Consider the following 113,676-nt stretch of genomic DNA (forward strand, 5'->3'; position numbering starts at 1 on the left):
TGGCATTCGTACTCATGACAACTCCTCAACGCCTCATTATGAGGCACGTGGGTGTCTAGTGATTCCGGGCCGATTCAGGGCTCCACCATCTTCACTGCTCCCTTCAGAACAGAACTTTAATGTCACTGGCCTCAGCGAAGAGGCCACGCTTGGAACAGAACTTTAATGTCATCGCTGTTTGTGGATAACCTGTAACTTATTGATTTGCTGGGTTATCTCAGAACAGAGCTTTAATGTCAGGGACCAGGATCGAGACCACGCCCCTTTCCGGGGCCAACGGGCTGGCGGTGCCTGCCGTGTCCGTCAGTCAGAAGTCCGAGACGGTCGGATCCCTCATTACGCTGGTGCCCGATGCCCAGGAGGATGGCCAGATCCTGCTGTCTTTGGCCTATGACAACACGGTGGCCCAACCGCTCAAGACTGTCACCTTCGGCGACGATGATCATCCGCTGCAGTTGCAGCAGATGACCATCGAGGGCAACGGAACCGTACAGCAGCTGGCCCTGCAGCCGGGGCAACCGCTGGTGGTGTCCGGGTTCGACCGTCAGGTTTCCGAGTCCGCCGAACGCCGCCTGGTCCCCGGGGCCCCCGCGTTGCTCGGCGGCGGCGACCGGCTCGACGCTCAGCGGTTGACGACGGTGCTGATCATCACCGCCCGGATCGAAGAGGGTCTCTGACATGGCGCGCGTTACACGTCTCGTCCGTGTGGACGGCATCCCGCTGGCTTTCGGGCTGGACTGGGTGCCGCTGTTGGGCGACCCGGAGGACGCCCGGGCGCGGGCGGGTGGCCGGGGCGCTTCACACCGTGTGGTGTCGGGCGATCCACCCGCCGCGCTGGGGCTGGCGCACGGGCTGCCCGCCGGCATGGCCTGCTGGTCGGCGGCGGACCTGCTGGCGTGCCGCCATCCCCGCGGCACCGTCGCCTGCGTGCTGCCGCTCGGAACCGGCATCTGGCATGTGCTGGCGGCGCACGAGGGTGTCGCGCTGGCGCGGGCCGACCGGAGCTATCCCGAAGAGCGCCTGGCCCGCGATGCGATCGAGGCCCTGCGCCGGGTGCACCCGAAACTGGCGCTGCTCGCGGAGCGTTCAGGCCCGGACGCGGCGGCGCTGCTGCCGGACCTGGCGCGGCAAGCGTCGGGCCGTCGTCCCCTGGAACCGGTGCGGCGGCGCGGAGTGCGGCTGGCGCTGCTGGTCCTGGCGGCCGGCCTGGGTGTGGGCGTCTGGCTGCGCTGGGGCGGTGGCGTGGATGCAGCCGTCGCGTCCGGTTCCGATGCGCGGGCCGCCTGGCATGCGGCGCTTGCGCGGACGCTGGCGCGGCATCCGCTGCACGGCGAAGCCGGCACCCGGGCGCTGCTGGATGCGCTATACCGCCAGCCGGCCCGGCTCGGGGGCTGGTCCCTGCATGACCTGCGCTGCCAGCCCCGGCCGGACGGCACGCTCTGGCAATGCGTGGGTGAATACCGCCGCCAGGGGCGCCAGGCCGACAACCGCGCCTTGTTGCGGGCCGCCCCCGACGGCTGGCGTCTGGATTTTCCGTCCCTGGACGTCGCCCGCGCGGCCTGGACCCTGTCCCTGCCGGGTCGGAACCCCGAGCCGCGCGGTCTGCCACGCGCAGGACTGGTGGCCCGCGACTGGGCCAGCGCGCTCCAGGCGGTGCTGTCGGCCTTTTCCGTGCTGCGGCTCGATGCGGCCCGCCCGCTGGCGGTGCCGGCCCCGCACGACCCCCAGGGACGGGCGCTTCCCGTGCCCGGGGATTTCCCCGCCTTGTCCATCCGCGCCTTGCGGGTCGAAGGTCCGTTGCGTTCTGGCGCGCTGCTGGCGCCGCTGGCCGGGGCCGTCTCCTGGCGCAAGGCTGTCGTGACCCTGGCGCCGCACACCCGGGCGGACGTGCGCGCCAGCCGCCTGATCCTGCACCTTGAAGGAATCGTCTATGAAAACCGATCATGAATGCGCGCGCGGGGCGGTGGCCCTGTGGCCGTGCCTGGCGCTGGCGTCGATGCTCGGGGCGGGAGGCCTGCCGGCGCGGTCCCTGGCGGAAACGCCGCCCGTCGTCGTTCGGGCCGGCGTGCCTGCTCCGGCCGATCCGGCGCCGGAGGATCCTCACGCCCATTGGGAGACGCAGTCGGTGCGCGAACTGATGCGGCAGGATCTGCGCGATGCGTTGCGATCCGCGTCCGACGGGCCCGCAGGGCGTCCGGATGCGGGTCGGGAAATGGGCGTGCGTCCCGTTCTGGAGCCTCGCCTGGTGGCGATGTACGGCGTTGGCCGGACCCTGATGGCCGAGGTCCAGGTGGGCCGCCGGGCCTATCTGTACGTGCGGGGTCAGGCATGGCCCGCCGGGCATGCCGGAGATCGGGGCGTCTACCGGTTGCGTGGCATGAACGGCGCCTGCGTTCAGCTCGAACGCGGCGAGGACCGCCATTCGCTGTGCCTGCGCATGCTGCTGGGCGAGGCGCGGCCATGAAATCCTGGTCCTCCGCTCTGTCGCTGGCCGAGCCCCAGCCGCCCTTCGATCCCGCGCGGGCCGGCGTGATCGACCATCCTGGCCAGCTGTCGGCGCTGCGGCCGGCAGTGCGGCGTGTGCTGGCGCGAGAACTCGAAGTCCAGTCGCTGGCGGACCGGATCTGTCCGGTCGAGCGCGCCGACGGCAGCGTCACGCTGCTGGCCCGCGCCGAGTATGTCGGCAGCGACCAGGCCGATGCGCTGGAGCGGCGCCTGCGAGCCGCCGGCCTCGCCCTGTCCGAGCCTGCACGCTACATTCTGCCGGCGGCGCTGTTGCTGGCCCTGTCGCGCGAGGGCGGCGCGGCGGCGCTGGCTCAGGCGGGGGACCGCACGCCGACCGCCCTGGCCGGTGTGTTCCAGGATCTGATCGAATGGGGCGTGCGCCAGGGGGCGACGGACCTGCACCTGAACATCCATCGCGATGCGGCTGAATCCGAAGTCCGTTACACCGTGGCCGGCCGCTATGTCGCTCCGGCGCGCTTCCGCCACATGCCAACCGGCCTGTTGCGGGATGTGCTGGCGGTGGCCTGGATGGACATCCAGGGCGGCAACGGGGCGGTCTTCGACCCGCTGCTGGAGCAGCAGGGCAGTCTGCTGCGCCGTGTGGATGGCCGGGCCTATACCTTGCGCTGGGCTTCGCTTGCCGCCGACCGGGGCCCCAGCGTCTGCCTGCGCTTCCTGTCGCGCGACGACGGATCCGGGCCCGCGACGCTGGACGGACTGGGCTACCGGGGCGATCAGGTGGCCCGCTTCGAGCGGGTGCTGAAATCCGAGGGCGGCGCCCTGGTGATCGCGGGCACTGTCGGCTCGGGCAAATCGACGACGCTGGCGACCCTGATCCGCGGCCTGCCCGCGCATCGCAAGATCATCACCCTGGAAGAGCCGGTGGAATACCGGATCGACCGGGCCGTGCAGAACACCATCGGCCGCGACCTGGATCAGCAGGCCCACGGCCGCTACGCCGCCAAGCTGCGCACCCTGAAGCGTTCGGCCATGACCGACGTGCTGTTGGGTGAAATCCGCGACGCCGAAAGCGGGCTCGCCTTCATGGATCTGGCGGGGTCCGGCGTCAATGTTTACACCACTGTGCATGCGCCCTCGGCGCGCGCCATCGTCGATCGGCTGGCCTCCGACTTTATTGCCGTGCCGCGCGATTTCCTGGCCACGCCCGGCATTCTGAAGCTGCTCGTTTATCAGGCGTTGCTGCCCAGGCTGTGCCAGGGCTGCGCGGTGCCGGCCGGCCCCGCCGAGCTCGTGCGCCAGGGGCAGGGTGGCGGCGCCGGGCGCTGGCGGCAGTGGCTGGACTGGATCGGGCTGGCCTGGGACGCAGACCCGGAGGCCTTGCGCCTGCGCAACCCGGACGGCTGCGCGCGCTGCCGCCGCGCCGCGCTGCCGGAGCTCTTCGGCTACGACGGGCGGACTGTCGCCGCCGAGTGTCTGGAACCGGGCCTGCCCGGCGCGGACGTCGACCACGGCCACGTGCCGGACCCGCATGCCAGCGCCATGGCGCATGCCATGGAAAAGGCCCTGGCCGGCCAGGTGGACCCGCGCGACGTCGAGGCGCGTTTCATGGCCTTCGAGACGCTGTTGCTACGCCAGGGCAGGCTGCCGGCCGACGGCGATGCGATACGCCGAGCGGGAGCGCCCCGATGAGGTGGGGGGCGACCATGCTGGCGCGGCTGCGGCTGCGCCTGGATGCCTGGCGTTTCTCGGGTGCGCGCGCGGACTACTTCGATTATCTCCAGGCGGTGTTGCTGGGCGCGCAGGGCCGCCTGACCGTGCGCGAGCTGTTCGACCGGGATGCCGCACGCCATGGCGCCGGCACGGTGCGCGGGCGCCTGTCCTGGACCTGGGCGCGGGCCTGCGAGGCCAGCGGCGGCGATCTGCGCATGACCTGGCTGGGCTGCTTTCCGGCGGACGAACTGGCCCTGGTGCGGGCGGCCCAGGCCTATGGCAGCACCCGGCTGCTGCATTGTTTCCAGGCCCTCTCCGACCATCTGGGGCTGCTGATCCAGGCGCGCCGCATGCTCTGGGCCACCCTGGGCGCGGCCGCCGCAGCCCTGATCGTGGCCAGCCTGTTGCTGCTGGCCTTGCCGCAATGGACGGTGCCGGCCTTGCGGCAGGCTTTCCAGGGGTTGCCGGCCGCCTACCTGGGGGATTGGTCGCGGGCGCTGTTCACTGGTGCGGACTGGCTGCGCGCCTGGGGTGCCTGGCTGCCGGCGGGGATCGCCGGGCTGCTGGCGGCGGGGTTGCACTCCCTGCCGCGCTGGCGCGGGCCGCTGCGCCGCCGTCTGGATCGCCATGGACCCTGGCGTCTGTACCGCCATGTCCAGGCCTTGCGACTGCTGGCCCTGGTGTCGATCCTGTTGCAACCCGGGGCGGGTGGCTCGACCCAGCTGCGGCCGGTGATCCTGCTGTTCCTGGAAGACGCCGGCCCCTGGCTGGGCGATCACCTGAGACGCGTCGCGGAACGCATCGACCAGGGATTGGCTGGCGCGGCGGCCTTCGATACGGGGCTGCTGGACTGGGAACTGTATTGGTACCTGGAGGACATGGCCGCCGCGCGCGGCCTTCAGGCCGGGCTGCAGGCCGCGCACCGACGGATGGCTGGCCGCTGGCTGGACCGCGTCCGTCATCAGGCCCTGACGCTGCGCTGGTCGGCGCTGCTGCTGGGCGTGGCCATCGTGCTTGGGATTGGCCTGTGGCACTACGCCGCGCTCGACGAGCTGCGGCGCGGCTGGATGATGTTTCATGCCGGCTCCTAGGGGCCGGACCATTCGCTCGCCGGATATCCGGCAAAGGAGGCTTCATGCAAGTATTGGCACAATCGCGCGCCGCGCGCCGCAGGCTGGGGCAAGCGGGGTTCTCCCTGGTCGAGGTCTCGATCGTCACCGCTATCGTGCTGCTGATCGCGGTCATCGGCATCCCCGCGATCGGCGGTTATGTGATGGAGAACAAGGTGCCCAGGGTCGGCCAGGAACTGGCCCGCTTCGTCATGCACGCGCGTGTCAACGCCGGGACTTCGGGCGACGTGCCCTATGAGCACATCGCCACGGCCAATCTGGCGGCCATGGTGGCGGACTCCACCGTCCTGACCCTGGCGAGCGACGGCGCGGTGCTGCACGGCCTGGGGAGCGGCGGTACGGTCGAGGTCGAACCGGCGGACGCCGGCGCGGCGTTCCTGTTGCGCCTGAGGCAGGTGAACCATGTGGCCTGCCCCTCGATTGCGTCCGTGCTGCAGCGCGTGGCCGACCGCATCACGGTGGAAGCCGATGGCGCCGCCGTTCGCACGGTCAAGGACGAATCCACGACCTACAACGCGCTGGCGGCGGAGTCGGCATGCGCCAAAGGGGACGTCAACCAGTTCGTGTTTCATGTTGGTTGAGCGTGCCGCCGGGAGCGCGCGCCGGACGCAGCGGGGATCCCTGCTGCTGGAATTCATGGTCGCCGCCGTCCTGAGCCTGCTCCTGGCGGTCTGGGCCGGGCATGAATGGGCGCAGCGCGCCCGGGCGCTTCAAGCCCGTTCCCTGGCCGCCTGGATGGACGTCGCCCGCGAGGCGGCCGAGTCCTTCCTTGCGCGCCATGCGGTTGAACTCGCGCATGCCGGGGCGGCCGATGCCCTGGCCGGACAGGGCTACGCCGACTGGGCGGCGCCGCAGTGGGACGAGTTGCGGTCGGCGGGCTTGCTGGCGGGTGGCTGGCAGGACCGGGGGCCGCTGCGCCGGACCCTGGGCCTGCGGGTGGTGCGGGAAGGCGAGTGCCCGGGGGCGTCCTGCCGCGTCTGGGGGCTGGTGCATGCGCGGCCCGCGCTGAGGACGTCCGCCGGCGGCGTGGACGAGTCGTTGGCGGCGGAATGGCTCCAGGCCGCCGAGGGGCGCGGACTGGTGATCTGGCCGCATCGGCCCGGCTTTCTGGGCGGCGCCGGCCTGCGTGTGCCGGTTCCGGAGGAGGGCGCGGAAGATTGGGCGCCGGGTGTCGTGGCCCTTGCGGCCCGTGTCCCTGCCGGGCAAATGGGCGACGCCGGGTCTGAAGACACCGACGCCTATCTCAGGGTGCGGGACTCCCGTGATCCGGATTTCCAGGGCGATGTCACGGCCCGGGGCGTGGTCCGCGGCGGGGTGCGCCTGGCCGCGCGCGACAGCTTGCACCTGGAGCGGGGCTGGGGGGTCGGCGAGGCCTGCGCGCCGGAGGGCGCCCTGGGCCGTGCCCGGGAAGGCTTGGGGGTGCTGGCCTGCCGGCAGGGAGTCTGGTCATTGCTGGCGCGCCCCGCCGGTGGCGGCTATATGCTCAACAGCCGCCGGGGATGCTTCAACGCCATGGGCGGCACTTCGGCCAATCCGGTGACGGGCGCCTGCGCATGTCCGGCGGGCTACGTCATGGCGCAGGTGGCCGAAAGCGGATCCATCACGGCCCCGGAAGGTCTGACCATGGGGTTTGTGTGTCTGTCACAGCAATGAATCCGGCGCGCGCGGCGCCGGCCACGCCAGGGACTGCATCCTGGCGGCCGGGGCCACGCCTTATTTACCGTTCCAGGCGGCGATCACGGCGCGTTCCTCGTCCGTCATCTGCGTCAGGTTGGCCAGCGGCATGTACTTGCTGGCGACGACCTGCTTGATCTGCTCGGCGTGCTGCAGGGTCTGCTCCTTGGTGTCCAGCATGATCCCGGCCGGCGCGGCGGCGAAGCCGGCCTGCGTGGGCTTGGCGGAATGGCATTCCGTGCAACGTGCGGTGATGATGCCGTGGACCTGTTCCAGCGTGACGGCGGCCTGCGCCGGCGCGGCTGCGGCACCGGCCTGGCTGGTCTGCGCGGCGGGGGCGGGCGTGGGGGCCGGGGCGGCGATCCAGCCGATGATCGCCAGCATCGCGACGCCGGCCAGCGGGTAGCGCAGATCGTTCTTGCCGGTATGGCGCAGCACGAAGTACTGGCGGATCACCGCGCCGGCGAAGATGAACAGGCTCATGATGACCCAGGCATATTCGTTCGTGTAAGTGAACGAATAGTGGTTGCTGAGCATCAGGAAGATCACCGGCAGGGTGAAGTAGGTGTTGTGGACCGAGCGCTGTTTGCCCAGCAGGCCGTCCAGCGGGTTCGGCTTTTCGCCGGCCTTCAGGGCCTTGACCATGCGGCGCTGTCCGGGAATGATCCAGAAGAACACGCTGGCCGACATGCAGGTGGCCATCAGCGCGCCAGTGATCAGGAACGCGGCGCGGCCCGGGAAGATCTGCGTGGTCAGCCAGGCGACCAGCACCATCATCACGCCCACGGCAATGCTCAACAGTCCGTCCCGTTCGACGGTGGGGCTGATGATGCGGCACAGGCGCGAATAGACGTTGTAGCCGATCACCAGGAACGCCACGGCCAGGATGCCGGCCTCGGTGCCGTTCATGTTGCGCGCCCATTCCCAGGGGCTGGCCGGATTGACCAGGTAGATGTCGGCGCGCAGCAGGTACAGCAGCATGAACAGGCCGAAGCCCGACAGCCAGGTGGTGTAGGACTTCCAGAACGACCAGTGCAGGTCGTCGGGCAGTTCGGCCGGATTGGTCAGGTATTTCTGGTTATGGTAGAAGCCGCCGCCGTGCACGGCCCACATTTCGCCGTATACGCCCAGTTTTTTGGCGTGTTCGCCCTTGGGCGCGTGCAGGCTCAGGTCGAGCATGACGAAATAAATGGATTCGCCGATCCAGGCGATGGCGGCGATGACGTGCAGCCAGCGCAGCAGCAGGTTGCCGTACTCAAGGAAAAAGCCTTCCATGAGAGTCTCCTCTTGGTTTCTTCGATCGTGGGGATTGCCGGGTCGAGCGTGGCGCTCAGCTGCCGCGATAGGTGGACCAGGTCCACGGTGTCACGACCAGGGGGACGTGATAGTTTTCGTCCGGATTGGCCACGCCGAAGCGCAGCACGACCTGATCGACGAAGCGGGGTTCGGGCAGCGGCACTCCCTTGCGGGCGAAGTAGTCGCCGGCATGGAAGACCAGCTCGTACACGCCCCGGGTCAGCGCAGGACCGCTGAGCAGGGGCGCGTCGCAGCGGCCGTCCTGGTTGGTGGCCGTTTGCGCGAGCAGGGTGCGGGAATCGCCATCGAGGCGATAGAGTTCAAGGGCGACGCCCTGGGCTGGCACACCGTGCACGGTGTCCAGGACATGGGTGGAGAGTTTTCCCATGGGATTTACGCCGGTCAATATCCTGCCAATAGGCCCCCGGTATGGCCGGACCCGGCGACTGGTTCGCCGGTTCGCGAATTGCCGGCGCGAGCCGGCGATTTTCGGGGCAGGACGGGTACGAATGATTGTAGACGAATTATTGTCAACAATTTGTGTTGACGATTCTGGGGTGATACACAATAATTGTCAACAATTTTCGTCATCAATCCATCCTGTCGTTTTCACCTATGGCCATGCTCCGACTGAAGCCCTCCCGCGCCGCCCAGGACCTGAAGGCGCCGCGCGCCTCGACCTTGCGCGACCCCCAGCCGGCCGGCGAACCGTCGGACGTCGATCGCGTCTATGGGGAAATCTTCGACGCCGCCATGGATCGCCGGCTGCTGCCGGGGGCCAAGCTGACCGAGTCCGCATTGTGCGCGGCCTTCGACTGTTCGCGCGGCACGGTACGGACGGCGCTGGCGCGGCTGGCGCACGACAAGATCGTGGCGATCGAGCCCAATCGAGGCGCTTACGTCTGGCAGGCCGCACCCAAGGAAGTGCGCGACGTGTTCGCCATGCGCCGCGCACTGGAATGCGTCGTGATCGACATGCTGACGGCGCTCGACGATGTGGCCGACCGGCTGGCGCCCCTGCACGGAATGGTCGAGCGCGAGCAGCGCGCCTTCGAACAGGGCGACCGCATCAGCTGGCTGCGGCTGTCCAACGCCTTCCACGTCGAACTCGCCCGCTTGCTGGACAACCAGGTGCTGACGGAAATGCTGGCCGGCCTGTGCGCCCGCACCACGCTGATCATCGCGCTCGGGGACGCCCCCGAGGACAGCACCTGCTCGTACCTGGAGCACAAGGACATTCTGGAACGCATCGCGCGGCGCGACGCCCAGGGCGCGCGCGCCGCCATGGACCACCATCTCAAGGATTGCGAACAACGGATGGACGCGGCGCCCGGATCCGACGCCGATCCCTGGGCCGCGTTGCAGCGCCAGCCTCTGACCCCATCGATCTGACCCCCATTCATCAGGAGACCCTCTCATGGCAGACAAGTCCTACCCCCGCGACCTGGCCGGCTATGGCCGCACCCCCCCGCACGCCAACTGGCCGGGCCGGGCGCGCGTGGCCGTGCAGTTCGTCGTCAACTACGAAGAGGGCGGGGAAAACTGTGTCCTGCACGGCGATCCGGGGTCGGAGCAGTTCCTCTCCGAGATCATCGGCGCGGCGGCCTATCCCGCCCGCCACCTGTCGATGGAGTCCATCTACGAATACGGCGCGCGCGCGGGCGTCTGGCGGATCCTGCGCGAGTTCGAGCGCCGCGGCCTGCCGCTGACCGTCTTCGGCGTGGGCATGGCGCTGGAACGCAATCCGGAGGTCGCACGCGCCTTCGTCGAACTGGGCCATGAGGTCGCCTGCCACGGCTACCGCTGGATCCATTACCAGGACATGCCCGAGGACATCGAGCGCGAACACTTCCTGCGCTGCGTGGAAGTCGTCACGAAGCTGCTGGGCCGCCACCCGGAAGGCTGGTACACCGGGCGCGACAGTCCCAACACCCTGCGCATCGTCGCCGAGGAGGGCAAGTTCCTGTACGACGCCGACTACTATGGAGACGACCTGCCGTTCTGGACCGAGGTGGATCTGGGCGGCGGCAAGATCCATCCCCAGCTCATCGTGCCCTACACCCTGGACACGAACGACATGCGCTTCGCTTCGCCGCAGGGCTTCAACACCGCCGACCATTTCTTCACCTACCTGCGCGATGCCTTCGACGTGCTCTACGCCGAAGGCGAGACCGCGCCGAAGATGATGTCGGTCGGCCTGCATTGCCGCCTGATCGGCCGGCCGGGGCGTTTCGCCGGCCTGCAGCGTTTCCTGGACCACATCCAGAAGCATGACCGGGTCTGGATCGCGACCCGCGCCGACATCGCCCGTCACTGGGTGAAGGAACATCCCTACACGCCCGCTTGATTTCCCCGTTTTCCGGAGCTTATATCCCCATGGCCTCTTCCAACCTGCCCGTCGGCACCGTCATCGACGCCCCCGCGGTCGACCTGCCCGCCTTCGCCACCCGTCATCCGAACCTCGCCAGCGAAAGCCTGGGCGCACAGGTGCTGTCCTGCTCGGACGAATTCTTCGCCAGCGCGCAGCGCATGCTGCAGGACGCCGAACCCGTCTTCATCGTCGGCAAGTTCGACGATCACGGCAAGTGGATGGACGGCTGGGAAACCCGCCGCCGCCGCAACGGCGGCCACGACCACGCCATCGTCAAGCTCGGCCTGCCGGGCACGATCAAAGGGCTGGACATCAACACCAGCCATTTCACCGGCAATTTCCCGCCTGCCGCGTCCGTCCAGGCGGCGTCCTGCGAAGGCGAGCCCGACGCAGGGACCGAGTGGGTCGAACTCGTCGCGGCCCGGTCGCTGCAGGGCAATGCCCATCACTTCGTCGAGATCGACGACGGCCGGGTCTGGACCCATCTGCGCGTGAACATCTTTCCCGACGGCGGCGTGGCCCGCCTGCGCGTCTACGGCCAGCCGGCCTGCGACTGGGACCGGCGCGACCCGGACGCCCTGGTCGAAGTGTCGGCCCTGGCCAGCGGCGGGCGTGTCGTTGCCTACAGCGACGCCCACTTCGGCATGCCCACCAGCGTCATCAAGGCGGGCCGCGGCGTCAACATGGGAGACGGCTGGGAAACCCGCCGCCGCCGCGAGCCCGGCTACGATTGGTTGATCCTGGAACTGGGCCACCCGGTCGTCGTGGAGAAAATCGAGATCGATACGGCGCACTTCAAGGGCAACTATCCCGACCGCGTCTCGCTGCAGGGCGCGCGGGTGGCCGAATCGACCGACCAGTCCCTGGTGACCCAGGCCATGTTCTGGCCCGAGCTGCTGGGCGAGCAGAAGACCGAGATGGACAAGCAGCACTTCTACGAAGGCGACGTCATCCGCAAGGTCGGCCCCGTTTCCCACGTGCGCGTGAACATGTTCCCCGATGGCGGCATCAGCCGCGTGCGCATCTGGGGCCGCCTGGCCCGCTGACGCATTCCCGCCGGATACGGCTTTTGACGCACAGGCGCTTGCGGGCGCCTGTTTTCACATCGAGGATTGCATGGCATCGACGATTCCTTCCTCCACCCTGGATGCCTGGGTGGACGCCCATTTCGACGAGCAGGTGGCGCTGCTGCGGCGACTGGTGGCCGTGCCCACCGACACGCCGCCGGGCGACAACGCCCCGCATGCCGAGACCGTGGCCACCCTCCTGGAAAGCTGGGGCTGGGAAGTCGAGCGCCACCGCGTGCCTGACGAGGAAGCGCAGGCCTACGGAATGCGCAGCATCACCAATCTGGTCGTGCGCCGCCGGTATGGCGAGGGCGGCCCCGTGCTGGCGCTCAACGCCCACGGCGACGTGGTGCCGCCGGGCGAGGGCTGGACCAGGGATCCCTACGGCGGCGAAGTCGTGGACGGCCGGCTCTACGGCCGCGCCTCGGCCGTGTCCAAGAGCGATTTCACCACCTATCTGCATGCGGTGCGCGCGCTGGAGGCGTGCGGCGCGCCCCTGAAGGGCGGCGTGGAGCTGCACTTCACCTACGATGAAGAGTTCGGCGGCCTCAAGGGGCCGGGCTGGCTGCTGGGACACGGCTTGACGAAACCGGACTATGCGGTCTGCGCCAGCTTCAGCCATGCCGTGGTCACGGCGCATAACGGCTGTCTGCAGTTCGAGATCACCGTCAACGGCCGGGCCACGCACGGGTCCGCGCCGCAGACCGGGCACGACGCCTTGCGGGCCGCCAGCCGCGTCCTGGACGAGATCTACCGTCAGGCCGATGCGCTCGACGGCATTGCGTCGCGGATCGACGGCATCACGCATCCCACCATGATTGTGGGCCGTATCGACGGTGGCACCCACACCAACGTGGTACCGGGCAAAGTGGTGCTGAAAATAGACCGTCGCCTGATCCCGGAGGAAGACCCCGCCGTCGTCGAAGCCAATGTGCGCGCCTTCATCGACGCCGCCGTGGCCGGCCTGCCGGGTATTTCGGTCGAGGTGCGCCGTATCCTGCTGGCGCGGGCTCTGCGGCCGCTGCCGGGCCATGAAAAGCTGGTCGCCAGCCTGCGCAGGCACGCGCGCACGGTGTTCGGCGAGGATATCCCGGCCGTGGGTACCCCGCTGTACGCCGACGCGCGGCTGTACGCCGAGCACGGCGTGCCCACCGTCATGTACGGGGCGGGACCGCGCACCGTCATGGAGTCGCGCGCCAAGCAGGCCGACGAACACGTTATGCTGGAGGACTTGCGCGGCGCCACCCGGGTGATGGCCGGCCTGCTGGCCGACTTCCTGGCCCCTGTCGCCTGAACTCTGGAATCCCTGTGGGAAACAAAAGATGAACGAAGCGGATACCGACGCCCTGTTGGAAAAACGCCTGGTGGACCTGGAGGTCAAGGCGGCTTATGCGGACGACCTGCTGGATCAGTTGAACCGCACGGTCTTTCGTCAGCAGCAGCAGATCGAGTCGCTGGCGCGCGAATTGCTGGCCATGCGCCAGCAGTTCTCGGCCGGCAACGCGCCGGGCGCGGGCGGGGCCGCCGACGAGCGGCCGCCGCATTATTGATCGCGGGCTCCGCCGTCGGGGCCCTTCCGACCCCGCCGGCGCGTCCGTTCAGGCCTTGCGGGCGATCAGCCCGTAGATGAACAGTACGATCAAGGCGCCGACAATCGAGCCGATCCAGCCCGCGCCCTGACCGGGTGCGTAGAGTCCCAGCGCGGCGCCCAGATAGCCGGCCACGATGGAACCGACGATCCCCAGAACCGTGGTCAGGATCCAGCCCAGTTTCTGTTCGCCGGGCATGATCGCCCGCGCGATCAGGCCGACGATGAAACCGACGACAATCATGCTGATGATACCCATCCACTACTCCTTTAAGGTTGAATGAAGCCGGTTCATCATAGGGCCGGGCAAGGGGTTCGTCCAGCGCGGGCGCATGTGTCGCGTGCCGCGACCGGGTCAGGTTCACATCGGTGGCCGATGCTGTTACCGTGAATGCTTTTGCGTTCGTCAGGAGCACGCAGCATGAGTCAGACGCCCGAATACCAGCCGCCCAGGGTGTGGACCTGGGACCAGCCCAGCGGTGGCCGTTTCGCCAGCATCAATCGCCCCGTGTCGGGGCCGACGCACGAGCGCGAGCTGCCGGTCGGCAGGCATCCGCTGCAGCTTTATTCCCAGGGCACGCCCAACGGGGTCAAGGTCACGATCATGCTCGAGGAACTGCTGGCCCGGGGCTGTCCGGGGGCGGAATACGACGCCTGGCTGATCCGCATCGGCGAAGGCGACCAGTTCGGCAGCGGCTTCGTCGGCGTCAATCCCAATTCCAAGATCCCGGCGCTGGTGGACCGCGGCGGCCCGGCCCCCATCCGGGTCTTCGAGTCCGGTGCGATTCTGACCTATCTGGCGGAGAAATTCGGCGCCTTTCTGCCGACCGAACCCGCCGCCCGCGCCGAATGCCTGTCCTGGCTGTTCTGGCAGGTCGGCAGCGCGCCTTATCTGGGCGGCGGCTTCGGCCATTTCTACGCCTATGCTCCCGTGAAGATCGAATACGCCATCAACCGGTTCGCCATGGAAGCCAAGCGCCAGCTGGACGTGCTCGACAAGCGGCTGGCCGGGCACGAATTCATCGCGGGCGATGACTACACCATCGCCGACATGGCGATCTGGCCCTGGTACGGCGCCCTGGCGCTGAACCAGGTCTATGGCGCGGCGGAATTCCTGTCGGCCGGCGACTACCGCCATCTGCTGCGCTGGGCCCGGGCAATCGGCGAGCGCCCGGCAGTGCGGCGCGGGCGGATGGTGAACCGCACCTCGGGCGATCCTTCCGAGCAGCTTCTGGAGCGCCACGACGCGTCGGACTTCGACACCCGGACCCAGGACAAGCTCCAGGGCTGATCGCCACGTCGCGCCTTGCAAGGCGCTCCGATTCGTCCGGCACGGGGCAGTCCGCAAATTGGAGCATCCCCCCACGTCGCGCCTTGCAAGGCGCTCCGATTCGTCCGGCACCGATCAGTCCGCAGGGGACTGATCGGTGTCCGGACTCATCCACAGTGATAGGCACAGGATGGCTAGGCCGGCCAGCGACAGGCCGGTGCCGACCCAGCCGGGCGAGGTCCAGCCGTGGCCGCCCGCGATGGCCAGGCCGCCCAGCAGGGGGCCCAGGGCGTTGGCGAAATTGAAGGCGGAATGGTTCAGCGCGGCGGCCAGTCCTTGCGCGTGCCGCGCCACATCCATCAACCGGGTCTGCAGGATCGTGCCCAGCGCGCCGCCGAAGCCGATGAAGAATACATTGGCCGAGAGCGTCCAGACGTTGCCTGCCGCCAGAGGGAACAGCGCGGTCATGGCCGCGCTCCAGAGCAGCAGTCCCGCCGCTGTCGGCATCGGCGCCCGGTCTGCCAGCCAGGGCACCAGGATGTTCCCCACGGTCAGGCCGACGCCGAAGACCGCCAGCACCGGCGGAACCGCATCGGGCGTCACGCCCGTCACTTCCAGCAGCACGTCGGCCAGGTAGGTGTAGACGGCGAACAGGCCGCCGAAGCCGATGGCGCCGACAGCCAGGGTCAGCCAGACCTGCGGTTGGCGCAGGGCGCCCAGTTCGCGCCAGGGACTGGCCCCTGGCGCGGGCGGACTGTGCGGCGCCAGCCAGGCGACCAGCCCCATGGTCAGCAGGCCGGCAAGGCTCACCAGCGCGAAACCCCAGCGCCAGTCCAGCGCATGGCCCAGCCAGTTGGCGAAGGGCACGCCGACGATGGTGGCCACCGTCAGTCCCAGGAACATGCGGCCCACCGCCTGATTGCGTTTGTCCTGCGGTACCAGCGACACGGCCATCAGCGCGCCGATGCCGAAGTACGCGCCGTGGGGCAGGCCGCTCAGGAAGCGCAACGCCAGCAGCCATCCATAGCTGGGGGCGAAGGCGCACAGGCCGTTGAACAGGGCGAACACACCCATCAGCGCCACCAGCAGGGTGCGCCGCGCCATGCGTGCGGCCAGCACGGTCAGCAGCGGGGCGCCCACCACCACGCCCAGGGCGTAGGCGCTGATGACGCGGCCCGCCGTGGGTGCGTCGATCCCCAGATCCCGCGCAAAATAGGGCAGCAGGCTCATGGTGGCGAACTCGGTGGTGCCGATGGCGAATGCGCCGATCGCCAGGGCGAAGAGCACCGGGCCGGCGGGCGTCCGGACGGCTCCGGCGGGTGATGGTTGAAACATGAAGAATCCGGCGGATGGGAAAGCCCGGTATTGTACTCAGGGGAAACCCTGATCGCAGGGGGCCGAGGCTGCCCGGTCGGGTCAGAGCAGCATGCCGCCCGACGCCTCGATCCGCTGGCCATTGATCCAGGCGCTGCCTGGCGCCAGCAGCGCTGCGACGGCGCCGCCGATGTCGTCCGCCTCGCCGACTCGGCCCAGGGCCGTGCCGCCGGCGATGGCGGCGTGGACTTCGGGGTCGTCACGCACCACGCCACCCCCGAAATCGGTGGCGATGGCGCCGGGCGCCAGGACGTTGACGCGGATGCCGCGCGGCCCCAGCTCTTTGGCGAGGTAGCGTGTCAGCACCTCGACTCCGCCTTTCATCATAGCGTAGGCCGCCTTGCCGGGGAACGAGAACCGGGTCAGGCCGCTGGAGATGTTGAGGATGCGGGCATCGTCCGCCAACAGCGGGGCCAGCGCCTGGGTCAGGAAGAACACGCCCTTCAAGTGCACTTCCATCATCTGGTCGAACTGCGCCTCGGTGGTCTCCAGGAAGGGGGCGTCGATGCCGGTCCCGGCATTGTTGACCAGCGCGTCCAGGCGGTCCCGGCCGAAGGTGTCGCGCAGCCGCGCCGGCAACGAGGCGGCCAGAGCGGGGAAGGCCGCCGTCCGGGCCGTGTCCAGCGGCAGCGCGAGCGCGGCGCGGCCCAGCGTCCGGATCTCGGCGACGACCTCCCGGGCCAGATCCTCGCGGGACCGGTAGGTCAGGACGATATCCCATCCCGCCCGCGCCAGATGCAGGGCGGCGGCGCGCCCCAGGCCCCGGCTTCCGCCGGTGATGAAGGCGAGGAGATGCGTCGGGGGGACGGAAGAAGAGGTGGCATGGGTCGCGGACATGTTCATGATGGATCTCCTGTGGATGGGTCGCCCGGAGCAGCCGGATGCGGTTTCCCCGTGGCGCCGCCCCGAGCGGTGCCGGGCTTGCGGAGCGGGTGGAGAAACTATATTGTTTTTAAAAAATCAGATAAATGGCTTTTATAGAACAATACATGTCGAATATTTCGATCAATAAGCGCCCGCCGGATCTCGAGTCCGCCTACACACCCTCGGCCGAGGATCTGCGGATTTTCATCCGGGTCGCCGCCCTGGGCAGCTTCACCCAGGCCGCTGCACAGCTCCGGCTGCCGCGCGCGACGGTGTCCACGGCCGTCCTGCGTCTGGAAAAGCGGCTCGGCGCGCGGCTGCTCCAGCGGACCACACGCCGGGTCGGGCTGACCGGAGATGGACATGCCTTCCTGGAACGGTGTGCGCCTGTGCTGGACGGCCTGGACGAGCTGGGCGGCTTCTTCCGGCGCCCGGACGGGCCGTTGGACGGCCGCTTGCGGGTCGGCATGCCCCTGGGTATGGCGACGGGTCCGCTGATGGCCCGTCTGCCGGAATTTCTGGCGCGCCATCCGGCCTTGCGAGTGGAAATCTCCAGCGCCGACCGCCGCGCCGACATGATCGGCGAAGGGCTGGACTGCGTCATCCGGGTCGGCTCGGTGGCCGATGAATCTCTTGCCTGCCGCCCTCTGGGCGCGATGCCCCTGGGCAATTTCGCCAGTCCCGATTACCTGCGCATCCACGGGCAGCCACTTGGCGCAGACGATCTGGTGCGCCACTGGCTGGTGGACTACCGCCCCAATCCTTCGGACGGGCCGGCGATGTTCGAATATCAGGATGCCGCCGGCCGCGTCGTCCGGGTGCCGATGCGGTCCCGGGTGACCGTGGACAACAGCGCGGCCTATGAGTCCGCCTGCCGGGCGGGGCTCGGTCTGATCCAGGTGCCGCTGGCCAGCGCCGCGCGCGCGCCGGGGCTGGTCGGCGTTCTGCCGGATTGTCCGCCGCCGCCGATGCCGGTTAATCTGTTGTTCCCCCACCACCGCCATCCGCCCCGGCGCATGCGTGTCTTCGCGGACTGGGTGGCGGAGGTGTTGAAATCCCTGGCATTCCAGGTCCTCGCGACTTCCTAGGCGGACAGATCCATGCAATTCACCACCATCGGCGCGGCCATTGTCGACATCGTCGTGTCCCGCGTCCAGCCCATGCGCGCCGCCAAGCAGGACGTGGAGCACATCGGCCTGTACGCGGGCGGGGGTGCGGTGAACGCCGCGCTGAACGTGGCCGCGCGCGGGGCCCATGTCACCGTCCATGCCTGCGTGGGCCGCGATCTGGAGGGCGACCTGCTGCGGGACATTCTCAGGCGTCATGGCATCCAGGCCGCCATCCCCGATCACGCGCTGCCCACGGGCAAGGCCGTGGTGATGGTGGACGACACCGGCGCGGCGCGCGCCTACGCGCAACGCGGCGCCAGCACCTGGGTCGGGGAACAGGGCTTCCCGGGTCTGGAGGCGGCGGACGTCGTCTATGTGACGGGCCTGTCGCTGGAGTCCCAGGCCTGGCTGGAACAGGCCTTGGCGCGGATGACCGCGTCCCGCCACCGGCTGGTGGTGACGCCCGGCGCGCGCCAGTTGGCCGATCCCCGCGCCCTGCGCGGCCTCTGGGAGCGGGCCGATCTGCTGTGCGTCAACGCCCGCGAAGCGGCCCTGCTGTGCGGCGACGTGTCCCTGGACACGGACGCCCCCGGGCCCGACATCGCCCGGGACCTGGCCCGGCGTCTGCTGCGCCGGCCGGGCCAGGCCGTCCTGGTGACGCTGGGGCAGGGCGGTGCCCTGTTCCATGATGGCGAGCAGGGCCATTTTCATCCCGCGCGGATCGTGGTTCCGACATCCACTATTGGTGCGGGCGATGCCTTCGCGTCCGCTTTCGTCCACGCCTGGGCCGGCGGGGCCGCGCCGATGGAAGCGCTGGCCGCCGCCACCGACAGCGCCGCCCGGGTGATCCAGGTGATTCCCGCCAACCTGGCCGGTCCGCTGCGGGCCTGAGCATCGCGCGGCGAGGCTCGCGCGCCGCCGGCATTCCATATAACCTGGCGTTCTATTGGTATCGCTTGCTGTGCGATCGAATCTGGGAGAATGAAAGATCGCTTCCTTGTTTCCAAAAGGCATCGTCATGAAATCCCTGTCCGTGCGCCTGGGGGCGCTTCTCGTGGCTTTCGGGGCCTCCGCCGCCGCCTGGTCGGCCCAGCCGCTGCTGACGCCGGCCGAGCTCGACGCCGTCCGGCAGCAGCCGTCGGTGCGGGTCATCGACATCCGCCCGCCGGACGCGTATGCCGCCGGCCACATCCCCGGCGCGGTGTCGGCGCCTTATGGTCAATGGCGCGGGCCGGCGGACAATCCCGGCCAACTGCCGCCGCTGGACAGGCTGACGCGGCTGGTGCGCGATCTGGGCGTCGACCAGGGCACGCACGCGGTGGTGGTCTCGTCGGGTGCCGACGGCACCGACTTCGGCGCCTCGGCGCGGGTGTACTGGACCTTGAAATACCTGGGCCTGAAAGAACTGTCCGTCCTGAATGGCGGCTTGAAGGCCTGGGCGGACGCCGGCCTGCCGCGGGACCAGGCGGCGCCCTCGGTCGCCGCGACGGCCTTCGAGCCGAAGCTGGACGAATCCATCATCGCCACCACCGCGCAGGTGGCCGCGCAGGTCGGCAATCCCCAGGTCCGGCTGGTGGACGCCCGGCCGCTGGATTTCTACCTGGGCAAGGTCAAGGCGCCGACGGCGCAGGTGCCCGGCACGATCCAGGGCGCGGTCAATGTTGAAAACGGCCGCTGGTTCAAGCCCGGCACCTCGATCTTCGTCTCGGCGGACGAGGCCCGCAAGATCGCCGCCGAACTCCTGCCCGACCCGAAGTCCGAAACGATCTCGTTCTGCAACACCGGTCATTGGGCGGCCACAGACTGGTTCGCCCTGTCCGAGGTCGTCGGCCAGAAGAACGTGCGGCTGTATCCCGAATCGATGGCCGAATGGTCCCGGGATCCGAACCGGCCGATGGAACACGTGCCCGGCCGGGGCAGCCAGATCCTGGACAAACTGAAGGGCGTGTTCGGCTGAGCTGACGCATGAAACGACTCCCTCTCGCGGTCCTGATCTTTGCGTTCTGCGTCTTTCTCGCCTGGTCGGTGGCTTTGCGCCAGGCGTTGCTGTTCCTGGTCGGCATCGGGCTGGGCGCGGTGCTGGCGGGCGCGCGCTTCGGCTTCACCACCGGATGGCGGCGACTGATCGAGCAGCGCGACCCGTCCGGCGTGCTGGCGCAACTGGTGTTGCTGGCGATCGCGGCGGCGGTGTCCATGCCCCTGCTGGCCGCCTATCCGACCGATCTGGCGGCCGCCCTGGGACCGCCCAGCGTCAGCCTGATTGTCGGCGCCTTCGTCTTCGGCGCCTGCATGCAGGTCGCCGACGGCTGCGGGTCGGGCACCCTGTACAAGGCGGGCCTGGGCATTCCGCTGAACATGGCAATTCTGCCGCTGTTCGCGATCGGCAGCTTCCTGGGTTCGGCCACCCTGGACCGCTGGCTGGCCCTGGGCGCCTTGCCTCCCTACGGCCTGGTGACGCATTTCGGCGCACCCGTGGCGCTGCTGATGACGCTGGCCGGCCTGGCTCTGGTCGGTGTCGGTGTGGTGCGCTGGGCGGGGCGCGCGGCGCCGCTGTGGAACCGCAAGCTGCTGTGGGGCGCCGTGCTGCTGGCGGCGCTGGCGGTCCTGAACCTGGTGATCGCCGGCCAGCCCTGGGGTATTGTCTACGGCTTTGGTCTGTGGGCGGCCAAGGTCGTGACGGCCGCGCACCTGTTCGATCCGTCGGCCAACGCATTCTGGAGCGAACCGGTCAATGCGGCGACGCTCGCGCAGTCGGTTTTTCTGGATGTGACCTCGATCACCAATATCGGTATCCTGGCTGGCGCGCTGTGGGTCGCGGCGGGCAAGCCGGCGGCCGCCGACAAGACCATGAACGGGACGCAGTGGGCCGTGGGCCTGGCCGCCGGCCTGTTGCTGGGCTACAGTTCGCGGCTTGCCTTTGGCTGCAACATCGGCGCCATGGTCAGCGGGATTTCCACCGGCAGTCTGCACGGCTGGATCTGGGTGCCCATGGCTTTCCTGGGGTCCCTGATCGGCGTGCGCGTGCGTCGTCGCTACGCCTTTTAGGAGCCGCCATGCGTGATCGCGACCGTTTTATGTCCGCCGTCTTCTGGATCGTGCTCGTGGGTTTTTTCGCCTGGGACTGGACGCACAGCGCGCCGGTCAACGTGCGCGCCGAACCGCCGCTGATCGCGGCGGGCTCGGGCGTGGCCCCCAGCGGCGGGCATTGCGCCTCGACGTTCTGATCGCTATTTTTCGAGGCGAGTGATGCCCAGCGCCTTGAGCACGTATTTTTCGTAGATCGGCTCCGCAGTGCCCTGCCGCATCTTGCGCATGAAATACTTTTCGAAAGCCGCCTTGGCCAGATGGACCCATTTCCCTTTGATGAACCAGTTGACATTGCGGGGAGGAATCTGGGGCAGCGCCACGAAAGCGGCCCCTGTGTCGCCCATGTCCGCCAGGCAGATGGCGTTCCAGGTGGCTTTGGCGGTCGCCGGTTCGCCCGCCAGATCCGCCGCGATGTTGTGGGCGATGGCGCTGACCATGGTTTCGATCATGTAGCCGGTCTTGGGCGCCCCGGTGGGCACGGGGGTGGTCTCCACCGGCGGAATCGCCACACAGACGCCCGCGGCGAAAATCGCGGGGTATTGTTTGCTGCGCTGGTGTTCGTCGACCAGCACGAAGCCGCGCGGGTTGCATAGGCCGGGTACCGCGGCCACGGCGTCCACCCCCTTGAATGCCGGCAGCATCATGGCCATCTTGAACGGCAGCTCGTGCGCCTTGCGCGCTTCGCCGTTTTCGTCGACCTCGGTGACGAACATCCTGTCGGCTTCCACCCGGGTCGTCCTGGCGTTGACGATCCACCGGATGTCCTGGCTGCGGAAATCGCTCTCGATCATGCCGCGGCTGTCGCCCACGCCCCCCAGCCCCATGTGGCCGACGTAGGGCTCGCTGGTCACAAAGGTCATGGGCACCTGGTTGCGCAGCTTGCGCCGGCGCAGATCGGCCGCGACGATGAAGGCGAATTCATAGGCGGGGCCGAAACAGCTCGCGCCCGGCATGGCGCCGATGACCAGGGGGCCCGGGGACTTCAGGAATTCCTGGTAATCCGCCCACCATGCCTCGGCATGTTCCAGCGTGCAGATGGAATGGGTGTGGCCGTCGATGGGTCCGGCGCCGGGCACTTCATCGAAGGCCAGCTTCGGCCCCGTGGCGATGACCAGGTAGTCGTACTCGATCGATGCGCCGCCATCCAGCGCCAGCGTGCGGGCGTCCGCATCGATGCCCGTCACGCGTTTTGCGATGAAGTCGATGTCTTTTTTCCGCAGTGGCGCTGCGATGTCCAGCGTCACGGCGTCCCGTGTGCGCCAGCCCACGGCGACCCATGGATTGGACGGGACGAACTGGAAATGATCGCTCGCATTGACGACCGTGATCCGGTGTCCGGAGTCCAGCCTTTCCCGGATCTCGTAAGCGGCCGGCAGGCCGCCGAGGCCGGCTCCCATGATGACGATATGTGCCATGGCCCTGTCTCCTTGTATGTGGGGTCATCCGCCACCCTTTTCGGGGCAGCGCGCGCCGGCCAGGACGCAGTTGGCCGAGGCCAGTTCATGCGGGCTCAGGCCCGCGGCCAGCGCTTGAAGTTCCAGCCGGTCGATGACGAGGTCGGCCAGGGCCTGATGGAGATCCAGTTCGGATTGCGCCAGAGCCTGTTCGGCGTCCAGCAGGTCCAGCCGAGTGCGATCGCCCGCCTCGACGCCCAGGCGGGTCGCGTCGCGTCGCGCCGCGCTGGCTTCCCGCGCCTGGCGTAACGCGCGGATGCGGGCCGGCCCCGTGTCCAGGCTCAGCCATGCGGCCTGGGTCCGCAGCTCCAGGCGCTGCTGCGTCGACGCGATCTGGAAGCGCGCGCCATCGCGTTGCGCCAGCGCCTCGCGGTACCGGGCGTCGCGCATGCCGCCCGTGTACAAGGGGATCCGCAATTCCAGGCCGACGGACCATTGCGTCGCCGCGTAGCCCGCGTCTCCGTACTGTCCGGCACCGCTCAGGTGCGTACGGCCCGCCGCGCCGACCAGGCTCAGCGTGGGCTGGGCGATGGCGCGCAGTCCCTCGGCGTGTTCGGCGGCCATGGCCGCGGTCTCCAGCGCCTGGCGCAGTTCGGGGCTGGCCTTGCCGACCCGGTCCAGCCAGGCCGACAGCGGCTGGTCCGGCGGGGTGGTGAGTTCGGGGGCGTCTTCGCGCAGCGGCGCGAGTCCCTTGGCGGGCAGGCCCGAGGCCTGGGTGAAAGCGGACCGGGCGAGCTCCAGCCGTGTGGCGGCCAGATCCACCTGGGAGTCGATCTGACCCAGCCTGGCTTCGGCTTCATGCGTGTCGAGGATGGAAGCGTCTCCTGCCCGATAGCGGGCCCGCGCCTGCGCCAGCAGCCGCTCCACGGCGCGTTTCTGGGATTGCAGCACGTCGAGCCGCCGCATGCCCGTCAGGACATCGAAATAGCGGCGGGCGACGCGCAGCGCGGCCTGCTGTTCGGCAATGGTCCAGGCGGCTTCGGCACGCATGGAGGCATGGCGCAGTTGCCGCGCCTGGGCGTCGCGTCCCAGGTCGATCAGGGGCTGGCGCAGCTGGATGCCGTATTCAGACCGGGAGCCGTTGCGGATCGATGTGTCGAAATCGGCTCCGTCCATGGCGCCTAGCCCGGCCGCCGCGAAGTGGGCGCCCCGGGTCTGGCTTTCCTGGGTCGCTCGCCCCACTGAAGCCTGGGCCTCCAGGGTGGGGCGCCAGAGACTGTCGGCCTGGTCGGCGCGTGCCTGGCCCGCCAGCAGGCCCTGGCGGGCCGCGGCGAGTTCCGGGTCGTGCGTCCGCGCGGCCTCCCAGGCCTGGAGCAGGTCGGTCGCGCCGGCGCCATGCGCGCAGGCCAGCGTCAGCGCGGCCGCCAGCGCGAGCGCGGCGGGATGCGGGCGCCGCCGCTGCGGCGGCCTGTCGGTGCGCGGTGCCATCAGTCGCCCCGACGCGCGCCCAGGCGGTGCATGATGCGCTCCAGCAGGCACCATTTCGTGACGCCGCTTTGCAGCATGTTCAGGCCGACGAACGCCGTGAAGGCCAGCCACCATTGATTGTGGAACCAGGGGCTGGCCGGGGCGCCCAGCAGCAGCGACAGCAGGATGAAGAGGCCCGCGAAGACGCGGACGAGTTGCCAGGAAGTCATGAGGGGTCTCCTTGAGGGATGAGTGTGTGGGCGCGCTTGCGGAAGGCGCTGAAGAACAGGATCGGGATGATGAGCAGCGTCAGCGCCGTGGAGACGGCGATGCCCGAAATCAGGGCGATCGCCAGGCCGCTGAAGATCGGGTCGTCCAGGATGAAGAAGGCCCCCAGCATCGCGGCCAGGCCGGTCAGCAGGATGGGCTGGGCGCGGGTGGCTGCCGATTCCACGACGGCCTGCGCGAAGCCGGACCCTTCGCGCAGACGCATCAGGATGAAGTCCACCAGCAGGATGGAGTTGCGCACGATGATGCCCGCCAGGGCGATCATGCCGATCATGCTGGTGGCGGTGAACTGCTTGCCCAGGAGGGCGTGGCCGGGCATTACGCCGATCAGCGTGAGCGGGATGGGCGCCATGATGATGAGTGGCATCAGATACGATCCGAAGTGCGCGACCACGAGCAGATAGATCAGCAGCAGGCCTACCGCGTAGGCCAGCCCCATGTCGCGGAAGGTTTCATAGGTGATCTGCCATTCGCCGTCCCATTTGATGGCGTAGCCGCCGTAGGCGTCCTCCGGCTGGCGTGTGAAGAATTCCGCCAGCGGCCGGTGGTCCGGGGTGTCCAGCCGGGCCAGGGCGGCGCGCGCGGAGAACATGCCGTACAGCGGGCTGTCGACCTGTCCGGCCATATCGGCGGTGACGTATTGCACCGGGAGCAGATCCTTGTGGTGGATGGGCTGCTCCCGCGTGGTCCGGATTTCACTGATCAGTTCCCCGATGGGGATCATGGCACCGTCCGAGGCCCGGACGGGCAGCCGCAGCAACTCCTCGGGCCGGCCCTGGTACTCGGGCGGCATGCCCAGCACGATGGCCGTGGGCCGGGAATGGCCGTCGCGCAGGATGCCGGCCTGGAGGCCGTCCAGGCCGGCCCGCAGGGCCTGGACGACGGCTTCCTGGGAGACGCCGGCCTGCGCGGCGCGTTCGCGGTCCACGGCCAGCACGATCCTCGGCGCGGTGGCGATGCGGCTGTCGTCGATGTCCACCATGCCCCCGGTCCGCTCGAAGACCTGGCGCACGGCACCGGCCAGCGCCTGGCGTCCGGCCGGGTCGGGGCCGTAGATTTCCGCCACGATGGGCGCCAGGACCGGCGGGCCGGGGGGCACTTCGACGACCTGGATTTCGGCGCCAAGCCGGGCGGCGGCAGCTTGCAGGACCGGCCGGACCCGCATGGCGATGGCGTGACTCTGCGCGTCGCGCCGGGCTTTGTCCACCAGATTGACCTGGATGTCGCCAAGCGCCGGATCGCGCCGCAGGTCGTACTGACGGACCAGTCCGTTGAAATTGATGGGCGAGGCCGTGCCGGCATAGGTCTGGATGTCGGTGACTTCTGGCTGGGCCAGAAGCTGGTCGCCCAATGTCTGCAGCACGGCGTCGGTCCGTTCCAGCGGCGTGCCGGCCGGCATCTTCACCATGACCTGGAATTCGGATTTGTTGTCGAAGGGCAGCATTTTCAGCTCGACCCAGCCCAGGACGGGCATCAGCATCGAGCCCAGGACCAGTGCCAGGACGGCCAGTCCCAGCCAGACCCGGTTGCGCGCGGCGCGAGGGGCCGTCAGGAACGGATCCATTAGGCGCTGGAAGATGCGTTGCGAACGCCCCGGCCCTGCGGGCGGGTGCGGGGCGGCGTGACCGCCCATGCGCATGGCGAGCCATGGCGTCAGGGTCAGGGCGATGCCCAGGGAGATCAGCATCCCCATGCTGGCATTGATCGGGATGGGGCTCATGTAGGGGCCCATCAGTCCCGTGACGAAGGCCATCGGCAGCAGCGCGGCGATGACGGTGAAAGTGGCCAGGATGGTGGGGCCGCCCACTTCGTCCACGGCCATTGGAATGCGGCGCGCGGGGGGGAGATCGGGGCGCAGGCCGGCGTGCCGGTGGATGTTTTCCACGACGACGATGGCGTCGTCCACCAGGATGCCGATGGAGAAAATCAGTGCGAACAGCGAGACCCTGTTCAGGGTGAATCCCCAGGCCCAGGAGGCGAACAGCGTGGCGGCCAGCGTCAGACCGACCGCCAGTCCGACGATGACGGCCTCGCGCCACCCCAGGGCCAGAAGGACCAGCAGGACCACCGACAGTGTGGCGAAGATCAGCTTGTGGATCAGCGTGCCCGCCTTGGCATCGGCGGTGGCGCCGTAATTGCGGGTTTCCGTGACCTGGACATCGGGAGGAATGACGGTGTTGCGCAGTGCTTCCACGCGGCGCATCAGGCCGTTGGCGACATCGATGGCGTTTTCGCCGGGCTTCTTGGTGATCGCCAGCGTCACGGCGGTTTCGGCGTTGCCTTCGCGTCTCGCCGCACGATAGCCGACGTAATGGACGGGAGGCGGCTGGGCTTCGGAGACATGGGCGATCTCGCGCAGGCGTACGGGCCTTGCGCCGCGCCGCGCCACGATCAGTTCGGCGACATCCTCGCCAGTGCGCAGGAACCGGCCGGCGTCCACCGTCAGGCTCCGGTCGCCGACGATCCGGTCGCCGGCGCGCACGCTCTGATTGGCGTCGTTCAGGGCGCCAGCGACATCCTGGATCGTCACGCCCGCAGCGGCCATGCGGCCGGCGTCCAGGTCCACTCGGACCGTGTTTTCGGCGCCGCCGATCAGCCAGACGTCGCGGGTCCCGGGAACGCGCTTGAGGTCGGACTCGATGCTGCGGGCGATCCACTCCAGATCGCGCGGCGAGGCGTGGGCGGCGTGAAGCGTCAGTGTGACGATGGGGACATCGTCGACGCCTCGCGGCTGGACGAGGGGCGGCCGGATGCCGAGACCCTCGGGCAGCCAGCCGGACGATTGCGTCCGCAGTGTGTCGTGCAGGCGCACCAGCGCCTCGGTGCGGGGGATGCCGACCTTGAACTGGACGGTCAGCACGGCTTGGCCTGGCATGGACATGGATGTGACGTGCTCGGTGCCCTCCATGCGCGCCAGAATGCGTTCTCCCGGCGTGGAGATGACCTGTTCGACGTCCTTGGCGGAGGCCCCGGGCCAGGCCACCGTGATCGTCGCCATGGTGACGTCGATCTGGGGTTCTTCTTCCCGGGGCGTGACGAACAGCGCGAACAGGCCGGCCAGCAGCAAGGCAAGCGCGAGCAGGGGCGTCAGGCGGTTGTCCTGGAAAAGGGCTGTGATGCGCCCCGCAATGCCCGGTGTCGTCTTCATCGCGTCAGGCCCTCCGGAGCAAGGAGGCCGGGATTGCGCACGACGGCTTCGCCCGCCTGCAACCCCGCCAGGACCTCGATCCGGCCGCCGTCCGATGGCCCCAGGCGGACCTGCCGCAGACGGGGCGCGCCGTCCGCGCCCAGGACGTAGACGCCGCGCAGATCGGCGTGCCGGACGACGGCCTCGGCCGGTATCCAGAGCCGCGTGCGCGCCGTGCCGTCGAGATCGATCTGAATGCGGACGGGAGTGCCCGGGGCCGGGCCGCGCGCGCCGGGCGGCAGGGCCAGGCGGATGGTGCCCGTCAGGCTGCCGGGATCACGAGCGGGCAGGACCTGGACGGGCAGTGTCGCGGGCAGATCCGGGTAGCCCGGGGGCCATTGAACATGGGCCTGGGGCGCCAGTCGTGCGGCATGGCGCTGGGGGACGGTTGCCTGGATACGCAACGCCCCCGGATCGAAAAGCAGGGCCAACGGCTGGCCGGGCATGACCATATCGCCCGGGTGCGCGTCCAGACGGCTGACCAGTCCGTCATGCGGCGCCAGAATCGTGAAATAGTCGTGATGCGTCTGCGCGGCCCCGGCCTGCGCATGCCGGGCCGCCGCCTGGGCCCGGGCCGTTTCCGCGCGGGCCTGGGCCTGCTGATAAGCGGCCTGGCTGATATAGCGCTGTTCGTACAGTGTCTTGCGGCGCCGCAGCTCGGCCTGCGCCAGGGCGAGCTCGGCGTCCGCTTCGCGGATCAGGGCCTGGGCGGCCTGCTGCGTCTGCCCGGCCTCCCGGCCATCCAGACGCAGCAGCGCCTGCCCGGCGTGGACTTCATCGCCCGCCTGGATGTCGACGGCGGCCACCGTTCCGGCGACCTGGGCGGCGATCGTGGCTTCGCGGATGGCCTGGACCATGCCGTCGAGACTCAAGCGGTCGGGGGCGGTGACGGCACTGACCGGCACCGTGGGCGGAAGGGGCTGCGCCTGGACGGTCAGCGTCAGAAAGGCGCACAGCAGGCCGGACCCCGCTTGACGGATGAACCGGTAGCGGAGCGGACGCATGAGGGCGGGCGGGCATTGTGCGGGCATGGCGTGCATGTTTTCTTGTTGAGCGTCATTCATTTAATGTTATTATTTAATCAAACACGCAAATAGTCAATTAGACATTTAATTGATTGATCAGGATCGGCGGGATACACTCATGGTTCATCCATCAGTTTGTGAGCTTTCTGTAATGGGTCATTTGCCCCCCGAAGTCCTCGAGCCGGTCGCGGCCTATTTTCGGGCCTTGTCCGAACCGACCCGGTTGCATATCCTGAGCTTGCTGCGCCAGGGGGAATACAACGTGGGCGAACTGGCGCAGCAATGCGATTACACGGCGGCGAACGTTTCACGCCACCTGTCCGTGCTGAGGAAGCACGGGCTGGTCGCACGCGAGACCCGCGGCAACAGTGTCTATTATCGGATCGCCGACCCGTCGGTCAATGCCTTGTGCGACCTCGTCTGCGGCAGCATCCTGCGGCAAATCGAACAATCGGCGTCCCAGCGCGCGGCCTTCGCGGCCTTGCGCGCGGGCGCGTCCGATTCCTCTCATGAACTACCCTGACAGGAGTCCCTCATGAAGTTCAACATCGGCACGATCGACCGCATCCTGCGCCTGATTCTCGGCCTCGTTCTCATCCTGCTGGCCGCCAACGGCACCATTGGCTGGTGGGGCTGGCTGGGTCTGGTGGCCGTGGCCACCGCGCTGTTCCGCTTCTGCCCGCTGTATGCGGTGCTGGGCATCAACACCTGTCCGCTGAAACCCAGGGATTAGGGCCCGCCCGCATGCGCGGCGTGACGCCGCGCATGCGCCTGGACGCTAGGATCCGGAGGATTTCCGCGCGTTTCCGCGCGTCGGCAGCATGCGCACCAATGTATCGTCACGCATGAAGTAGTGATGGTAAAGCGCCGCCAGGGCATGCAGGCCGATCAGAAAGTAGCCCAGTGTGCCGAGGGTGCCATGGATGTCTTCCAGGCTGTGGCCCAGCGCCTTGTCAGGCGCTATCAGGGCGGGCCATTCGAAGCCGAAGAACGGCACCGGCTTGCCCTGGGCGCTGAGGGTCAGCCAGCCCAGCAGGGGCGCCGCGATCAGGAACCCATACAGGGCGGCGTGCGTGGCGCGCGACAGCTTGTGCAGCCGGGGAGAGGGAGGCGGAGTGATGGGCGGGGCCCGGAACGTCAGGCGCAGTGTCAGGCGGATGACGGTCAGGCACAGCACGGTCAGGCCGAACATGCCGTGCCACATTTTGATGGCATCGCGCAGGTCGCTGCCTTTGGGGGCCAGCCCGCGCAGTTCGATCAGTGCGTAGAGGACGATCAACAGCGCCAGCGTCAGCCAGTGCGCGGCGATCGACAGGCCATGGTAGCGATGCGTGGGGACGGACATGGGAAGTCTCCGGATCCAAAGAGAGGAGGGCGGGGGCGGCCCCGCCTGCCTGCAGCATAGACCGGAATGGGTGAACGATGGATGAATGCGCCGGATCAGGCGCGTCTCCGGATCAGTACCGTGCCCCAGGCCAGCCCCAGGATCGCGGCCGTCAGCGAACCCACCAGCACGCCCAGCTTCGCCGCGGCCAGCAGGCCCTCGTCGGCGAAGGCCAGCATCGCGATGAAAATCGACATCGTGAATCCGATCCCCGCCAGCAGGCCGATCAGGCACACGCCTCCCCAACTGACACCGGGCGGCAGGCGGCACCAGCCCAGACGGACCACTAGCCAGCTTGCGCCGATCACGCCGACCGCCTTGCCGGCGACCAGCGCCACGGCCACGCCCACCATCACCCATTGAGGGCCGGGCATCGACAGATCCACGCCGGCGAGCGTGACCCCGGCATTGGCCAGCGCGAACAGCGGCATGACGATGAAGGCCACCCAGGGGTGCAGCGCCGTCTGCACGCGCACCACGGGGGGACGCAGTTCCCGCTGGGCCAGGCGCAGCCGCCGGAGCGGTCCGGCCAATTGGCCGGCGCCGGGATCCGGCGAGGTCTTCCGGTCGGGCAGGTCGCCGATCGCGCGCGAGAGCGCATCCAGCGGTTGTTCGCGCATGGGGATCGAGCGCACCGGTGTCAGCAGACCCAGCGCCACGCCGGCCAGGGTGGGGTGGGCGCCGGTGATCAGCAGTCCGCTCCAGACGACCGCGCCGGGGATCACGTAGGCCAGGGCCGAGCCGACGCCGATGCGCTGCAGGCCGAAGACCAGCAGAATGCCCAGGATCGCCACCAGGAAGCCGCCATACTGCAGCCCGCCGGAATAGAAGAACGCGATGATCAGCACGGCGACGATGTCGTCGATGATGGCCAGCGCCAGCAGGAAAACGCGGACGTTGCCCGGGATCGAGCGGCCCAGCAGCGCCAGCACCCCCACCGCGAAGGCGATGTCGGTGGCGGTCGGGACCGCCCAGCCCTGGCGGCTGGCGGGTTCGGCGTTGAGCGCGACGTAGATGAGCGCCGGGACGACCACGCCCCCCAGGGCCGCCGCCATGGGAAGCGCCGCCTGACGCGGATCGCTGAGGGCGCCTTCGTGGATCTCGCGGCGGATTTCCATGCCGACGACCAGGAAGAACACGGTCATCAGGGCGTCGTTGATCCAGAAATGCAGGGATCGTGAAAAGACGAAATCGCCCAGCCCGATGGACAGCGGCGTGTGCCAGAGCGCGTGATAGCCGTCGGCCAGCGGGGAATTGGCCCAGATCAGGGCGCAAGCGGCCGCCAGCAGGAGGATGGCGCCGCTGACGGCTTCGATATGGAGAAAACGCTCGAGCGTGGAGAAAGCACGTTCGGCAAGCAACTGGGCGCGTGGGATTTCTTGCGGCGGTGTGCTGGACATGGTCGCGGTCTTCCTGCGTGGCGGCCCGACCAGCGCGTTGTCCTGTCCCGCCGCACGATGCGGCTAACACCCGGAACAGGACATTCTACAGGATTCGGGAAGGCGTCCGCGCTCAACCCCCCAGCCGACCCCGTTGCGCCCGGACCCGCTCCAGGGTTTCGCCGAACTGGGCCAGGCGGGCTTTTTCCTGTTCGACCACCGCCGCCGGAGCGCGCTCGACGAAGCTGGCGTTCGACAGCTTGCCGGAAGCCTTGGCGATTTCCTTCTCGAGGCGGTCGATTTCCTTGTCCAGCCGGGCGCGTTCGGCTTCCAGGTCGATTTCAACGTGCAGCATCAACTGCGTGGTGCCGACCACCTGGACGGGTGCGCCCACGTCCGGCAATTGGTCCACGGCCTGGACGCTTTCCAGGCGCGCCAGCGCCACCAGGTAGGGGGCCAGCTCGTCCAGGCCGGCCTCGGCGCCCTGGACGAGCAGCGGCACGCGCTGGCCCGGCGCCAGGCCCATTTCGCCGCGCAGGGCGCGGATCGCGTCGGTCAGCGATTTCAGCGCGGCCATGCGCCCGGCCGAGTGTGCGTCGCGCAGGTCGGCACGGGCGACCGGCCAGGGCTGCACGCTGATGCTGGCGGGCGTGTCCGCATCGCGCACGCCGGCCGCCACCGAGACCTTTTGCCAGAGTTCCTCGGTGATGAAGGGCATGATCGGGTGGGTCAGGCGCAGCAGGGTTTCCAGCACGTGGATCAAGGTGCGGCGCGCGGCGGCCTGCTGCGCGGCGTCGCCCGTCTGCAGGCGGACCTTCGCCAGTTCCACGTACCAGTCGCAGTACTCGTCCCAGATGAAGTGATACAGGCGGTCGGCGATCTGGTCGAAGCGGTACTGGCCGAAGCCCGCATCCACCTCGTCGATCAGGCGCTGCAGGCCGTCGATGATCCAGCGGTCGGCGAACGACAGGTCGCCCTGGGCGGGGCGGCCCAGATCGTGGCCCTCCACGTTCATCAGCACGAAGCGCGTGGCGTTCCAGAGCTTGTTGCAGAAATTGCGGTAGCCTTCGCAGCGCTTCAGATCGAAATTGATGTTGCGCCCCAGCGTGGCGTAGGCCGCCATGGTGAAGCGCAGGGCATCGGCGCCGTAGGCCGGAATGCCGTCGGGATAATCCTTGCGGGTGCGTTTGCGGATCGCCTCGGCCTGTTTCGGGTTCATCAGGCCGGCGGTGCGCTTGGCGACCAGCGGGTCCAGGGCGATGCCGTCGATCAGGTCCACCGGATCGATCGTGTTGCCCTTGGACTTGGACATCTTCTTGCCTTCCATGTCGCAGACCAGGCCGTGGACGTAGACCGTGCGGAAAGGCACCTCGCCGGTGTGGTGCATGCTCATCATGATCATGCGCGCCACCCAGAAGAAGATGATGTCGAAGCCCGTGACCAGCACGCCGGACGGCAGGTAGCGCGCCAGGTCGGGAGTCTTGTCGGGCCAGCCCAGGTCGGTGAAGGGCACCAGGGCCGACGAGAACCAGGTGTCGAGCACGTCCGGGTCGCGCGTGAGCGGTCCTTCAACGCCCGCCGCGCGCGCCTGGCGTTCGGCGTCCTCGGCCGACCGGGCAACGAAGATGCGGCCGTCGGGCGCGTGCCAGGCGGGGATCTGGTGGCCCCACCAGAGCTGGCGGGAAATGCACCAGTCTTGGATCTTTTCCAGCCACTGGTTGTAGGTGACGGTCCAGTTTTCCGGGACGAACTTCACACGGCCGTCGGCCACCACGTCCAGGGCCACCTGGGTGATGCTTTTGCCGGGGTGCAGGGTGCCTTCGGGCGCGGGTTTGCTCATCGCCACGAACCATTGGTCGGTGAGCATGGGTTCGATCACGCTGTTCGTGCGGTCGCCGCGCGGCACCATGAGTTTGTGGGCGCGCACCTGCCCCAGCAGGTCCTGGGATTCCAGGTCGGAGACGACGCGCCGGCGGGCTTCGAAGCGGTCCAGGCCGCGATAGGCCGCGGGGGCCTCGTCGCTGATCTTCGCCTCCAGGGTCAGCACGCTGATCATGTCCAGGCCGTGGCGCTGGCCGACGGCGTAGTCGTTGAAATCGTGCGCCGGGGTGACCTTGACCACGCCGGTGCCGAATTCGCGGTCCACATAGTCATCGGCGATGACGGGGATCTCGCGCCCCACCAGGGGCAGGATGACGCGGCGGCCGATCAGGTGGGCGTAGCGCTCGTCTTCGGGGTGCACCATGACGGCGACGTCGCCCAGCATGGTTTCCGGCCGGGTGGTGGCCACGACCAGATGCGTCAGCCCGTCCATGGGTTCGACCAGCGGGTAGCGGATTTCCCACATGTGGCCGTCTTCCTCGGTGCTGACGACCTCCAGGTCGGACACTGCCGTGCCCAGGACCGGGTCCCAGTTCACCAGACGCTTGCCGCGGTAGATCAGGCCCTGTTCGTACAGGCGCACGAAGACCTCCGCCACGCCGCGCGACAGGCGGTCGTCCATGGTGAAGTATTCGCGCGACCAGTCGCACGACGAACCCAGGCGGCGGAACTGGCCGGTGATGGTGCTGCCGGATTGCTCTTTCCAGGCCCAGACGCGTTCCAGGAACTTGTCGCGGCCCAGATCGTGGCGCGACACGCCTTCGGCATCCAGCTGGCGTTCCACCACGATCTGGGTGGCGATCCCGGCGTGATCCGTGCCGGGGATGAAGACCGTGTCGTCGCCGCGCATCCGGTGATGGCGGATCAGACCGTCCATGATCGTCTGATTGAATGCGTGCCCCATGTGCAGGGTGCCAGTGACGTTGGGCGGCGGGAACTGGATGGCGAAAGATTCCGGCGTCCTGTCCGCGGCGGGCTCGACGTGTCGGCCCCCCGCGAACAGGCCGCGTCGATTCCACTCGTCATACCAGCGGGACTCGATGTCCCGGGGTTCGAAGCTTTTGGGCAGGGAGGGGGAGGCGGAATCGCTCATGGGGTGTTCTGTATCCAGGGGGATTGACGGCGAAAAAACGGTCATTTTAGGCGCATGGAGACAAAACCGCCCATGGTAAAATGCACGGTTGACCACAAGACCCGATCGTCGGCCCGGTTTCCGGGGCGGCCGCTGTGGCGTCATTCTACATTCCACCGGAAACCCCGTTTTCCATTCCCTATCGGAAATCCACATGGCTATTGAACGCACCCTTTCCATCATCAAGCCCGACGCCGTCGCCAAGAACGTCATCGGTCAGATCGTCGCACGCTTCGAACAGGCCGGCCTGACCGTCGTGGCCGCCCAGCTGCGCCAGCTCTCGCGCGGTGACGCCGAGCGCTTCTACGCCGTGCACAAGGAACGCCCCTTCTTCAAGGATCTGGTCGACTTCATGGTCTCGGGCCCCGTGTTCGTCCAGGTGCTGGAAGGCGAATCCGCCATCTCCAAGAATCGCGACCTGATGGGCGCGACCGATCCCAAGAAAGCCGCGCCGGGCACGATCCGCGCCGACTTCGCCGAAAGCATCGACGCCAATGCGGTGCACGGCTCCGACGCCCCGGAAACGGCCGCGGTCGAAATCGCCTTTTTCTTCCCCGAAAGCAACATCCACAGCCGCTGATCGCGGCGCGGTTCCCGGCTTCGGCCGGGAACCGGTCCACAGGCTGAAAATCCGCATATGTCCGGTGCCGAAACCATCAATGTCCTGGGTCTGGACCCGGCTTCCCTCGAATCGCTCGTGGCGCAGTGGGGCGGCAAGCCTTTCCGCGCGCGCCAGCTGTCCCGGTGGGTCCATCAGCGCGGCGTCGACCGGTTCCCGGACATGAGCGACCTGGCCAAGGATTTCCGCGCGCGCCTGGAAGCCCATTGCATCGTGCAGGCGCCCCCCCTGAATCTGGAAAAGCGTTCCGCCGACGGCACACGCAAGTGGCTGTTCGACATGGGGCTGGGCAACGCCATCGAGACCGTCTTCATCCCGGAGGACGATCGCGGCACGCTCTGCATCTCCAGTCAGGCCGGCTGCACCGTGGCCTGTCCGTTCTGTTCCACGGGCTATCAGGGCTTCAGCCGCAACCTGACCACGGCCGAAATCGTCGGCCAGCTCTGGTATGCCAATCGCGCCTTGCGCGACGACCCGGCGGCCGCGCGTCTGGGCGCCCCGGCCGACGAGACCCATCGGGCCGTCAGCAATGTCGTCATGATGGGCATGGGCGAACCGCTATTGAACTACGACCAGGTGCTGGGTGCGCTGCGCCTGATGCTGGACGATCACGCCTACGGCCTGTCGCGCCGCCGCGTGACCGTGTCCACGTCGGGCGTGGTTCCCATGATGGACCGCCTGTCGCGTGACTGCCCCGTGGCGCTGGCGGTGTCGCTGCACGCGCCCAACGACGAACTGCGCGACCGGCTGGTGCCGTTGAACCGCAAGCACCCGCTGGATGAACTGCTCGACGCCTGCAACCGCTACCTGGAGCACGCGCCGCGCGACTTCATCACCTTCGAATATATTATGCTCGACGGGGTGAACGACGCCGACGAGCACGCCCGCCAACTGATCGGGATCGCGAAGCGGGTGCGTTGCAAGTTCAATCTGATTCCCTTCAATCCCTTTCCGCAGTCCGGTCTGCGGCGCTCCCCGGCGGCGCGCATCCGTCTGTTCTCCCAGCAACTGACCGATGCGGGGCTGGTGGTGACGGTGCGCAAGACGCGCGGCGACGACATCGACGCCGCCTGCGGCCAACTGGCTGGCGAAGTCCGCGACCGGACGCGCATCACCGAGCGGCTGCCCGACCGGGCCAGGATCGTCATACGCAAAAAGGAGCATGGATGAGCGAAACTTCCCTCGACGGGTTGCGGCGCCCGGATTCGGTTCAAGACCAGGAGGCGCTGTCGCTGGGCACTGCGCTGAGGGGCATGCGCGAGACGCGCGGCCTGTCGTTGTCCGAAGTTTCCGCGCGCATCAAATATTCCGCCGTGCAACTGGAATACCTCGAAGCCTGCGACTGGTCGCGGCTGCCTGAAGGCGTGCCTTTGCGGGGGCTGGTGCGCAATTACGCGCGTTTCCTCGAGACCGACGTGGATGCGGTCCTGAAACTGCTTGACGATGCGGTCGGCCCGACCCGGCCCCGCCCGGCCGTCACGGCCCTGGGCGCGCGGCGCGTCCTGCAGCAGGCCGACATGACGCCCAAGGGCGAGCCTGCCCATCGCACCTGGGCCTGGTTGCTGCTGATCCTGGTGCTGTTCTGCGTGGTTGGCGTGTACGCGGTCAATCGCGGCTGGGTGCCTGAACAATGGCTGGTGTTCGATTGGCTGAAGGCGCTGCGTCAATGACTTCCGATTCCGTGAATCCCGAGCCGGGCGCCGCGCCCCGGCGGCCGACCCGCGGCGTTGCCGTGCGGTGGGGCGGGCATGTGGTCCGGGTGGGTGGCGACGCGCCGGTCGTGGTGCAGTCCATGACCAATACCGATACCGCCGACCCCCAGGCCACCGCGCTGCAGGTGCGCGAGCTCTGGCGGGCCGGTTCCGAACTGGTCCGCGTCACCGTCAACACCCCCGAGGCTGCCGCGCAGGTCGCCGCCCTGCGCGACGCCCTGGACCGCATGAACGTGCCGGTCCCCCTGGTGGGCGACTTTCACTATAACGGCCACAAACTGCTGACCCAGTTCCCGGACTGTGCCCAGGCGCTGTCCAAGTACCGGATCAATCCCGGCAACATGGGCGGCGGCAAGCGCCGCGACGACAATTTCGCGCAGATGATCGAGGTCGCCTGCCGGTACGACAAACCGATCCGCATCGGCGTGAACTGGGGCAGCCTGGACCACGAACTGCTGGCGCGGATGATGGACGAGAACGCCGCCCGGTCGGTGCCCTGGTCGGCCAATGCCGTGATGCGCGAAGCCCTGGTGGTCTCGGCCATCAGCAACGCCGAGCGCGCCCAGGAACTGGGCTTGCGCGGCGACGCCATCGTGCTGTCCTGCAAGGTCAGCCACGTCCAGGACCTGATCGCCGTCTACCGCGACCTGTCGCGTCGGTGCGATTATCCGCTGCACCTGGGCCTGACCGAGGCCGGCATGGGCTCCAAGGGCATCGTCGCCTCCACGGCCGCCCTGGCGGTGCTGCTCCAGGAAGGCGTCGGCGACACGATCCGCATCTCGCTCACGCCCGAACCCGGCGGGGACCGTTGCCGTGAAGTCGTCGTCGCCCAGGAAATCCTGCAGACCATGGGCCTGCGGGCTTTTACCCCGATGGTGGTGGCCTGCCCGGGTTGCGGGCGCACCAGCAGCACGGTGTTCCAGGAACTGGCCGCCAGCATCCAGGCTTTCCTGCGCGCCCAGATGCCGGTCTGGAAGACGCAATACCCGGGGGTCGAGAACATGCACGTGGCCGTGATGGGCTGCGTCGTCAACGGCCCCGGCGAAAGCCGTCATGCCGACATCGGCATCAGCCTGCCGGGCACGGGCGAGATCCCGTCCGCGCCCGTGTATGTGGACGGCGAGCGCACCGTGACGCTCAAGGGCGATGCCATCGCCGAGGAATTCCAGGCCATCGTCGAGAACTACGTGGCCCGGCGCTACGGGCGGGAGCGGGGCGCCGAGCCCGCGCGCCGCCCCGGCGTCGTGGCGCGCGACACCCACTGAAATCCATGTCCGAATTCAAGAAAGTCGCCGGCCTGACCGGCATGAAGGATGCCTTGCCGCCGGAAACGGCGCGCTGGGAACGGCTCGAAGCCATCGTGCGCGACTGGCTGGCCGGCTACGGCTACCAGAACCTGCGCACGCCGGTGCTGGAGCACACCCGCCTGTTCGCGCGCGGCATCGGCGAGGTCACCGACATCGTCGAAAAGGAAATGTATTCTTTCGTCGATCCCCTGAACGACGAACGCCTGACGATGCGGCCCGAGTTCACCGCGGGCATCGTGCGTTCTGCGATCGAGCACAATTTCCTCTACGACCGTCCGCGTCGCGTCTATGCGATGGGGCCGGTGTTCCGGCACGAGCGCCCGCAGCGCGGCCGCTACCGCCAGTTCCACCAGATCGACGTCGAGGCCCTGGGCTTTCCCGGGCCGGACGTGGACGCGGAACTGATCGTGATGCTGGCGCGTCTGTGGCGCCTGCTGGGCCTGAAAGACATCCGCCTGGAGCTCAACTCGCTGGGCCAGGCGGCCGAACGCGCCGCCCATCGCGCGGCCCTGGTCGCGCACCTGGAAAAGCACGTCGACGTGCTCGACGAGGAAGCCCGTCGCCGCATGCACAGCAATCCGCTGCGTGTGCTGGACACCAAGAATCCCGCCATGCAGGACATGGCAAACGCCGCGCCGCGCCTGTTCGATTTTCTGGGCGCAGAGTCGCTGGCGCATTACCGGGGCCTGTGCGACCGGCTGGACGACGCCGGAATCGCCTATACGCTGAATCCGCGGCTGGTGCGTGGGCTGGATTACTACAATCTGACCGTTTTCGAATGGGTCACGGACCGTCTGGGCGCCCAGGGTACGGTCTGCGGCGGCGGCCGCTACGACGGTCTGATCGAGCTGCTGGGCGGAAAGCCCGCTCCGGCGGTGGGTTTCGCCATCGGCATGGAACGCCTGCTCGACCTCTGGCAGCAGGACGCGCCCGATCAGGATCCGGCCGAATGCCAGATCTATCTGGTCCACCAGGGCGATGAAGCCCAGCGGCGCGCCGCGCAGATCGCGGAGTCGCTGCGCGACGCCGGGCTGCGCGCACTTGTCCATGCCGGTTCGACTGGGTTTAAATCACAGTTTCGCCGGGCGGACGCCAGTGGCGCCGTGGCCGCCGTCGTCATCGGCGGAGACGAACTGGCCTCGGGCCAGGCGACGGTGAAATGGCTGCGCGCCGGCGATGCCGGACAAGGGCAGCAGGAATCGATCGCCTTCGGCCAATTGGCCGGGAAACTTCAACAAAGGATCTGAACACAGGCATGGCATACGATCTCGAAGAACAGGAAAAAATCGACGCGCTGAAGGCATGGTGGGAACGCTACGGCACGCTTTCCATGGCCCTGGTCTTCGCCGTGATGGCCGTCTTCGCCGGCTGGCGCGGCTGGCAGTGGTACCAGTCGCACCAGGCCAACCAGGCCATGGGCTACTACGAGGCGCTCGAGACCGCCGCGGCCCAGCCGGGCGACGACGCGGTGACCCGGATCAAGGCGGCCAGCGCCGCCCTGCGCGACGATTACGCCGGCTCGGGTTATGCCGCGCGCGGCGTGCTGGTGGCGGCCTGGGCCCTGCAGGAACGCAAGGATCTGGACGGCGCTCGCGAACAGCTCGAATGGCTGGCCCGCGACGCGGCCGCCCCGGCATTGCGCGCGGTGGCCCGCCTGCGTCTGGCCGGCGTGCTGTTGACCCAGAAACAGTACGAGCCCGCCCTGGTCCAGCTCCAGGGCACGCCGCCCGCGGGTTTCGCCGGCCTGTACGCCGACCGGCGCGGCGATATCCTGGCCGCTCAGGGTCAGCGCGAACAGGCCGTCCAGGCCTGGAAAGAGGCCTTGAAATCCCTGGGCGCGGATCCTGCGGCCCAGATCGTCCAACTGAAAATCGATGCCCTGAACGGAGCTTGATCATGCGATCCTCTTTCCGCCTGTTTCGCGCGGCGCTCGCCGGTCTGGTCGTCGCCGGGCTGTCCGGCTGCGGCCTGTTTTCCCAGGCCGACGCGCGTTTCGATCCCGCGCCGCTGACCGACTACGCGCCTTCGCTGGCGGTGTCGGCGCGCTGGTCGGTCTCGATCGGCAGTGGTGGCGGCTACGGCTTCGCTCCCGCGCTGGTGGGCGACACCTTGTACGCCGCGACGCCCTCGGGGGCGGTGGCGGCACTGGACGCCGCCTCGGGCGCGCTGCGCTGGCGTGTCGATGCCGGACCGCTGTCGGCAGGGGTCGGCAGCGACGGGCGGCTGGTCGCCGTGGCGACCCAGTCCGGCATGGTCGTGGCCTATGACGCCCAGGGCAAGGAACTCTGGCGCAGCCAGGCCGCCAGCGCCGTCAACGTGCCGCCCGCCGTGGGCGACGGCATTGTTGCGGTGCGCACCACGGATTACCGTATCCAGGCCTTCGACGCCGCCACCGGCAAGCTGCGCTGGAACGTGCAGCGCCCCGGCCCCGCCCTGGCGCTGCGCACCAGCATCCGGATGCTGTCGGTGCCCAACCTGCTGATCGCCGGCATGCCCAACGGCCGCCTGATGGTGATCGACGCGGCGTCCGGCGCCGTGCGCTGGGAAGGCTCGGTCTCCACCTCGCGCGGAGCCTCCGACCTGGAACGCATCACCGACGTGGTCGGCGAGCCCGTCATCGTCGGCCCGCTGCTGTGCGGCGTCAGCTACCAGGGCCGCACGACCTGCTTCGACGTGTCCCAGGGCGGACGGGCCGTCTGGACCCAGGACGTCTCCTCCGCGACCGGCATCAATACCGATGGCCGGCGGCTCTACCTGTCCGACGCGCGCGACACGGTTCGCGCCCTGGACCTGAAGGACGGTCACGAACTCTGGAAGCAGGCGGCGCTGCTCAACCGCCATCTCGGCGCCCCCGCGCCGGTGGGCGCCGCCGTGGCCGTGGGCGACTACGAAGGTTACGTGCATTTCCTGTCGCGCGCCGACGGCGCCCTGATGGCCCGTCTGCAAGTGGGCGGCGGTCCGGTCGCCTCGGCCCTGGTGTCCACTCCGCGCGGAGTGATCGTCCAGACGGGCGACGGCAAACTGATTCTGGTGGGCGTCGGTGGCTGATACGCGCTTCAAGCCGGTCGTGGCCCTGGTCGGGCGCACGAACGTCGGCAAATCGACCCTGTTCAACCGCCTGACGCGCTCGCGCGCGGCGCTGGTGGCGAACATCTCCGGGCTGACCCGCGATCGCCATTATGGCGAGGGGCGGGTGGGCGAGCATCCCTACATCGTGGTCGATACCGGCGGTTTCGAGCCGGTGGCCACGCGCGGCATCCTGGTCGAGATGGCGCGCCAGACCGCCCAGGCCATCGCCGAGTCCGACGTGGTGATCTTCCTGGTGGACGGGCGCGAAGGCATCAACGCCCACGATCACGAAATCGCCCGCCTGCTTCGCAAGTCCGGACAGCGTGTGTTGCTGGCCGTGAACAAGGCCGAAGGCATGCGTCATCACGCCGACCTGGCCCAGTTCCACGAACTGGGGTTGGGCGAGCCGCACCCGATTTCCGCCGCGCACGGCGACGGCGTGTCGGCCCTGGCGGACGAGGCGCTCGCTCCGCTGCTGGCCGAACAGGCCCGCGAATCCGGGGCGGCGGATCCCGAGGCGGCCACGGACGAGGGCGGGGCTCACGAGCACCGTATCAAGCTCGCCATCGCCGGCCGGCCGAACGTCGGCAAGTCCACGCTCATCAATACGCTGGTCGGCGAGGATCGCGTCATCGCCTACGACCTGCCGGGCACCACGCGCGACGCCATCGAGATCGAGTTCGAACGCGGCGAGCGTCGCTACACGCTGATCGACACCGCCGGCCTGCGCCGCCGGGGCAAGGTCTTCGAGACCGTGGAAAAATTCTCGGTCATCAAGACGCTGCAGGCCATCGAGGCCGCCAACGTCGTGTTGCTGCTGATCGACGCCAGCGACGGTATTTCCGATCAGGACGCCCACATTGCCGGCTTCATCACCGAGACGGGCCGCGCCCTGGTGGTGGGCCTGAACAAATGGGACGCGGTGGACCGCGAGCAGCGTGAATGGGTGCAGCGCGAATACGACCGCAAGCTGCGCTTCCTGTCCTTTGCGCGCGTCCTGCATCTCTCGGCCCTGAAAGGGCAGGGGGTCGGTCCCGTGCTCAAGGCCGTGGATGCCGCGCATGCCGCCGCCTTCGCGAAGCTGTCCACGCCCAGGCTGACCCGCATCCTGCAGGCGGCCGTGGAACAGCAGCCGCCGCCGCGCAAGGGCATTTTCCGGCCCAAGATGCGCTACGCCCACCAGGGAGGACAGAATCCGCCGCGCATCATCATCCACGGCAACGCCCTGGACGCGGTGCCCGATTCGTACCGCCGCTATCTCGAAGGCCAGTTCCGCGACGCCTTCAATCTGGCCGGCACGCCGCTGTCGGTGGAATTCAAGTCCTCGCACAACCCCTATCTGAAGGACGAGTCGTGAGCACGCTCTGGAGCGACCACATCGCCGGCCTGGTGCCCTATGTGCCGGGCGAGCAGGCCCGCATCCCGAACCTGCTGAAACTGAATACCAATGAAAACCCGTATGGTCCATCGCCCCGGGCGATCGAGGCCATGCGCGCCGCGCTGACCGACGACCTGCGCCTGTACCCCGACTACCAGGCGCTGGCCCTGCGGAGCACGATCGCGGACCGTTTCGGCCTGGCACCCGATCAGGTGTTCCTGGGCAATGGTTCCGACGAGATCCTGGCGCATGTCTTCAACGCGCTGTTCCTGCGCGGCGGACGTCCCTTGTGGCTGCCCGACGTGACCTACAGCTTCTACAGGACTTACTGCCGCCTGTACGACGTGCCGCATCGCTTGCTCCCGCTGGACGAGGATTTCGCCCTGCGGGTGGCGGACTACACCGGCCCGGCCGCACCGGAACCCGCCGGAATCATCTTCGCCAACCCGAACGCGCCCACCGGCCGCACCCTGACGCTGGACGAGATCGAGGCCATCGCGCGGGCGCGCCCCGACAGCGCCGTGGTGGTGGACGAGGCCTATGTGGATTTCGGCGCCGAATCGGCGGCCGCCCTGATCGGCCGCTTCCCCAACATCCTGGTCGTCCATACCCTGTCCAAATCCCGATCCCTGGCGGGCCTGCGGGTGGGCTACGCCCTGGGTCACGCCGACCTGATTGCCGGGTTGACGCGCCTGAAGGACAGCTTCAATTCTTATCCTCTGGACCGCGTGGCCCTGGCCGGCGCCCAGGCGGCGATCGAGGACGAGGCCTGGTTCGACCGGACCCGGCGGGCCGTGATCGACGCCCGTGAACAACTGGCGCAGGATTTGCGCGCCCTGGGGTTCGAGGTCCTGCCCTCGCAGGCCAATTTCGTTTTCGCCCGTCATCCGGGCCGCGATGCCGCCGCGATCGCCGCCGGCTTGCGCAAGACCGGTATCCTGGTGCGGCATTTCCGCATCCCGCGCATCGACCAGCATCTGCGCATCACCGTGGGCACGCCCGAACAATGCGCCCGCCTGTGTGACGCGCTGCGCGCACTGCCTTCGGACTGAGCGGCGGGACGGCTTCGCGCTGCTGCAATGCATCAATACCGAAACGCATTAAAATAGACCCTCCACCATAACTTCAATAACCGGAGCCCCGTCCATGAGCAACAAAGGGCAAATTCTCCAAGACCCATTCCTGAACGCCTTGCGCAAGGACCACGTGCCCGTCTCGATCTACCTGGTCAACGGGATCAAGCTGCAGGGCCAGGTCGAATCCTTCGACCAGTACGTCGTGCTGCTGCGCAACACGGTCACCCAGATGGTCTACAAGCACGCCATCTCCACCGTCGTGCCTGCCCGTCCCGTCAACTTCCAGGTGGACGATTCTGCCGAATAATCCGTCGCGATACGCTTTTTTGCCGCCTTGGGCGGCAGCGGGCCCGCAGGGTGCGGCGTGCGGGCGTTTTTCTCCGCCCGCCGGGCACCTCGCCCTGGCGGGCATTCATTTTGTGGGCGAGGCATCATGAAGTCGCTCGTCATCAGCGTCGATCTGGGCGAACCCGACTACCAGGCCCATGCCGAGGAATTCCTCATGCTGGCCAGCGGGGCCGGGGCCGACATCGTCGAAGTCCTCACCGCCAGGCGCAGCCGGCCTGACGCCGCGGGCTTCATCGGCTCGGGCAAGATCGAAGAGGCCGCCGCCCTGGTCAAGGCCACCGGGGCGGAGGTCGTGCTCTTCGATCAGGCGCTCACCCCCGCCCAGCAGCGCAATCTGGAACGCCGCTTCGAGGTCCGCGTCGTCGACCGGGTGGCGCTGATTCTGGACATCTTCGCCTTGCGCGCAAAAAGCCACGAGGGCAAGCTGCAGGTCGAACTGGCCCAGTTGCAGCACTTGTCGACCCGTTTGACCCGGATGTGGACCCACCTGGAACGCCAGCGTGGCGGTATCGGCGTGCGCGGCCCTGGCGAATCGCAGCTGGAAACCGACCGGCGCCTGATCGGCGTGCGGGTGCGCGCCTTGAAAGAACGGCTGGACCGGGTCCAGCGCCAGCGCCTGACCCAGCGCCGTGCACGGGTACGCGGCAAGACCCTGTCGGTTTCCCTGGTCGGCTACACCAACGCGGGCAAATCCACCCTGTTCAACGCACTGACCCGTGCCGACGCCTACGCGGCCGACCAGCTCTTCGCCACGCTGGATACGACGACCCGGCGCGTCTGGATCGAGGGCGCCGGCCAGGTCGTCGTGTCCGACACCGTGGGCTTCATCCGGTCACTGCCGCCCATGCTGATCGCGGCATTCCGGGCGACGCTCGAGGAAACCGTCCATGCCGATCTGCTGCTGCACGTGATCGACGCGGCCAGCCCGCAGCGCGACGAACAGATCGCGGCGGTCAACCAGGTCTTGCGAGACATCGGGGCCCATGAAATCCCGCAGATCCTGGTCTACAACAAAATCGACACGGCGGGGTATGCGCCCCGGGTCGAGCGAAACGAACATGGTACGATTGCGCGAGTCTTCGTCAGCGCCCTGCAACGCAGCGGGCTTGACGGCTTGCGTCAGTCGATCGTTGAATTTGGTGGGGAGCCTACGGGAAACAATGCGTGCGATGAAACTGTTCAACCTGAATGATCCGGGCTGGGGGCGGGGCAACCAGAACCAGAACGACGATCCACGCGGAAAGCCCGACCAGTCCTCCGGACCACCCGACCTGGACGAGGTCTGGCGCGATTTCAGCAAGCGCCTGAACGGTCTGTTCGGTCGCCGTGGCGGCGGGCGCGGCCCCCGTCCGCCGTCGGGCGGCGGCATGCCGTCCCTGCCCGGGCCGTCTCTACGCTTCGTGCTGTTGCTGATCGTGGCCGCCGGCCTGCTGTGGCTGGCCAGCGGCTTCATGATCGTCCAGGAAGGCCAGGTGGCCGTCGTCACCCGCTTCGGACAGTACGTCAAGACACTCAATCCGGGCCTGCAGTGGCGCCTGCCGTATCCCATCGAAGCCTCGCAGCCGGTCAACATCTCCCAGTTGCGTACCTTCGAGGTCGGATTCCGGGGTTCGTCGCGCAACAAGGTGCTGTCCGAATCGCTGATGCTCACCAACGACGAAAACATCGTCGACGTGCAATTCGTGGTGCAATACCGCCTGCTGCCCGATGGCGCGCCGGCCTACTTGTTCAACACCAACCAGCCCGACGAATCGGTGCGCCAGGCGGCCGAGACCGCCATGCGCGAGATCGTCGGCCGCAAGCCCATGGATTTCGTGCTGTATTCCGGCCGTACCGAGGTCGCCTCCGAGGTCCAGGCGCTGGCCCAGTCCATCCTGGACCGCTACAAGACCGGGATCCAGATCTCCACCGTGGCCATCCAGAACGTCCAGCCGCCCGAACAGGTCCAGGCCGCGTTCGACGACGCCGTCAAGGCCGGCCAGGACCGTGAACGCCAGATCAACGAAGGCAACGCCTACGCCAGCAAGGTGCTCCCCGAGGCCGAGGGCCAGGCGGCCCGCATGATCCAGGAGTCCGAGGGCTACAGCGCCAAGGTCATCGGCCAGGCCCAGGGCGATACCTCGCGCTTCGACAGCATCGCCACCGAATACGCCAAGGCGCCCGGCGTCACGCGCGAACGACTTTATCTTGAAACCATGCAGGAAATCCTGAGCGACAGCGCCAAGGTGATGATCGACGCCCCGGTGGGCAACAACATGCTCTACCTGCCGCTGGACAAGATCATGGGCCAGGCCGCGCATGCGGCCGGGGGCGCCCCGTCACCGGGCTCGCGCGACACCGGCCCGTCGGGCGGTTCGGCGCCGGCCGCCGCCGGGTCCGCCCAGGCGGCCCAGGGGCAATCCGGGTCCGGCCGTGCGTCGCAGCGTGGCGTGCCGTCCGGTCTGGACAGTCTGATGACCAGCCCGTATTCGAACTAGGAGCCCCAAGATGCAACGCTTTTTCCCCGCCCTGGTCGGTCTGGTCGTGCTCGTCGCGGTGCTGTCCTCGTGCATGTTCGTGGTGCGCGAGCGCGATTCCGCGCTGCTGTTCGCCCTGGGCGAAGTCCGTGAAACCATCACCAAGCCGGGGCTGTACTTCAAGTTCCCGCCGCCCTTCGAAAATGTCGTCTATCTGGACAAGCGGCTGCAGACCATCGAGACGCGCGACCCGGAACGCATCCAGACCGCCGAAAAGAAGAACCTGCTGATCGATTCCTTCGTCAAGTGGCGCATCGCCGATCCGCGCCAGTACTACGTGACCTTCGGCGCCAACAGCAACGCGGCGGTCGAACGCCTCCAGGCGCAGATCCGCGACGCCCTCAATGCCGCCGTCAACGTGCGCACCGTCAAGCAGGTCGTCTCCTCCGATCGCGACACCATCATGAAGGAAATCCAGACCGCCGTGGCGCGCCGCGCCCAGCCGCTGGGCGTGGACGTGGTCGACGTGCGACTGCGGCGCATCGATTTCGCGCCGGAGATCTCCGAATCCGTCTACCGGCGCATGGAAGCCGAGCGCAAGCAGGAAGCCAACCGCCTGCGGGCCAGCGGCGCCGCCGACAGCGAACGCATCCGTGCCGAAGCAGACCGCAAGCGCCAGGAAGTCCTGGCCCGGGCCTATGCCGAAGCCCAGGCCAAGCGCGGCGAGGGCGATGCCACCGCGGCTGCCATCTACGCCAAGTCCTACGGCCAGGATCCCGAGTTCTACAGCTTCTACAAGAGCCTCGACGCGTACCGTTCGGCCTTCGCCGACCGCAGCGGCACCCTGGTCCTGAGTCCGGATTCGGATTTCTTCCGCTTCTGGGACCGCGCCGGGGGCGGCAAGGCCGCCGCGCAGCCCGCCGCCCGCTGAACGAGGATCGACCGACCATGATGTCAAGCTGGCTGCTGCCGGAAAACCTGTCGGACGTCCTGCCCGCCGAAGCGCGCCGCATCGAGGAATTGCGCCGCGAACTGCTGGATCTGTACCGGACCTACGGCTTCGAGCTCGTCGCGCCGCCCATGGTGGAATATCTCGACTCCCTGATGCCGGCCGACGACGAGGCCTTGCGCCTGCGCACTTGCAAGCTGGTGGACCAGCTCTCGGGCCTGACCATGGGTGTGCGGGCCGACATCACCATCCAGGTCTCGCGCATCGACGCCCATCTGCTCAATCGCGAGGGGGTCACCAGGCTGTGCTATTGCGGGCCGGTGGTGCACGCGCGGGCGGCCGGCCTGTTGTCCGACCGGGAATTGCTGCAGATCGGCGCGGAAATCTTCGGCCATGCGGGCGTGCAGGCCGACCTCGAGTCGATCCGCCTGGCGCTGGAATCCGTGCGCCGGGCCGGCGTGCGCGAGCCGCGGCTGGACCTGAATCATCCCGGGGTGGGGCGGGCCTTGGTGGACGCCGATCCGGCCCTGGCCGAAACTGCGGACGGGGTCTTCGAACTGCTCAGTGCCAAAGACGTGCCCGGCCTGGAGGCTCTGTGCGCCGCATGCGGCGCGCGCGGCGATACCCTGGACGCGTTGCGCGCCTTGACCGCCTTGTACGGCGACCTGTCGGTGCTGGAGCGCGCCCGCGAACGCCTGCCCGACCTGCCGGCCGTGCGCGCCGCGCTGAACGACCTGGGGACCCTGTGCGAGGCCCTGCCGGACGCGCCGATCGCGCTGGATCTGGCGGACATGGGCGGAGGCTACGGTTACCACTCCGGCGTCATGTTCGCCATTTACGCGGCGGGCTGGCACGACGCCCTGGTGCGCGGCGGGCGCTACGACGGCATCGGCCGCAAATTCGGCCGCGCCCGGCCCGCCACCGGGTTCAGCCTGGACCTGCGCAAGCTGTCCGCGGGGCTGCCCGACGCGCGGCCCGTGCAGGCCATCCGCGCACCCTGGTCCGACGATCCCGCCCTGGTGCAAGCCATTCGTGCGCTGCGGGCCCAGGGGCGCGTCGTGATCCAGTCGTTGCCGGGCGAACGCCAGTGCCCGGACGAATTTTTCGTGGATCAGGAATTGGCCGCCACCGGCGATGGCTGGGCGCTGCGGCCCCTGGGCGGCGCCGCCTGAAGGCGGCGATCGCCGGACATCGTCACCGATGGTATAAACTAACCCGTTTCCCATGGCGGCATTCCGTCGCCTTTCGAAAGACCTATGAGCAAGAACATCGTCGTGATCGGCACCCAGTGGGGTGACGAAGGCAAGGGCAAGATCGTTGACTGGCTGGCCGAATCGGCCCAGGGCGTCGTGCGCTTCCAGGGCGGCCACAATGCCGGCCATACCCTGTGGATCAACGGCCGCAAGACCATCCTGCGCCTGATCCCGTCGGGCATCATGCACCCGCACGTCACCTGCTACATCGGCAACGGCGTGGTGCTTTCGCCAGAGGCCCTGCTCGCCGAGATCGGCGAACTGGAAGCGGCCGGCCTGGACGTGCGTTCGCGCCTGCAGATCTCCGCCGCCTGCCCGCTGATCCTGCCTTACCACGTGGCCCTGGACCAGGCCCGCGAGGCCCGCAAGGGCGAGGGCAAGATCGGCACCACGGGTCGCGGCATCGGTCCCGCCTACGAGGACAAGGTCGCGCGCCGCGCCCTGCGCGTCCAGGATCTGTACGATCCGGCCGTGTTCGACGAAAAACTCGCCGAGGTCCTGGATTATCACAATTTCGTGCTGACCCAGTATCTGGGCGCCAAGCCGGTCGAAGCCGCCCAGGTGCGCGATCTCGTCATGGCCCTGGCCCCCCAGCTCGAACCCATGGTGGCCGACGTCTCCAGCAATCTTCACATCGCGCGCCGCGCGGGGCACGATCTGCTCTTCGAAGGCGCCCAGGGCACGCTGCTGGACATCGATCACGGCACTTATCCCTTCGTCACCAGCAGCAACTGCGTGGCGGGCGCCGCATCGGCCGGCTCGGGCGTCGGCCCCCAGGCCCTGGACTACGTCCTCGGCATCGCCAAGGCCTACACCACGCGCGTCGGCTCGGGGCCGTTCCCGACCGAACTGCTGGACGACACCGGCCTGCGCCTGGCCACGGTGGGCAAGGAATTCGGCTCGGTCACGGGGCGCCCCCGCCGCTGCGGCTGGTTCGACGGCGCGGCCATGAAGCGCTCGGTCATGATCAACGGCCTGACGGGCCTGTGCATCACCAAGCTGGACGTGCTCGACGGCGTCGAGCAGATCAAGATCGGCGTGGGCTATCGCTACAAGGGCCAGTTCCTGGATGTGCTGCCCTACGGCGCCCACGCCGCGGCCGAAGCCGAGCCCGTGCTCGAGGAAATGGCCGGCTGGTCGGAATCCACGGTGGGGATCACCGAATACGACAAGCTGCCGGTCAACGCGCGCCGCTACCTGGAACGCATCGCCGAGGTCTGCGATGTGCCGATCGACATGGTTTCGACCGGTCCCGATCGCCTGGAAACCATCGTCCTGCGTCATCCCCTCCAGGGTTGATGCGCCGGGACAAAACCGAAACCGCAAGTCCGCTTGCGGTTTTTTCATTCTCCAAATTCATCTTCACACGAACGGAAAACACCGATGAGCATGCCACCGAGCACTGAACGCGACCTCTGGGTCAGCTGGGAACAGTATCACGGCCTGATCGAACGCCTGGCCCTTCAGGTTCACGAGTCTGGCTGGGCTTTCGACAAGATTCTCTGCCTGGCGCGTGGCGGGGTGCGTGTGGGGGATGTGCTGTCGCGCATCTTCGATCTGCCCTTGGGGATCCTGGCGACCAGCAGCTACCGCGAGGCGGCGGGCACGGTCCAGGGGCAACTCGACATCGCCCAGTTCATTACGATCACGCGCGGCACGCTGGACGGCCGGGTGCTGCTGGTGGACGACATGGTGGACACCGGACTGACCTTTACGCGGGTGCGCGACCACCTGGTCAAGCAGTTTCCCGGCATCACAGAATTGCGCACGGCGGTGCTGTGGGTCAAGGGCCATTCCCAGGTGCAACCCGACTATCATGTCGAGCACCTGCCGACCAATCCCTGGATCCACCAACCCTTCGAAGACTATGACAGTCTGCGGCCGCACCAGTTGGAGTCCTGGATCCGCAAAGGCGTGCGCACGGCATACCCTGACGCGCAGTGAGTCCGGGACGCGGGGGCGGCGCCACTTTGTGTGGCCGGCTTCGCGCATGGTCATATCCATGGATTCATGCTAAAATCTTTCGTCTATTCAAGAATTTTTTTCTTCAACTTAACCATGGGCGCACCGGAATCGAATTTCCGACGTTCATGAACATTACAGGCTTTCAAGGATTTACATGCCGATTGTCCGCCTCAAAGAAAACGAGCCCTTCGAGGCCGCCCTGCGGCGCTTCAAGCGCACCATCGAAAAGACCGGCCTTCTGACCGAACTGCGTTCGCGCGAGTTTTATGAAAAGCCCACGGCCGAGCGCAAGCGCAAGCGCGCCGCCGCCGTCAAGCGCCACTACAAGCGCATCCGCAGCCAACAACTGCCGCCGCGACTCTATTGATTGATTCCTGATTCCTTTATTCAGGAACTGCTCGCGCGCGTCGATATCGTCGACGTGGTCGGCCGGTACGTCAAGCTGCGCAAAGGGGGCGCAAACCTGCTGGGTTTGTGCCCTTTTCACAATGAAAAGACGCCGTCGTTCACTGTCAGCCCGACCAAGCAGTTCTATCATTGTTTCGGTTGCGGTGCGCACGGCACCGCGCTGCGGTTTCTGACCGAGCACACCGGGGCGCCGTTTCCGGAAGCCGTGCGCGGCCTCGCGGCCAGCGTCGGCATGACGGTGCCCGAAGAACCCCGCAGCCCCCGCCAGCGCGCCGCCGATCGCGAGCGCCGCGAGGAAGGCTCGCGGCAGCAACGCATCCTGGATCAGGCACAGGCGCATTACCGCGCCGCCCTGAAGCAGGCCCCCGAAGCCATCGAATATCTGAAGCGGCGCGGCCTCAGCGGCGAGATCGCCGCCCGCTTCGGCTTGGGCTGGGCCAGCCGTGACCGGCGCGGGCTGGCGGCGGTCTTCACCCACTACGAGGACCCCGCCTTGCTGGAATCGGGGCTGGTGATCGAGTCCGAGGACGGACGGCGCCATGACCGGTTCCGGGGCCGTGTCATGTTTCCGATCCACAACCCGCGCGGCCAGCTCATCGGCTTCGGTGGCCGTCTGATCGAACCGGGTGAACCCAAATACCTGAACTCCCCCGAAACCAGCCTGTTTTCCAAGGGCAACGAACTCTATGGGCTGCACGAAGCGCGCGCCGGCGTCCGCGCCGAAGGATGCGTACTGGTGGTCGAGGGCTACATGGACGTGGTGGCACTGGCCCAGTACGGACTCAACAATGCCGTGGCGACGCTGGGCACGTCCACCACGCCGGAACACCTGCGCAAACTGCGCCGCGCCAGCGACCGCATCGTCTTCAGCTTCGATGGCGACGGCGCCGGGCGCAAGGCGGCCTGGCGGGCTCTTCAGGCCTGTCTGCCCTGGGTGGCCGAGGACATCTCGATGCGCTTCCTGTTCCTGCCGGAAGGCCACGATCCGGACTCCTATGTGCGAGCCTACGGCGTCCAGGCACTGCGCGCTTATCTCGACGAAGCCATGCCCCTGTCGCGCTTCATGCTCGATGAACTGGCCTCGCGCCACGACCTGGAAGAGGCCGAGGGCCGGGCCGCCTGCGTGCACGAAGCCCGGCCGCTGTTCGCGCAGATGCCCGAGGGCGGGTTCCGCCTGCAGCTGGAGCGAGAATTCGCCCGCCGGGTCCGTCTGACGCCTGAAGAGCTGGCCCAACTCCTGGCGGTCGCAGGTCCCGCGGCCGGCGGTCCCGGGCAGCATGCGGCGACGGGCCGGCCGGCGGGGCAGGGCGGCGTGGCGGGGAGCATGGGCGCGTCCGCGCGGCTTTTCCGCCCGGAAGAAGGGCATGGGCCCGAATCGGGCGAGCCGCCGTGGCAGGACGGCGAATACCCGGATGCGGCCCCTGATCTGGAGGGCGCGCCGCCCTGGGCGGGCGATGCGCCGACGCGGGCGCCACGCGGCTCGGGCCGGATGCCGCGCAGGGGCGGTGGTTCACGGCAGGTCACGCCCATGGCGCGGCGACTGCTGCGGCTGCTGCTGGCGCATCCCGCCCTGGTTTCCGGGCTGGGAGACCAGCAGCTTGAATTGCTGGCCCATCATCCCCATCTGGAACTGGTCAGGCAGCTCATCGGCCTGGCCAGCACGTGCGGCGCCGCGCACGCGGGGGCGTTGCTGCAGGCGGCCGATTCCGAATCGGACCTCGCGCGCGCGATCCAGGATCTGTCCACCGAACTGATGGCCCAGGATCTGCCCGATCCGCAGGCCGAATGGGATGATGCCTTGCGGCTCATCGAGCGCCAGACGGTGCAGGAGCAGTGCGACCGGCTGATCGAATCCGGGCTGACGACGGACGAAGACCGCCGCCGTTATCAGGATCTCAGCCGCCGCCTGGCCCGGCTGAAGGCCGGGGCGGGGTGATTCTTCCTCGCAAGTGCAGTAAACTATATGGTTTTCAATAAGTTGTCGCGTATTAGTATTGCGGTAAGACCCATTGCGGTAAAACCCATTGCGGCAAGACCCGCGGTGCATCTCTACGGAACCCACACATGACCCAAGGAACTGGCAAGGCCTCCACGGCCGCCAAAAAAACGACTGCCAAGAAAACCAAGGCGGCGGGCATCGCGCCCGAAGCCGAGGTGAAGTCGGCCAGGGGGGCTGCGGTGCCGGAAGCCACCGCGGCGAAAAAGACCGCCCGCAAGGCGGTCGCCGAAAAGGCGCCGGCCGACAAGCCCGCAGCCGCCAAGAAGGCCGCCGCCGACAAGCCGCGCGCCGCCAAGGCCGTGCCCTCGGGGCGCAAGCCCGGCCGTCCGGCCAAGAACGCCGGCGGCGACGGCGGTGACTATGTGGACGACGATGTCGAGGACGGCGAGGTCATCCCCGACCTCAAGCCGCTGCCCAAGCGGGGCGGAAAGCGTGCCAAGGGCGAAAAGGACAGCCCGTCGCGCAGCCAGATGACGCCCGAGGAACAGGAGGCCCGGCGCAACCGCCTGAAGATCCTGATCAAGCTCGGCAAGGATCGTGGCTACCTGACCTACGGCGAGATCAACGACCACCTGCCCGACGATCTGGTCGACGCCGAGGCCATCGACGGTATCATCAGCACCTTCAGCGACATGGGCATCTCGGTCTACGACCAGGCGCCGGACGCTGAAACCCTGCTGATGAGCGACAACGTGCCCTCTGCCGCCAGCGACGACGATGTCGAGGACGAGGCCGAGGCCGCCCTGACCACCGTGGATTCGGACTTCGGCCGCACCACCGACCCGGTGCGCATGTACATGCGCGAAATGGGCACGGTCGAACTCCTCACCCGCGAGGGCGAAATCGAGATCGCCAAGCGGATCGAGGACGGCCTCAAGCACATGGTCATGGCCATTGCGGCCTGCCCGACCACCGTCAACGAGATCCTGGAGCACGTGCGTCGCGTGCGCGACGGCTCGGCGCAGATCGACGAGGTCGTGGACGGCCTGATCGACGAGGAAGGCGAGGACTACGCCGGTTCGGGCGTGGCTTCGGACGAGGACGATGGCCCGGCCGGCGGCATGAGCAGCAAGCAGCTGGAATACTTGCGCACCAAGGCCCTCAAGATCTTCGACGAGGTCGAGACCTGGTTCGACAAGATGCGCGTGGCCTTCGAGTCCGAGGGCTACCGCTCCACCGCCTACGTCCAGGCGCGCGAGGCCATCCACGGCCAGCTGATGGGCGTGCGCTTCACCGCCAAGATGGTCGAACGCCTGGCGGACGCACTGCGCGCCCAGGTCGCGGAGGTCCGCGCCCAGGAGCGCGCCGCCATGTCGATCTGCGTGAGTCGTGCCGGCATGCCGCGCAATCATTTCATCAAGGCCTTCCCCGGCAACGAGACCAATCTGGGCTGGGTGGACGAGGAAATCGCCGCCGGTCACGATTATTCCGAGACCCTGGCGCGCCACGCCCCGGCGATCCAGGAAGTCCAGCAGAAGCTGATCGAACTGCAGCGCAACGTCGTGCTGCCCCTCAAGGACCTGAAGGACGTCAACAAACGCATGGCCACCGGCGAGGCCAAGGCCCGCAAGGCCAAGCGCGAAATGACCGAGGCCAATCTGCGTCTGGTGATTTCCATCGCCAAGAAATACACCAATCGCGGCCTGCAGTTCCTCGACCTGATCCAGGAAGGCAACATCGGCCTGATGAAGGCCGTGGACAAGTTCGAGTACCGGCGTGGTTACAAGTTCTCCACCTATGCCACGTGGTGGATCCGTCAGGCCATCACCCGTTCGATCGCCGATCAGGCACGCACCATCCGCATCCCGGTGCACATGATCGAGACGATCAACAAGATGAACCGGATCAACCGCCAGATCCTGCAGGAAACCGGTGCGGAACCGGATCCCGCGACGCTGGCGCAGAAAATGGACATGCCGGAAGACAAGGTCCGCAAGATCCTGAAGATCGCCAAGGAACCGATCTCGATGGAAACCCCCATCGGCGACGACGACGATTCCCATCTGGGCGATTTCATCGAGGACACGGGCACGGTGTCGCCGTCGGATTCGGCCCTGCACGGCTCCATGCGCGACGTCGTCAAGGAAGTCCTGGATTCGCTCACCCCGCGCGAGGCCAAGGTTCTGCGCATGCGTTTCGGCATCGAGATGAGCACCGACCAGACCCTGGAGGAAGTCGGCAAGCAATTCGATGTGACCCGCGAGCGGATCCGCCAGATCGAGGCCAAGGCCCTGCGCAAATTGCGCCACCCCAGCCGCGCGGACAAGCTGAAGTCCTTCCTCGAAGGGCAGTAGGCTTTCAGCCGGACGCAACAGGGGCCGCCTTCGGGCGGCCCCTGTTTCATTGTCTCATTTCAGCTTGCGGTACAGTGTGCTGCGATGGATGCCCAGGCGGCGAGCCGCGCGGCTGACGCTGCCCTGGCAGTCGCGCAGGGCCTGCTCGATGGCCTGGCGCTCCAGCGCGCGCAGGCCGGGGCCGGCATCCGTTTGAGGCGCTGGAGCGCGGCCGGTCTCCGCCATGATGGGCAAGACCGGCTCGCGGGCGGCCGGCCCTGCGGATCGGGAACCCGGCGGCGCGATGTCACCGGGCAGTCCCCCGATCGTGACGGGGACGGGGCCGGGATGCTGGCAGCGCAGCCGGCGCAATACGCTGAAGAGTTCGCGGTAGTTGCCCGGCCAGTCGTGGCGGGTCAGGGCCGCCAGCGCATCCCCGCTCAGGCGGCCTCCCAGCGCCCGGTAGGCGTCTTCGACGAAAGCCGCCAGATCGGGCCGTTCACGCAGCGGCGGCAGATGCAGCGGCATGTCCTGCAGCCGGTAGTACAGGTCGGCGCGGAACCGGCCTTGGGCAACCAGCGACTTCAGATCCTGATGGCTGGCGCTGATCAGGCCGAATGCCAGAGGCACGCGCTTGTCGGAGCCCAGCGGCTGGACCTCGCGTTCCTGCAGAACCCGCAGCAGGCGGGTCTGCAGCGCCAGGGGCATGTCGCCGATCTCGTCCAGGAACAGCACCCCGCCTTGCGCCTGACGCAGCAGGCCGCGCGCGCCTTCGCGACGCGCGCCGGTGAAGGCGCCCGGCTCGTAACCGAAGAGTTCGGACTCGACCAGGTGTTCGGGCAGGGCGGCGCAGTTGATGGCGACGAAAGGGCCCGCGCGCCAGGCGCCGCGGGCATGGATGTGACGCGACAGGACCTCCTTGCCCGTGCCGGTCTCGCCGCACAGCAGCACGGCCAGGCCGGAGTCCAGGGCGCGCACGGCCTGATCCAGCAGGGGGCTGCTGACGGCGTCGGGTTCGGGCAGCGGGCGGGCGTCCGGGCGAGTGTCGGCCGCCTTCGGGTGTTTCGGCGCGTGCGATGTGGAGACCGGACGGGCCGGTGCGCGCGGGGGCGCGATCAGGCGGCCGGTCAAAGGCTGGCCGTCGTGACGGTGCAGCGGCGTGTCACGAGTGTGCAGCGGCCCATCGATCCATTGCGAGCAGGGCGTGCCGATGAGGCGGCCCCAGTCCGCGTCCAGCGCCCGCAGGGCGGCCTCGTTGGCGCCGGCGATGCGGGCATCGTCGTCCAGCAGCAGAAGGGCGCGACCGTCGTCCTCCGGTTCCCTGCCAAGGCGGAAGTCCAGTCTGCGCAGGGGGCTCTCGCATAGCATCTGGTCGGTGATGCCCCGCGCCATGCGCTGCACCAGCGTCAGCACATAGTCGCGCATGTCGTCGGCCGGGCCGGACAGGTCCAGGATGCCGAGGATCTCGCCCGTGGCCGAAAAAATGGGCGCGGCATGGCAGCTGAGGATGCTGTTGCAGGCCAGGAAATGTTCCGCGCCGTGGATGCGTACGGCGCGGCCATCGTGGAGGGCCGTGCCAATGGCGTTGGTGCCGCGCAAGGGCTCGGCCCAGCTCACGCCGGGCTGCAGCGCCACGCGGCGTGCCTTGTCCTGGAAACTGCGGCTACCGCGTTCGTGAAGGATCAGGCCGCTGGCATCGGCCAGCAGCACGACGCTGTGCGCCGAATCCCCCAGTGCGCCCAGCGCGTCGAGGCAGGGTTCGGCCAGGCGCAGCAGATGGTGGTTGGCCTCGCGGCGCAGGTCCAGGTCGGCGCGGGTCAGGGGATTGGGATCGGCCAGCAGGGCGGGGTCCAGATCGGCGCAGCGCGCCCAGGACTGATGGATGCGCGTCTCGGCCTGCGGGCGGGCGCCCGGCGCCAGGTGGATCGTGGGCGGTGTCTGCATGCAAGTCTCCGTCCTGGGCGTCGCGGAACCTGTCGCGGTCCGCGACGGCGGCTGTCGCCGTTCGCGGCGCGATGTGTCGCAAAATGCGACAAGCCCATGTTTTAAAAGCCGTTTCACATTCAGTATGCCACCACCGTCGGGCCTTTGAAAGCATGCCGGTCGCGGGGCGCCGTGCCGCGACCGGCATGCCCCACGCATGATGGCACGGTCTTTGCTTTAGTGAAGAGAAGTCCCGCCGCGCGTCGCAGCGGGCGTCCGGGGGGCCTGTTCGGGCGGAACCCGGCTCATCGACAAGGAGACAGACATGGATATGACCGACCTGAAGCATTTTGGCATCGACATCGGCTTTCCCTACAAGAAACACTACGAGAACTACATCGGCGGGCGCTGGGTGGCGCCAGCCGCCGGGCGCTATTTCGACAATCTGTCGCCGATCACCGGACAGGTGTTCTGCGAAGTTGCGCGCTCGGACGCGGCCGACGTAGAGGCCGCGCTGGATGCCGCGCACGCGGCGCGCAAGGCCTGGGGTGAAACGTCCGTGGCGGAACGCGCCGGCGTCCTGCTGCGCATCGCCGACCGCATGGAACAGAACATGCGCCTGCTGGCGGTGGCCGAGACCATCGACAATGGCAAGCCGCTGCGCGAAACCATGGCGGCGGACCTGCCGCTGGCGATCGACCACCTGCGCTATTTCGCCGGCTGCGTCCGCGCCCAGGAGGGCGGGATCTCGGAAATCGACAAGACCACGGTGGCCTACCATTTCCACGAACCCATGGGCGTCGTGGGGCAGATCATTCCCTGGAATTTTCCCCTGCTGATGGCTGCCTGGAAGCTCGGTCCGGCGCTGGCGGCGGGCAATTGCGTGGTGCTCAAGCCCGCCGAGCAGACCCCGGCCTCGATCCTGGTGCTGATGGAGCTGGTCGGCGATCTGCTGCCGCCGGGCGTATTGAACATCGTCAACGGCTTCGGCAAGGAAGCCGGCGCGGCGCTGGCTTCCAGCAAGCGCATCGCAAAAATCGCCTTCACCGGCTCGACGCCCACCGGCAGGCACATCCTGCATGCCGCCGCCGACAGCCTGATCCCCAGCACCGTTGAGCTGGGCGGCAAGAGCCCCAACATCTTCTTCGCCAACGTGATGGACCAGGATGACGCCTTCCTCGACAAGGCGCTGGAAGGCCTGAGCATGTTCGCCCTGAACCAGGGCGAAGTCTGCACCTGCCCCTCGCGCATTCTGATCCAGGAGTCGATCTACGAACGCTTCATCGAACGCGCCATCAAGCGGGTCGAATCCATGAAGACCGGGCATCCCCTGGACGCCTCCACCATGCTGGGCGCCCAGGTATCCAAGGCGCAGATGGACAAAATCCTGGGCTACATCGACATTGGTCGCGAAGAAGGCGCCCGCTGCCTGACCGGCGGGGCGCGCAACGTCCCCGGCGCCGGCCTGGACGAGGGCTTCTACGTCAAGCCGACACTGCTGTTCGGCGAGAACGACATGCGTGTCTTCCAGGAGGAAATCTTCGGTCCGGTGGCCTCGGTCATGACCTTCAAGGACGAAGACGAGGCCGTCGCCATCGCCAACGACACCGACTATGGCCTGGGGGCCGGCGTATGGACGCGCGACGGTTCGCAGGCTTACCGCGTCGGGCGCCAGATCCAGGCCGGCCGGGTCTGGACCAACTGCTATCACCTGTACCCGGCGCACGCGGCGTTCGGCGGGTACAAGCAGTCCGGCATCGGCCGCGAGACCCACAAGATGGCGCTGAACGCTTACCAGCAGACGAAATGCCTGCTGGTCAGCTACAGCCCCGAAGCGCTCGGGTTCTTCTGAACTCAGGCGGCCTGCGCCTGGCCCTCGGCCTCGACGGCACCGAGCGGCCGGGCGCGGGTGTCCGTGTCCGGCGGCACCGCGCCCGAGGACAGGGCCTCGTCCAGACGGCGCTTGTCCAGCTCGCCTTCCCAGCGGGCCACCACGATGGTGGCGGTGGCGTTGCCCACCAGGTTGGTCAGGGCGCGGCATTCCGACATGAAACGGTCCACGCCCAGGATCAGGGCTATGCCGGCCACCGGCACAGAAGGAATGACCGACAGCGTGGCCGCCAGCGTGATGAATCCGGCGCCGGTGACGCCGGCCGCGCCCTTGGAGCTGAGCATGGCCACCAGCAACAGCAGGATCTGGTCGCCGAGGCTCAGGGGGATGTCGCAGGCCTGGGCGATGAACAGGGCCGCCATGGTCATGTAGATGTTGGTGCCGTCCAGGTTGAAGGAATACCCCGTGGGGATCACCAGTCCCACGACCGATTTCGAACAGCCGGCGCCCTCCATCTTCCGCATCAGGGTGGGCAGGGCGGCTTCCGAGGAACTGGTGCCAAGTACCAGCAGCAGTTCTTCGCGGATGTAGCGCACCAGCTTCAGGATCGAGAAGCCGTTGTAGCGGGCCACCGCGCCCAGGATCACCAGCACGAACAGCACGGCCGTGGCGTAGAACGTGCCCACCAGCATGGCCAGATTCAGCACCGAGCCGATGCCGTACTTGCCGATGGTGAAGGCCATGGCGCCGAAGGCTCCGATGGGCGCGGCTTTCATCAGGATCTCCACGATCTTGAAGACCGGGCCCGCCAGGGCGCTGAGCAGGTCCAGCACGGGCCTGGCGCGTTCGCCGACAATGGCCAGGGCGATGCCGAACAGCACGGCGATGAACAGGACCTGGAGGATGTCGCCGCTGACGAAGGGGCTGAACATCGTCGTCGGGATGATGTTCATCAGGAAGTCGGCGAAGGTCGAGTCGTGCGCCTGGGTCACGTAGGTGGCGACGGCGTCTCCGTCCAGGGATGCGGGATCGATGTGCATGCCGGCGCCGGGCTGCACGATGTGGCTGACGATCATCCCGATGGCCAGCGCCAGCGTCGAAAAGGTCAGGAAATACAGCATGGCCTTGCCCGTGACGCGGCCGACGGTCTTCAGGTCGCTCATGGCGGCGATGCCGGTGGCTACGGTCAGGAAGATTACCGGGGCGATGATCATCTTGACGAGCTTGATGAAGCCGTCGCCCAGGGGTTTCATGGCTTCGCCCAATTGGGGCGCGTAGTGGCCAAGCAGGATGCCGACGGCGATCGCGAACAGGACCTGGACATAAAGGATCCGGTGGAGCGGGAGCTTGCGCGCGGGGACGGCGTGGGTCGGGGTGTCGAGCATGGTCTGTGTCTCCAGACAGGGCCGGGCGGGACGAGTTTGGCTCGTCGGTGCCCGCATTTTTTTCAAAGGGAGGCGGCGCCTGTCGCCAGGTCCGTCGGCAAAGCACAAAGCAATCTTCGTGCCAATTTTTGAAACATATGGCGCATGCGTGCCATCCTTTTGATTCATCGGGTTTTTCCAATGGCTGCAAGATGTCTCCGACCCGCGCGGCCGCTGCCGCCGGGCGTTAATCTGGCGAAATTCCGCACATCTGTGCGATAGAATGTCCGAAATTCCGCCTTGTTGAACATGTCTCCCTACCCCTCATCCGCCGAACCGCGCCGTCCCTCCGCCTGGATGGCGCGCTGGCTGCTGGCGATCGCGGGCATCGCCCTGCTGGCCGGCGTGCTCGGGGGGGCCGGCGCCTGGGCGCGGGATCGCGCCCTGCGGGATCTGGAGACCCAGGCGCGGGTGTCGGCGCAATTGAGCCTCACCGCGCTGAACCACACGCTCGACAAGTTCCACGCCATTCCGAGCATCCTGGCACAGGACACGGCGCTGGCGGCCGTCCTGGAATCCCCCGCGCCGTCCGCGCTGGATGATCTGAGCCGCAGGCTGGAGACGCTGGGCCGGGAACTGGGACTGTCCGTCCTGTATGTGCTGGACGCGTCCGGCAGGACAGTGTCGTCGAGCAACTGGCGCAAGCCGGACTCCTTCGTGGGGCACGATTACCGGTTCCGCCCCTATTTCACGGATGCCATGGAGGCCCGGGACGCGGCCCATTTCGCGCTCGGCGTCGTCAGCCACGAGGCGGGTCTGTTCCTGTCGCGCCGGATCGATGGGGCGCGGGGCCCGCTGGGCGTGGTCGTGCTCAAGATCGGCTTTCGGGACCTGGAGTCGGCCTGGGCCCGCAGCGGCATGCCGCAGTTCGTCACCGACGACCGTCAGGTGGTGTTGCTGGGCTATCCGGAGGACTGGCATTACCGGGTGGCGCGGCCGATGTCGTCGGCCGAGGCTGTCCGTGTCAGGTCCAGCCTGCAGTTCGGCGCGGCGCCTCTGGATCCGTTGCCCCTGACGCCGTCCCTGATGAGCGAGAACTGGTCGCCTGCGCCCCTGCTGCGCCTGACACGCGCGGCGGCCGGCCTGGAAAAGGGCGCGCGCGTACTGCACATTGAACAGGCGGTGGCGCGCATGGACGGCTGGCGCCTGCATCTGCTCAAGCCCGTGTCGAACGATCTGGCGCGGGCTGAGCTGACCGCCCAGGCGCTGACCCTGCTGGCGCTGGCCACGCTGGGCCTGACCGGATGGTGGGCCGCGCAGCGGCGGCGGCGGGCCCGGGCGTTGCTGGCCGCGCGGGATGCGCTCGAGGCCGAGGTCCGCACGCGCACCGGCGAGCTGCGGCACGCCAACGAACGGCTGCGCGCCGAAATGGACGAGCGCCGCCGGACCGAGGCGCGCCTGCATGAAATGCAGGACGAACTGGTCCAGGCCAACAAGCTGTCCCTTCTGGGCCAGGTGGCCGCGGGCGTGGCGCACGAGATCAATCAGCCGGTCGGCGCGATCCGGACCTACGCCGATAACGCCGGGGAATTCCTGCGACGCGGCCAGGCCGACCGTGCATGTGAAAATCTGGCGACGATCGCGCGCCTGACCGAGCGCATCGGCGGCATCACGCAGGAACTGCGGGCGTTTTCGCGCAAGCGGGCGGCGGCCATCGGCGCCGTCGAGCTCGATGCGGCACTGGATGGCGCGCTGATGCTGGCCGGGCCGCGCCTGGGCCGGCAGGGTGTGCGTCTGGAGGACGGCCGCGCGGGTAGGCCGTCGCCCCGGGTGCGTGCGGACGCCATGCGCCTGGAGCAGGTGTTCGTCAACCTGCTGCACAACGCGCTGGAGGCGCTCGCGGACACCGCGCGGCCGGGCATCCGCCTGAGCGTCGAGCGCGACGGAGAGCGGGTCCGGGTGCGGATCGAGGATAACGGGCCGGGCATCGATCCGGCGGCGCGCGAGCGCCTGTTCACGCCTTTTTTCACCACCCGGGCGCAGGGTGTGGGGCTGGGTCTGGTGATCTCGCGCGACATCCTGGCCGAGTTCGGCGGGACACTGGCGGCGCTTGATGTCGCGGCGGGCGCGGCGTTCGAGGTGACGCTGGAAGCGATGGAGGAGTCGCAATGAGTCCGATGGAAGTGCTGTTCGTGGACGATGATGAGGACGTGCGCGACGCCAACGCGCAAGCGCTCGATCTCCAGGGCGTGTCCGTGCGGGCTTGCGCGAGCGCGCACGAGGCGCTGGACATCCTCACGGACGCCTTCTCCGGCGTGCTGGTCACGGACGTGCGCATGGCCGACATGGACGGCCTGACGCTGTTCCGCCATGTGCGGCGCCTGGATCCGGAAATTCCCGTGATCCTCATCACCGGCCATGGGGACATCGAGATGGCGGTGGGCGCCATGCGCGAGGGCGCCTACGATTTCCTGTCCAAGCCCTATGCGCCCGAACGGCTGCTGGCCGCCATCCGCCACGGCACCGCGCAGCGGCGGCTGGTGCTGGAAAACCGACGGCTGCGGGCGCAGGCCTCGGATTCCGGGGATGCCGCCGAATCGTTGCTGATCGGCAATGCGCCCGCCATCGTGCGGATCCGCGAACTGCTGCGGCACGTGGCCGATGCCGACGTGGACGTGCTGGTGCGCGGCGAGACCGGCAGCGGCAAGGAAGTCGTGGCCCAGGTTCTGCATCGGCTCAGTCGCCGGCGGGACGCGCCTTTCGTCGCCATCAATTGCGGCGCGTTGCCCGAATCCGTCATCGAAAGCGAACTGTTCGGTCACGAGGCGGGCGCTTTCACCGGTGCGCAGAAACGCCGCGTGGGACGCATCGAGCATGCCGGCGGCGGCACGCTCTTCCTCGACGAGATCGAGAGCATGTCGCCGGCGATGCAGGTGCGGCTGCTGCGGGTGCTGGAAACACGCCAGGTTGCGCCGTTGGGCACCAACGAGCAGCGCACCGTGGACCTGCGGGTGATCGCGGCCACCAAGGCCGACCTGGGCGATCCCGCCATGCGCGCGCGGTTCCGAGAGGACTTGTACTACCGGCTCAATGTCGTGACGGTGCACATCCCGCCTCTGCGGGAGCGGCGCGAGGACATTCCGTTGCTGTTCGCGCACTTCGCCGGCCTGGCCGCACGCCGCTTCGGCTGTCCGGTGCCGCCGGCGGATCCCGCGTTGTGGCGCCATCTGATGAACCACGATTGGCCGGGCAATGTGCGTGAACTGGCCCATTTCGCCGACCGCTGCGTGCTGGGCGTGCAGCAGGCGCCGGCGGCGGTCTCTGCGGGGCCGGCGCCGGACGCCGGCAGCCTGCCTGAAAGAGTGGAGCGCTACGAGGCCGGACTGATCCGCGAGGCCCTGGCGGCTCATGGGGGCGAGATCCGGGCAACGCTCGAAACCCTGGGGCTGCCGCGCAAGACGCTTTACGACAAGCTGCGGCGCTACGGGATCGACCGGCAGACCTATGCGCGCGGCGCGACCCGCGAGACGTCGGCGGTCACCGGGGACGAAACCGAACCCTGATCCCAGGCACGCTGGCGGAACGCGCGCGGCGATTCACCAGCCGTCTTGCGAAAGAACCGCGTGAAGTGCGCCGGCTCGGAAAACCCCAGGCTGTCCGAGATCTCGCCGATGGTCATGGATGTATACACCAGACTGCGGCCGGCCTCCAGCGCCAGCCGTTCGTGGATCAGTTGCAGCGGGGACTTGCCGGCGTGGGCGCGGGTGATCACGTTCAGGTGGGCGGCGGTCATGCCCAGGCGCTGCGCGTACCAGGCCACGTCGTGATGCGCGGCGTATGAGGCTTCCAGCAGTTCGCCGAATCGGGTGTGGTGTTCCAGTCCGCGTGCGCGGGGCGGACCTTCGGTTTCCGCACCGGGCTGGCGGCTGCGCAGCCGCGCGTAGATCAGCGTCAGCCAGGCCTCGATCCGCGCATCGCGGAAATCTTCCTGGGACAGGTATTGGGCGTTCAGGTGCGTGAAGGCGTCCCTCAGGCCCGTGCCGCCGCGCTCGAGCGTGTGGATCGCGGGCTGCGCGGGCGGCGCGGCCCTGGGCCCCAGCAACTGGACCAGGCGCGCAAGCAGGGGATAGGCGATCGTCACCACATGGCCGGCGCAGTCCTCGTCGAATTCGAAGCCATGCACGAAGGCCTGCGGCACTTCGACGATCGCCGGGCCGGCGACGGCGTGCCGCGCCTCGTCCAGACAGACGATGGCCCGCCCCCGGTGCAGGTGGAGGATCTGGTAGAGGCCCGAATGGCGATGGGGGCGGATATGCCAATTGTGCAATCGGCTGCGCGAAGCGATGGTTTCGCAGTGCACCCGTTCCGCCCTGGACCATTCTTCCTGTCCGCCGTAGAGTTTGAAGACCGGCGCGTGTTCAAAATATTTCATATTGGCAAGTTTAATCCTCAAAAATCCATTCAAAAAGAGGTCGGGATGGCGCACCATCTGTTCCGTGCCACGGATTCGAATCCACGGACCGAACCAACATGAGAACGGAGAAGACATGAACATCAAGACGCGGGTCGCCATCATCGGCGCGGGCCCCTCGGGGCTGCTGCTGGGCCAGTTGCTGCATCGGTGCGGCATCGACAATGTGATTCTGGAACGCCATACGCCCGAATACGTCCTGGGTCGCATCCGCGCCGGCGTGCTGGAATATGGTTTCGTCGACCTGATGCGCGAGGCCGGCGTGTCCGAACGCATGGACCGCGAAGGCCTGGTGCACGACGGCATCAGCCTGGCCTTCCAGGGGCGGCGTCAGCACGTCGACCTGAAGGGACTGACCGGCCAGGCGGTGCTGGTCTATGGGCAGACCGAGGTCACGCGCGACCTGATGGACGCCCGCAAGGCGAATGGCGCGCCCATTTACTACGAGGCCGAGGACGTGCAACTGCACGATTTTCTGGACGGCAAGCCGCGTGTCACTTTCACCCATCAGGGCCAGAAGCGGACGCTGGAGTGCGATTACATCGCCGGTTGCGACGGCTTCCACGGCGTGTCGCGCAAGTCCGCGCCCAAGGACAAGATCAAGGAATTCGAGCGCGTGTATCCCTTTGGCTGGCTGGGCCTGATGTCCGACACGCCGCCCGTCGAGGACGAACTGATCTACGTCCACAACCCGCGCGGGTTCGCGCTGTGCAGCATGCGCTCGCACACCCGCAGCCGTTACTACATCCAGTGCAGTCTGGCGGAACATGTCGAGGACTGGTCCGACGACCGTTTCTGGACGGAGCTGTCGGCCCGGCTGCCCGAAGACGTGGCGGCCAGGCTGGTGACCGGGCCCTCCATCGAAAAGAGCATCGCGCCGCTGCGCAGCTTCGTGGCTGAACCGATGAAGTTCGGCAATCTGTTCCTGGTGGGCGATGCCGCGCACATCGTGCCGCCCACCGGCGCCAAAGGCCTGAATTTGGCCTCCAGCGACGTCTATACGCTCTATCATGCGCTGCGCGGCGCCTGTCTGGATGGGCGGCCCGATCTGCTCGACCGTTATTCTGAGATCGCGTTGCGCCGCGTCTGGAAGGCCGAGCGTTTTTCCTGGTGGATGAGCATGCTGTTGCACACCTTCGATGATGACGCTTTCAGCCAGCGCATCCAGAAGGCCGAGCAGGACTACTACACCAGCACTCGCGCCGGGCTGACCACGATCGCGGAAAACTACGTCGGCCTGCCCTACGAAGCCGTGGTCTGAGCCGCGACCGATGGCTCGCCGGGCGTCAGCGCCCGGCGGCGGAAATCCTTGGGCGATTCGCCCGTCAGCCGCTTGAAAAAGCGCGTGAAATAGCCCGGGTCCGCGAAGCCGAGCGAATCGGAGATCGCGCCGACGGTGCGTGGCGTGTAGATCAGTTCGCGGCGTGCCTCCAGCAGCAGCCGTTCGTGGATCAGTTCCAGCGCCGACTTGCCCGCCAGGGCCTGGACGATGGCGTTCAGGTGGGCGGGGGTCACGCCAATGCGCTGGGCGTACCAGGCCACCCGGTGCTGGCGGGGGTGGTGGGTCTCGATCATCCGGGCGTAGCGCGTCAGATGCTGGCTGCCTGGATCCGATCCGGTGGCGGCCGTGCCGGCCGGATAGCCCTGGCGGTGGATCCAGACCAGAATGACCGACAGCAGCGATTCCAGCAGCGGGCCGCGCTGCGGGCTGTGCAGGCCGCGGTATTCCCGGTCCAGCGCATGGAAGCTCAGGGCCGTGTGTCGCCCGGCCTCGTCCGCGTCCAGCGCCAGTACGGCCGGATCGGTGGCGGCGCTCAGGGCCAGTCCGAAGCGCGCGCACAGGCCATGCAGCAGCGCATAGGTCAGTGTCAGGATGTAGCCGCCCGAGCCGGGGCGGAAGATGAACTCGTGGACCACCCGCTGCGGCACCAGCACCAGCCGCCCCGGTCCCAGCGTGCTCGCACGCCCGTCCAGCACCACCGTGACCTCGCCTGACTCCAGGAACAGCACCTGGAACAGGTCCGTGTGTTTGTGGGCGGCCACATGCCAATTGTGCAATTTTTCCTGTGCCGCGATGGTTTCGCAATAAAGCGGGTCCGAGGTGGTCCAGACATTGCCGTATCCATACAGTTTGTAGATGGGAATGGCGGTGTGGTCGCGGGCCGGAGGCGCGGGGGTCAGGGGCTCCATGGCGTCCTCCAGGGATTGGGCCAATATCCGCGAAATGTACATTTTTAAAAAATAAAAGTCCATTCTCCGGCGGCGCGCCCAGGCTCATCATGAGTCTGTCCGTACCCGCCGCGACATCGGCGCGGCGGCATCGATCCCAAGGAGACACCCCATGACAGCAGCCACACGCAAGCGCCGGCGGGAAATTCCAGGCACCGTGATCTTCGACGGCGACCTGGCCCGCATCGGCTATGCATTGAACCGCATGTGCTTCAGTTTCAATGCGGCCGAAAACCGCGAGGCCTTCCAGCGCGACGAGGAAGCCTACATGACGCGCTACCACCTGACGGAAGCTCAGAAAGAGGCCGTCCGCAGCCGCCAGGTCCTGCGCATGATCGCCGCCGGTGGGCATCCGTACTATCTGGCCAAGCTGGCCGGGATCTTCGGCCTGGACATGCAGGACATCGGCGCCCAGCAGACGGGCGTCACCAAAGAGGCCTTCCAGGCCAGACTCATCGCGGCGGGAGCTTGATCATGGCGCACATCATCGGCAGCATCAGCACGTCCCACGTGCCGGCCATCGGCGGGGCGCTGGCCCGCCAGAAACAGCAGGATCCTTACTGGAAGCCCTTTTTCGACGCGTATGGCAAAGCGCGCGAATGGCTGGGCCGTGAGCGCCCGGATGTGGTGGTCATCCTGCACAATGACCATGGCCTGAATTTCTTCCTCGACAAGATGCCGACGTTCGCAGTGGGCGCCGCGGACGTCTACAGGAACGCGGACGAGGGTTGGGGCATCCCGCCGCTGGCGGCGGCGCGCGGCTGTGTGGACCTGTCCTGGCATATCGTCGAGACGCTGGTCGAGGACGAGTTCGACATCACCACCTGTCAGGAAGCCCTGATCGATCATTCGGTGTCGTTGCCCCTGGCGCTGCTCTGGCCGGAAGGCAAGGACGCCGGCGAGTGGCCGGTGGAAATCGTGCCAGTGTGCATCAACACCGTTCTGGCGCCGTACCCCTCGGCCTCGCGCTGCTACCGGCTGGGGCAGTCGTTGCGGCGCGCGATCGAGTCCTGGGACGACGGCCGGCGCGTGCTCGTCATTGCCAGCGGGGGCCTGTCGCACCAGCTCGATGGCGAACGCGCCGGCTTTATCAACAAGCCCTTCGATCTGCAGTTCATGGACAGCCTGGTGGACGATCCGACCTGGATCACCCAGTACGCCAACGAAGATCTGGTCGAGCTCACCGGGACGCAGGGGATCGAGTTGCTGATGTGGGTTGCGGCGCGCGGCGTGCTGGACGACATGCCGGTCAAGCGCCACCATGCGCACTATCACGTGCCGATCTCCAATACGGCCACCGGACTGCTGGTGCTGGAACCGGCTCAGGCCGGCTGAATCCGAACCCGGGTTCCGAACCCGGTCCGGCCGGGTCAGGCAACCAGCCCCCGCCGTGCCAGCCAGTCCATGATCACGGACAGGCAGGCCTCGGGCGCCTCGAAGGGTGCCATGTGGCCGGCGCCCTCGACCGCCTCCAGAACCGCGTCCGGCACTCTGGAGGCCATGTCCGCGTGGCGGTCGAGCGGGCTCCAGCGGTCCTCGGTGCCGCTCATGAACAGGACGGGGCAGGCGATCCGGCCCAGCAGATCCGTCGCGTCGGGCCGTTCGATCAGGGCCTGGATCTGACCGGCGAAGGATTCCGGCGTCGAGCGCAGGACCATGGCGCGCATCCGGGCCATCAGGGTGGCATCGCTCCGGGTCCGGTGCGCGATCATGCCGTCCAGCCAGTCCTCGACGATGGCCTGGACGCCCCCCGCCCGGGCGGCGCGCACCAGGGCCATGCGCTTTTCGGCCTCGCTTTCGCCCAGGCCCTGGTAACCCGTGTTCATCAGGACCAGGGCATGGCAGCGTGCCGGCGCCTGGCGCACCATTTCCAGCGCGACGCGTCCGCCCATCGAATGCCCCAGGACGATCAGCGGTCCCGACGCGCGCGCCAGCACGTCCCGCGCCGCGTCGGGCAGGGCGCCGATGCCGCTCAGATTCGCGGCCAGGACGTGCCCCAGACGCGAGAGCGTGCCGATGAAATCGGCCCAGGTGTCCGCATCGCACAGCAGGCCGTGCAGCAGGACGAAGGTGGGACGCGTGTTGCTCATGGAATCTCCTTCTGAAGGATAATCGGGATCATCGAAATCATCATCGCACGAGGACGCGGGGGCGGCGTCCGCCCATGTCTTTTTCCGGCCGCGCGCCCGGCGGTCTCCGGCGAGATGTCCGCATGCCCGATCCGATCCTGCGAGAACCCCTCTATACCCAGCCTGGCCACTTGCTGCGCCGTGCGCAGCAGATTTCCGCCTCGATCTTCCACGACGAGATCGGCAGCCTGGTCACGCCCATGCAGTATGCCGTGTTGTGCGTGCTGCTGGACAATCCCGGGATCGACCAGGTTTCCGTGGCGGGGCTGGCGGCCATCGACACGTCCACGGCGGCCAGCGTGGCGATGCGCCTGGAAGAAAAGGGCCTGCTGTCCCGGCGGGTCGATCCGGCGAACCGTCGCCAGCGGATTCTGACCCTGACCGATCAGGGACGGGATCTTCTGTTGTCGCTCAACGAGGCCATCGGCCGGTTGCACCGACGCATCTTCGAAAAGTTCTCGCCCCGGGAAGAAGCCCGGTTCATGGCACTGCTGCAGAAACTGGTCGATGTCAACAATCACCAGAGCCGTGCGCCGTTGACGGCGGTGCGGCCCGGGGCTTCGGGGGGCTCCGTCGATGATCCTGCGTCCGGTCGGGGATAGGGACCCTCCGGACTCTGGAGGATCCCTAAGGGTAAGCACGGATATGGCATCGTCGTCCGAGAAAATAGGATATCCCTAAATATTCAGTGTGCTGAATGTTAATCCGAACGATGCACGACCGGGCCGCGTCACTGCGGGCGGTCTCCCAGGAGGTTGACGATGTTTCCCAAGAATGCCTGGTACGTGGCCTGCACGCCCGACGAGATCGCGGACAAACCCCTGGGCCGCACGATCTGCGGCCAACCCGTCGCGCTCTACCGGGGCGCGGAGGGCAGGGTTGCGGCGCTCGAGGATTTCTGTCCTCATCGGGGCGCGGCCCTGTCCCTGGGCGCGGTCGTGGACGGCAACCTGATGTGCGGCTACCATGGCCTGGTCATGGGCTGCGACGGCAAGGCCGTCTCCATGCCCAAGCAGCGGGTGGGCGGGTTCCCCTGCATCCGCAGCTACCCGGTGGTAGAGCGGCACGGCTTCGTCTGGATCTGGCCGGGCGATCCCGAACGCGCCGACGAGGCGGCCATCCCCGACCTGTTCTGGGCCCACCATCCCGAATGGGCATACGGCGGGGGGCTTTATCATATCGGCTGCGATTACCGGCTGATGATCGACAACCTGATGGATCTGACTCACGAAGCCTACGTGCACACCGACAGCATCGGCCAGGGCGAAATCGACGAGGCGCCGGTCCAGACCCGGGTTGAGGGCGATCAGGTCGTCACCAGCCGCGTCATGCAGGGCATCGTCGCGCCGCCTTTCTGGCAGGCCGCCATGCGGGCCCACGGCCTGGACGACCAGGCGCTGGTCGACCGTTGGCAGATGTCGCGTTTCACCGCGCCGGGCCACGTGCTGATCGATGTCGGCGTGGCGCTGGCGGGCAAGGGCGGCTTCGAGGCCGATGCCCGGGACAAGGTTTCGGCGATCGTCGTGGACTTCATGACGCCCGAGACCGAGTCCTCGCACTGGTATTTCTGGGGCATGGCCCGTCATTTCCAGCCCGATGACGACGCCCTGACCGATGCGATCCGCGCCGGGCAGGGCAGGATCTTCAGCCAGGACCTGGCCGTGCTGGAGGCGCAGCAGCGCAACCAGCGCAATTTCCCCGGTCGCCGGCTGCTGGCCTTGAACATCGATGCCGGCGGCGTGCGGGCGCGGCGCATCCTCGACGATTTGATTCAGGCGGAGGCCGCCTGAAGGCTTTATGGAAGGTCCGGCATGCCCGCCGGGCCGATTGGAAAGAGAAAGACATGATCACCGAATCCCTGTCCGTGCGGGTCGCCGGCAAGCATCAGGCGGCCCAGGACGTCGTGAGCCTCGAGCTGGTGGACCCCGATGGCGGCCCGCTGCCGGAATTTTCCCCCGGGGCGCACATCGATGTGCACCTGCCGGGCGGTTTCATCCGCCAATATTCACTGCTCAACGACTGCCTGCAGCGGTCCCACTTTCTGATCGGCGTGCTGCGCGAGCCGCGGTCGCGCGGGGGCTCGGCGGCGGTGCACGACCAGGTGCGCGTGGGGGATCTGCTGCGCATCAGTCCGCCGCGCAACCGTTTCCCGCTGGTGCCGGCCGAACACAGCCTGCTGTTCGCCGGCGGGATCGGGATCACGCCGCTGCTGTGCATGGCGCGCCGCCTGCGGGCGACGGACGCCGCCTTCGACCTGCACTACAGCTGCCGGTCCCGCGCTCGCGCCGCTTTCCTGGACGAGATCCTGGGGCCGGCCCTGGCGGGGCATGCCCAGGCGCATTTCGACGACGAACCCGGAACCGCCCTGGACGCGCGGGCCGTGCTGGCGGCGGCCGACGCCCGGACTCATGTCTACGTCTGCGGGCCGTCGGGCTATATCGATTTCATCCTCGCGCAGGCGCGCGCGGCCGGCGTGGACGAGGCGCGCATCCACTTCGAGCGCTTCGCCCTCGGCGAGGACGAGCATCCCTCGGCGCCGGTCGAGGGGGACGTGGCCTTCCAGGTCAAATTGGCCAGCACCGGCGAGGTCTTCGACATTCCGGCCGACGAGACCGTCACATCGGCGCTGGACCGGCAGGGGGTGTTCATCCCTGTCTCCTGCGAGGAAGGGATCTGCGGCACCTGTCTGACGGGCGTGCGCGAAGGCGTCCCGGACCACCGCGACAGCTATCTCACAGATGCGGAGCACGCGGTGAACGATCAGTTCACGCCATGCTGCTCGCGCGCCCGGACCCCCATGCTGGTGCTGGATCTGTAGGCCCGGCGCCTTCATTTCACGATGACAAGACAAGGAGACACACGTGAAGCATACGATCGGTAAATTGCTGGCCGCCTGCGTTTTCGCGGCGGCAGGGGCGGGCGCCGCCCAGGCCCGGGATCTGAAGGTCGGCATGATCCTGCCGCTGTCGGGGCCGTTCGCCTCGACCGGTCAGCAGATGGTGAACGGCGCGAAGCTCTATCTGAAGGAGCACGGCGACACGGTGGCGGGCCGCCGGATCGTGCTGATCGAGAAAGACGACACTGGTGTCTCGCCTTCGATCAGCAAGCGCCAGGCGCAGACCTTGCTGATCCAGGACAAGGTCGAGGTGCTGGCCGGTTTTGGCCTGACGCCGGGCGCATTCTCGGTCGCGCCCCTGGCCACCGAGGCCAAGGTGCCGATGGTCGTGATGAATGCCGCCACGTCCTCGATCACGGAAAAGTCGCCCTACATCGTGCGCACGTCCATGACGCTGCCGCAGGTGGCTGCGCCGATGGCGGGCTGGGCGGCGGCCAACGGCATCCACAAGGTGTACATCGCCGTGGCCGACTATGGGCCGGGCCATGACGCGGCGGCTCAGTTCAAGAAGACCTTCACCGCCGCGGGCGGCGAGGTGGTGGGTGAGGTCCAGACGCCGCTCACCAGCCCGGATTTCGCGCCGTTCCTGCAGAAGATCAAGGACGCCAGGCCGGACGCGATCTTCCTGTTCGTGCCCAACGGCGAACAAGGGGTCGCCTTCGCCAAGAGCTACAAGGAGCGCGCCCTGGCCGACGCCGGCATCCGGCTGCTGGCCACCGGCGATGTGGTTACCGAGGACGTGCTCGCGGCCATGGGCGACAACGCCCTGGGCATGATCACCTCGTTCCACTATTCCCAGGCGCACGATTCGCCTGAGAACAAAGCCTTTGTCCAGGCCTATGCCCGGGCCTATCCCGGCACGCGGCCCAACATGGTGGCCGTGGCGGCTTACGACGGCATGAGGCTGATCCGCGAAGCGCTGGAAAAAACCAAGGGCGATGCCGGCGGCGATGCTTTCATCGCGGCGGTCAAGGGGCTGAAATGGACTAGCCCGCGCGGCCCGGTTGAAATCGACTCCCAGACTCGCGACATCATCCAGAACGTCTACATCCGCAAGGTCGAGAAGGTGGGCGGCGTGCTGCAGAATGTGGAGTTCGCCACGGTCCAGGCCGTCAAGGACCCCGGGAAGATGTAGCGCCGGGCACGCTGTATCCGGATACCATAGCAATCCGGCATAGCTGTTAGTGACGCGCCCGGTCTTACCGGGCCGTCCCGTTTATGGGGATAATCGGGTCACCATGACGACGAAAACGACGACGCGCGCGCTGGCCGGCACCCCGGTCTTTCCCATCGGCCTGGGCTGCATGAGCCTGAGCCACGGCTACGGACCGGCGGCTTCGCCGGCCCACGCAGAGGCGCTGTTGCTGGGCGCGCTGGACCGGGGCGTGACGCTGTTCGACACGGCGGCGCTCTATGGTTTCGGCCATAACGAGGAACTGCTGGGCCGGGTGCTGGCCCCGCACCGAGGCCGTTTCATGCTGGCCAGCAAATGCGGGATCTTTCGCGAGAACGGCCAGCGCCACATCGACGGCCGGCCCGAAACCCTGCGTCGCACCTGCGAGGATTCCCTGCGCCGCCTGCGCACCGATGTGATCGATCTGTACTACCTGCATCGCTGGGACAAGTCCGTGCCCATCGAGGACAGCGTGGGCGCTCTGGCGGATCTGGTCCGCGCGGGCAAGATCCGTGCCATCGGACTGTCCGAGGTCTCGGCCGAGACGCTGCGGCGGGCGCACGCCGTGCATCCGGTCGCCGCCGTCCAGAGCGAATATTCCCTGTGGTCGCGCGAAGTCGAGATCGCCGTCCTGCGGGCCTGCCGCGAACTGGGGGCGGCGCTGGTCGCATTCAGCCCGCTGGGGCGGGCGTTCCTGGCCGACGGCCTGCCCGACATGGCGATACTGGACGCCGGCGACTTGCGGCGGCGGATGCCGCGTTTCCAGCCCGAGGCCTTCGCGCGCAACCAGGCGCTTCTGGAGCCGATGCGGCGCATGGCACGGGATCATGGCTGCACGCCCGGCCAACTGGCGCTGGCCTGGCTGCTGCGCCAGGGCGATGACATCATTCCCATCCCCGGGACGACCCGGCTGGCGCACCTGGAGGAAAACCTCGGCGCGGTCGACGTGCGGCTGGATGCGGCGGCCTGCGAGGCGCTGGCGCGGCTGTTCGACCGCGGGCGGGTCGCGGGGGAACGCTACGGCCCCGCCGCGCAGGCGGAAGTCGACACGGAACAGTTTTAAAAGGAGCTTCGAAAGCGATGCAAGGCACTCGACTGGGTTTGATCGGCTATGGCGAGGTCGGCGGCATTTTCTGCGCCGGCCTGAAAACGCAGGTGGACAGCGTCCATGCCTGGGACCTGAAACTGGCCGATGCGGCCTCGGCGGCGTCGCTGCGTGAGCGCGCGGCGCGCGATGGCGTCGTCCTGTGCGATTCGGCGGCGGCGCTGTGCGCGGCCGCCGATCTGGTGATTTCCGCCGTCACTGCCTCGAACACGGTGGCGGTGGCGCGCGAGGCGGCCTCGCATCTGCGGCCGGGCACCGCCTTCCTGGACCTGAACTCCGCTTCGCCGGGGGCCAAACGCGAGGCCGCCGGGCTGATCGAGGCCGCGGGCGGACACTACGTCGAGGCGGGCGTGATGACCTCGGTCCCGCCCTACGGCATCCGGGTGCCGATGCTCCTGGGCGGGCCGCACGCCGAAGTCCTCGCGCAAAGGCTGCGCGCCTTCGGCATGGACGCCAGCGCCGTGTCGCCCGAGCTGGGCGTGGCTTCGGCGATCAAAATGTGCCGCAGCGTGATGATCAAGGGCCTGGAGGCCCTGGTGATCGAAAGCTACACGGCCGCGCGCGCCTACGGCGTCGAGGACTACGTGCTGCCCACGCTGCAGGAGACCTTTCCGTCCATCGACTGGACGGAGCAGGGGCGCTATTTCTACAGCCGTGTCGTGCAGCACGGCCGTCGCCGCGCCGAGGAAATGCGCGAGGTCGCCAATACCGTGCGCGAGGCCGGGTTCGAGCCCTGGATGGCCGCCGCGACCGCCGAAAAACAGGACTGGGTCGCGGGGCTGGCCGCCCAGGGCCTGTTCGCGGACGTCGAGGCTGCGGGCGGCTGGCAGGCCTACGCGGACCGGCTGATCGCCCAGGCCCGTTCCTGAGTGTCCCGCGCCCGGTTCAGGCGGTCTGGGTCATCGCCGGTGGGTAGACCTGGCGTACCGTGGTGCGGATCAGCTCCAGCATGGCCTTCTGGGTCAGGGTCGTGATCCGGCCCGCCGCCGTCGCCAGATACAGGCGGCTGCGCAGTTCTGGCTGGACGATGGGCCGGATGTGGTAGCGGTCCGGCTGGGCCGAGGTGAGGACGGCGTGCTCCGTCAGGATGGCGTAGCCCGTGCCGTCGGCCACCAGGTCCAGGATCGCCTGGACACTGTCGATTTCCAGGCGGATGTTCGGGCGGGCGCCGATGAGCGCCATGTCCGATTCCAGCAGCATGCGCACGGTGTGGGGCCGGTTCGGAATGATCAGCGGGATATTGACCAGCGCGTGCAGGGGCAGCGGCTGGTCCGACGGGTGCGGCCCCCGGGTGCCGACGAGATACAGCCTTTCGCTGGTCAGCGGCGACAAGTCCAGCTCGGCCGAGGGTGACGGGTTGTACATCAGGGCGATGTCCAGGCGGCCCGCCAGCAGCCATTCCTGCATGACCAGGGACAGGCCCTCGCTGATCGACAGACTGGCGTTCGGCAGCCGCTTGCGGAATTGCCGCGTCAGTTCCACCGCCATCATCTTCGAGGCGCTGGGCGCGATGCCCAGGGCCACCCGGCCCGCCAGTGCGCCTTGCACACGGCCCATGTCTTCCTTGGCGCGCTCGACCTGGTGCAGGATGCCGCGGCAGTGCTCCAGCAGCAGCTTGCCGGCCTCGGTGGTGGTGACGCCGCGCCCGTTGCGGTTCAGCAGGTTCTGGCGCAGCTCGACCTCCAGCATGCGGACTTGACGGCTGAGGGCCGGCTGCGCGATGTTCAGCGCGTGCGAAGCCTGGGTGAAGCTGCCCAGTTCTGCGACGCGCATGAAGTATTCCAGTTGTTTCAGATCCATGACGTCCGCCTCATGCTAGGGTTTACCCTCTAATCCGGCATTGAATGATGGGCATCATATCATTTCGGCATAGCTGATAGTGGACCCGAGCGCTTATGCGCGGGGCGTCCCGCGTCCATAATAGGCCTCATCAAGCACAGCGTGGTGACATGATGCAGAAACCCATTCCGGCCTTGTTCATGCGCGGCGGTACATCGCGCGGGCCGTTCTTCCTGGAATCCGAGCTGCCATCGGACACGGCGGCGCGCGACCGCGTGCTGCTGGCGGTCATGGGTTCTCCCGACCGGCGCCAGATCGACGGCCTGGGCGGCGCCCATCCGCTCACCAGCAAAGTCGGCATCGTGCGGCCCGGCACGACGCCGGGCGTGGATCTGGAATTCCTGTTCGCGCAGTTGCAGCCCGACCGCGACACGGTCGACACGACGGCCAATTGCGGCAACATGCTGGCGGCGGTCGTGCCCTTCGCGCTGGAGCGCGGCCTGATCAAGGCCCAGGGCGACGAGACCACCGCCCGCGTGCTGACCCGCAACACCGGCATGCAGTGCGACATCACCGTCCTGACCCCGATGACGCCCGAGGGCCGGCAGGTGTCCTACGAGGGCGATGCGCGCATCGACGGCGTGCCCGGCCGTTCGGCGCCGATCACCATCAATTTCCTGGACACGGCCGGCTCGGTGTGTTCGGGGCTGTTGCCTACCGGCCGCGTGCGTGACCGGGTGCGCGTCGAGCCGCCGGCCGGCGCCGATTTCGAGGCTTTCGAGATCGAGGTCACCTGCATCGACAACGGCATGCCGCTGGTGCTGTTCCGGGCCGCCGACGTGGGTTGCACCGGGCATGAAACCCCGGCCGAACTGAACGCCGACCTGGGGCTGAAGGCCCGCATCGAGGCCCTGCGGTTGCGCACGGGCGAACTGATGGGCCTGGGGGACGTGTCGGGGCGCAATTACCCCAAGATGACCCTGGTGTCCGCTCCCCGACAAGGCGGGGCGGTCAATACCCGCAGCTTCATCCCGCATGTCTGTCACGAGGCCATCGGCGTGCTGGCGGCGGTGACGGTGGGTACGGCCTGCGTCCTGGAGGGCTCCGTGCCGCACGACCTGGCGCGCCTGCCCCAAGGCGCGCGCAAGGCGGTGTCGATCGAACACCCCAGCGGCGAGTTCACGGTCGAACTGGAAATCGATCCCCAGGATCCCCAGAAGGTCGTGCGCGCGGCGCTGCTGCGGACCGCGCGGCTCATCATGCGCGGCGAGGCGATGGTGCCGGCCTCGACCTGGGCCCAGGCGTGCTGATCTGCCTGGTTACGTCGTCACACAGAAAAGGAATCGTAGGACATGAGCAGAAAACCCCTGATCATCGATTGTCACGGCCACTACACGACCGCGCCGCAGGCGCTGGCCGATTGGCGCGACCGGCAGATCGCCGGCATCCAGGATCCGGCGCAGCGGCCCAGCCCGTCGGACCTGCGCATCGACGACGATGCGCTGCGCGAAAGCATCGAAGCCAATCAGTTGCGCCTGATGCGCGAACGCGGCTCCGACCTGACGATCTTCTCGCCGCGCGCCAGCTTCATGGCCCACCACATCGGGGACTTCCAGGTGTCCAGTACTTGGGCGGCGATCTGCAACGAACTCTGCCACCGGGTCGCGACGCTGTTCCCCGACCAGTTCGTCATGGCCGCGATGCTGCCGCAGTCGCCCGGCGTGGACCCGGCCACCTGCATCCCGGAACTGGAAAAATGCGTCAAGGAATATGGCGCTGTGGGGATCAACCTGAACCCGGACCCGTCGGGCGGTCACTGGACTTCTCCGCCGCTGTCGGACCGGTCCTGGTACCCCATCTATGAAAAGATGGTGGAATACGACATCCCGGCGATGATCCACGTGTCCACCAGTTGCAACCCGTGCTTCCACACCACGGGCTCGCACTACCTGAATGCCGACACCACGGCCTTCATGCAGTGCCTGACCTCGGACCTGTTCAAGGACTTCCCGACCCTGCGCTTCGTGATCCCGCATGGCGGCGGCGCGGCGCCCTACCATTGGGGCCGTTTCCGCGGGCTTGCCCAGGCGCTGAAAAAGCCGCTGCTCGACGAGCACCTGCTGAACAATGTGTTCTTCGATACCTGCGTCTATCACCAGCCGGGCATCGACCTGCTGACCCGCGTGATTCCGGTGAAGAACGTGCTGTTCGCTTCCGAGATGATCGGCGCGGTGCGCGGCATCGATCCCGAGACCGGGCACCATTTCGACGACACGAAACGCTATATCGAGGCGGCCGCGACGCTCAGCGACGCCGACCGTTTCCAGATCTACGAGGGCAACGCGCGCCGCGTGTATCCGCGCCTGGACGCCGCCCTGAAGGCCAAGGGCCTGTAAACCCCAGGAGAAAGACGGACATGAGCATTCCCCTCAACCAGCTCGGCATCGTCCATCGCACGATCCAGCGCGCCGATCCCGCCGCCGTCGAACAGCTTGCGCGCTTCGGCGTGGCGACCATCCACGAGGCCATGGGACGCGTCGGCCTGATGAAGCCCTACATGCGTCCGGTCTGGCGCGGCGCGCGGATGTGCGGCACGGCGGTGACCGTGCTGCTGCAGCCGGGCGACAACTGGATGCTGCACGTGGCCGCCGAACAGATCCGGCCTGGAGACGTGGTCGTGGCCGGCTGCACCGCCGACAGCACCGACGGCTTCTTCGGCGACCTGTTGGCCACTTCGTTCAAGGCGCGCGGCGCGCGCGGTCTGATCATCGACGGCGGTGTGCGCGACGTCGACACCCTGGAATCCATGGACTTTCCGGTGTTCAGCCGCGCCATCAGCTCCAAGGGCACCATCAAGGCCACCCTGGGCTCGGTCAACATCCCGGTGGTATGCGCCGGAGCGCCGGTGAATCCGGGCGATGTGGTGGTGGCCGACACCGATGGCGTGGTCGTCGTGCCCGCCGCCGTCGCCGCCCAGGTCGCCGCCAAGGCCCAGGCCCGCGAAGACAACGAAGGCGCCAAGCGCGAGATCTTCGCTTCGGGGGTGCTGGGACTAGATTACTACAAGATGCGCGAAGGCCTGGAAAAGGCCGGGCTGAAGTACATCGACTGAGGACTCATGATGACGACCGTCGAAACCTTCACCAAGACTCCGGGCTGGCTGGATTATTACGATGGCCCGAGCCGGCCGCGTTTCCGCCTGCCCGCCGGCGCGGTGGACGCCCATTGCCATGTGTTCGGCCCCGGCGCGGTGTTCCCCTACGCGCCGGAGCGCAAGTACACGCCTTGCGACGCGCCCAAGGAAGCCTTGTTCGCCCTGCGCGATCACTTGGGCTTCGAGAAGAACGTGATCGTGCAGGCGACCTGCCACGGCTCCGACAATCGCGCCCTGGTCGACGCGCTGCGCGCGTCCGGTGGCCGGACGCGCGGGGTGGCGACCGTCTCGCGCGACGTCACCGACGCCGAACTGCGGGACATGCACGAGGCCGGCGTGCGCGGCACGCGCTTCAATTTCGTCAAGCGCCTGGCCGATTTCACGCCGCGCGAAGTGCTCGCCGAGATCGCCGCGCGCATCGCCCCGCTGGGCTGGCACGTGGTGGTCTACTTCGAGGCCCAGGACCTGCCAGAACTCTACGATTTCTTCACCACGCTGCCGACCACGGTGGTGGTCGACCATATGGGCCGGCCCGATGTGACGAAACCCGTGGACGGTCCGGAGTTCGGCCTGTTCATGCGGATGATGCGCGAGCACCCGAACGTCTGGAGCAAGGTCAGCTGCCCCGAACGCCTCAGCCAGTCCGGCCCGCCGGCCCTGAACGGCGAGCAGGACGCCTATCGCGACGTCGTGCCCTTCGCCCGGCGCCTGGTCGAGACCTTTTCCGACCGTGTGCTGTGGGGCACCGACTGGCCGCACCCGAACCTGAAGTCCCACATGCCCGACGACGGGCTGCTGGTCGATTACATCCCGCGGATCGCGCCGACGGCCGAACTGCAGCGCAAGCTGCTGGTGGACAATCCGAACCGCTTGTACTGGAGTTGAGCCATGTCCCTGAACAAGCCCTATACCGACGTGCCCGGCACGACCATCTTCGACGCCGATCAGTCCCGCAAGGGTTATCACCTGAACCAGTTCTGCATGTCGCTGATGAAGGCCGAGAACCGCGACCGGTTCCGCGCCGACGAGCGCGCCTACCTGGATGAGTGGCCCATGACCGAGGACCAGAAGCAGGCCGTGCTGGCGCGCGACCTGAACCGTTGCCTGGAACTGGGCGGCAACATCTATTTCCTGGCCAAGCTCGGCGCCACCGACGGGCGTTCCTTCCAGTACATGGCCGCCAGCATGACCGGCATGACCCAGGAAGAATACGCCGCGATGATGCTGGCCGGCGGCCGGAACATCCAGGGCAATCGCCGCACCGGAGAAAAATGATCATGAAGCAGACCCATGCCCGCATCAGCGCGAGCGTCTACACCTCGCACGTGCCCGCGATCGGCGCGGCCATCGACCTGGGCAAGACCGGCAATGACTACTGGGCGCCCCTGTTCAAGGGCTACGAGCCGTCCAGGCAATGGATGAAGGACAATCGACCCGACGTCATCTTCCTGGTCTACAACGACCATGCCACGGCATTCAGTCTGGAGATGATCCCGACTTTCGCGATCGGTTGCGCGGCGCGGTTCAATCCCGCCGACGAGGGCTGGGGCGCCCGTCCGGTGCCGCCCGTGATCGGCCACCCGGAACTGGCCGCGCACATCGCCCAGTCGGTGATCCAGCAGGACTTCGACCTGACCATCGTCAACAAGATGGACGTGGATCATGGCCTGACCGTGCCTCTGTCGCTGATGTGCGGCCAGCCCGAGGCCTGGCCGTGCCCGGTCATCCCCTTCGCCGTCAATGTGGTGCAGTATCCCGTGCCGTCGGGGCGCCGCTGCTTCGAACTGGGCCGCGCCATCCGCCGCGCCATTGAAAGCTACGACGAGCCCCTGAACGTGCATATCTGGGGCACGGGCGGCATGAGCCACCAGTTGCAGGGACCGCGTGCGGGCCTGATCAACCGCGAGTTCGACAACGCCTTCCTGGACCGGCTGATCGCCGACCCCGCCGGCCAGGCGGACGTGCCGCACATCGACTACGTGCGCGAGGCGGGCTCCGAGGGCATCGAGCTGGTCATGTGGCTGATCGCCCGCGGCGCCATGGCGGACGTGGCGGGCGGCCCGCCGCCGCGCGTCGCGCACCGCTTCTACCACGTGCCGGCCTCGAACACGGCCGTGGGCCACCTGATCCTGGAGGAACAACAATCGTGACCGACCGTACCCTGAAAGTCGCGCTGGCCGGCGCCGGCGCCTTCGGCATCAAGCACCTGGACGGCATCGCCCGTATTGATGGCGTGGAAGTCGTCTCGCTGATCAGCCGGGATCTGGAAAAGACCCGCGCGGTTGCGCAGAAGTACGGCATCGGCCATGCCGCCACCGACCTGGACGAGGCGCTGGCGCGCCCGGAGGTCGACGCCGTGATCCTGTGCACGCCGACCCAGATGCACGCGGCCCAGGCCATGGCCTGCCTGCGCGCGGGCAAGCATGTCCAGGTCGAGATTCCCATGGCCGATTCCCTGACGGACGCCGAGGCCCTGGTCGCGCTGGCGCGCGAGACCGGCAAGACCGCCATGTGCGGCCATACGCGGCGCTTCAATCCCAGCCATCAGTACGTGCATCAGCGTGTCGAGCGCGGCGAATTCCACATCCAGCAGATGGATGTGCAGACGTATTTCTTCCGCCGCACCAACATGAATGCGCTGGGCGAGCCGCGCAGCTGGACCGACCACCTGCTGTGGCACCATGCGGCGCACACGGTCGATCTGTTCGCCTATCAGTGCGGCAGTCCCGTCGTACGTGCCCACGCGGTGCAGGGGCCGATCCATCCGGAACTGGGCATCGCCATGGACATGTCGATCCAGCTCCAGGCGGCCAACGGCGCCATCTGCACGCTGTCGCTGAGCTTCAACAACGATGGCCCGCTGGGAACCTTCTTCCGCTACATCGGCGACACGGCGACCTACATCGCCCGCTACGACGATCTGTTCACAGGCCGTGACGAGGCCATCGACGTCAGCCGCGTGGCCGTGTCGATGAACGGCATCGAACTGCAGGACCGTGAATTCTTCGCAGCCATCCGTGAAGGGCGGGAACCGAACGCCAGCGTGGCCCAGGTCCTGCCGTGCTACCGGGTGCTGCATGATCTCGAGCAGCAACTGTCCGGCCAGCCGGCCCGGGCGTGATCCATCCTTCCATCCCTATCCATACCAACAGGAGCGAGACCATGAAATTCAGCAAAACCCTAGGGGCGGCGGCCTTGGCCTTCGGCCTGACCACGGCCTTTGGAGCGGCCCGGGCCGCAGACCTGAAGATCGGCATCGTGATGCCGATGTCCGGACCTTTCGCCGCCCATGGCAAGCAGATCCAGCATGGCATCGATCTGTACCTTGCCGAGCATGGCGATACGGTCGCCGGCCGCAAGGTCAAGATCCTCATCAAGGACGACACGGGCATCGCCCCGGCGGTGGCCAAGCGCCAGGCGCAGGAACTGCTGATCAAGGACAAGGTCGACATCCTGGCCGGCTTCACCCTGACGCCCAACGCCTTCTCCGTCGCGCCCCTGGCGACCGAGGCCAAAGTGCCGATGGTCGTGCTGAACGCGGCCACGTCCTCGATCACCGAGAAATCCCCCAACATCGTGCGGGTTTCCATGACCCTGCCGCAGGACACGGCGCCGATGGCGCAGTGGGCCTACAAGAACGGCATCCGCTCGGTCTACACCCTGGTGTCCGACTACGGTCCGGGACATGACGCCGAGCAACAGTTCCAGAAGACCTTCACCAGCCTGGGCGGCAAGATCGTGGGCGAGGTCCGCACCCCCGTCAACACGCCGGATTACGCGCCGTTTCTGCAGCGCGTGAAGGACGCCCAGCCCGACGCCGTGTTCTTCTTCGTGCCCAATGGCGAACAGGGCGTGGCTCTGGCCAAGGGTTACAAGGAACGCGGCCTCGACCAGGCCGGCATCAAGGCGCTGGCCACGGGCGACGTGACCGACGAAGACGTGCTCGACGCCATGGGCGACGCGGCGATCGGCATGATCACGTCCTTCCACTATTCCGCCGCGCACGACTCGCCGGAAAACAAGGCCTTCGTGGCCGCCTATCACAAGGCCTTCCCCAAGGATCGTCCCAACTTCGTGGCAGCCGCGGGCTATGACGGCATGAACCTGATCTACAAGGCCCTCGAAAAGACCAAGGGCGACGCCAGCGCCGATGCCTTCATGGCGGCGGTCAAGGGCATGAAGTGGACCAGCCCGCGCGGCCCGGTGGAAATCGATCCGGAAACGCGCGACATCGTACAGAACGTCTACATCCGCAAGGTCGAGAAGGTGGACGGCGTGCTGCAGAACGTCGAGTTCGACAAGATCGAGGCCGTCAAGGACCCCGGCAAGCAGAAGTGATCGCCGGCCCGGGCGCGGCCCCCGTCCCGATGGCGGTGGCCGGCGCCCGGGCGGTCCGGAACCGGATCCCTCCCAGTCCTGGAATCAATCATGACTATTCTCTTTGACGGCATCGCCGCAGGCATGCTGCTGTTCCTGATCAGCGTCGGCCTGTCGGTGACGCTGGGCCTGATGAATTTCGTCAACCTGGCTCATGGCGCTTTCGCCATGCTGGGAGGCTATGCCTGCGTCGTGCTGCTCAACGACTACGGCGTCCCGTTTCTGGCGACGCTGCCGGCGGCCATCCTCGTGCCCGCCCTGGCCGGCATCGTGCTGGAACGCACCCTTTACCGTCGCCTGTACGCGGCCTCTGATCTGGACCAGGTGCTGTTTTCCATCGGCCTGGTGTTCATGTCCGTGGCGGCCGCCCACTATTTCTTCGGCGCCCAGCAGCAGCCGCTGCACCTGCCGGAATTCCTGAGCGGCCAGATCCATCTGCCCGGCGTGGACGTCGGCGTCTATCGCCTGTTCCTGATCGCGGCCGGCCTGGCGGTGGCCGTGCTGCTGCAGTGGTCCGTGATCCGCACGTCTTTCGGCGCGCGCCTGCGCGCGGCCGTGGACAACCAGCGCGTCGCGCGCGGCATGGGCATCGACGTCAATCGCGTCTTCAGCCTGACCTTCGCCCTGGGCTCCGCACTGGCCGGCCTGGGCGGGGCGCTGGGGGTCGAGATGCTGGGGCTGGATCCTGAATTCCCCGTGAAATACATGGTGTACTTCCTCATCGTCGTTTCCGTGGGGGGCAGCGGCAACATCCTCGGCTCGCTGTATGCCGCCATCCTGCTCGGCGTGGCCGACGTCGCCGGCAAATACTATGTGCCGCAGATCGGCGCCTTCATCATCTATGCCGTCATGGTGGCGACGCTGATCTTCCGCCCCCATGGCCTGTTCGGCCGTCCTCACAAATAGGCCCCGACATGACGACCTCCAACCCGATCGGGACGCCGTCCCATCCCCATCCCGGCGCGGCGGCCGCGCTCGACCGCTATCGCCGCTCGGCCCGCTGGAAGCCGCTGGAATACCTGTTCTGGTGCCTGCCGGTCCTGGCGTATTTCGCCTTCCCGGGCAATTATCTGCTGCTCAGCCAGATCGCCATCACCAGCCTGTTCGCCCTGTCGCTGGACCTGATCTTCGGCTATGCGGGGATCATTTCACTGGGCCACGCCGCCTTCTTCGGTGTGGGCGCCTACACTGTGGGCCTGCTGGGCTCGAACGGCTACGGGGACCCCCTGCTGGGCCTGGTTCTGGCGGCTGCGGCCGCCGCCGCGCTGGGTTTTCTCAGCAGCTTCCTGCTGCTGCGCGGCAGCGATCTGTCGCGCCTGATGGTGACGCTGGGCGTTGCGCTGATGCTCTACGAACTGGCCAACAAGTTCACCAGCGTCACCGGCGGGGTGGACGGCATGCCGGGCGTCGAGATCAAACCGATCCTGGGCCTGTTCGACTTCGACATGTTCGGCCGCGTCGGCTATGTCTATTCGGTCATCGTGCTGTTCGTGCTGTTCTGGTTCGCCCGCCGTCTGGTGCATTCGCCATTCGGCCAGAGTCTGCGCGGGATTCGCATGAATGCCCTGCGCATGCCGGCGCTGGGCGTGCCCGTGAACCGCCGCCTGGTCACGGTCTACACCATCGGCGCGGGCTATGCCGGAGTGGCCGGCGCGCTCCTGGCGCAGACGAATGCCTTCGTCTCGCTGGACGTGCTCAGCTTCCAGCGTTCGGCCGACCTGCTGCTGATCCTGATCCTGGGCGGGGCGGGACATCTGTACGGCGGATTGCTGGGCGCCATCGTCTTCGTCATCGCCAACTATCTCTTGTCGGACATGAATCCCCAGTACTGGCAGTTCTGGCTGGGCCTGATCCTGGTGCTGGTGGTGCTGTTCGCCCGGGGCGGCATCCTGGGGACGGCAAGACTATGGATCGAATCTTCACGCCAACGCGCCCAGTCGCGCGCCCGCACGGAGTCCCCCTCATGAGCCCCGTCCTGCAGACCCACGGCCTGGTGCGCCGCTTCGGCGGTTTCGTGGCCACCGACCATGTCGACCTGTCGATCGCGCCCGGCGCGCGACATGCCCTGATCGGACCCAATGGCGCCGGCAAGACCACCCTGATCAACCTGCTGACCGGCTACCTGGAGCCCAGCGAAGGCCGGGTCGAACTGATGGGGCGCGACGTCACGCGTATGCCGCAGTACGAGCGCGCCCGCCTGGGGCTGGTGCGCACCTTCCAGATCAACCAGTTGTTCATGGACATGACGGTGCTCGAATCCGTCGCGCTGGCCGTCAGCGAGCGCAGCGGGCTGGGCACGCGCTGGTGGCGTCCGCTGTCCGCACGGGGTGAGGTCATCGATGAAGCCGCCGCCATCCTGGAGCGTCTGAAGCTGTTGTCCGACGCGCATGCGACCACGCGCAACCTCGCCTATGGCCGCCAGCGCCTGATCGAGATCGCCTTGGCCCTGGCGCTGCGGCCCAAGGTCCTGCTGCTCGACGAGCCCGCGGCGGGCGTGCCGACCGGTGAGAGCCAGGAACTGTTCGAGACCATCGCCCAGTTGCCGCGCGACGTCACCATCCTGCTGATCGAACACGACATGAACCTGGTTTTCCGCTTTGCCGAACGCATTTCCGTCCTGGTGTCGGGCGCGCTGCTGCTCGAGGATGCCCCCGAGGTGATCGCGCATCACCCGCGCGTCAAGGAAGTCTACCTGGGAGAAGCCCATGTCTGAGCTCTTGCGCCTGGAAAACGTCTGGGCGGGCTACGGCGACGCCGTGGTCCTGGAGGACCTGTCCCTGTCGCTGGCGGCCGGCGAGAGTCTGGCGCTGCTGGGGCGCAACGGCATGGGCAAGACGACGCTGCTGGCCACCCTGATGGGCGCCACCCGGTTGCGTCGCGGCCGCATTGTCTTCCAGGGCGAGGACATCGCCCACGTGCCCAGCCATCGTCGCGCCCGGGCCGGCCTGGGCTGGGTGCCGCAGGAACGCGATATTTTCCGTTCCCTGACCGTCGAGGAAAACCTGACCGTGGTCGCCCGTCCGGGCGAGTGGACCCTGGAGCGGGTCTACGCCATGTTTCCCCGATTGCGAGAACGCCGCGCGAACCTGGGCAGCCAGTTGTCGGGCGGCGAGCAACAGATGCTGGCCATGGGCCGGGCGCTGATGCTCAACCCCAAGGTCCTGCTGCTGGACGAGCCTCTCGAAGGCCTGGCGCCCCTGATCGCCCAGGAACTGCTGCACATCATCGACCGCATGGTCTCGGAAGGCCGCATGACCGTCATCCTGGTCGAGCAGCACGCCCGCCAGATCCTGCCGATCACGCGCCGGGCCCTGGTGCTGGAGCGCGGCCGGGTGGTCTATTCGGGAGACAGCGCGGAACTGCTGCGCGATGGCGCGGCGCTGGATCGCTGGCTGGGCGCGGGCTCCACGGAAGCGGATGCCGCGCCACGCAAGGCCCCGGCCGAGCGCATTCCCGCCATCGAGGCGATTCATGACGAGCACCGGGCCCTCGCGGCCATCCTGAACGGCCTGTCGCACATCGTGCAGGACATCGAGGACGGCAAGCTCGAGCCGGACTATACCCTGTTGGCCAGCATGATCGAATACATCGCCGAGATGCCCGACAAGCTGCACCATCCCAAGGAAGACCGGATTTTCGCCCTGCTGCGGACCAAGACGCGGGACGAGGACGAGTACCTGGACCGGCTCGAGGCCGAGCACCGGGACACGGTCCACGCCACGGGGCGCCTGGATCGCGCCCTGGTCAGCTATGTACAGGGCGGGGCGGCGAACTTCCCGGGTTTCCGGGACGCCGTGCGCGCCTATATCGCCGACGAATGGGTGCACCTGAACACCGAGGAGCGCCATATCCTGCCGGCGGCCCGAAGACTGTTCGACGCGGACGAATGGGATGCGATCAACGCCGACTTCGTGCGCAATGGAGATCCCTGGTCCGGTCCGGGCAATCGCTATGCGGATCTGTTCCGGCGCATCACCAGTCTGGCGCCGGCGCCCATCGGCGTGGGCGGCCAGCCGCCGCGTTGAGCGGGGCGGATCGGGCTGCGCCCGATCCGAAAGGACTGTCCTGCGTCCAGGCTCATTTCCGGCGGTGCAGGGTCAGATGGCAGAGGCCGCCCAGCACCAGCCCCCAGAAGGCGCTGCCGATGCCCAGCAGGCTCATCCCCGAGGCCGTCGCCAGGAACGTCACCAGCGCCGCGTCACGGTGTTCGGGCGCCTGCAGCGCGTCGTGGATGCTGCCGCCCAAGGTGCCCAGCAGGGCCAGTCCCGCGATGGCGGCGACCAGCTCGTGCGGGAAGGCGGCGAACAGTGCCACGACCGTGGCGCCGAAGAGGCCCGTGAACAGGTAGAAGATGCCCGCCCAGACCGAGGCCTTGTAGCGTTGGGTCGCGTCCGGATCGGCGTCGGGGCTCATGCAGATGGCGGCCGTGATGGCGGCCAGGTTGAAGGCGAAGCCGCCGAAAGGCGCGAGCAGCATGCCCGTCGCCCCCGTCCAGGAGATGAGCGGCGAGGCGGGTACGTGCGTATAACCGTTGGCGCGCAGCACGGCCAGGCCGGGGACGTTCTGAGAGGTCATGGTGACGATGAACAGCGGCAGCGCCACGCCCACGAAGGCGGGGAATGAAAATTCGGGCGGCATCCAGACCGGCCGGGCGGGCGTCCAGTCGAGCCCGGACAGGGACAGTCCGCCCTGCAGGGCGGCGCAGACGATCCCGGCGGCCAGGGCCAGGGGGACGGCGTAGCGTGGCAGGGCGCGCCGGGCCAGCAGAAAAGCGGCCAGCATCACGCACACCAGCAGGGGACGGCCCTGCATGGAGACGAACAGATCCATGCCGAAGCGCAGCAGGATCCCCGCGAGCATCGCCGAGGCCAGGTGCCGGGGCACCCAGTCCATGATCTTCTGGAACCAGCCCGTGAGGCCGCACAGCGTGATCAGGGCCGAGCAGGCGAGGAAGGCGCCGATCGATTGCGCCAGGCCGATGTCGCCCAGGCTGGTCGCCAGCAAGGCGGCCCCGGGGGTGGACCAGGCCGTCAGTACGGGGGCACGCCAGGCCAGCGCCAGGCCGATGCACGTGACACCCATGCCGATGCCCAGTGCCCACATCCAGGAGGCCAGCTGGGCGCCGTGCGCGCCGGCGGCGCCGGCCGCCTGGAACACGATGGCGACGGAGCTGGTGTAGCCGACCAGGACGGCAATGAAGCCGGCCGAGATGTGCGAGATCCGTAGCCAGCCAGCGATCCCTCCGGCTGTCGTGTCCGCGTTCATGCGTTTCCTTGTATGTGGGTGCGGCAAGCAGGCGCAAGCCTGCACGGCGGGGTTTTTTTTGCCGCAGGGCCGCTCCAAGGCAAAAAACGCCCCCTTGGGGGATGAGCCTGGACATGGGGCAGTCCCTGCGGACTGCGCCATGCCAGACGAATCCAAGCGGCATGCAGGCCGCGAGGTGGACAGCAAGCAGGCGCAAGCCTGCGCGGCGTGGGGGCCTCTTTTTGCCGCAGGGCCGCCCCAAGGCAAAAAGCGCCCCCTTGGGGGGCAGCAAGCAGGCGCAAGCCTGCGCGGCGTGGGGGCCTTTTACGGCGCAGCCTGGGTGATGCTGTGGGCCCAGGTGAAGGCCTGCTGGACCAGCGGGTCGAGCTGCTCGGCGGTGACCCCCAGCTCCCGCAGCAGGGGCGCGGGGTCTTCTTCCGCGTCGCGGTCCGAGGGGAAGATCAGGGTGGCCAGGCGCAGGTCCGGACCCAACGCGCCTTCGCGCCGCAGCAATGCCTCGCGCACCGGGACGTCGACGCGGACCTGCGACAGCAGATCCTGCATGGTGCCCTGGAATAATTGGTCCATGATGGACAGGATGCCGGTGGTGAAGGCGGCCTCCGCGCGCACGGTCTGCTCGGGGTGGACCAGGGTGGACAGGGCTTCCATCAGGTGCGCCCGCGCGCTGGCCTGCAGCAGGATGGGCGACAGGTAGCCTGCCGGTCTGCCGGCTTCGGTGTACATCAGCACCTGGATCCAGCGCTGCAGTTGTCGGCGGCCCAGCAGCATGATGGCCTGACTCAGGGATTCGACCTCCTGGCTCAGGCCGAAGGCCGGGGTGTTGACCATGTCCAGCAGCGTCTTGACCAGTTCGGGGTCCTGCTGCAGGCAGGCCTGGATTTCCGGCGCCTCGCCTTCGCCCATGATCAGCGTGACCAGGCGCAGCAGGGTCTTCTGGCGTGGCGTGAGGGCCGTCGTCGGCGTCAGGTCCATGGGCCAGTGACCCTGGAACAGGGTGAAGCCCAGCAGCATGAAATTGTCGTGCGTCGCCTTGTCGGGCGTGTCCACGGCCATCAACTGGCGGCCGGCCTGCTTGTGCTGGAAGCTCTGGCGGAAGATATCCGCCTTGGTGCTCAGTTTGGGGTCGAAGCGCACGACCTTGCAGAACGGCAGGATCGCCTCGCGGCCGGGCTGGGCCGCGAGATCGCCGCGGATGGAAAATTTCGTGCCGCCGTGGGCCAGGCTTTGCAGCGTCTGGATCAGTTCGGGCGTGATCTCGAGCGGGTCGGGGAATTCGAGAAAGGTCCGGTGGCGCGGCAGCATGTGCGCGAAGGTGTTTTGCAGCAGGCCCGGCGTGCCGTCGATCCAGTGCGGGGCGTAGGCGAAGAAAGCGCTGGCGCCGTGCGCGCGCGCGGTCTCGATCAGGGCGGCTCCGGTGTCCATGTCGGGCTCCTGCGGCTCGGCCCACAGGACACGCAGCCGGTAGCCGGCCAGGCCACGGTTCTGATCCAGGATCGGTTCGCGCCGGATCAGGCAGGGGGGTGGGGGGGCGGATGCGTCGGCCGCGGCTTCCGTGGACGAAGCGGTCGTCAGGTCGGGTTCCATCGAATCTCCTTTTCTGCGGCTGCGGCGCTTCCCGCGAGATTGGATCGCGCGCAGGGACGGTCTTGTCTTTTGTATTGTTGAAACGGGAATCTTGAACTGTACGGGAGCCGTCTGGCCGATAGCGGTTCGGGTACCGTCAAGGATTGTACTGTGCCCGCCGTCCCAGGTCAGCATCGCATCGTGGCTTTATCGACACGGCGCATGGTGACGGCCCTGGACCGGTGCTGGACTACAATCGGCGCATCGTTCCGTTGGAGAAAACCATGCCTGGATTGCTGCCCAATGTCGACCCCGAGGGGTTGCTGGAATATTCGGTGGTTTACACCGACCGCGCCCTGAACCACATGTCCGCGTCATTCCAGCAGGTGATGCGCGACATCTCGCGCACCCTCAAGTCCGTTTACGGGGCGCAGGCCGCCATCGTGGTGCCGGGCAGCGGCACCTTCGGCATGGAGGCTGTCGCGCGCCAGTTCGCCACCGGCCGGCGCTGCCTGGTGATCCGCAACGGCTGGTTCAGCTATCGCTGGAGCCAGATCTTCGAGGCCGGCCGCATTCCGTCCGAGGAACGCGTGCTCAAGGCCCGTCCGGTCGAGGCAGGGGACCAGCCTTTCTTTGCGCCGCCGCCCGTGGACGAGGTCGTCGCCGCGATCCGCGAATTCAAACCCGAAGTCGTCTTCGCCGCGCACGTCGAAACGGCCTCCGGCATCATGCTGCCCGACGACTACATCCGCCAGGTCGCGGATGCCGCACACGAAGCGGGCGGCCTGTTCGTCCTGGACTGCATCGCTTCGGGCACGATGTGGGTAAACATGCGTGACGTACACGCGGACGTGCTGATTTCGGCGCCGCAAAAAGGCTGGACCTCGTCGGCCTGCTGCGGCCTGGTGATGCTCGGCGAGGCCGCCCGCAAACAGATCGAAACCACGCAGAGCACCAGCTTCGCCTGCGATCTGCGCAAGTGGCTGGGCATCATGGAAGCCTACGAAAAGGGCGGTCATGCCTACCATGCCACCTTGCCCACGGACTCCTTGACCGTATTGCGCGATGTGATGGCGGAAACCGAGGCCTACGGCACCGACCGGGTCAAGGCCGAACAACGCCAGCTGGGCGGGGCCGTGCGCGCGCTGCTGCGCGAACGCGGCTTCAAGAGCGTCGCCGCGCCGGGTTTCGAGGCCCCGGGCGTGGTGGTCAGCTACACCACCGACGACGGCATCCACACGACGCGCAAGTTCGCCGAGGCCGGGCTGCAGGCCGCCGCCGGCGTGCCGCTGGCCTGCGACGAGCCCGCGGGCTTCAAGACTTTCCGCCTCGGGCTGTTCGGCCTGGACAAGCTGCACAATGTCCAGCGCACCGTGGACACCCTGGCCGCGGCGCTGGACCGGATACGGATCTAGGGCTTCAGGCGCCGGCGCCGTCCAGCCCCATTTGCCAGAAGTCGACCTCCAGGCGGACGGCGTCGCGGAACGTGGCCGCCAGGCCGTCCAGGCGTCCGGCGGTCTGGCCGCTCAGGCGGGCGTCCAGCCAGTCGCGCTCGGCCTGAGCCGCCGCCTGGAATTCCTCGCTGGCGTACATCGCGATCCAGGCTTCGTAAGGGTTGGCCGGCCCCCGCACGGTGAATGCCTGGGTTTCGATCCAGCGGGCGATGTCCGCGTAGCCGACCAGGCAGGGGGCCAATGCCACGTGCAGGTCCAGCAGATCGCCGCGGTGGCCGGCGTCCAGGACATAGCGAGTGTAGGCCATGGTTTCGCGCGCTTCGGGCAGCGCTTCCAGTTCGGCCTCGTCGATGCCCCAGCGGGCGCAGTAGTCCACGTGCAGGCCCATCTCCAGGTCCACGATGGCCTTCAGACTGTCCAGTCCCTGGCGCAGCTCGGCGATCGTGCGGCTCTTGTAGACCGCCAGTCCCCAGGCGCGGGCGAAGTGCACCAGGAACAGATAGTCCTGTCGCAGATAGCGGCGAAAGGCCTCGGCCGGCAGGGTGCCGGCCGCCAGTCCACGCACGAATGCGTGCTGGCGATAGGCCTCCCATTCGGGGGCGCAGCGGCTCAGCAGCGTGGCGAAGGGCGTCGGATCGGTTGAAGTCGTCATGCGGGTCTCCATGGGCGTGCGGACCCGAGTGTAGCCCGTGGGAGGCATGTCGCCGTCCGGAGCCGGCCTACGGTACGATAGTGCGGACGGCGGGGACCGCCTTCCCGCTTGCGGACAAGACCCTCCATGCGATCCAGCATCACCCTCAAGCTGTTCCTGGCCATCCTGGCGACCTGCATCGTCGTGGCGCTCGCCATGGGCATGGCCGTGCGCTACAGCTTCGACAGCGGGTTCGACGATTACATCCGGGAACGCGAGAATCAGCGGCTGGACAGCCTGGCGCTGACGTTGGCGGCCGACTACGTTGAAACCGGTGGCTGGGGTTTCCTGGCCGGGCGTGGCGATCGCTGGGAACGCAGCCTGCGCCTGTCGCGCTACGCGCGGCCGGGCGACCGCGATCGCCGCGGGGCGCCGCCGGGTCCGCCGCCCCGCGTCACGCTGGTGGACGCCGAGGGCGGCTGGCTCGCAGGGCCGCGCGTGCGCCCCGGCGCGGAGCGGATCCGTCATCCCGTCACCGTGGACGGCCGGTCCGTGGGCTGGCTGCTCAGTCCCCCGCCCAGACTCATGGCCGTCAACGACGAGATCGACCAACGCTTCCAGTCCCGGCAACTGCGGGCGACCTGGGTGATCGTCGGGCTGTCCGTCCTGCTGGCGGCCCTGGTCAGCCTGCTGCTGGCGCGCCTGCTGCTGGTGCCGGTGCGGCGTCTCGCCCAGGCCACCCGCCGCCTGGCCGACGGCGATTTCGACATCCGGGTGCGTGTCGGTGCGCCCGACGAACTCGGGCGCCTGGCCCGCGACTTCAACCGCCTGGCGCACAGTCTGGCGCGCAACGCCCGCCTGCGGCGGGAACTGATGGCGGACATGTCCCACGAACTGCGGACGCCGCTGGCCATATTGCGTGGCGAGATCGAAGCCTTGCAAGACGGTCTGCGCGCGCCCGACGAGGCCGCGCTGGCCTCGCTGGCTCACGAGATCGGGCGGCTGCACCGGCTGGTGGACGACCTGCGCGAACTGTCGCTGGCCGATGCGGGCGCCCTGGATTACCGCATGCGGCCGCTGGACCTGTCGGCACTCGTCGAGCGGGCGCTTGACGCGGTGCAGGACCGGTATGCCCGAGCCGGCCTGGCGCTGGAGCGGGACATCGAGCCCGGCCTGCGATTGTCCGGCGACGAACGCCGCCTGGAACAACTGCTGGCGAACCTGCTGGAAAACAGCCTGCGCTATACAGACAGTCCCGGACGCGTACGCCTGCGGGCGGGCCGGCGCGATGGGCGCATCGTGCTGGAGGTCGCCGATACTGCGCCTTCGGTGGCCCCCGACCAATTGCCCCGCTTGTTCGACCGCCTGTACCGGGTGGAGTTCTCGCGCAGCCGGCTCCATGGCGGATCGGGCCTGGGCCTGGCGATCTGCCGCTCCATCGTCCAGGCCCACGGCGGCGAAATCTCGGCGATGCCGTCCGACCTGGGCGGACTGGCGATCCGCGTCGAATGGCCTCTGGCGGATGATCGTGGGGCGGACGCGGCGGACGGTTTTACCGCGATGGACGAGGAGTGAGGCATGCGGATTCTGGTGGTCGAGGACGAACCCAAGCTGGCCGAGGTGCTGCGGACCTACCTGCAGGCGGCCGGCTATGAGGTGCGCTGTGCGGACGACGGCCTGGCCGTCATGCCGCTGGTCATGGACTGGTCTCCCGACCTGGTCCTGCTGGACCTGATGCTGCCCGGGCGCGATGGCCTGGACTTGTGCCGCGACATCCGCGCTAGTCGGTCGATTCCGGTCATCATGGTCACCGCGCGGACCGAGGAGATCGACCGACTGCTGGGCCTGGAACTGGGCGCCGACGATTACATTTGCAAACCCTACAGCCCCAGAGAGGTCGTGGCCCGCGTCAAGGCGGTCCTGCGGCGCAGCGCGGCGGACCCGGCACCGGCCAGGACGCGCGTAGCCGCGGGGTTGGACATCGACGAGGGCGCCTGGAGCGCACGCCTGGATGGCGTGCCGCTGGACCTGACGCCGGTGGAATTCCGCCTGCTGGCGTTGCTGGCCAGCCAGCCGGGACGCATTTTTTCCCGCGATCAGGTGCTGGACGGCCTGTACGACGACCGCCGCGTCGTCACCGACCGGGCCGTGGACAGCCATGTGAAAAACCTGCGCCGCAAGCTGGCCGCCGTGCGGCCGGACGGGGAATTGATCCGTTCCGTCTATGGCGTGGGGTACCGGCTGGACCTTGCAGGATCCGCTGACGCTTCTCCATGAAATCTTCACGATTCGCCCATTTTTTCGCCGCAGTCGGTCCGTAATCTGTCTTCATCGCAGCCCCATCGGGGGGCCGCCGGAAATGAAGAAAGGAAGACCGACATGCACTTTGATCACCTCACCCGCGCCCGTTCGCTCTCCGCCCTGGCCATGGCCACCGCCCTGGTCGCCGCGCCCCTGGCCGCCTCGGCGGCTCCCGGCATGCCGGACGAAGGCGGTCCCCGCCATCACCAGAAGGGCGGCTTCGGCCACCACGGCGCTGATTCCGGCCGTTTCGGCGCGGCCCACGGCCTGCGCGCCCTGGACCTCAGCCAGGACCAGCAGGACCGGATCTTCAAGATCCGCCATGACCAGGAGCAGGCTTTCTACGACAGTGAAAAGGCCTTGCGCGCCGCGCGCGAATCGCTGCGTGACATCGGCCGCGCGGACACTTTCGACGAGGCCAAGGCCAGACAGGCGGCCGACGCCCTGGGTCAGGCCCAGTCCCGGATGGCTCTGCTGCGCGCCCAGACCGACGCGCAGATCCGTGCGGTACTGACGCCCGACCAGCGCCAGAAACTGGCCGACCTGCGCGCGCCCAGGCGCGCCGGGCAGTCCGGCAAATCCTGATCGTTCTGGATTTTCACGGCGCCCGCCCTGATCCGGCGGCCGCCCTTTATCGCGCGAACAGCGTGCCCACCGACTGGAAATGGCGCCGGTAGTAGGGGTTGTCCAGCCGGTCGATGCGGACTTGGCCGCCGGTGGACGGCGCGTTGATGAAACGCCCGTCGCCCAGATAAATGCCCATGTGCGAGTTCGGACGGCCCAGCGTGTCGAAGAACACCAGGTCGCCCGCCCGCAGTTCCCGGCGCGGTACGGGCCGGCTCATGCGGGCGATCTGCTCGGTGCTGTGGGGCAGGGTGGCGCCGGTGGCCGTGCCGAACACGTATTTCACCAGGCCGCTGCAGTCGAAACCCTGGTGGGCCTGCGATCCGCCGTAGCGGTAGCGAGTATCCAGCAGGCTCAGCGCCGTCATGATGACCTCGGTGCGCTGCGCCGGGTCGATGTCGGGGTTGGGCATGGCCGGTCCCCGGCTGCCGGGGCCGGCGCAGGCCGCCAGCCACAGGCACAGCAGGCCGGCCGCCAGCATGCGGATGGAGGTCCATTCCGGGCATGGGCCGGTTCGGTACGCGATGAAGGGCGGGCTGGCCATGGGCGGTGGTGGTCAGGGCCTTAGCCGGCCTTGCCTTCGGGCCAGTAATGGCTGTCGGACAGGGCGCGCGCACCGAAGATCGCCTGGCCCACGCGCACAGTGGTGGCGCCTTCTTCGATCGCCCACTCGAAATCCCCGGACATGCCCATGGACAGCTCGGCGAAGTCCGCGCCCTGCGGGGCGTCCTGACGCAGCCGATCGCGCAGGTCGCGCAGCAGCCGGAAGCAGGGGCGTACACGATTTTCGTCCGGAGAGAACAGGGCCAGCGTCATCAGGCCGCGCACCCGCAGCGCGCCGTAGGCGGGCAGGGCGCGGGCGAAGTCCAGCACCTGTTCGGGCGCCAGGCCGAACTTGCTGGTCTCGCCGGATGTGTTCACCTGGACGAAGACGTCCAGGTCGCGGCCTTCTTCCTGGAGGCGCCGGTCCAGAGCCTCGGCCACGCGCAGGTTGTCCAGGGCCTGGAATTCCCGGGCGAAGCGGGCGACGAATTTGGCCTTGTTGGTCTGCAAGTGGCCGATCACGGCCCAGCCCAGGTCGTCCAGGTCGGCCATGGCTTCCCATTTGGCATAGGCTTCCTGGACCTTGTTCTCGCCCAGCAGGCGGCAACCGGCCGCGTAGGCCATGCGGATGCGGGGTTCGTCCACGGTCTTGCTGACGGGCAGCAGGCGGACTTCGGCCGGATCGCGGCCGGACCGCGCGCAAGCCGCGTCGATGCGCGAGCGGATGTCGGCCAGGTTGGCCTGGATTTCCTCCGGGGTTTCGGCCGTCTGGTAGGCGGGCCGGACGGGGGATGGCACAGCGTTCATTGCAAAGGTCTCGGTCAAGGTCGAGGATGGGTCGAAGACAGTCCCTAGGATAACCCCAACGCGCGCCGAGCCCAATGCGGCGGGGCCGAAAGCCTTTTATGATGCTGTCTGGTCAATCAAAGGAGCAGGCGTGGCGGAACTCACTCCGGGGCTGATGCTGGTCCACGGCAATCGCGCGGAACAACTGCGCGAGGTGCTGGTCGCGTGGCTGCGCCATTCGCCGCTCGACCCCCTGGAAAACGAGTGCCTGCTGGTGCACAGCAATGGCATCGCGCAGTGGCTGCGGCTGGCCCTGGCCGAGCGCGACCAGGGTTGCGGCATCGCGGCCGCGCTGGATTTCCTGCTGCCTTCGCGTTTCATGTGGCAGGCCTATCGCGCCGTGCTGGGCGCCGGTGCGGTGCCCGAGCAGTCTCCCCTGGACAAGGACCCGCTGGCCTGGCGCCTGATGCGGCTGCTGCCGTTGCTGGCCGGCCGGCCCGGCTTCGAGCCGGTGGCGCGCTTTCTGGCGGACGACGCCGGTGTGCGCAAGCGCCACCAGCTGGCCCACCGGCTGGCGGACCTGTTCGACCAGTACCAGGTCTATCGGGCCGACTGGCTGGACGCCTGGAGCCGGGATGAAATCGTCCTGCCCGACGCGCTTGGCCGGGACCAGCCCCTGCCCGAGACCGAGGCCTGGCAGGCCCGCCTGTGGCGCGCCCTGCTGCACGACCTGGGCGCGGCCGGCGGCGAGCCGGTCGGCCGCGCAGCCGTCCACGCGGCCTTCATGGCGCGCGTCCGGGCACCGGGCGACGCCCCGCGCCCTGCCGGGCTGCCGCGCCGCCTGCTGGTCTTCGGCATTTCCGCCATGCCGCGACAGACCCTGGAGGCCCTGTCCGGGTTGTCCCGCTGGGTCCAGATCCTGGTGTGCGTGAACAATCCCTGCGCCCATTACTGGGCAGACATCCTGGGCGACCGCGACCTGCTGCGGGCGCGATTCCGACGTCAGGCGCGCCGACCCGGCATGCCGGAAGTCCTGGACGAGCACGCGCTGCACCAGCAGACCCATCCGCTGCTGGCCTCCTGGGGCCGCCAGGGGCGCGACTTTATCGGCCTGCTCGACGACATCGATGACCCGGCGCACCGGGCCCGCTGCGGTCTGGCCTTCGAGGCCCTGCACCAGCGGATCGACGCCTTCGAGGCCTTGCCTGGGCGCACACTGCTGGAGCAACTGCAGGACGACATCCGCGATCTGCGGCCCCTGGCCGAGACGCGCGAACGCTGGCCGGCGGTGGACCCGGCGCGCGACGATTCGCTGCGCTTCCACATCGCCCATGGCGCCCAGCGCGAGGTCGAGATCCTGCACGACCAGTTGCTGGCGGCCTTCGCCGCCGATCCCGGGCTGCAGCCTCGCGACGTGATCGTGATGGTGCCCGACATCGAGGCCTACGCGCCTCACGTCCAGGCGGTCTTCGGCCAGTACGGTCCCGGGGACCGGCGCCACGTGCCCTATGCGCTGGCGGATCGCGGGCAACGTCGCGCCGACCCGCTGGTCATCGTTCTGGAGCAGTTGCTGTCCCTGCCGCGCCTGCGGCTGGGCGTCCAGGAAGTCCTGGAATGGCTCGACGTGCCGGCGCTGCGTGCCCGCTTCGGCATCGAGGCTGCGGATCTGCCGCTGCTGCAGGCCTGGGCGCGGGACGCCGAGGTGCGCTGGGGGCTGCACGCCGAGCATCGCGCCGCCTTCGGCCTGGAGCAGGCGCCGGCGGCGGCCCATGGGCACACCTGGCGCTTCGGTCTGGAACGCATGTTGCTGGGCTACGCGGCCGGCCCCGACGCGCCCGCCTGGGACGGTATCGAGCCTTATGGCGAAACCGGCGGCCTGCAGGCCCAGGCGCTGGGCGCGCTGGCCCGGCTGCTCGACACGCTGGACCGCCACTGGCGGCTGCTGAGCCAGGACGCCGCGCCCGCGCAGTGGGTCGCGTCCTTGCGCACGCTGCTTGACGATTGTTTCCTGCCGGTGTCTGACGCCGACGAGCACACGCTGGCGCGTTTCCAGGAAATCCTGCAGGATTGGTCGCAACTGTGCGAGGCCGCCGGGGTGGGCGAACCCCTGCCGGTGTCCATCGTCGCCGAGCATTGCCTCGGACGGCTGGACCAGGCCGGCCTGTCGCAGCGGTTCTTTGCGGGCGCGGTGACCTTCGCCACGCTCATGCCCATGCGCGCCATTCCGTTCCGGCGCGTGTGCCTGCTGGGCATGCAGGACGGCGCCTTTCCACGCCAGCGGGTGCCGGTCGACTTCGATCTGATGGCGCTGCATCCACGCCCCGGCGACCGCTCCCGGCGCGAGGACGACCGCTACCTGTTCCTGGAAGCCCTGCTGTCCGCGCGCGACCAGTTGTACCTGTCGTGGGTCGGCCACAGCATTCACGACAACACGCCGCAGCCGCCTTCCGTGCTGGTGTCCCAGCTCATGGATCACCTGGACCGGGGCTGGCGATCCGCGGATGGCGCCGGAACCCTGTCGCGCGGCCTGAGCCTGCATCACCCGCTGCAGCCGTTCAGCCGGCGCTATTTCCCTGAACGGGCGCAGACGGGCCCCGGCGCGCTGTTCACCTATGCCGCCGAATGGCGCGGCGCCCGCGAACCGGCGTCTGTCGCTGCGTCCGCGGCGGCGCCCTTGTCCGCGTCGGCGCCGTTGCCGCCGCCGCGACGGGATGCCGCCGTTCGGCTGGAGGATCTGCGCCGGTTTCTGAAGCACCCGGTGCGCGCCTTCTTCCAGCAGCGCCTGCAGGTGTTCTTCGAGGCGCCCGATCCCGATCTCGACGAAGGAGAACCCTATGTCCGGGACGGGCTGGGGCAGTGGCATCTGCGCGCCGAACTGATCGAGGCCCTGCGGCGGTCGCCCGATCCCGCCGATGCCGGGCCGGCGATCCAGGCGTGCCTGGATCGGATGCGCCGGCGCGGCGCCCTGGTCGCCGGCGGGCTGGGCGAGGCCGCGGCGCGGGCCTTGCATGACAGTGTGCGGGAAGCGGTCGACCCCTATCGCCAGGCCTGCGAGGCCTGGCCCCTGGCAGCCGATGCGCCCCTGCGCATGGGAAGCGCCGTTCCGGACACCAGCCTGGTGTTCGAGGATACGCTTGCCGGCTGGCGCGGGGACGGGCGGGGCGGGTGGGGCCGGATCGTGCTGCTTGCCAGCCATCTGGTGCGCGACAGACATTACCGCATCGCGCCCATGATGCCGGCCTGGCTGGATCATCTGGCGGCGCACGCGCACGGCCGGTCTCTGACGACAGTGCTGGTCAGCCCCCAGGGCTGCGTGCGCTTCGGCCCGCTGGAACCGGACCATGCCGCCGCGCAATGGCAGGCCCTGTGGGCGGCCTGGCGGGCGGGCATGCGCGCGGCGCCGCCCGTGGAGATCGACACGGCGGGCGCCTGGCTGCGGGCGGGTGCGGGTACGGACCCCGGGGGCAAGGCCTGGCGGGCGGCCGAGGACATGTACCGCAAACGGGTGGACGACGACCTGTATCTGCGGCGCTGCTATCCCGATTTCCACAGCTTGTGCGCGGATGACGGCTTCTTCCGTTGGGCCGAGACCCTGTACGGCGCGGCGTCGCGGGCGATCCTGCCGTACCCGGCCGCCGACGAGGCCGAAGCATGAACCCGGTGTCGATGATTCCCCAGGTCGATCCGCTGCGCTTCCCTCTGCGCGGCAGCCACCTGATCGAAGCCAGCGCCGGGACGGGCAAGACCTGGACGATCGCCGCGCTGTACGTTCGGCTGGTGCTGGGACATGGCGGGCAGCGGCCTTGCCTGCCTACCGAGATCCTCGTGCTCACCTTTACCGAGGCCGCCGCCCAGGAACTGCGGGACCGGATCCGTGGCCGTCTGGCCGAGGCCGCCGTCTGGTTCGCCCAGGACGCGGACGACGGCCCCGGCCCCGATCCGTTCCTTGCGTCCCTGCGCCGGGACTGGCCACGGGAGCAATGGGCGGCGTGCGCCCGGACGCTGGACCTGGCGGCACAGTCCATGGACGAGGCCGCCATTTCCACCATCCATGCCTGGTGCGCCCGGGTCCTGCAGGAACACGCCTTCGACAGCGGCAGCCTGTTCGAGCAGCGGCTGGAACCGGACCTGGGTGCCGAGATCCGGCAGGCGGCCTGGGACTACTGGCGCGCGCACGTGGCGCCGCTGGAACCGGATCTGCTGGATGGCGTGCTGGCCATCTGGCCCGGGCCGGACGCCTTGCTGGGCCTGTCGGCGCTGTTGACCCGTGAATCCCTGCCCGAGGCCGTCGATGAGAGTCTGGCCGCCGTGCTGACGCGTCATCGGACCTTGCGGCGGGAGCGCCTGGCCGTCCTGAAAGCGTCCTGGGTCGAGGGCGCGGACGCGCTGGAGGACTGGCTGGTCCCGTTGGGCAAGGACACGAAGATCCGGCCGGCCGACCTGCGCCGCTGGACGCAGGCGCTGCGGGACTGGGCACGGGATCCCGACCGTGAGGTCCCCGATCTGAAGACCGGCTGGGACCGCCTGACGCCGCAAGGCATCCGGGAGAAGTGGCAAGGCGTCGGCCCCGCACCGTCGCACCCCGCCAGCGACGCGCTGGCGGGTCTGCGCGCCGATCTGGACGCGCTGCCCGCCGTGCGCGCGGTCCTGCTGCGCCATGCCCTGGCCTGGATGGCCAGGCGCTTGCGCCAGGCCCTGTCCAGCGCCGCGCTGCTGGGCTTCGACGGCTTGCTGGCGAACCTGGACACCGCCCTGGAGGGCGCCTCGGGTGCCCGGCTTGCCCAGACCCTGCGGCGACAGTTTCCCGTCGTGCTGATCGACGAGTTCCAGGATACCGACCCGGTGCAGTACCGGATTTTCGACCGGGTCTACCGGGTGGCCGACGACGACCCCGACACCGCGCTGGTCTTCATCGGCGATCCCAAACAGTCCATCTACGGCTTCCGGGGGGCCGATGTGCACACCTACCTGCGGGCGAACCGGGCTTGCGCGGGGCGGGTGCGGACTCTGGGACGCAACTACCGTTCCTCGGAAGCCATGGTCGAGGCGGTCAACCGGTGCTTCACCCAGGGAGGCGCCCGGGCCTTTCCCACCGGGGTGCCGGAGGTGGGCATTCCGTTCCATCCCGTCGAGGCCCGGGGGCGTGCCGAGCGCTGGGAGGTTCTAGGCTCCCCGGCACCGGCCATGAGCGCCTGCTGGATCGAACCGGCGACGGAAGGCAAGCCGCTGTCATCGGCCCAGTACGAACAGGAGGCCGCCGAGCGATGCGCGCTGCGGGTGGCTTCAATCCTGGCGCGTGGCCGGCGCGGCGAGGCGGGCATGCGCGACGCGGACCGCTGGACGCCGGTGCGGCCCGTCGATATCGCCATCCTGGTCAACACCCACGCCGAGGCGCGCGCCGTGCGCCAGGCGCTGGCCCGGGCCGGGGTGCGCAGCGTGTATCTGTCGGAACGTGACTCCGTCTATGAATCGCCGCAGACGGCGGAAATCGCGCTGTGGCTGGATGCCTGCGCGCATCCCGAGGATGAACGCGCCGTGCGGGCGGCTCTGGCTGCGCCGGCGCTGGGCCTGGACTGGCGTGCGCTGGACCGGCTGGTGGAGGACGAGCGCGCCTGGGACGCGGAAGTCGAGCGCTTCCAGGCTTACCATCAGCTCTGGCGGCGGCGCGGCGTGCTTCCCATGTTGCGCCGGCTGCTGCACGATTTCGATGTGCCGGCCAGGCTGCTGGCCGATGGCTACGAGGGCGAGCGGCGCTTGACCGATTTTCTGCACCTGGCCGAACTGCTGCAACAGGCCGCCGCCCACCTGGACGGTGAGCAGGCCGTGCTGCGGTACTTGCGCCGCCAGTCCCAGGCGCCGCAGGGCGAGGATGGCCGCCGCCTGCGTCTGGAAAGCGACGAAGGCCTGGTGCGGGTCGTGACCGTGCACAAATCCAAGGGCCTGGAGTATCCCCTGGTCTTCCTGCCTTTCGTCTGCAGGGCGCGTCCTGTCGAAGCGGGGCGGGGGCCTTACCTGCTGCCCGGGGAAACGGAGCGGGAATGGATCATGGAGGCCGACGCCGGTCAGTTGTTGCGCCTGGACGGCGAGCGCCTGGGCGAGGACGTGCGCAAGCTTTACGTGGCGCTGACGAGGGCGCGCCATGCCGTCTGGATGGCGCTGGGGCCGCTCAAGGCGGGTGGCGGCAGCGGCATCGGCCATCTGCTGGGCGAGGATCTGCGCGCTGGCTGGGACGGCCTGGCGATGGCCCATCCCGGCTTGATGGCCTGGGATGCGGCTCCGGCGGACGACGCCGATCCTGCGCCGCCCGCCGACGTGACGTCCGAGGCGCTGGGAACGGCCCGTCGCCTGAGCGCGCCGGTGGTCGGACAGCACTGGTGGATCTCCAGCTATTCCGCCCTGTGCCTGGCCGACGCCGCCGCGCCCGAGACGGCCGCCGAGGATGTGTTGCGCGAAGGCCGCCAGACCGAACCTGTGCCGACGCGCGGGGCGGCGGATACCGCATCTCCCTTGATCGGTTCGAGCCTGCGGGATTTTCCGCGCGGCAGCGAGGCCGGGACGTTCCTGCACGGCTTGCTGGAATGGGCGGCGCGGCGCGACTTTCGCGATCTGGACGAGGCGCGCGACTTGATCGCCCGGCGCTGCGCCGTGCGCGGCTGGGAAGCGCACATCGATGCGCTGCATGACTGGCTGCTGCGCCTGGCGCGCACCGAGTGGCGGCCGGACTTGCCGGGCGGTCCTGTCCTGCGCCTCGACGGCCTGCAGGCCTGCCTGCCGGAAATGGAGTTCTGGTTGCCGGCGCATCGGGTGGACATCGGGCGTCTGGACGGGCTGTTGCGCCGGGGGACCTTCGGGGGCGGCGCCCGCCCGGCCCTGGCGGCAGGGCGGCTGAACGGCATGTTCAAGGGCTTCATCGACCTGGTCCTGCAGGCCGATGGCCGTTATTACCTGGTCGATTACAAGTCGAATGACCTGGGACCCCGCGAGGCCGATTACGCGCCCGGGGCGCTGGCGGCGGCCATGCTCGCGTCCCGCTACGACGCGCAGATGCTGATGTACGCGCTGGCGCTGCACCGGCAACTGCGTGCCCGCCTGGCGGACTACGATTATGCGCGTCACATGGGCGGCGCGCTGTACCTGTTCCTGCGTGGTCAGGAGGCGCCCGGCCAGGGCCTGGTGGCGCTGCGGCCCGCGCAGGACCTGATCGAGACGTTGGACGCGCTGTTCGACGGAGCGCCCGAGGAGGCGGACGATGACTGAATTTCCAGGCTGGCTGGCGTTCGGACAGCCCGAGGAAGGCCTGCGTGACCTGGATGTGGCTTTCGGCCGCCTGCTGATCCGCCAGGCGCCGCGGGCGCCCGAGTTCGCCTTGCGCCTGGCCGTTCTGTGCAGCGCCCGGCTGGCGCATGGCCATCCCTGTCTGGACCTGAAGATCCTGTGCGAGCCCGGCGGCAGCATACCGGCGGGCGAAGCGGAAGCCGGGGACGGATGGGCGGGACCGCCGGCCTGGGTGGAGGGCGGGCTGGACGGTTGCCTGGCGGCGCTGGCGGCGGCCGATTTCGTGGGCGACGGCGGCGGTCCTGAGCCGCTGGTTCTCCAAGGGCACCGGCTGTACCTGGGGCGCTACTGGCGCGCCGGGCGGCGCATCCGCGAGGACCTCGGCCGGCGTCTCGCGCTGGAACCGCCGGAGGCGCGCGACCCAGCCGCCGTCCGGGTCTGGCTGGACACGGTTTTCGACGAGCCCGCCGCCGAGCCGCCGGACTGGCAGAAGATCGCCTGCGCCACGGCGCTGCTGCACGGCTTCGCCATCATCACGGGGGGGCCGGGGACGGGCAAGACCACCACAGTCGTCCGCCTGCTGGCGGTCCTGCAGGGCCTGGCCAGGGCGCGTGGGCTCGAACGCGGCCTGCGCATCCGTCTGGCGGCGCCGACGGGCAAGGCGGCGGCGCGCCTGAACGAATCCATCGCCGGCGCCCTGGATCGCCTGGCGGCCAAGGCCGATGCCGATTTGCGCGCCGCGCTGGAACGCGTGCCGGCCGAAGTCCTGACCCTGCATCGCCTCCTGGGCAGCCGGCCAGACACCCGCCGCTTGAAGTTCCACGCCGACAATCCACTGGACCTGGACGTGCTGGTGGTGGACGAGGCTTCGATGATGGATATCGAAATGATGGACGCCGTGCTGGCCGCGCTGCCCGCCCATGCGCGCCTGGTGCTGCTGGGAGACAAGGACCAGCTGGCTTCGGTGGAGGCGGGCGCGGTGCTGGGCGAACTGTGCGGGCGGGCCGAGGACGGTCATTACACGCCGGCTCAGTGCGATCGCCTGCTTGAGTGCAGCGGCGAGACGGTGCCCGTGGCATACCGGGATCCGGCCGGTGCCGCGCTGGATCAGGCCGTGGTCATGTTGCGTCGCAGCCACCGCTTCCAGGCCGACAGCGGCATCGGCCGGTTCGCCGCCGCCGTGAACCGGGGCGACGTCCCGGCCGTGGCCGGATTGTTGCGCGATCCTCCGGACGGCCTGAGCCTGGTGCGTACCGGGCCGTCCGCCGCGTCCAGCGAAGCCTGGCTGCGCGACAGCGGCGCCCTGGGCGAGGCGGGCTACCCCGCGCTGTTCCGCGCCGTGCGGGACGGCCGGCCCGAACGGGCGGCGCCACCTCCGGCCTGGGACTGCTGGGCCCGCGTCGTCCTGGCGAGCCAGGCCCGCTTCCAGGTGCTGTGCGCCTTGCGCGATGGCCCCTGGGGCGCGCGCGGGCTGAATCGCCGCATCGAATCCCATCTGCGGGCGGCGGGCTGGATCGCGGCCTCGGAAGAGGCCTGGTATCCCGGCCGGCCGGTACTGGTGCTGCGCAACCATGCCGCTCTGGGTCTGGCCAACGGCGACATCGGTGTGGCCTTGCCCGTGCCGGACCCGGAACAGGAGGACGCCTGGATGGTCCGGGTGGCCTTCGCCGGCGCCACCCGGGACGCCGTGCGCTGGGTGTCGCCCGCGCGCCTGCCGGAAGTCGAGACCGTCTATGCGCTGACCGTGCACAAATCCCAGGGCTCGGAGTTCGATCGTGTCGCGCTGGTGTTGCCTGACCGGAGATCCCCCCTGTTGACGCGGGAGTTGCTCTACACCGGCGCGACCCGCGCGCGCCGTGCCCTGGCCCTGGTGCTGCCGGGAGAGGATGCCCTGTTGAACGACGCCGTGCGCCGCGGAACCCGGCGCGCGGGCGGGATATGGACTCTCTGAGCCGGCGTCCGGGCCGGCTCATTGACCTTGAACAGGATCCCGCGCCGAAAGCGCTCATGCCGACGCGGCTCCCCGCTAAAATGAAAAGTGGCGGACGCTGGCGGCATGGCCGGCCCGGAACACCCCTGATTGACGGATGGAGACCCGCATGACCTCGATATATGACCAGGACCTGTCCCGGAACCCGGCCAACTTCGCGCCGCTCACGCCTTTGCTTTACCTGGAACGGGCTGCGGAAGTCTATCCCGACCGGCTGGCGGTCGTGCATGGATTGGGCGACGCCGTCATCCGCCATACCTGGGCCGATCTGTACCGGCGTTGCCGCCGCCTGGCGGGCGCCCTGGCCGCGCACGGCATCGGCAGGGGGGACACGGTGGCCGTGATGCTGCCCAATGTGCCCGCCATGGTCGAGGCGCATTTCGGCATTCCCATGAGCGGAGCCGTCCTCAACACCCTGAACACCCGGCTGGATCCGGCCACCATCGCCTTCATGCTCGACCACGGCGAGGCGCGCGCCATCCTCGTCGACCGGGAATTTTCCCGCGTCGTGGGCCAGGCGCTGGCGCTGCGCACGCGCGCCGAGCCCATCCTGGTGGTGGACGTGGACGATCCCCTGTACGACGGCCCGGGCGAGACCGTCGGCACGCTGGACTACGAGGCGCTGCTGGCTTCGGGGGATCCGGCGTTCGCCTGGCGGATGCCGGACGACGAATGGGATGCGATCTCCCTGAACTACACCAGCGGCACCACCGGCAACCCCAAGGGCGTGGTCTATCACCACCGGGGGGCGGCGATCAACGCCGTGTCGAACATCCTCGAATGGGACATGCCCAAGCACGCGGTCTACCTGTGGACGCTGCCCATGTTCCACTGCAACGGCTGGTGCTTCCCCTGGACCGTGGCGGCGCGCGCCGGGGTGAACGTCTGCCTGCGGCGGGTCGATGCGGCGGCCATGGTCGCGCTGATGCGCGAGCACGGCGTCACCCATTATTGCGGTGCGCCCATCGTCCAGAGCATGCTGGTCAACGCGCCGCAGGCCTTGCGCGACACGATTCCGTCCGGCATCCGGGCCATGGTGGCGGGCGCCGCGCCCCCGGCCTCGATGATCGAAGGCATGGAAGCCCTGGGCATCGACCTGACGCATGTCTACGGCCTGACCGAGGTCTACGGGCCGGCCACGGTGTGCGCCAAGCACGTCGCCTGGGATGATCTCGACATCGGCAAGCGGGCCGAACTCAACGCCCGTCAGGGTGTGCGCTACCACCTGGAGAAAGCCGCGACGGTGCTGGATCCGGAAACTCTGCGGCCGGTGCCGGCCGACGGCGAGACCATGGGCGAGATCATGTTCCAGGGCAACATCTGCATGAAAGGCTACCTGAAGAACCCGCAGGCGACACAGGCGGCTTTCGCGGGCGGCTGGTTTCACAGCGGCGATCTGGCGGTGATCTACCCGGACGGCTACATCAAGATCAAGGACCGGAGCAAGGACATCATCATCTCCGGCGGGGAAAACATCTCCTCGATCGAGGTCGAGGATGTCCTCTACCGCCATCCCGCCGTGCTGGCGGCCGCCGTGGTCGCGCGGCCCGACGAACGCTGGGGCGAGACGCCCTGCGCCTTCATCGAGCTCAAGCCCGACGCCCAGGTCGGCGCCGAGGACATCATTGCCCATTGCAAGGCCCACCTGGCCGGCTACAAGGTCCCGCGCCACATCGTGTTCGGCGAATTGCCAAAGACCTCCACCGGCAAGATCCAGAAATTCGAATTGCGCCAGCGGGCGGCGCAGTCCGCCTGAGGCCGGACATGTCCACCGGACACCCTTCCGTCGATGCGCGCGCAGGCCATGGCGCGCCGGCGCGCCTGTCGCCGCATGCGCTGCTCAGTCCGGCGCAGATGGGCGTGGCCGATCGGGCCGCTCCGGCGGCCGGAGTGTCCGGGGCGCGGCTGATGGAGGCGGCGGGCGCGGCCGTGGCCCGGGCGATCCGCGAGCGCTGGGCGCCGACGCCGGCATGGGTGTTGTGCGGGCCGGGCAACAATGGCGGCGATGGTTTTGTCGCCGCGCGTCGGCTGCGGGACGCCGGCTGGCCGGTGCGGGTCTTCCTGTGGGGAGAACGCGGCGCCTTGCGCGGGGACGCGGCCCGGGCGGCCGAGGCCTGGGCCGGGCCGGTCGAAGCCGCCATGCCCGCCTGTCTGGACGGCGCCGGCCTGATCGTCGACGCCCTGCTGGGCGCGGGCCTGAGCCGGGCGCCGGCCGGCGATCTGCGGACGCTGATCGATGCCGTGAACGCAGCCGTCGCGCCGGTGTGCGCCATCGATGTGCCCACGGGCCTGGACGGCGCCAGCGGACGCTGCCCGGGCGCCGCCGTCCGGGCCGACCTGACGGTCACGTTCTGCCGTCGCAAGCCCGGCCATCTGCTGTTGCCGGGACGCGCGCTGTGCGGCGCGCTGATCTGCGCCGACATCGGCATGCCCGACGCCGCGCTGGGCGCGATCGTCCCGGCAGCCCATGCCAACCATCCGGACCTCTGGGCAGCCCTGTTTCCGTGGCCGCGTTCGGACGGCCACAAATACCGCCGGGGCCATGCGCTGGTCGTGGGCGGCGAACGGATGCTGGGCGCCAGCCGCCTGGCCTGCCTGGCGGCGGCGCGCATCGGCGCCGGTCTGGTGACGCTGGCGACGCCGCCGGCCGCCTGGGCGATCCAGGCGGGCGCCCTGACTTCGGTCATGGTCGAGGCGCTGCCGCCGGACGGCGCGCTGGATCAGGCGCTGGCCGACCCGCGCCGCAACGCGCTGCTGATCGGCCCCGGGCTGGGTCGCGCGCCGCAGGCGGGACGGCAGGTTCTCGACCTGCTGACGGCCGGGCGCCCCTGCGTGCTGGACGCCGACGCGCTCAGCGTGTTCGCCGCTCGGCCGGCCGCGCTGCTGGACGCCCTGCACGGGCTGTGCGTGCTGACGCCCCACGAGGGCGAATTCGCCCGCCTCTTCGGTCCCGCGCCGGGCGCCGGGGACGATGCCACGCCAGGGACGGAAGACGACAAACTGCGGCGCGCGCGGGCCGCCGCCCGGCGCGGCGGCGCGGTCGTGGTGCTCAAGGGCGCCGACACCGTGATCGCGGCGCCCGACGGCCGCTGCGTCATCAACGACAATGCGCCGCCGACGCTGGCGACCGCCGGTTCGGGGGATGTGCTGGCGGGCTGCGTCGCCGGCCTGCTGGCGGCCGGCATGCCGGCCTTCGAGGCGGCCTGCGCAGCCGTCTGGCTGCACGGCCTGGCGGCCGACCGGCTGGGCCCGGGGCTGCTGGCCGAGGATCTGCCGGGCGCCTTGCCCGGGGCGCTGGCCGTTCTGGCCGGCATGGATTGAGACTCTACTGGATGCGCATATGGCGGATGTGATCGCGCTGGTCTTCGATTTCGACGACACGCTGGCGCCGGACAGCACCTCGGGCTTCCTCCAGGAAATCGGCGCGGACGTGCCGGCCTTCTGGCACGACCGGGTCGATCCCCTGCTGGATCACGAGGACTGGGATCCGGTTCCGGCCTATCTGTACCAGATGCTGGCCTTGTCCCGTTCGGGGCGCCACGGTCCCATCACCCGCGACCGCCTGCGCGACTGGGGGCGGCGGTTGCCGCTGCATGACGGCGTGCCGACCCTGTTCGAACGCCTGAGGACGCGGTTGCGCCATGCCCACCCGACCGTGCAACTGGAGTTCTACCTGATTTCCAGCGGCATCGGCGATGTGCTGCGCGAGACGTCCATCGCGAGCTGGTTTTCCGACATCTGGGCCTCTGAATTCCACTATGGCGCCGATGGCGCCATCGAATTCCCTCGTCGCGTGGTCAGCTTCACCGACAAGACCCGCTATCTGTTCCACATCCAGAAGGGCATCATCGGTCCCGAAGCACGCAACAAGCCCTTCGAGGTCAACCGCAAGGTCGATGCCGACAGGCTGCGCGTGCCCTTCGAGCAGATGATCTTCGTCGGCGACGGCTATACCGACATTCCCTGTTTTTCCCTGATCCGGCGCTCGGGCGGGGTCGCGTTCGGCGTCTGGGATCCGCGCCACAAGGAAAAACGCAGCCGCGCCTGGGGCTTCATCGAGGACGGGCGCGTGTCCAACCTGAACCAGGCGCGCTTCGGCGAGGACGCCGAGCTTTACCAGTGGCTGGAGGCCGCCGTGGAAAGCCTGGCCTCCAAGATCGTGCTGCGTGCGCGGATGTACCGTGGCTGATTCCCGTCCGGTTCGACTGGCGGCGGCCCCGTCCGCCGACGCGGCGGCCGATCTCCTGGACGACGAAGGCGCCATGGCGCTGGCGCTCGACCTGGCCCGCCAGGCCGCGTCCCTGGGCGAAGTGCCCGTGGGCGCCGTGGTGCTGGATGCCGCCGGCCATCTGCTGGCGACCGGGCACAACCGCACGATCCTGGACCGCGACCCGACCGCGCACGCCGAGGTCGTGGCCCTGCGCGCCGCCGCCCGCAGCCTGGACAACTATCGTCTGACCGGCGCGCGCCTGTATGTCACGCTGGAACCCTGCGCCATGTGCCTGGGCGCCATGTTCCATGCGCGCCTGGCCGAAATCGTCTATGGCGCGCCCGACCCCAAGACCGGCGCTTGCGGCGGCGTGGTCGATCTGTCCGTCCAGCCGCGCCTGAACCATCACGCCCGCGTCCGGGGCGGGGTGCGGACGCAGGCCTGCGGCGATCTGCTGCGCGATTTCTTTCGCGCCCGGCGCGAAGCCGCCCGCGCGGCGCGGGGCCGGGCGGCACCCGCAACCGTTTCCGGCGGCCGTCCGGCCGCACCCCTCTTTTTCCAGGATGATCCTTCCATGCCCAAGCAGAAATCCGATTCCGCCGCGCCGTCCCGTCCGGCTCCCGGCGGCGAACACACGCACCTGGTCTGCGATGACCCGGAGTGCGGCGTGCATCACGTGCACGAACAGCCCTCGGGGATCTATCTGATCTCTCCTTCCGGGGCCGTGGCCGATCCCGCCGCGCTGGACTTGGCCATGGAACGGCTGCGCGCCATGGGCTTTCGCGTCGCCGCCGACCGCACGGCCCTGGCCGTGCACGAACGCTTCGCCGGCACCGACAAGCAGCGCCTGGCGGCGATCCAGCGGGCGCTCAAGCAGAAGCACCCGGTCGTCATGGCGACCCGGGGCGGCTACGGCCTGAGCCGCCTGCTGCCGCAGATCGACTGGCGGGCGGTGGCCGACAGCGGCAAGACCTTCCTTGGCCAGAGCGATTTCACCGCCTTCAACCTGGCGCTGCTGGCGCGCACCGGCGCGGTCAGCCTGGCCGGCCCCACCGCGATCTTCGATTTCGGCGGCAAGAAAGTGGATGACCTGACCCAGGCCCTGTTCCAGGAAACCCTGTCCGGCGAGCTGGAAATCCTCAGTTTCGAGTCCCCCGGCGCCGATCCGGTGGACGCGCGCGGCATCCTGTGGGGCGGCAATCTGGCGATGGTGGCCTCGCTGGTCGGCACACCCTATCTGCCCGACGTGAAGGGCGGCATCCTGTTCCTCGAAGACGTGTCCGAACATCCGTTCCGCATCGAGCGCATGCTGACCCAGCTGTGGCATGCGGGCGTGCTGGAAAAGCAGCACGCCATCGTGCTGGGCCAGTTCACCGATTACCGCCTGGCGCCGCATGACAATGGCTACGACCTGGATTCCGTGGTGCGCTGGCTGCGTCAGACGGTGCGCGTGCCGGTCGTCACGGGACTGCCCTATGGCCATGTCAAGGTCAAGGCCACCCTGCCGGTGGGTGCGCGCGTGGGCATCGCCACCGAGGACGGCATGGCGCACCTGGTGTTGCGGGAACACCCGCACTGATTGGCTGCCGGCCTGACCGATCACGGGGCGGGCGGGGCTGAAAGTCGGCCCACCTGCTAAAATAGCAGGTTGTTTTGACTTCATTTTTTCCCGCCACCACCGTGATCTCCACCAACAACCTCACCATCCAGTTCGGCTCCAAGCCCCTGTTCGAGAATGTCAGCGTCAAATTCGGCGACGGCAACCGCTACGGGCTCATCGGCGCCAACGGCTCGGGCAAGTCCACCCTGATGAAGATCATCGGCGGCGACCTGGAGCCGACTTCGGGCAACGTCGCGCTGGAACCCGGCCTGCGGCTGGGCAAGCTGCGTCAGGACCAGTTCGCCTTCGAGGATGTGCGGGTGCTGGACGTGGTGATGATGGGCCACGCCGAGATGTGGCAGGTCATGGCGGACCGGGACGCCATCTATGCCAACCCGGAGGCGACCGAGGACGACTACATGCGCGCCGCCGAACTGGAAGGCAAGTTCGCGGAATACGACGGCTACACGGCCGAGGCCCGCGCCGGCGAACTGCTGCTGGGCCTGGAAATCCCCGTCGAACAGCACCAGCTACCGATGCGCGAGATCGCCCCGGGCTGGAAGCTGCGCGTGCTGCTGGCCCAGGCGCTGTTCTCCAACCCCGATGTGCTGCTGCTCGACGAACCCACCAACAACCTGGACATCAACACCATCCGCTGGCTGGAGACCGTGCTCAACGGCTACGACAGCACGATGATCATCATCAGCCACGATCGCCATTTCCTGAACGAAGTCTGCACCCACATGGCCGATCTGGATTATGGCGAACTGCGCGTGTATCCGGGGAACTACGACGACTACATGCTGGCCTCCACCCAGGCGCGCGAGCGCCAGGTGGCCGCCAATGCGCGCGCCAAGGAACGCGTCAGCGAACTGCAGGACTTCGTGCGCCGTTTCGCCGCCAACAAGTCCAAGTCGCGCCAGGCCACATCCCGCCTGAAACAGATCGACCGCATCAAGGCCGATACCGTCCAGGTCAAGCCGTCCTCGCGCCAGAATCCCTATATCCGCTTCGAGGTCAACAAGGTCCTCCACCGCCAGGCCGCGCACATCGAGGATCTGTCCAAATCCTACGACCGCCCCATCATCAAGGGGCTGTCCACCATGATCGAGGCCGGCCAGAAGGTCGCCATCATCGGTGCCAACGGCGTGGGCAAGACGACCCTGCTGCGCTTGCTGGCCGGCAATCTGCCGCCCGACGAGGGGACAGTGCGCTGGTCGGAAAACGCCGACATCGGCTACATGGCCCAGGACGTGTCCGATCAGTTCGACTCCGATCGCGACCTGTTCGACTGGATGACCGACTACCGCCAGCCGGGCGACGAGGATCAGTCGATCCGCTCGGTGCTGGGCCGGCTGTTGTTCTCGGGCGACGAAATCACCAAGGCCGTGCGCGTGCTGTCCGGCGGGGAAAAGAACCGCATGAGTTTCGGCCGCCTGATGCTGGGTCGTCACAACGTCATGCTGATGGACGAGCCCACCAACCACCTGGACATGGAATCCATCGAGTCGCTGCAATATGCGCTGGAGCAATACCGGGGCACGCTGGTGTTCGTTTCGCACGACCGCCAGTTCGTGTCGGGCGTGGCGACGCGGGTGATCGAAATCCTGCCCGACGGCCGTTTGAACGACTACCCTGGCACCTACGAGGAATACCTCGCGTCCCAGGGCATCGAGGCCTGAGCCATGGCGGGGCGCGGGGGGCGGGCGGACGCATGCCGCACACCCTGACCGCCCCGGTCCGGCACGAGGCCGACGTCCGCAAGAGCCGTTTCCTGGCCCTGGCGGCCCCCATCGAATCGCCCGAGGCCGCCCAGCTTTTCCTGGACGCGTCCCGCGATCCCCAGGCGACGCACAACTGCTGGGCCTGGCGTTTCGGGGCGCAGTACCGCTTTCATGACGACGGCGAGCCCGGCGGCACGGCGGGGCGGCCGATCCTCCAGGCCATCGAGTCCCAAGGCTATGACCGCGTGGCGGTGATGGTGGTCCGCTGGTTCGGCGGGATCAAGCTGGGCACGGGCGGCCTGGCGCGCGCCTACGGCGGCACG

At 68.2% G+C, this 113,676-nt stretch carries 100 protein-coding genes and 2 pseudogenes (1 of these 102 only partly in view); 78 read left to right on the forward strand and 24 right to left on the reverse strand.

All coding sequences use genetic code 11. The features are described from left to right. The first annotated feature begins 233 nt into the window (after positions 1-233). Genes O4H32_RS10430 through O4H32_RS10460 form a run of 7 tightly spaced genes read left to right on the forward strand, consistent with a single transcriptional unit; the run spans position 234 to position 6,959 of the window. Positions 234-677, forward strand: a complete 444-nt coding sequence (locus O4H32_RS10430) for a hypothetical protein (RefSeq protein WP_269358941.1) — start codon at positions 234-236, stop codon at positions 675-677. Between the two features lies 1 nt (position 678). Beyond that, the gene (locus O4H32_RS10435) at positions 679-1,947 is read left to right on the forward strand and encodes a hypothetical protein (protein ID WP_269358943.1); all 1,269 of its coding nucleotides are present in this window, start codon (positions 679-681) and stop codon (positions 1,945-1,947) included. Continuing rightward, positions 1,931-2,464, forward strand: coding sequence for a hypothetical protein (locus O4H32_RS10440; RefSeq protein WP_269358945.1), 534 nt, complete (start codon positions 1,931-1,933; stop codon positions 2,462-2,464). Before O4H32_RS10435 ends, O4H32_RS10440 begins: the two co-directional genes overlap by 17 nt. Further along, complete coding sequence (locus tag O4H32_RS10445; RefSeq protein ID WP_269358947.1) at positions 2,461-4,155, forward strand: ATPase, T2SS/T4P/T4SS family; 1,695 nt, start codon at positions 2,461-2,463, stop codon at positions 4,153-4,155. Before O4H32_RS10440 ends, O4H32_RS10445 begins: the two co-directional genes overlap by 4 nt. Beyond that, positions 4,152-5,267 carry a hypothetical protein gene (locus O4H32_RS10450; RefSeq protein WP_269358949.1) on the forward strand — a complete coding sequence of 372 codons (1,116 nt, stop codon included), beginning with the start codon at positions 4,152-4,154 and terminating at the stop codon, positions 5,265-5,267. Before O4H32_RS10445 ends, O4H32_RS10450 begins: the two co-directional genes overlap by 4 nt. 44 nt (positions 5,268-5,311) lie before the next feature. Next, positions 5,312-5,887: a type 4 pilus major pilin gene (locus O4H32_RS10455; RefSeq protein WP_269358951.1), complete on the forward strand. Its 576-nt coding sequence runs from the start codon at positions 5,312-5,314 to the stop codon at positions 5,885-5,887. Continuing rightward, on the forward strand, positions 5,877-6,959 hold the full coding sequence (locus tag O4H32_RS10460; protein ID WP_269358953.1) for a hypothetical protein: 1,083 nt from the start codon (positions 5,877-5,879) through the stop codon (positions 6,957-6,959). Before O4H32_RS10455 ends, O4H32_RS10460 begins: the two co-directional genes overlap by 11 nt. 60 nt (positions 6,960-7,019) lie before the next feature. On the opposite strand, the gene O4H32_RS10465 is transcribed toward O4H32_RS10460, so the two are convergent. Together O4H32_RS10465 and uraH are read right to left on the reverse strand one after the other, a co-directional pair. Beyond that, entirely contained in the window at positions 7,020-8,255 is a 1,236-nt protein-coding gene (locus tag O4H32_RS10465) for a urate hydroxylase PuuD (RefSeq protein WP_269358955.1), read from the reverse strand. 55 nt (positions 8,256-8,310) lie between these two features. Next, positions 8,311-8,664, reverse strand: coding sequence for a hydroxyisourate hydrolase (gene uraH / locus O4H32_RS10470; protein WP_269358957.1), 354 nt, complete (start codon positions 8,662-8,664; stop codon positions 8,311-8,313). Positions 8,665-8,891: 227 nt separating this feature from the next. Here uraH and O4H32_RS10475 point away from each other — a divergent pair, with 227 nt between their 5' ends. The 5 genes from O4H32_RS10475 to O4H32_RS10495 all read left to right on the forward strand — a co-directional run bounded on the left by O4H32_RS10475 (position 8,892) and on the right by O4H32_RS10495 (position 13,264). Next, positions 8,892-9,668 (forward strand): GntR family transcriptional regulator, encoded by a 777-nt coding sequence (locus tag O4H32_RS10475; protein WP_269358959.1) that lies wholly within the window; start codon positions 8,892-8,894, stop codon positions 9,666-9,668. Positions 9,669-9,693: 25 nt separating this feature from the next. After that, entirely contained in the window at positions 9,694-10,623 is a 930-nt protein-coding gene (gene puuE / locus O4H32_RS10480) for an allantoinase PuuE (RefSeq protein ID WP_269358960.1), read from the forward strand. A 29-nt stretch (positions 10,624-10,652) separates the two neighbouring features. Then, entirely contained in the window at positions 10,653-11,693 is a 1,041-nt protein-coding gene (gene alc, locus O4H32_RS10485; protein WP_269358962.1) for an allantoicase, read from the forward strand. Between the two features lie 70 nt (positions 11,694-11,763). Further along, entirely contained in the window at positions 11,764-13,008 is a 1,245-nt protein-coding gene (locus tag O4H32_RS10490; protein ID WP_269358964.1) for a M20/M25/M40 family metallo-hydrolase, read from the forward strand. Between the two features lie 28 nt (positions 13,009-13,036). Beyond that, complete coding sequence (locus tag O4H32_RS10495) at positions 13,037-13,264, forward strand: SlyX family protein (protein ID WP_269358966.1); 228 nt, start codon at positions 13,037-13,039, stop codon at positions 13,262-13,264. A 48-nt stretch (positions 13,265-13,312) separates the two neighbouring features. On the opposite strand, the gene O4H32_RS10500 is transcribed toward O4H32_RS10495, so the two are convergent. Beyond that, the gene (locus O4H32_RS10500; RefSeq protein ID WP_269358968.1) at positions 13,313-13,561 is read right to left on the reverse strand and encodes a GlsB/YeaQ/YmgE family stress response membrane protein; all 249 of its coding nucleotides are present in this window, start codon (positions 13,559-13,561) and stop codon (positions 13,313-13,315) included. Positions 13,562-13,723: 162 nt separating this feature from the next. Between O4H32_RS10500 and yghU the strand changes: the two genes are divergently transcribed. Next, the gene (gene yghU / locus O4H32_RS10505) at positions 13,724-14,593 is read left to right on the forward strand and encodes a glutathione-dependent disulfide-bond oxidoreductase (RefSeq protein ID WP_269358970.1); all 870 of its coding nucleotides are present in this window, start codon (positions 13,724-13,726) and stop codon (positions 14,591-14,593) included. 114 nt (positions 14,594-14,707) lie between these two features. Here the strand turns inward: yghU and O4H32_RS10510 are convergent, their stop codons facing one another. Both O4H32_RS10510 and O4H32_RS10515 read right to left on the reverse strand, forming a co-directional pair. Next, positions 14,708-15,907 (reverse strand): MFS transporter, encoded by a 1,200-nt coding sequence (locus O4H32_RS10510; RefSeq protein WP_269358972.1) that lies wholly within the window; start codon positions 15,905-15,907, stop codon positions 14,708-14,710. Positions 15,908-15,988: 81 nt separating this feature from the next. Next, on the reverse strand, positions 15,989-16,783 hold the full coding sequence (locus O4H32_RS10515) for an SDR family NAD(P)-dependent oxidoreductase (RefSeq protein WP_269359146.1): 795 nt from the start codon (positions 16,781-16,783) through the stop codon (positions 15,989-15,991). 152 nt (positions 16,784-16,935) lie between these two features. Between O4H32_RS10515 and O4H32_RS10520 the strand changes: the two genes are divergently transcribed. The 5 genes from O4H32_RS10520 to O4H32_RS10540 all read left to right on the forward strand — a co-directional run bounded on the left by O4H32_RS10520 (position 16,936) and on the right by O4H32_RS10540 (position 21,143). Next, on the forward strand, positions 16,936-17,898 hold the full coding sequence (locus O4H32_RS10520; protein WP_269358974.1) for a LysR family transcriptional regulator: 963 nt from the start codon (positions 16,936-16,938) through the stop codon (positions 17,896-17,898). A 12-nt stretch (positions 17,899-17,910) separates the two neighbouring features. Next, positions 17,911-18,810 carry a carbohydrate kinase family protein gene (locus O4H32_RS10525; protein ID WP_269358976.1) on the forward strand — a complete coding sequence of 300 codons (900 nt, stop codon included), beginning with the start codon at positions 17,911-17,913 and terminating at the stop codon, positions 18,808-18,810. A gap of 127 nt (positions 18,811-18,937) precedes the next feature. Next, positions 18,938-19,876: a sulfurtransferase gene (locus tag O4H32_RS10530; protein WP_269358978.1), complete on the forward strand. Its 939-nt coding sequence runs from the start codon at positions 18,938-18,940 to the stop codon at positions 19,874-19,876. Positions 19,877-19,884: 8 nt separating this feature from the next. Then, positions 19,885-20,964 carry a YeeE/YedE family protein gene (locus O4H32_RS10535; protein WP_269358980.1) on the forward strand — a complete coding sequence of 360 codons (1,080 nt, stop codon included), beginning with the start codon at positions 19,885-19,887 and terminating at the stop codon, positions 20,962-20,964. Between the two features lie 8 nt (positions 20,965-20,972). After that, on the forward strand, positions 20,973-21,143 hold the full coding sequence (locus O4H32_RS10540; protein ID WP_269358982.1) for a hypothetical protein: 171 nt from the start codon (positions 20,973-20,975) through the stop codon (positions 21,141-21,143). Positions 21,144-21,146: 3 nt separating this feature from the next. Here the strand turns inward: O4H32_RS10540 and O4H32_RS10545 are convergent, their stop codons facing one another. Genes O4H32_RS10545 through O4H32_RS10565 form a run of 5 tightly spaced genes read right to left on the reverse strand, consistent with a single transcriptional unit; the run spans position 21,147 to position 28,406 of the window. Beyond that, the gene (locus tag O4H32_RS10545) at positions 21,147-22,421 is read right to left on the reverse strand and encodes an NAD(P)/FAD-dependent oxidoreductase (RefSeq protein WP_269358984.1); all 1,275 of its coding nucleotides are present in this window, start codon (positions 22,419-22,421) and stop codon (positions 21,147-21,149) included. 24 nt (positions 22,422-22,445) lie between these two features. Further along, a complete protein-coding gene (locus tag O4H32_RS10550) occupies positions 22,446-23,888 on the reverse strand; it encodes a TolC family protein (protein ID WP_269358986.1) in 1,443 nt (480 codons plus the stop codon). Continuing rightward, positions 23,888-24,097 carry a YgaP family membrane protein gene (locus O4H32_RS10555; protein WP_269358988.1) on the reverse strand — a complete coding sequence of 70 codons (210 nt, stop codon included), beginning with the start codon at positions 24,095-24,097 and terminating at the stop codon, positions 23,888-23,890. Before O4H32_RS10555 ends, O4H32_RS10550 begins: the two co-directional genes overlap by 1 nt. Then, positions 24,094-27,303 carry an efflux RND transporter permease subunit gene (locus tag O4H32_RS10560; RefSeq protein ID WP_269358989.1) on the reverse strand — a complete coding sequence of 1,070 codons (3,210 nt, stop codon included), beginning with the start codon at positions 27,301-27,303 and terminating at the stop codon, positions 24,094-24,096. The genes O4H32_RS10555 and O4H32_RS10560 overlap by 4 nt, the downstream gene beginning before the upstream one ends. Further along, the gene (locus O4H32_RS10565) at positions 27,300-28,406 is read right to left on the reverse strand and encodes an efflux RND transporter periplasmic adaptor subunit (protein WP_269358991.1); all 1,107 of its coding nucleotides are present in this window, start codon (positions 28,404-28,406) and stop codon (positions 27,300-27,302) included. Before O4H32_RS10565 ends, O4H32_RS10560 begins: the two co-directional genes overlap by 4 nt. A 112-nt stretch (positions 28,407-28,518) precedes the next feature. Here O4H32_RS10565 and O4H32_RS10570 point away from each other — a divergent pair, with 112 nt between their 5' ends. After that, positions 28,519-28,890 (forward strand): ArsR/SmtB family transcription factor, encoded by a 372-nt coding sequence (locus tag O4H32_RS10570; protein ID WP_269358993.1) that lies wholly within the window; start codon positions 28,519-28,521, stop codon positions 28,888-28,890. Positions 28,891-28,902: 12 nt separating this feature from the next. Further along, positions 28,903-29,100, forward strand: coding sequence for a YgaP family membrane protein (locus tag O4H32_RS10575; RefSeq protein WP_269358995.1), 198 nt, complete (start codon positions 28,903-28,905; stop codon positions 29,098-29,100). 45 nt (positions 29,101-29,145) lie between these two features. Here O4H32_RS10575 and O4H32_RS10580 read toward each other — a convergent pair whose 3' ends face one another. The 3 genes from O4H32_RS10580 to O4H32_RS10590 form a co-directional block, all read right to left on the reverse strand. Further along, positions 29,146-29,712: a cytochrome b gene (locus O4H32_RS10580; protein ID WP_269358996.1), complete on the reverse strand. Its 567-nt coding sequence runs from the start codon at positions 29,710-29,712 to the stop codon at positions 29,146-29,148. 95 nt (positions 29,713-29,807) lie between these two features. After that, the gene (nhaA, locus tag O4H32_RS10585; protein ID WP_269358998.1) at positions 29,808-31,151 is read right to left on the reverse strand and encodes a Na+/H+ antiporter NhaA; all 1,344 of its coding nucleotides are present in this window, start codon (positions 31,149-31,151) and stop codon (positions 29,808-29,810) included. A 112-nt stretch (positions 31,152-31,263) separates the two neighbouring features. After that, positions 31,264-34,104 (reverse strand): valine--tRNA ligase, encoded by a 2,841-nt coding sequence (locus tag O4H32_RS10590; protein ID WP_269359000.1) that lies wholly within the window; start codon positions 34,102-34,104, stop codon positions 31,264-31,266. Positions 34,105-34,297: 193 nt separating this feature from the next. Here O4H32_RS10590 and ndk point away from each other — a divergent pair, with 193 nt between their 5' ends. The 19 genes from ndk (at position 34,298) to rpoD (ending at position 54,976) form a co-directional block, all read left to right on the forward strand. Further along, positions 34,298-34,723, forward strand: a complete 426-nt coding sequence (ndk, locus tag O4H32_RS10595) for a nucleoside-diphosphate kinase (RefSeq protein ID WP_269359002.1) — start codon at positions 34,298-34,300, stop codon at positions 34,721-34,723. Positions 34,724-34,780: 57 nt separating this feature from the next. Next, positions 34,781-35,932 (forward strand): dual-specificity RNA methyltransferase RlmN, encoded by a 1,152-nt coding sequence (gene rlmN / locus O4H32_RS10600; protein ID WP_269359004.1) that lies wholly within the window; start codon positions 34,781-34,783, stop codon positions 35,930-35,932. After that, entirely contained in the window at positions 35,929-36,432 is a 504-nt protein-coding gene (locus O4H32_RS10605) for a helix-turn-helix domain-containing protein (RefSeq protein ID WP_269359006.1), read from the forward strand. The genes rlmN and O4H32_RS10605 overlap by 4 nt, the downstream gene beginning before the upstream one ends. Then, positions 36,429-37,739 carry a flavodoxin-dependent (E)-4-hydroxy-3-methylbut-2-enyl-diphosphate synthase gene (gene ispG / locus O4H32_RS10610; protein ID WP_269359008.1) on the forward strand — a complete coding sequence of 437 codons (1,311 nt, stop codon included), beginning with the start codon at positions 36,429-36,431 and terminating at the stop codon, positions 37,737-37,739. Before O4H32_RS10605 ends, ispG begins: the two co-directional genes overlap by 4 nt. A 5-nt stretch (positions 37,740-37,744) precedes the next feature. Continuing rightward, complete coding sequence (hisS, locus tag O4H32_RS10615) at positions 37,745-39,028, forward strand: histidine--tRNA ligase (RefSeq protein WP_269359009.1); 1,284 nt, start codon at positions 37,745-37,747, stop codon at positions 39,026-39,028. An 8-nt stretch (positions 39,029-39,036) separates the two neighbouring features. Then, positions 39,037-39,675 (forward strand): YfgM family protein, encoded by a 639-nt coding sequence (locus O4H32_RS10620; protein ID WP_269359011.1) that lies wholly within the window; start codon positions 39,037-39,039, stop codon positions 39,673-39,675. Next, a complete protein-coding gene (gene bamB, locus O4H32_RS10625; protein ID WP_475572016.1) occupies positions 39,675-40,829 on the forward strand; it encodes an outer membrane protein assembly factor BamB in 1,155 nt (384 codons plus the stop codon). Before O4H32_RS10620 ends, bamB begins: the two co-directional genes overlap by 1 nt. Further along, the gene (gene der, locus O4H32_RS10630) at positions 40,822-42,207 is read left to right on the forward strand and encodes a ribosome biogenesis GTPase Der (protein ID WP_269359014.1); all 1,386 of its coding nucleotides are present in this window, start codon (positions 40,822-40,824) and stop codon (positions 42,205-42,207) included. Before bamB ends, der begins: the two co-directional genes overlap by 8 nt. Beyond that, positions 42,204-43,280, forward strand: coding sequence for a histidinol-phosphate transaminase (gene hisC / locus O4H32_RS10635; RefSeq protein WP_269359016.1), 1,077 nt, complete (start codon positions 42,204-42,206; stop codon positions 43,278-43,280). Before der ends, hisC begins: the two co-directional genes overlap by 4 nt. A gap of 94 nt (positions 43,281-43,374) precedes the next feature. After that, positions 43,375-43,611: an RNA chaperone Hfq gene (gene hfq, locus O4H32_RS10640; RefSeq protein WP_269359018.1), complete on the forward strand. Its 237-nt coding sequence runs from the start codon at positions 43,375-43,377 to the stop codon at positions 43,609-43,611. A gap of 126 nt (positions 43,612-43,737) precedes the next feature. Continuing rightward, positions 43,738-44,844: a GTPase HflX gene (gene hflX / locus O4H32_RS10645; protein ID WP_269359019.1), complete on the forward strand. Its 1,107-nt coding sequence runs from the start codon at positions 43,738-43,740 to the stop codon at positions 44,842-44,844. Then, the gene (gene hflK, locus O4H32_RS10650) at positions 44,813-46,129 is read left to right on the forward strand and encodes an FtsH protease activity modulator HflK (protein WP_269359021.1); all 1,317 of its coding nucleotides are present in this window, start codon (positions 44,813-44,815) and stop codon (positions 46,127-46,129) included. Before hflX ends, hflK begins: the two co-directional genes overlap by 32 nt. Positions 46,130-46,139: 10 nt before the next feature. Beyond that, positions 46,140-47,039, forward strand: a complete 900-nt coding sequence (gene hflC / locus O4H32_RS10655) for a protease modulator HflC (protein ID WP_269359023.1) — start codon at positions 46,140-46,142, stop codon at positions 47,037-47,039. 20 nt (positions 47,040-47,059) lie between these two features. Further along, entirely contained in the window at positions 47,060-48,229 is a 1,170-nt protein-coding gene (locus O4H32_RS10660; protein WP_269359147.1) for an ATP phosphoribosyltransferase regulatory subunit, read from the forward strand. 84 nt (positions 48,230-48,313) lie between these two features. Continuing rightward, positions 48,314-49,609, forward strand: coding sequence for an adenylosuccinate synthase (locus O4H32_RS10665; RefSeq protein WP_269359025.1), 1,296 nt, complete (start codon positions 48,314-48,316; stop codon positions 49,607-49,609). 84 nt (positions 49,610-49,693) lie between these two features. After that, positions 49,694-50,254 (forward strand): phosphoribosyltransferase, encoded by a 561-nt coding sequence (locus tag O4H32_RS10670; RefSeq protein WP_269359027.1) that lies wholly within the window; start codon positions 49,694-49,696, stop codon positions 50,252-50,254. Positions 50,255-50,429: 175 nt separating this feature from the next. After that, entirely contained in the window at positions 50,430-50,642 is a 213-nt protein-coding gene (gene rpsU, locus O4H32_RS10675; protein ID WP_043681943.1) for a 30S ribosomal protein S21, read from the forward strand. Further along, positions 50,643-52,619, forward strand: coding sequence for a DNA primase (gene dnaG / locus O4H32_RS10680; RefSeq protein ID WP_269359031.1), 1,977 nt, complete (start codon positions 50,643-50,645; stop codon positions 52,617-52,619). 128 nt (positions 52,620-52,747) lie between these two features. Further along, positions 52,748-54,976: an RNA polymerase sigma factor RpoD gene (gene rpoD, locus O4H32_RS10685; RefSeq protein ID WP_269359033.1), complete on the forward strand. Its 2,229-nt coding sequence runs from the start codon at positions 52,748-52,750 to the stop codon at positions 54,974-54,976. A 54-nt stretch (positions 54,977-55,030) separates the two neighbouring features. Here the strand turns inward: rpoD and O4H32_RS10690 are convergent, their stop codons facing one another. Then, positions 55,031-56,899 carry a sigma-54-dependent Fis family transcriptional regulator gene (locus O4H32_RS10690; RefSeq protein ID WP_269359035.1) on the reverse strand — a complete coding sequence of 623 codons (1,869 nt, stop codon included), beginning with the start codon at positions 56,897-56,899 and terminating at the stop codon, positions 55,031-55,033. Positions 56,900-57,203: 304 nt separating this feature from the next. On the opposite strand from O4H32_RS10690, the gene exaC reads away from it, so the two are divergent. After that, complete coding sequence (gene exaC / locus O4H32_RS10695; protein WP_269359037.1) at positions 57,204-58,730, forward strand: acetaldehyde dehydrogenase ExaC; 1,527 nt, start codon at positions 57,204-57,206, stop codon at positions 58,728-58,730. A 2-nt stretch (positions 58,731-58,732) separates the two neighbouring features. Here exaC and O4H32_RS10700 read toward each other — a convergent pair whose 3' ends face one another. Next, positions 58,733-60,094 (reverse strand): dicarboxylate/amino acid:cation symporter, encoded by a 1,362-nt coding sequence (locus O4H32_RS10700; protein ID WP_269359039.1) that lies wholly within the window; start codon positions 60,092-60,094, stop codon positions 58,733-58,735. A 288-nt stretch (positions 60,095-60,382) separates the two neighbouring features. Here O4H32_RS10700 and O4H32_RS10705 point away from each other — a divergent pair, with 288 nt between their 5' ends. Continuing rightward, positions 60,383-62,245 (forward strand): sensor histidine kinase, encoded by a 1,863-nt coding sequence (locus O4H32_RS10705; RefSeq protein WP_269359041.1) that lies wholly within the window; start codon positions 60,383-60,385, stop codon positions 62,243-62,245. Between the two features lie 5 nt (positions 62,246-62,250). Continuing rightward, the gene (locus O4H32_RS10710; RefSeq protein WP_407932648.1) at positions 62,251-63,636 is read left to right on the forward strand and encodes a sigma-54-dependent transcriptional regulator; all 1,386 of its coding nucleotides are present in this window, start codon (positions 62,251-62,253) and stop codon (positions 63,634-63,636) included. Here the strand turns inward: O4H32_RS10710 and O4H32_RS10715 are convergent. After that, positions 63,576-64,505 carry a helix-turn-helix domain-containing protein gene (locus O4H32_RS10715; RefSeq protein ID WP_269359045.1) on the reverse strand — a complete coding sequence of 310 codons (930 nt, stop codon included), beginning with the start codon at positions 64,503-64,505 and terminating at the stop codon, positions 63,576-63,578. The genes O4H32_RS10710 and O4H32_RS10715 overlap by 61 nt on opposite strands. A 121-nt stretch (positions 64,506-64,626) precedes the next feature. Here O4H32_RS10715 and pobA point away from each other — a divergent pair, with 121 nt between their 5' ends. Next, positions 64,627-65,805, forward strand: a complete 1,179-nt coding sequence (gene pobA / locus O4H32_RS10720) for a 4-hydroxybenzoate 3-monooxygenase (RefSeq protein ID WP_269359149.1) — start codon at positions 64,627-64,629, stop codon at positions 65,803-65,805. Here pobA and O4H32_RS10725 read toward each other — a convergent pair. Then, entirely contained in the window at positions 65,787-66,734 is a 948-nt protein-coding gene (locus O4H32_RS10725) for a helix-turn-helix domain-containing protein (RefSeq protein WP_269359047.1), read from the reverse strand. The two genes, pobA and O4H32_RS10725, sit on opposite strands and share 19 nt — an antisense overlap. A gap of 151 nt (positions 66,735-66,885) precedes the next feature. Between O4H32_RS10725 and O4H32_RS10730 the strand changes: the two genes are divergently transcribed. After that, positions 66,886-67,245, forward strand: coding sequence for a protocatechuate 4,5-dioxygenase subunit alpha (locus O4H32_RS10730; protein ID WP_269359048.1), 360 nt, complete (start codon positions 66,886-66,888; stop codon positions 67,243-67,245). A 2-nt stretch (positions 67,246-67,247) separates the two neighbouring features. Next, positions 67,248-68,108 carry a class III extradiol dioxygenase family protein gene (locus O4H32_RS10735; RefSeq protein ID WP_269359050.1) on the forward strand — a complete coding sequence of 287 codons (861 nt, stop codon included), beginning with the start codon at positions 67,248-67,250 and terminating at the stop codon, positions 68,106-68,108. A 35-nt stretch (positions 68,109-68,143) separates the two neighbouring features. On the opposite strand, the gene O4H32_RS10740 is transcribed toward O4H32_RS10735, so the two are convergent. Further along, positions 68,144-68,863, reverse strand: a complete 720-nt coding sequence (locus O4H32_RS10740) for an alpha/beta fold hydrolase (RefSeq protein WP_269359052.1) — start codon at positions 68,861-68,863, stop codon at positions 68,144-68,146. Between the two features lie 122 nt (positions 68,864-68,985). Between O4H32_RS10740 and O4H32_RS10745 the strand changes: the two genes are divergently transcribed. The 6 genes from O4H32_RS10745 to O4H32_RS10770 all read left to right on the forward strand — a co-directional run bounded on the left by O4H32_RS10745 (position 68,986) and on the right by O4H32_RS10770 (position 74,946). Beyond that, positions 68,986-69,504: a MarR family winged helix-turn-helix transcriptional regulator gene (locus O4H32_RS10745; RefSeq protein WP_269359054.1), complete on the forward strand. Its 519-nt coding sequence runs from the start codon at positions 68,986-68,988 to the stop codon at positions 69,502-69,504. Between the two features lie 159 nt (positions 69,505-69,663). Then, positions 69,664-70,692, forward strand: a complete 1,029-nt coding sequence (locus O4H32_RS10750) for an aromatic ring-hydroxylating dioxygenase subunit alpha (RefSeq protein ID WP_269359055.1) — start codon at positions 69,664-69,666, stop codon at positions 70,690-70,692. A gap of 53 nt (positions 70,693-70,745) precedes the next feature. Continuing rightward, complete coding sequence (locus tag O4H32_RS10755; protein ID WP_269359057.1) at positions 70,746-71,720, forward strand: PDR/VanB family oxidoreductase; 975 nt, start codon at positions 70,746-70,748, stop codon at positions 71,718-71,720. A 43-nt stretch (positions 71,721-71,763) separates the two neighbouring features. After that, a complete protein-coding gene (locus tag O4H32_RS10760; protein WP_269359059.1) occupies positions 71,764-72,933 on the forward strand; it encodes an ABC transporter substrate-binding protein in 1,170 nt (389 codons plus the stop codon). Positions 72,934-73,036: 103 nt separating this feature from the next. Further along, positions 73,037-74,035 (forward strand): aldo/keto reductase, encoded by a 999-nt coding sequence (locus O4H32_RS10765; RefSeq protein ID WP_269359060.1) that lies wholly within the window; start codon positions 73,037-73,039, stop codon positions 74,033-74,035. 17 nt (positions 74,036-74,052) lie between these two features. Then, on the forward strand, positions 74,053-74,946 hold the full coding sequence (locus tag O4H32_RS10770; RefSeq protein ID WP_269359061.1) for a DUF1932 domain-containing protein: 894 nt from the start codon (positions 74,053-74,055) through the stop codon (positions 74,944-74,946). Positions 74,947-74,962: 16 nt separating this feature from the next. Here the strand turns inward: O4H32_RS10770 and O4H32_RS10775 are convergent, their stop codons facing one another. Then, entirely contained in the window at positions 74,963-75,877 is a 915-nt protein-coding gene (locus tag O4H32_RS10775) for a LysR substrate-binding domain-containing protein (RefSeq protein ID WP_269359063.1), read from the reverse strand. 152 nt (positions 75,878-76,029) lie between these two features. Between O4H32_RS10775 and O4H32_RS10780 the strand changes: the two genes are divergently transcribed. The 13 genes and pseudogenes from O4H32_RS10780 (at position 76,030) to O4H32_RS10840 (ending at position 87,412) form a co-directional block, all read left to right on the forward strand. Then, positions 76,030-77,166, forward strand: coding sequence for a 4-oxalomesaconate tautomerase (locus O4H32_RS10780; RefSeq protein WP_269359150.1), 1,137 nt, complete (start codon positions 76,030-76,032; stop codon positions 77,164-77,166). A 57-nt stretch (positions 77,167-77,223) separates the two neighbouring features. After that, a complete protein-coding gene (locus O4H32_RS10785; RefSeq protein WP_269359152.1) occupies positions 77,224-78,252 on the forward strand; it encodes an amidohydrolase family protein in 1,029 nt (342 codons plus the stop codon). A gap of 20 nt (positions 78,253-78,272) precedes the next feature. Further along, complete coding sequence (ligK, locus tag O4H32_RS10790) at positions 78,273-78,968, forward strand: 4-carboxy-4-hydroxy-2-oxoadipate aldolase/oxaloacetate decarboxylase (RefSeq protein WP_269359065.1); 696 nt, start codon at positions 78,273-78,275, stop codon at positions 78,966-78,968. Positions 78,969-78,974: 6 nt separating this feature from the next. Continuing rightward, positions 78,975-79,895 carry an amidohydrolase family protein gene (locus tag O4H32_RS10795; RefSeq protein ID WP_269359067.1) on the forward strand — a complete coding sequence of 307 codons (921 nt, stop codon included), beginning with the start codon at positions 78,975-78,977 and terminating at the stop codon, positions 79,893-79,895. 3 nt (positions 79,896-79,898) lie between these two features. Further along, positions 79,899-80,285 carry a protocatechuate 4,5-dioxygenase subunit alpha gene (gene ligA / locus O4H32_RS10800; protein ID WP_269359069.1) on the forward strand — a complete coding sequence of 129 codons (387 nt, stop codon included), beginning with the start codon at positions 79,899-79,901 and terminating at the stop codon, positions 80,283-80,285. Between the two features lie 2 nt (positions 80,286-80,287). Continuing rightward, complete coding sequence (locus tag O4H32_RS10805; protein WP_269359070.1) at positions 80,288-81,160, forward strand: class III extradiol dioxygenase subunit beta; 873 nt, start codon at positions 80,288-80,290, stop codon at positions 81,158-81,160. After that, positions 81,157-82,131: a Gfo/Idh/MocA family oxidoreductase gene (locus tag O4H32_RS10810; RefSeq protein WP_269359072.1), complete on the forward strand. Its 975-nt coding sequence runs from the start codon at positions 81,157-81,159 to the stop codon at positions 82,129-82,131. Before O4H32_RS10805 ends, O4H32_RS10810 begins: the two co-directional genes overlap by 4 nt. 41 nt (positions 82,132-82,172) lie before the next feature. Continuing rightward, positions 82,173-83,348 carry an ABC transporter substrate-binding protein gene (locus tag O4H32_RS10815; protein WP_269359075.1) on the forward strand — a complete coding sequence of 392 codons (1,176 nt, stop codon included), beginning with the start codon at positions 82,173-82,175 and terminating at the stop codon, positions 83,346-83,348. Between the two features lie 90 nt (positions 83,349-83,438). Next, positions 83,439-84,293: a branched-chain amino acid ABC transporter permease gene (locus O4H32_RS10820; RefSeq protein ID WP_407932646.1), complete on the forward strand. Its 855-nt coding sequence runs from the start codon at positions 83,439-83,441 to the stop codon at positions 84,291-84,293. An 8-nt stretch (positions 84,294-84,301) separates the two neighbouring features. After that, positions 84,302-85,354, forward strand: coding sequence for a branched-chain amino acid ABC transporter permease (locus tag O4H32_RS10825; RefSeq protein ID WP_269359076.1), 1,053 nt, complete (start codon positions 84,302-84,304; stop codon positions 85,352-85,354). After that, the gene (locus tag O4H32_RS10830; protein WP_269359078.1) at positions 85,351-86,100 is read left to right on the forward strand and encodes an ABC transporter ATP-binding protein; all 750 of its coding nucleotides are present in this window, start codon (positions 85,351-85,353) and stop codon (positions 86,098-86,100) included. Before O4H32_RS10825 ends, O4H32_RS10830 begins: the two co-directional genes overlap by 4 nt. Next, positions 86,093-86,776, forward strand: a pseudogene (locus O4H32_RS10835) (ABC transporter ATP-binding protein); the annotation flags it as partial. The gene O4H32_RS10830 and the pseudogene O4H32_RS10835, both read left to right, overlap by 8 nt. 78 nt (positions 86,777-86,854) lie before the next feature. Beyond that, positions 86,855-87,412, forward strand: a complete 558-nt coding sequence (locus O4H32_RS10840; protein ID WP_269359156.1) for a hemerythrin domain-containing protein — start codon at positions 86,855-86,857, stop codon at positions 87,410-87,412. Positions 87,413-87,464: 52 nt separating this feature from the next. On the opposite strand, the gene O4H32_RS10845 is transcribed toward O4H32_RS10840, so the two are convergent. Together O4H32_RS10845 and O4H32_RS10850 are read right to left on the reverse strand one after the other, a co-directional pair. Then, positions 87,465-88,652, reverse strand: a complete 1,188-nt coding sequence (locus O4H32_RS10845) for a benzoate/H(+) symporter BenE family transporter (RefSeq protein ID WP_269359080.1) — start codon at positions 88,650-88,652, stop codon at positions 87,465-87,467. Positions 88,653-88,955: 303 nt separating this feature from the next. Then, positions 88,956-90,236, reverse strand: a complete 1,281-nt coding sequence (locus O4H32_RS10850; protein ID WP_269359082.1) for an EAL and HDOD domain-containing protein — start codon at positions 90,234-90,236, stop codon at positions 88,956-88,958. Positions 90,237-90,499: 263 nt separating this feature from the next. On the opposite strand from O4H32_RS10850, the gene O4H32_RS10855 reads away from it, so the two are divergent. Then, positions 90,500-91,630, forward strand: coding sequence for an aminotransferase class V-fold PLP-dependent enzyme (locus tag O4H32_RS10855; protein WP_269359084.1), 1,131 nt, complete (start codon positions 90,500-90,502; stop codon positions 91,628-91,630). Between the two features lie 4 nt (positions 91,631-91,634). Here the strand turns inward: O4H32_RS10855 and O4H32_RS10860 are convergent, their stop codons facing one another. Further along, positions 91,635-92,321, reverse strand: coding sequence for a TenA family protein (locus O4H32_RS10860; RefSeq protein WP_269359086.1), 687 nt, complete (start codon positions 92,319-92,321; stop codon positions 91,635-91,637). Between the two features lie 126 nt (positions 92,322-92,447). Here O4H32_RS10860 and O4H32_RS10865 point away from each other — a divergent pair, with 126 nt between their 5' ends. The 3 genes from O4H32_RS10865 (at position 92,448) to O4H32_RS10875 (ending at position 95,186) form a co-directional block, all read left to right on the forward strand. Continuing rightward, positions 92,448-93,875, forward strand: coding sequence for an ATP-binding protein (locus O4H32_RS10865; RefSeq protein WP_269359087.1), 1,428 nt, complete (start codon positions 92,448-92,450; stop codon positions 93,873-93,875). A 3-nt stretch (positions 93,876-93,878) separates the two neighbouring features. Further along, entirely contained in the window at positions 93,879-94,577 is a 699-nt protein-coding gene (locus tag O4H32_RS10870) for a response regulator (RefSeq protein WP_269359089.1), read from the forward strand. A gap of 102 nt (positions 94,578-94,679) precedes the next feature. Beyond that, on the forward strand, positions 94,680-95,186 hold the full coding sequence (locus O4H32_RS10875) for a Spy/CpxP family protein refolding chaperone (RefSeq protein ID WP_269359090.1): 507 nt from the start codon (positions 94,680-94,682) through the stop codon (positions 95,184-95,186). Positions 95,187-95,232: 46 nt separating this feature from the next. On the opposite strand, the gene O4H32_RS10880 is transcribed toward O4H32_RS10875, so the two are convergent. Then, complete coding sequence (locus tag O4H32_RS10880) at positions 95,233-95,769, reverse strand: C40 family peptidase (RefSeq protein ID WP_269359092.1); 537 nt, start codon at positions 95,767-95,769, stop codon at positions 95,233-95,235. 20 nt (positions 95,770-95,789) lie between these two features. Next, complete coding sequence (locus tag O4H32_RS10885) at positions 95,790-96,575, reverse strand: YggS family pyridoxal phosphate-dependent enzyme (protein WP_269359094.1); 786 nt, start codon at positions 96,573-96,575, stop codon at positions 95,790-95,792. Positions 96,576-96,705: 130 nt separating this feature from the next. Here O4H32_RS10885 and recC point away from each other — a divergent pair, with 130 nt between their 5' ends. The 10 genes and pseudogenes from recC to O4H32_RS10935 all read left to right on the forward strand — a co-directional run. After that, positions 96,706-100,209: an exodeoxyribonuclease V subunit gamma gene (gene recC, locus O4H32_RS10890; protein WP_269359096.1), complete on the forward strand. Its 3,504-nt coding sequence runs from the start codon at positions 96,706-96,708 to the stop codon at positions 100,207-100,209. Continuing rightward, positions 100,206-103,811 carry an exodeoxyribonuclease V subunit beta gene (recB, locus tag O4H32_RS10895; RefSeq protein ID WP_269359098.1) on the forward strand — a complete coding sequence of 1,202 codons (3,606 nt, stop codon included), beginning with the start codon at positions 100,206-100,208 and terminating at the stop codon, positions 103,809-103,811. The genes recC and recB overlap by 4 nt, the downstream gene beginning before the upstream one ends. After that, positions 103,804-105,780, forward strand: coding sequence for an exodeoxyribonuclease V subunit alpha (gene recD, locus O4H32_RS10900; protein WP_269359100.1), 1,977 nt, complete (start codon positions 103,804-103,806; stop codon positions 105,778-105,780). The genes recB and recD overlap by 8 nt, the downstream gene beginning before the upstream one ends. A 148-nt stretch (positions 105,781-105,928) precedes the next feature. Continuing rightward, positions 105,929-107,575, forward strand: a complete 1,647-nt coding sequence (locus O4H32_RS10905) for an acyl-CoA synthetase (RefSeq protein WP_269359101.1) — start codon at positions 105,929-105,931, stop codon at positions 107,573-107,575. 8 nt (positions 107,576-107,583) lie between these two features. Beyond that, the gene (locus O4H32_RS10910) at positions 107,584-109,140 is read left to right on the forward strand and encodes an NAD(P)H-hydrate dehydratase (RefSeq protein WP_269359103.1); all 1,557 of its coding nucleotides are present in this window, start codon (positions 107,584-107,586) and stop codon (positions 109,138-109,140) included. A 19-nt stretch (positions 109,141-109,159) separates the two neighbouring features. Next, entirely contained in the window at positions 109,160-110,008 is an 849-nt protein-coding gene (locus O4H32_RS10915; RefSeq protein WP_269359104.1) for an HAD family hydrolase, read from the forward strand. Then, a pseudogene (tadA, locus tag O4H32_RS10920) lies at positions 110,001-110,519 on the forward strand (tRNA adenosine(34) deaminase TadA); the annotation flags it as partial. The gene O4H32_RS10915 and the pseudogene tadA, both read left to right, overlap by 8 nt. 84 nt (positions 110,520-110,603) lie before the next feature. Then, on the forward strand, positions 110,604-111,608 hold the full coding sequence (locus O4H32_RS10925; protein ID WP_269359158.1) for an LD-carboxypeptidase: 1,005 nt from the start codon (positions 110,604-110,606) through the stop codon (positions 111,606-111,608). A gap of 101 nt (positions 111,609-111,709) precedes the next feature. Further along, a complete protein-coding gene (locus O4H32_RS10930) occupies positions 111,710-113,311 on the forward strand; it encodes an ABC-F family ATPase (protein WP_269359159.1) in 1,602 nt (533 codons plus the stop codon). Positions 113,312-113,343: 32 nt separating this feature from the next. Further along, a protein-coding gene (locus tag O4H32_RS10935; protein ID WP_269359105.1) for an IMPACT family protein crosses the window boundary here: on the forward strand, positions 113,344-113,676 show its 5' portion. Its footprint extends 261 nt past the window's final position; 333 of the gene's 594 nt are visible here — the first part of the coding sequence; the start codon lies at positions 113,344-113,346; its stop codon lies beyond the right edge, outside the window.

The sequence above is a fragment of the Castellaniella denitrificans genome (genome assembly GCF_027214045.1).
Taxonomy (GTDB): domain Bacteria; phylum Pseudomonadota; class Gammaproteobacteria; order Burkholderiales; family Burkholderiaceae_B; genus Castellaniella; species Castellaniella denitrificans_A.

Excerpts from the sequence above, each read along its gene's own strand:
- O4H32_RS10430 (WP_269358941.1), top strand. The coding sequence starts at position 234 with ATGTCAGGGACCAGGATCGAGACCACGCCCCTTTCCGGGGCCAACGGG.
- O4H32_RS10435 (WP_269358943.1), top strand. The coding sequence starts at position 679 with ATGGCGCGCGTTACACGTCTCGTCCGTGTGGACGGCATCCCGCTGGCT.
- O4H32_RS10440 (WP_269358945.1), top strand. The coding sequence starts at position 1,931 with ATGAAAACCGATCATGAATGCGCGCGCGGGGCGGTGGCCCTGTGGCCG.
- O4H32_RS10445 (WP_269358947.1), top strand. The coding sequence starts at position 2,461 with ATGAAATCCTGGTCCTCCGCTCTGTCGCTGGCCGAGCCCCAGCCGCCC.
- O4H32_RS10450 (WP_269358949.1), top strand. The coding sequence starts at position 4,152 with ATGAGGTGGGGGGCGACCATGCTGGCGCGGCTGCGGCTGCGCCTGGAT.
- O4H32_RS10455 (WP_269358951.1), top strand. The coding sequence starts at position 5,312 with ATGCAAGTATTGGCACAATCGCGCGCCGCGCGCCGCAGGCTGGGGCAA.
- O4H32_RS10460 (WP_269358953.1), top strand. The coding sequence starts at position 5,877 with ATGTTGGTTGAGCGTGCCGCCGGGAGCGCGCGCCGGACGCAGCGGGGA.
- O4H32_RS10465 (WP_269358955.1), bottom strand. The coding sequence starts at position 8,255 with ATGGAAGGCTTTTTCCTTGAGTACGGCAACCTGCTGCTGCGCTGGCTG.
- uraH (WP_269358957.1), bottom strand. The coding sequence starts at position 8,664 with ATGGGAAAACTCTCCACCCATGTCCTGGACACCGTGCACGGTGTGCCA.
- O4H32_RS10475 (WP_269358959.1), top strand. The coding sequence starts at position 8,892 with ATGGCCATGCTCCGACTGAAGCCCTCCCGCGCCGCCCAGGACCTGAAG.
- puuE (WP_269358960.1), top strand. The coding sequence starts at position 9,694 with ATGGCAGACAAGTCCTACCCCCGCGACCTGGCCGGCTATGGCCGCACC.
- alc (WP_269358962.1), top strand. The coding sequence starts at position 10,653 with ATGGCCTCTTCCAACCTGCCCGTCGGCACCGTCATCGACGCCCCCGCG.
- O4H32_RS10490 (WP_269358964.1), top strand. The coding sequence starts at position 11,764 with ATGGCATCGACGATTCCTTCCTCCACCCTGGATGCCTGGGTGGACGCC.
- O4H32_RS10495 (WP_269358966.1), top strand. The coding sequence starts at position 13,037 with ATGAACGAAGCGGATACCGACGCCCTGTTGGAAAAACGCCTGGTGGAC.
- O4H32_RS10500 (WP_269358968.1), bottom strand. The coding sequence starts at position 13,561 with ATGGGTATCATCAGCATGATTGTCGTCGGTTTCATCGTCGGCCTGATC.
- yghU (WP_269358970.1), top strand. The coding sequence starts at position 13,724 with ATGAGTCAGACGCCCGAATACCAGCCGCCCAGGGTGTGGACCTGGGAC.
- O4H32_RS10510 (WP_269358972.1), bottom strand. The coding sequence starts at position 15,907 with ATGTTTCAACCATCACCCGCCGGAGCCGTCCGGACGCCCGCCGGCCCG.
- O4H32_RS10515 (WP_269359146.1), bottom strand. The coding sequence starts at position 16,783 with ATGTCCGCGACCCATGCCACCTCTTCTTCCGTCCCCCCGACGCATCTC.
- O4H32_RS10520 (WP_269358974.1), top strand. The coding sequence starts at position 16,936 with ATGTCGAATATTTCGATCAATAAGCGCCCGCCGGATCTCGAGTCCGCC.
- O4H32_RS10525 (WP_269358976.1), top strand. The coding sequence starts at position 17,911 with ATGCAATTCACCACCATCGGCGCGGCCATTGTCGACATCGTCGTGTCC.
- O4H32_RS10530 (WP_269358978.1), top strand. The coding sequence starts at position 18,938 with ATGAAATCCCTGTCCGTGCGCCTGGGGGCGCTTCTCGTGGCTTTCGGG.
- O4H32_RS10535 (WP_269358980.1), top strand. The coding sequence starts at position 19,885 with ATGAAACGACTCCCTCTCGCGGTCCTGATCTTTGCGTTCTGCGTCTTT.
- O4H32_RS10540 (WP_269358982.1), top strand. The coding sequence starts at position 20,973 with ATGCGTGATCGCGACCGTTTTATGTCCGCCGTCTTCTGGATCGTGCTC.
- O4H32_RS10545 (WP_269358984.1), bottom strand. The coding sequence starts at position 22,421 with ATGGCACATATCGTCATCATGGGAGCCGGCCTCGGCGGCCTGCCGGCC.
- O4H32_RS10550 (WP_269358986.1), bottom strand. The coding sequence starts at position 23,888 with ATGGCACCGCGCACCGACAGGCCGCCGCAGCGGCGGCGCCCGCATCCC.
- O4H32_RS10555 (WP_269358988.1), bottom strand. The coding sequence starts at position 24,097 with ATGACTTCCTGGCAACTCGTCCGCGTCTTCGCGGGCCTCTTCATCCTG.
- O4H32_RS10560 (WP_269358989.1), bottom strand. The coding sequence starts at position 27,303 with ATGAAGACGACACCGGGCATTGCGGGGCGCATCACAGCCCTTTTCCAG.
- O4H32_RS10565 (WP_269358991.1), bottom strand. The coding sequence starts at position 28,406 with ATGAATGACGCTCAACAAGAAAACATGCACGCCATGCCCGCACAATGC.
- O4H32_RS10570 (WP_269358993.1), top strand. The coding sequence starts at position 28,519 with ATGGGTCATTTGCCCCCCGAAGTCCTCGAGCCGGTCGCGGCCTATTTT.
- O4H32_RS10575 (WP_269358995.1), top strand. The coding sequence starts at position 28,903 with ATGAAGTTCAACATCGGCACGATCGACCGCATCCTGCGCCTGATTCTC.
- O4H32_RS10580 (WP_269358996.1), bottom strand. The coding sequence starts at position 29,712 with ATGTCCGTCCCCACGCATCGCTACCATGGCCTGTCGATCGCCGCGCAC.
- nhaA (WP_269358998.1), bottom strand. The coding sequence starts at position 31,151 with ATGTCCAGCACACCGCCGCAAGAAATCCCACGCGCCCAGTTGCTTGCC.
- O4H32_RS10590 (WP_269359000.1), bottom strand. The coding sequence starts at position 34,104 with ATGAGCGATTCCGCCTCCCCCTCCCTGCCCAAAAGCTTCGAACCCCGG.
- ndk (WP_269359002.1), top strand. The coding sequence starts at position 34,298 with ATGGCTATTGAACGCACCCTTTCCATCATCAAGCCCGACGCCGTCGCC.
- rlmN (WP_269359004.1), top strand. The coding sequence starts at position 34,781 with ATGTCCGGTGCCGAAACCATCAATGTCCTGGGTCTGGACCCGGCTTCC.
- O4H32_RS10605 (WP_269359006.1), top strand. The coding sequence starts at position 35,929 with ATGAGCGAAACTTCCCTCGACGGGTTGCGGCGCCCGGATTCGGTTCAA.
- ispG (WP_269359008.1), top strand. The coding sequence starts at position 36,429 with ATGACTTCCGATTCCGTGAATCCCGAGCCGGGCGCCGCGCCCCGGCGG.
- hisS (WP_269359009.1), top strand. The coding sequence starts at position 37,745 with ATGTCCGAATTCAAGAAAGTCGCCGGCCTGACCGGCATGAAGGATGCC.
- O4H32_RS10620 (WP_269359011.1), top strand. The coding sequence starts at position 39,037 with ATGGCATACGATCTCGAAGAACAGGAAAAAATCGACGCGCTGAAGGCA.
- hfq (WP_269359018.1), top strand. The coding sequence starts at position 43,375 with ATGAGCAACAAAGGGCAAATTCTCCAAGACCCATTCCTGAACGCCTTG.
- hflX (WP_269359019.1), top strand. The coding sequence starts at position 43,738 with ATGAAGTCGCTCGTCATCAGCGTCGATCTGGGCGAACCCGACTACCAG.
- hflK (WP_269359021.1), top strand. The coding sequence starts at position 44,813 with ATGCGTGCGATGAAACTGTTCAACCTGAATGATCCGGGCTGGGGGCGG.
- hflC (WP_269359023.1), top strand. The coding sequence starts at position 46,140 with ATGCAACGCTTTTTCCCCGCCCTGGTCGGTCTGGTCGTGCTCGTCGCG.
- O4H32_RS10660 (WP_269359147.1), top strand. The coding sequence starts at position 47,060 with ATGTCAAGCTGGCTGCTGCCGGAAAACCTGTCGGACGTCCTGCCCGCC.
- O4H32_RS10665 (WP_269359025.1), top strand. The coding sequence starts at position 48,314 with ATGAGCAAGAACATCGTCGTGATCGGCACCCAGTGGGGTGACGAAGGC.
- O4H32_RS10670 (WP_269359027.1), top strand. The coding sequence starts at position 49,694 with ATGAGCATGCCACCGAGCACTGAACGCGACCTCTGGGTCAGCTGGGAA.
- rpsU (WP_043681943.1), top strand. The coding sequence starts at position 50,430 with ATGCCGATTGTCCGCCTCAAAGAAAACGAGCCCTTCGAGGCCGCCCTG.
- rpoD (WP_269359033.1), top strand. The coding sequence starts at position 52,748 with ATGACCCAAGGAACTGGCAAGGCCTCCACGGCCGCCAAAAAAACGACT.
- O4H32_RS10690 (WP_269359035.1), bottom strand. The coding sequence starts at position 56,899 with ATGCAGACACCGCCCACGATCCACCTGGCGCCGGGCGCCCGCCCGCAG.
- exaC (WP_269359037.1), top strand. The coding sequence starts at position 57,204 with ATGGATATGACCGACCTGAAGCATTTTGGCATCGACATCGGCTTTCCC.
- O4H32_RS10700 (WP_269359039.1), bottom strand. The coding sequence starts at position 60,094 with ATGCTCGACACCCCGACCCACGCCGTCCCCGCGCGCAAGCTCCCGCTC.
- O4H32_RS10705 (WP_269359041.1), top strand. The coding sequence starts at position 60,383 with ATGTCTCCCTACCCCTCATCCGCCGAACCGCGCCGTCCCTCCGCCTGG.
- O4H32_RS10710 (WP_407932648.1), top strand. The coding sequence starts at position 62,251 with ATGGAAGTGCTGTTCGTGGACGATGATGAGGACGTGCGCGACGCCAAC.
- O4H32_RS10715 (WP_269359045.1), bottom strand. The coding sequence starts at position 64,505 with ATGAAATATTTTGAACACGCGCCGGTCTTCAAACTCTACGGCGGACAG.
- O4H32_RS10725 (WP_269359047.1), bottom strand. The coding sequence starts at position 66,734 with ATGGAGCCCCTGACCCCCGCGCCTCCGGCCCGCGACCACACCGCCATT.
- O4H32_RS10730 (WP_269359048.1), top strand. The coding sequence starts at position 66,886 with ATGACAGCAGCCACACGCAAGCGCCGGCGGGAAATTCCAGGCACCGTG.
- O4H32_RS10735 (WP_269359050.1), top strand. The coding sequence starts at position 67,248 with ATGGCGCACATCATCGGCAGCATCAGCACGTCCCACGTGCCGGCCATC.
- O4H32_RS10740 (WP_269359052.1), bottom strand. The coding sequence starts at position 68,863 with ATGAGCAACACGCGTCCCACCTTCGTCCTGCTGCACGGCCTGCTGTGC.
- O4H32_RS10745 (WP_269359054.1), top strand. The coding sequence starts at position 68,986 with ATGCCCGATCCGATCCTGCGAGAACCCCTCTATACCCAGCCTGGCCAC.
- O4H32_RS10750 (WP_269359055.1), top strand. The coding sequence starts at position 69,664 with ATGTTTCCCAAGAATGCCTGGTACGTGGCCTGCACGCCCGACGAGATC.
- O4H32_RS10755 (WP_269359057.1), top strand. The coding sequence starts at position 70,746 with ATGATCACCGAATCCCTGTCCGTGCGGGTCGCCGGCAAGCATCAGGCG.
- O4H32_RS10765 (WP_269359060.1), top strand. The coding sequence starts at position 73,037 with ATGACGACGAAAACGACGACGCGCGCGCTGGCCGGCACCCCGGTCTTT.
- O4H32_RS10770 (WP_269359061.1), top strand. The coding sequence starts at position 74,053 with ATGCAAGGCACTCGACTGGGTTTGATCGGCTATGGCGAGGTCGGCGGC.
- O4H32_RS10775 (WP_269359063.1), bottom strand. The coding sequence starts at position 75,877 with ATGGATCTGAAACAACTGGAATACTTCATGCGCGTCGCAGAACTGGGC.
- O4H32_RS10780 (WP_269359150.1), top strand. The coding sequence starts at position 76,030 with ATGCAGAAACCCATTCCGGCCTTGTTCATGCGCGGCGGTACATCGCGC.
- ligK (WP_269359065.1), top strand. The coding sequence starts at position 78,273 with ATGAGCATTCCCCTCAACCAGCTCGGCATCGTCCATCGCACGATCCAG.
- O4H32_RS10795 (WP_269359067.1), top strand. The coding sequence starts at position 78,975 with ATGATGACGACCGTCGAAACCTTCACCAAGACTCCGGGCTGGCTGGAT.
- ligA (WP_269359069.1), top strand. The coding sequence starts at position 79,899 with ATGTCCCTGAACAAGCCCTATACCGACGTGCCCGGCACGACCATCTTC.
- O4H32_RS10805 (WP_269359070.1), top strand. The coding sequence starts at position 80,288 with ATGAAGCAGACCCATGCCCGCATCAGCGCGAGCGTCTACACCTCGCAC.
- O4H32_RS10815 (WP_269359075.1), top strand. The coding sequence starts at position 82,173 with ATGAAATTCAGCAAAACCCTAGGGGCGGCGGCCTTGGCCTTCGGCCTG.
- O4H32_RS10820 (WP_407932646.1), top strand. The coding sequence starts at position 83,439 with ATGACTATTCTCTTTGACGGCATCGCCGCAGGCATGCTGCTGTTCCTG.
- O4H32_RS10825 (WP_269359076.1), top strand. The coding sequence starts at position 84,302 with ATGACGACCTCCAACCCGATCGGGACGCCGTCCCATCCCCATCCCGGC.
- O4H32_RS10830 (WP_269359078.1), top strand. The coding sequence starts at position 85,351 with ATGAGCCCCGTCCTGCAGACCCACGGCCTGGTGCGCCGCTTCGGCGGT.
- O4H32_RS10845 (WP_269359080.1), bottom strand. The coding sequence starts at position 88,652 with ATGAACGCGGACACGACAGCCGGAGGGATCGCTGGCTGGCTACGGATC.
- O4H32_RS10850 (WP_269359082.1), bottom strand. The coding sequence starts at position 90,236 with ATGGAACCCGACCTGACGACCGCTTCGTCCACGGAAGCCGCGGCCGAC.
- O4H32_RS10855 (WP_269359084.1), top strand. The coding sequence starts at position 90,500 with ATGCCTGGATTGCTGCCCAATGTCGACCCCGAGGGGTTGCTGGAATAT.
- O4H32_RS10860 (WP_269359086.1), bottom strand. The coding sequence starts at position 92,321 with ATGACGACTTCAACCGATCCGACGCCCTTCGCCACGCTGCTGAGCCGC.
- O4H32_RS10865 (WP_269359087.1), top strand. The coding sequence starts at position 92,448 with ATGCGATCCAGCATCACCCTCAAGCTGTTCCTGGCCATCCTGGCGACC.
- O4H32_RS10870 (WP_269359089.1), top strand. The coding sequence starts at position 93,879 with ATGCGGATTCTGGTGGTCGAGGACGAACCCAAGCTGGCCGAGGTGCTG.
- O4H32_RS10875 (WP_269359090.1), top strand. The coding sequence starts at position 94,680 with ATGCACTTTGATCACCTCACCCGCGCCCGTTCGCTCTCCGCCCTGGCC.
- O4H32_RS10880 (WP_269359092.1), bottom strand. The coding sequence starts at position 95,769 with ATGGCCAGCCCGCCCTTCATCGCGTACCGAACCGGCCCATGCCCGGAA.
- O4H32_RS10885 (WP_269359094.1), bottom strand. The coding sequence starts at position 96,575 with ATGAACGCTGTGCCATCCCCCGTCCGGCCCGCCTACCAGACGGCCGAA.
- recB (WP_269359098.1), top strand. The coding sequence starts at position 100,206 with ATGAACCCGGTGTCGATGATTCCCCAGGTCGATCCGCTGCGCTTCCCT.
- recD (WP_269359100.1), top strand. The coding sequence starts at position 103,804 with ATGACTGAATTTCCAGGCTGGCTGGCGTTCGGACAGCCCGAGGAAGGC.
- O4H32_RS10905 (WP_269359101.1), top strand. The coding sequence starts at position 105,929 with ATGACCTCGATATATGACCAGGACCTGTCCCGGAACCCGGCCAACTTC.
- O4H32_RS10910 (WP_269359103.1), top strand. The coding sequence starts at position 107,584 with ATGTCCACCGGACACCCTTCCGTCGATGCGCGCGCAGGCCATGGCGCG.
- O4H32_RS10915 (WP_269359104.1), top strand. The coding sequence starts at position 109,160 with ATGGCGGATGTGATCGCGCTGGTCTTCGATTTCGACGACACGCTGGCG.
- O4H32_RS10925 (WP_269359158.1), top strand. The coding sequence starts at position 110,604 with ATGCCCAAGCAGAAATCCGATTCCGCCGCGCCGTCCCGTCCGGCTCCC.